Consider the following 115,343-nt stretch of genomic DNA (forward strand, 5'->3'; position numbering starts at 1 on the left):
AGGCGCACGGCGGGTTCGGCGAGCGGCATGAGGAAACGGGTCGAGAGCAATCCCGATACCGCGCCTCATGCCGACTCAACCAGCCCGCCTGCGGCAGTCTGCCGCGCGTTGGGCGGTCGCTGGCCGCGCTGCGGCTCTCCGGCCGGTCGCGGCCAGCGCCGCCACGCGCCAACCACAGCACAACAGACCAGTACGGACATATGGCAGGTGCTACGACACGCAATGAGGAATGTGCCCGCTCCGTTGAAAGCGTCCCGGGCGTGGAGCCCCACGCCATGGAGGGCACATACGCGACAACACCAGTGAGTTCCGATATCAAGAGAACTCGTGCTCATCCATTCACGCGACAGACGCACCCCCATCCAGGATGAGAGACTCTTAACATTCCCATCCTGGCGAGGCTTCCATGACTGAGATCATCGTTGCCCTGATCGGGCTGCTCGGTGTGTTGATCACAGCGGTCTTCGGCTACGTGCAGTGGCGTAAGACTCATCGCCACGCGGTGCTTGGGAAGCGCCAAGCAGCGGTCGCCGCTCAATCACGAACCAGAGCGGAGGAGAAGGTCCTCGGCAAGCAGCGCGCACGCCTCGTCGATCGGCTGGCCGATGACCTGCGTCATGTGTCTCTGCTGAATCTGGCCAAACCGCTCGACCTGGACAAGCTCTACGTCCAACTCCGGATACACAACCAGATGCCACTGCGATACGTTCAGCATGAGGAGATTCAAGACCTTCGAGGCAAGGATTTCATCGACCTTCATCTGCTCACCCGCACCCGACAGGAGGAGAAGAAGGCCGAACCGCTGACCCCCGAAGAGGCGCTGGCGAAGTTCCGGCGGATCGTGGTTCTCGGCGATCCAGGAGCAGGCAAAACGACCATGTTGCGCTATCTGGCGCTTCAAGCGGCGCGAGGGCAGCTTTCTGGCAAGGCATGCCTGCCGATCTTCGTGGAATTACGACGCTTCGTGCGCATGGAGGTGCCTGACCTCCTCGACTATGTCGACCGTGCGTGGGCCGATCGGTACGGGGAGCAGGACGCAGCCACCCTCGCCGACCACGTCCTGACGACAGGGGAGGGGGCGCTGCTCCTCGACGGCCTGGATGAGGTGTTGGGCGGAGAGAGCAGGGACGCTGCCAACCAAATCTACCAGAAGGTTCTCCAGGAGATCGACCGCCTCGCCGCGCGCTATCCCAACGCGCGGATCGCGGTGACCTGCCGCAGGGCAGGCTGGCGCGGGCAACTCCCGGCCTTCAGGACCTTAGAAGTGCTCGACTTCGACGATGATCAGATCAAGGAGTTCATCACTCACTGGTTCGAGTCAGATCCGTCGCGGGCAGACGGTCTGACCAGGGCGCTGGCCCGTAGCAACCGGATTCACACTTTGAGCAGTAACCCACTGCTTCTCTCGCTGATCGCAATTGTCTACGAAAGTGACCTCGAACTGCCCGAACGCCGATCCGAGCTATACAAGCGCACCATCAGCGTGCTGCTTACCGAATGGGACGCGCACCGGGACATCAAGCGCTTCGCCCGCTTCACCAGCGATCGGAAACGCGACCTCCTGGAGGAGATCGCCTGGCACTTCCACCGCCAGGGCTTGGCCTACTTCCCCAAAGACGAGCTGCTGCTCATGATCGCCGAATTTCTCCCCACGATCGCCATCGATGCCGTCGAAGCACCGCACATTCTGGCAGAGATCACCGAGCAGTACGGCCTATTGAAGGAGCAGGCGCATGAGGTATACGGCTTTCTCCACCTGACATTGCAGGAATACTTCGCAGCCGAAGTGGCGGCAAGACTCGGACAGTCCGCCATCGACGTGATCCGCGTGGCCAGGCACGATCCATGGTGGGAGGAGGTCATTCTGCTCCTGGCCGGACGCTTACATGATGCTACCCCGCTGCTTCTCGCACTGCTGAGTCGCACCGCGGCACCCTCGTCGGGCGAGCCACTTGCTGTCAACGACGACATGTTCCACAGCGATCTCTTCTTGGCTGCACGCTGCCTGGTCGGTGTGCCTAGAGTTAAGGCCGGATGGTTGCGTAGAGGCGTCATAGAGGACGTGAAGGCGGTGATGCTGAGGTCTCCGAACGCCTTTGTTTATAACAGGGCGGGAGAGTTGCTTGCGGAGATTTGCCGGGAGGTCGAGCTCAAACAGGAGGATATCCCACCTGACCGCCGTGAGCCGCTCGTCACTGTGCTCGGACTCGACAAGCGCAACTTCGTGGCGAAGGTGACCACTCCAGCTCCGGGCGAGCTCGTCGCCTTCGCGGAGTTGCTCGATCGCATGGGACTTCCTGCCGGTTCGGATCCTGACCCTAAACTTCTCGCTCCGCTTGCGCCTGAATGGCTCCAGCGGCTCACGCCCTACTTTGCCCATCCTGATGCCAGGGACGCGCTGGGAGAGCTCATCGAGGCAGCGGGCAAGGAAGGAGTCGCAGAGGCGGTGCCGGCCCTTCGCATGTTACTCGACGCCGCGGTAGAGGACTCCCGCGCCGACAATCTCCTGGCGCCCTGCAGGAAGGCTCTTGTCCAGCTTAGACAAATTGAGGTCGACGAGCTATGGGCACTATTGTCGACCAGCCACACAAACCATGAATATAACCTCGTCCGCGAACTTTGCGAGCTCACTAGTGACGGGCTGTGGCGGCGCATCCTCGGCCAGATGACGGACGCTCGGACAGATCCTTACTATCTTGACGAACTCGGTAGAGAACTCGCCCGTACCCGCGCTCCTGAGATGGTGGAGCCAATTCTGGAGCTCCTCGGCGATGAGAGTCTTCCATGGATTGCGCGTTGGCCGCTCGCAGAGGCGCTTGACAGGTTCGATACCCGCGCAGCACTGCTGGACCTGCTGGACAATAGAGCTCTCCACCCCATGATGCGTATGGGCGTCGCAGCCACACTGACCGTTCAGGGGCACGAAAAATTCGTGCCGATGCTCCTGGCCGCGATCAGGGATGACGCCCTCGACCTAGCAGTCAGAACTAGGCACCCCGAGTCGCGATACGGCTACATTGAGATATATGCCAATCCGCTTGAACGCGTCCTTGAAGCACTGAGCAACTCTACCGATTCCACAGTTCCTTCAACGCTCCTCGATTGCTTCGACAACGCGATCGCGACTGAACCCCCCACGAGCCGCAACCCCAGGATTCCGCCCAAGGCATACCAACTCGTCCATGCGCTGGCGAAGACAGCGCCGAAGGAGATCACATATCGACTGCTAGATCTCATCCAGCGCCTTGACCCCATCCCGAACACAACACATGTCTACAACCCAATCCGAAGCCTGCGAACAGCCTTTCCAGCGGATTTGGCGGCCCACATGCTCAGCCGTCTACGCGGCGTCTCCCTGCCGGTTGGCGCGGCAAGCGATCTTGCTATCCTGCTTGAAACGGTTGGAGACCGTGCCGGTGACGTTGCCACGGTGACCCAACTGTCGGAGATAGCGGCGGACCCTAACCCTCTGTGGGACACGGAAGCTGCCCTCATCGCTCTCCAGAAGGTGAGCAGGCGAGCGAAGATTCGCATTTCAACCGATGGGACCATTCAGGAGCGCCAGATGCCTTAGCCGAAGGGCTGTTCCGTGCAACGTCGAGGTTAAATGGACTAAAGGTCGCGGCGGCAGCGAGCCGGAGGCCGAGAACCAGCCCGTGGTGTAGGCGAGCAGTGGGCCGGTTTACATCACCGGCCCGTCGACGGCAATGACAGGCATCATGTGCTGAGAGCTTAGGCTGCCGCGCCGCTTCCGGTGCTCGGGCCTGGCGGCCCTGCGCTCCGGGTCGGCTTGCCACCGGATACGCGGGTTGCTGTGGTCTGCTGTACAGCAGGGAAATACAGCAACGCCGCCTCACGCAGCCTGATCGTCCCGTACGCCGTCACACGGTTGAGCAGCAGCGCCAGCCCTCGACCACGGTTCTCCGCTTCACTCGTAAGGAAGTGTTCAAGTAGCGGCCGTGACGATCGCTGACTGCGGTCCTTACCGTGGGGCGATTGGCTCCCGCGGCCCCACCTCCGCGAGGCTTTTGCGCCGGACATAAGCCCATCATCCCGAGTAGCGGTCCTCTTCGATGAGTTGCAGGACGAGGATGGGTTGCACGATCACGTTGGCGCGGCACGGGCAGCAACGCTGCCTGGTTAAGCTTTCGCGTCGTACCACCTATATCAGCTTTTGGTTAGTTATGGCTGGTACGGCTTCGACGGTTAGCCAACAGTTGCGATTGCTGGGCTTGAAGTGTTTTGAATGATTCCGCTACATAGTCGGTGAACTCTTGAGGGTAGGGAACCAAGCTAAACAACTCGGCATACTCGCCGGCCTCCCACTGGGCCAAGACGACCTCGTAGCCCCGGACGTGGGTGAAGTACTTCATGGCACATTCTGGCATCGCCTCATCCAGCAGCAAATGAGCATGTGCGAGCAGGAGATCGCACACCTTACGAGACGTAGGCTGGAGTACGCTGGTCATCCATAGGCGGTATATCTCACGCTGGTTCTTGTCAATCTGCTCCATGCTCTCTGGCGTCCTCTGGTCAAATAACCCCTCAGGGTCGTATCGATCCCGCATGGCCCGGTAGGCGATGCCATTCGACTGGGTCATGGCGTACATCGGTCCATACAACTGGCTCAGTTGAGTCTGCACCCGGGCCAACTGGTCACGGTGACGATTGTTCCGGGCGGTGCTCCAATGGGTCAACAGAAACCCGATCCCTACTGCGAGAATACTGGCAGTAGCGGTGATCAGAGCTGTGTTCACGCCGGCCCCCTGGTGTAGCGGTATGGCATGTTGACGGCCGTCTAATTCGACCCTTCACCTTCGGCAACTCGCTACTGACGGCAGAGTACCTCTCAGGATGATCCCTGGCCCAACGCTTACCCAATTTGCTTAATATGGCATTAAGTGTGGGACCCTTTTCTGAGGCCAGGTGCGAGGCGTGGCAGGACCAGGTTGCAGAGGGAGAGGTGGCGAGCCGTTTGTCGCATGCAGGCGCAATGGTCATACAGCAGCGCAGTACAGCAACACCGCCTTAGGCGCTCACACGGCTCCATCCTGCATCCACCACTTGACCAGGGTGGGCCGCCGTTGAGGAGGTGTCTGCTCTTCCCTACGGATCAGGTGATCAGGTGTCGTACAGGCCGTCCCATGGTTCGTAGAAGCCGATGTTGTTCGGGTAGAACTCGGCGTGTTCTTCGCCTTCGAAGGTCTCGATGACGAGGCCGAACAGCACTCCGTCGAACGTGTGCCGGAAGGGCGGGATGGTGATGTCGTCGAAGCGAAGGCCCGGAAGCGCGTCGAGCCAGTGCTTCAGTCGCCAGCGGTGACGAAGAAGGCCCGGAATTGCGCGGGGGTGCAAACCATGCCGGGCTCGGTGGCCTAGACCCGCGGGAGCTTGGCCTTTTCGGCGTGGTGGTTGGGGAGGAGTTCGTCAACGAGTACGGCATCTGAGAGTGCCTTCCGGAGCACCATACGGACGTGCTTGACGGTGTTGGGCCTCGTTCTTACCGCCGCTTGTCAGCAGCTCACGGTAGAGCTTCGCGATCGCCGACGCGCACAGCGCCTGGAGTCGGACGGTGCCGATGGGTGGGTTGATGTAGAGGCGGATCATGTCTCGGTGGCCCTTGAGGGTGGCCGAATGCTGACCCTCGCGTGCCCCGCGTAGGCACGGTCCCGGTCGACGACTGCCGAGGCGCGATCACTCGGAAGGTACGACACGCAGCCGATACTGCTGCAAGATCAGGAAGTGGGCATTACCACTCTCGGTCTTGAGTTCGATATAAGGGAAATGTAAAGATCATCTCGTTCTCTCTCCGCACCGATCGAGGTGAACTTGAACGCATCGAGACGATCTCGCCATGCTCATTCACGATTACTGATTGCAGCGATGGCGGTGACCGTGACCGCGTCGCTCCTCACCACTGGCGCAGCCGCCGCCCAGCCATCTCCGACATCGAGCCCTTCCGCCAAGGAGACCGTGCCCCTCACCCCGGTCGACGCGGCCAGGGCGGAGGCGAAACAAGCCGGCCGCCAAGTGGAGATCCCCAGTCTTCACACCGAGGCCTCGACCACCTACGCCACCAACGACGGCAAGACGCTCAGCACTGAATTCTTCACCGACCCCATCCGCTTCAAACAGGGCGACGCGTGGCGGAAGGTGGATACCACGCTGGTGGCCGAGAACGGCACTATCAAACCGCGCGCCACCAAAGCCGGCCTCACGCTCTCCGCCGGTGGCGGCACTGACCTGCTCACCGCGCCGAGTCAGCGCGACGGGGCGACGGTCAAGATCTCCGCTCCCCAGAAATTGCCCGCTCCTAAGCTGTCGGGCGATAGGGCCGAATACGCCAACGCCTATGGTCCGGGCATCGATCTCGCGGTTATCGCGACGCCCACGGGATTCCGGCAAGAAGCGATCATCAGGCAGCGACCGGTCAGCCCGCTGAAACTCCCGGTCCCCATCCAACTACCGGCCGGCCTCGCCTTCGACGAGACCTCCAAGGGCAAACTGGCGCTGCACGACAGCACCGCCAAGGCCAAGCACCGCACAACCGAGATCCCGGCCCCGCTGCTGACCGACTCCGGCGCGGACTTCAGCATCGGCGAGGAAGGTCAGGTCGGCAAGGTGGCTACCGCGGTCGAGAAGACGGCGGCAGGTCAGACGCTCATCTACAAACCCGATGACAGTTTCCTCGCCGATCCGGACGTCACCTACCCGGTCACGCTTGTTGTTGCGGACGACGTCATCTGGACCCAACTGCCGAACGCCAACGACACGTTCATCAACAACTCTTCCTACCAAAACGGCTACGCCAACAGCGGCGCCTACCATCTGCAGGCCGGCATGACCAACAGCGGAACGGTCCGCTGGCGCACCTACATTCGCTTCGAGGACATCCCCGCGGACTCCCCGCTGCGCGGCGGCCGGGTGACCAATGCCGACCTTGTCCTGTGGAACATCGACTCCAACGACTGCGGCCTACGCATCGGCTCCGGCATCACCGCCCGCCGGGTCACCGAGCGGTGGGACGTCTCCACGCTCACGTGGAGCAACCAGCCGAACGTGACCAGCGAGGACGCCAACATCGAATACGGCGCCTACAAGCCGACATGCACCCGCGGGTACATGGACTATGAACATGACCTGATCCACTACGTGAACGGCATCGCCCAGGATTGGGCCGACGGCCAGCCCAACTACGGATTCCAGCTCACCTCTGGCAACGAATCCGAGAACACCAACTGGCGCGCCTACCGCTCCAAGGAGTACGGCGAGGACGGCGCCGGCTCTCACGGCCCCAAGCTCGTCATCGGGTACGAGCCGGCGGTGGTAGAGGAACACATCGCCACAGTCTGGGGAATGTCCTCGTCTCACCCGACCTCGGAGATCGTGGATGCGGCGATGGCGGCCGTTGCTGTGCAGGACCCGCCAAGCGTGCCCCGCGAGCAAATGGATGCAGCCGCTCACGTCGGGGACGGGTACACCGAAACCCAAGCGGAAACCATGACCATTCCGGAGGGACTCACACCGGAACAGGTCGAGGAATTCTTGGAGGGACCCAGACCCACCCAGCCGCCCACAGCACCGAGCGTAGTATCCACAGGCCCCGCTGACGCGCAGACAAATGTCGCGCTCAATACGCAGATCAAGGTCACCTTCAACGAAGCCATCAGGGGTGAGGCCATCACGGTCAAAAACCCGCAAGGGGCGCCCGTGGCCGGCGAGGCGGTTCTCCAGCCAGGTGACGATCGGCTGGTGTTCACACCCAGCGAGCCCTTGACGCAGAACACCACCTACACGGCGGAAGTGAGCGGCGCTCAGAACGCCATGGACGCGACGATGTCGCCATACACGTGGACGTTCACGACAGGAGAGACGTCAAATCCACCGCCCACAAAAACGATCTCACTGCCCGTGCAGAGCGACACATGGCTCGACGACCAGGGATCAGTGGGGCCGAGCGGGCCGACTCTATGGGTTGGCGCCTATAGCGAGGGGAACCTCAAGGCGATCGAGCGCGCCTACCTCGCCTTCGATACCTCAGCCCTCGCAGGCAAGACAATCACCGATGCCAAACTGAAGCTGTGGAACTCCGCCGGCTCTTCCTACGGCTGCGGAGACGGCGAGTCCGGCATCAAAGCGCAACGGGTGACGGCGGCATGGAACGCCGCTACCCTCCGGTGGGATAGCCAGCCATCAGCCACCGATGTCGGCGAGGTGTTCGCCACAGACCCCAGCGCATGCACCAGCGACTTCCTCCCGCCCAGCGATGTCGCCTGGAACTGGTCAGTGACCGGCATCGTGCAGGCCTGGGCATCGGGCGAGACAAACCGCGGCCTGGTGCTGCGCGGGGCTAACGAGTCAGCGTCTGCCCCGCTTTACGATCGCGGCTTCGACGCGTCGGAGGCTGGTGAAGATTCGGAAGCGCACCCGCCGACGCTGGAAGTGACCTACACCGACGATGATGCCGGGCCTGACCCCACCCCGACGCCCACTCCGGACACGACGCCGCCGACAGTTCTCAAGGTCGAGCCCGCGGAAGGGGCGGAGAATGTGCCGTCCGGCGCCCAGGTGAAGGTGACCTTCAGCGAGCCGGTGACGGACGTTCGCTTCTCGTTGCAGGACATTTTCGAGGAAACGGAGATCCTCGGTGACGTGACCATGAGCGCTGGTAACACGGTGCTGACGTTCACGCCGGATGAGCAGCTGGACTTCTACTACTACGCGGAGGTCACTGGCGCGCGCGACGTCGCCGGCAACGACCTGCAAGAGCCTTTCGGATGGACGTTCGCTATCGGGTCGTTCGGGCAACCGCTGCAAAAGCAGGCGGAATCCGGGAACATCGCCAAGACACGCGATATCAAGCCGTCGGTTGAGAAACTGTGGACGCGCTCGCTGGTGACCAAGGGCTCCGCCGTCACCCCGACTACCACCCCGTACCTGATGGTCAAGGTATCCGACCCCTTGAAGCGACCTGCTGCGGTGGAAGTTGAAGTCCTTCACGATCCGGAGGTGCCAGCGCAGGGCAAAGGGCTGATCTGGTCTGGTAGCTCCCTGAGCACTCCTTCCCGGTACGTGGGCATTGTGCAGGTACCAGCGGGCAAGGTGAAGGGCGGCTGGAAGGTCCGCTGGCGTGCTCGTGCCGTGGCCAACGGAGTCACAAGCGAATGGAGCGATTACCGCTCCGTGGCGATCGACCTCGCTGTCGGGGAGCCCGCGTCGCCCGCCAATGTGCGAGAGAAAGCTGCTACGGCTACTGCGGTACACGACTACAGCAATTTCAACTACGACAGGATCAAAGACAACGACGACTGCATCAAGAACGCTCGGAGTGCATACGGATATCGGCCAGGCAGCAAGGTGCTCCTCAACCCGAAGGGTTATGCCAGGAACCGCTTCAGCTACTGCGTGGCGCACATGCCAGGGCTGGTGCGCTTCAAGACAAAAAACGGGAGACCAGTCCTGGACTCTGCCGGCAACAAAAAGATCGAAGATGCAGTGTGGTTCCCTGTGGTAATGATCGGGAAGACCTATCAGGGCAGCCGAACCATAGACTTCGACTTATGGGTTAAAGAACCGATCTTCGACCCGAATCCAAATCTCCCTTTCACGGACAACTATTTCGAGGACAAGAACTTCACCTTCGGCATGATCGGCAGCGGCTATCCCCATGCGAATGCCTGCAGAGGGGTCTCCGAGGGAAACATCCGTACGTCATACAGCGGCAACGCCGATCACTGGGACGACAAGACTGTCTCCTTCCGTTTCGATTCCTATGTCGACTCGGGATCGGCCGGTGCCGACAATCGAGAGCTCATCGGCACATGCACCACGAGAACAACCCTCGGCATATCGGGCCTCCAGGGCTACAGCGAGGCTCAAGAGCACCCGCAGCAGAGCATCAGGTGCGACTCCGCAACCTACGTCGGATTCTATCAGGGATGCATTTTCGATCATGAGACGCCGTCGATCGCCCTAAAGGAAGGGATGTTCAGCGAAGCCTACTCGCACATCTCCACAGCGTATCTCGCGCCAAGTCTCACACACCCCAAACCAACTGACCATAGAAACGCGTGGCCCACGGACATCAGCAAGAACCAGCCGAAAAACATCCCAGGATTCACCAAGCAGAACCTGATCCACCGCCTGTACGAATACCCCCCCGATGACCTGCGCAACGGGCGCAACAGAGGGCGATCGCAGTCCGCCTGCAGGTGGTCGTTCTATGACGGCTGGGATGGCAAGGGGTCATTCCCATGGGTGGCCAAGGGACAGCAGTGCGACGAGTTCCCATTCGCCTCGACCTATGAGGGATCATGGGTATGGTGGCAGGAGGACCCACCGAAGGACGTCCGCGACTACAAGCCCCGAGGAGTCAACTATACGGTGAAGCTCATTCCGCGCGTTGAGAATCGTGATTGGGGCGGTCGGGCGCCGGGAGGCATCCTCTACTACTACGCCAACGACCGGATTCTGGACAAAGATGCGTTCTTCCTCCGCCTCTACGACAAGGGTGGCAAGAGGGTCAACCCTGACTAGCACAAACCATCCGAATGAATAAATAGTACTTTAATCTACCGTGGTGCGTGGTCTCCTCCGGAGGCCGCGCATCGCTTGTCTACAAACCAAAGGGGAGATGGATGGCGGAGCTCATCGAGCGACTTCAGGAGGTCATTACCGTGGAGCGCAGTCAATTCATTTTGAAGGACCACGATGGCGATCTGGATGAGCCGAACGACTGGCCGCCTCCGTGGGAGGTCGCGGCACGCCTGCCCAACTCCTGGTTCGAGGCCACCTTGAATTGGGCCATCCTGTGCAGCGAAGAGCCCTGGCACGACACCGAAGTAACGCTGGAGTTATGGGACGGACCGCCCCTCGACGATACGGAAAGTTGGCACAGGAGCAAAGTTTCGTCCTTTTACTCCAGCTCGGGAATCGTCTACCTGACCGAGTTGTACGGCGGCGAGGAACCTTCCCTCCCCTTAGATCTCCGGCGAAGCGCCAGCCAATGGACGATCAGAGCAAGCAGTCGCCCAGGAACGGGATGGAGTTGGCCTGACGAACTGGAGCCTCCAAGAGGCATCGAGGAATGGAGAGTCCAGTTCTGGCCTCCCGAAGGGCATGACTACGACCTCTCCCGAATACGCCGGGTCCAGGACAGTCGATGGCTTGACGACGGCGGCAGCTTGCCGGGCGGCCATCCGGCGCAGGACTGAGGTAGCAGTTGAGCGAGCTGGACAACCTAGCAGACGGCATGCCGCGCTGGCCACTTACTGACGCAGTTGCTAACAACGACCTTGGACGATCACGGGGGTAAGTGGACTGGGATCGCGCGATGGGAGCCCGTGACCAGCATGTCGAGGTACTTGTGGACAACTATGGACAGTCATGTTCCCACTATGGATCAGATGCCGGACTTCCCTGATTCTGACCTATGGTGAGGTCGACCCGAGGGCTGCACGGGCTGGGACTATCCGGAAGAAAGCGCGAGGAAGGCGCAGAGCAGAAGGAAGAGGGCCAGAACCAGACTGGACCGCCGCCACGACAGGCGCGGTGCGCTCGCCAGGGCGGCCAGTGGGTAGGCGAACAATTCGGCGACCACGCCGACCGGTGCGTCGGCGGGCTCCCAGATTGGCACCAGGAAGAAGGGCGCCAGCAGGGCGACGGACCACGCCGGGCGTACCCGTAGGAGGTGCAGCAGCGGCCAGGCGAGCACGACTGCCGCCCAGTTCCCCACCGTCCATGCGTCGGCCAGCTGGCCGAGGCAGCCGAAGTGGCCGCAGTGCGAGTCGTCGGACAGGGCGGCTACGAGCAGCAGCCAGCCGAATTGGACGAAGGGCAGGATGATGCCGGCGAGCCCGGCGGCGACCACCCGCTCGGCAAGCCGCCCTTCGGCGGCGGGTGAGACACTCGCGTTGCACATATCCACACCGCAAGCATCTGATCCGACCGTCTCGCGATGCACACGCATTGATCACGATTCATGTGGGGCGCAGTACCACGCCGCTGACCATGCCGCGGATCAGTTGTCGGTGTCCTGCCGTGTGCTCAGCGCTGGTGAGGGCCTCGATGCTCTGCCCTTGTTCCGTCGCTGTTCCGTGAGAATGCCGGAACCAGCAACAGGTGATGCGAGATATCCGCAGGCGTAGCCCCTGCTCAGCCGCATAATCGAGCTGTTTTCGCAGGTGATCGCATCGCGGGTCGGAGATCACCCAAATCTACGAGGGCACCAACCAGATCCAGCGCATGGTCATGGCTCGGCAACTCCTCAAATAGCCCTACAGGCATCGTCTTCGCCGGGGCTCAGGCTGTGACATTGGGGGGCGCGGCCCCCCAAACCCCCAGCTAAAAACCCGCTTCGCCGTATCTTCAGCCAGCCGAAACCCGGAGATGGCGTTGCCGCCCGATGACTCCGAGTTGGTCGGCAAGTCGCTCAATCTCAAGGATGACGGTCGGAGGAAGCCCAGCGATGACATGCTCGGCGTCGGGGTTGTCCGCCCAGGTCCAGGCGTCCCTCACCAACGGCCTCTTGGCACGAGGATGTTGTGATCTCCTGGATTTCAATGACCTTCTGCTGGAGGACGAGCCCGTGCCGTCGTGGTGACGGACAATGCCACGGGTGCCGCGTGTCGCTTATCTCGCCTCGCCGGTCATGATGCGCATCCATAGGTCTTGGGCGCGACGGTCGATCATGCGTTCGCTCTCCATAACCGAGGTGGGGTAGGTGGACCAGTCGCAGCGCCGTATGTAGGTGTGTCCGCCCGCGGCGCACAGTTCATAGACGACTGGTGCGCAGTCGCAGGTGTAGGCGCGTACGCGGGTGACTGTGCTGCTCGGGTACCACGGATACCAGTCCACGAGGGTGACGTCCGCTCGGGGAGCTGCTGGGTGGAGACCGTGGGAGGTCTCGAGGTCGGTCACGCGCTCTCCGTATCTCTTGGTCTCTTGGCGCTGCTGTGAGGGGTCGTCACGCTGCCCGCGATGGCTCCTGTCGCATGGTCGTGGACGGCGTCGGTGAGTGGGTGCCTTTCGGTCTGCACCTCGCGACACCGCCAGCTGGGGGCGCACGGGGGGAAGCTCCACCCGGAGGAGCCCTCAACCACCGCTCGCCGACGCCATATCGCCAGACTACGACAGCCTGTAAGCGCCTGTCTATTCCATGAAGCTCCATGAAGCTGCATGATCCGCTTAGGAGGGCCGTGAAGCTCCCTTCTATCCTTGTAATGTGGCCAGATATGTCGAGCACACCCGTATGTGGGAGTTTGATGAGGATCGTTCCCGCTGGGAGCAGATCCTCGACGTTCTTCAGGCGCGGATCGACTCAGGGGAGTGGGGACCCAAGTTCAAGATCTCCGAGGTCAAGCTGATGGAGGAGTTCGGGGTCGCCCGCCCTACCATCCGCAAGGCCATGGAACGCCTGAGAAGCGCAGGCAGGGTCTACACCGTCCCCAACCTCGGCAGCTTCGTCACCGCCGAGCACGCGGACGAGTAATCGCCGGCCCATTGTGGCGTGGTGGGCGAGGCGCGAACCTGTCCATCGAGGGCTACAAGGGCACCAACCAGATCCAGCGCATGGTGATGGCCCAGCAGCTGTTGAAGTATGCGTTGACGTGCGGAGACCCGGTGCTTCCAGAGGGGTGGGCCGGGGTCGCCGAAACGCTGGCTGACCTTCAATCTCCGCCTGCTCCGTGATCTTTGCAAGGTGGCCAAGGGGTGCCAGCATCACGCGCCATGGATGTCGATGAGTTCTGGGACCTGATCGAGCGTTCCGGACGTGAGACCGACACGAGGAAAACGCGTGTCGCGTGGTTGGAAGACGAGCTTTCTCGCCGCCCGGTCGAAGAGATCATCGATCTATGACATCTGGTGGACGATCACACACAACCGCGGCTGCACCATAGATCTTTATGCAACGTACTGGTTCGTCTTCGGCATGGGTTCGCTCGACGGCTTCGAGTACTTCGTGAGCTGGCTCGTCAGCCTGGGACGTACGACGTTCGACACCATCACTGACGGCCCTGATCGGCTGATCGAGCAGTCCCAGGTGCTGCACCTGCTGGAACTGGAGAAGTCATATGCCAGCTCAACCAAGCGCCGACGCCAAGATCCGGAGCAGATGAGGGAAGAACGACCTGGGTTCGAGCAGGTGGCCCACGTGGCGTATCACGCCTACGAACAGGTAACCGGAAAGGATCCGGGCGGGCTCAGCGAAGCCGTGGGTGCACGCGGCGCTTCAAGCGGTTTCCCGTTGATTCCGGCGCTCGGCAGCATTCCCCACGGAGAGCAGTGGGACTTCGACGATGAGCAGGAATTGGCTCGCAGGCTGCCACGGATAGCCCGCTACCGGGACCAGTGACGATCACGCAGCCGCAGGTGTAGGCGCGTACACCTGCGACTCCACTGCATGGCGGGGGCGTCGATGAGTGGGTGGTGCCGCTCGGTCTACACCCCGCGACACCAACCGTCGGGGTGCACACGACGAAAGGTTCCACCCGCAGGAGCTCTCGCCACCACTCATCGACGCCATACCGCCAGCGTCGGCCCCGGGGCCATGCCATAGCTAGGCGGGCATGTTCTATGCATCAAGGTCCAGGGATACCTAAGGTCGTCCTGTGATCGAATGGGACCCGCGGCTCTACGAGTGGGAGCAGATAGCCAACGTTGTGGCGGAGCGCATCGAGGACGGGACCTACCCGGCCCTGACGCTCATCTCCGAGGTGAAGCTACAAGAGGAGTTCGACGTCGCCCGCATCACTGTCCGCGAGGCGCCAGCTCGTCCCGGGTCATGGGGTGAAGATCGTCCAGCGTACCCGGGCGAACTGGTACGGCAGTTGGTCCGCCCACAAGCCGGTGCGCGGCGTCGTGGGGTTCGGCAAGGGCAAGATCGTGGCCACAGACCTGACGAACTTCAACCTGGAACGCGACGGTACCCGTAACGTCTGCATCGGAAAGCGCGGCTACCAGTTGTACGCCAAGCCCGACCCTGACCGGCCGCTGCCGCCGGGCAAGAGCTGGGTCACATACGAGTGGCCGTGCCGACTCGTTCTGAAGTCCGGCCACCATGTCAGCCTCAGCGACCCGGCCACGCTAAGAGCGGTGTTGGCCACCACCGCGCGCAAGCGGCCCGCCGGGGTCTACGACGGTGTGCGCACCACCCTCTACGAGGGCACCATCACCTTCGCGCAACTCCACAAGGTGAACCCGGGCATGCGCATCGGCTTCCGCAGCAAGCCCACCGGCAAGTATGCCTCCTGGAAGGTGTCCTGGCGGTTGTGGATCGGCCGTGACCAGCTCGTCCGCAGGGCATGGAGCGCGTGGCATGACCCGAACGACAGCCTCGACAAGTCCGCCGGAGAAAAGCCGTACTACGCCTTCGAGGAGGACTTCCGGTTGTCGGACTGGGGGATGAAGGCGGACATTCAGCCCCCGCCCGCGGATGAGACGGTGGCGTCGGAGGAATTGGACGACTGACCAACCGGTGCGGGAAAGTTGTTCCGCCAGGGGTCCGTAGGCGGTCGACGCGACTGGAGCGGCTCAGGAATCATCTCTCCGGCCTGTCCGCCGAGGAGCTCGTGGACTTTGAGGTCTGGCTCACGGTGTCTGCTCCTGGGACATGTATGTAGATCTGGACCATCACCGGATTCGGGTCGAGCTCCACAGGTGGACAACCGGCCTGGAAACGGACAGCTTGGGCGATGCCGTTCGCACGCGAGGTGTCCACGGTTGGGTTACTGAACGGCCGCTCCGTTCGTTGGCCTGACTCGCGTCAGGGTTCGGTTCGGCCGTGGACCCCGAAGGCGGTGCCGCTGTGGACAGGATCCTCTGCAGCGGCCTGCGCCAACTCCTGGCGAAGGGTCGCGACCCCGGCTTCATTTTCCGGATCGGCTTCGGCGAGCGCGGACTGCACAGAACCGCCGCGACCTTCGAATTTGCGCCGCACCAACCCGGCCGGCGCCTCGAACGCCACTGCGACCCTCGGCAAGTCCTTCGGCTGCTCTGGTCGCCAAGGTTGCTGCGGTCACGGCTGACATTTGCTGGCCTGTCGCCATAACTCCCGTTTTGGGTGCTTGTGATGTAATTCTCCTTGCATGCTAAGGGAATCCCAGGTAGCTATAGATGTAGACCCACGCTGAGAACGTTTGCAGGTCGCACATCGATTGCATGGCCTTCGCTAAGGGTAATAGCGGTCACGATCACTCAGGGGAAATGTCATGACCGAAAAATGGGAAGCGGATCCAATCGCATCTTTCCTTCGGCGCATGGGAAAGTCGTCCCACGAACTCGGACAAACGTCCGGCAATTCGAGCTGCCCCGATATTTGGGAGCTTGACAATGGTGACGTCGCGGTCATCGGATCGGACCTGACGGCATCGTATGAAGATCGTCTCCCTCCCGGGGTCAGCGTCGACCCCGGCGAACGGCTGGTTATCATCCCACGGAAGACGATCCTGGCCGCAAAGGCGGACATTCCCGATGCTTAATCTGCTCGACGACGCCGCGAGCGAAAGAATGGAGTTGGGCGCCTATTAGGCTGACTTGAGCGGGATATCTGGGCGATCGTCGACCGGGATTTAGAGGCTGGAGAGGCGACAATGGCCCAAAGAGGCCGGATATGATGTTGGGAAGCGTTCGCAAAAGCGACTGAGAAGAACCGCTGCGCATCCTCGAAGTCGGACGTGCCGATATGGGCGACTATCACCGTCGCACCGAGGAAAACGGTCTTGAGTGAGTATGCGATCACCTGGCACATCGGCCTGAGGCTGACCGTTGAGGTGCGGGGCCGGGATGGTCGCAATCTGTCTAGGCGATGGACGCAGAAGCAGCGACCCTATGTAAATCCGCCTTCCCCGCGTACTCTGGTCGTCGTGGATGAGGCGGAGGCGAGCGGCCGGGCGTGGAGGGATGAGGTTCGATATCGGCCCACGGTTGAGCAGGATCGAGCGGCTCTCGCGCGCCTCGTCGAGTGGAATGCCGATCCGTTCGAGGTTGAGTTGTACGAGTCGGCCTGTGAGCCTCAGACGCTCTTGATCGATCGGGCTCAGCGTTCGCGAGTTGGCCAGTACGAGCGTCACGTACGGCGCCTTAGGCGGCGACGCATACACCGAGATTGCTAATGATGCCCGCAGATGACCCTCCGTCACTGCTCTGTGGGGCGGCCGTGGGCAGCGACGCCCACGCGTCGACAATCGTACAAGCAGGCGACTTGTTTCGAGGAAATTGATCCTACGGCAACATAAACCAATGCGCTGGTGGCAACGACCGTGACGATCACGGGCTTCAGCCGGATACTGTAGACGGCTTAGATGATCGGCTCATTAAGAGAACCTATTGCGGCCCCTGTCGTCGATCCTTGCCATCGGATAACCGGATATCCATATCTGCAGCTGAACCTTAGTCTTAAGAGCTTTTCACGTATTCGGTCTCACTGCAGCCGCTGATCATATAGATAGGCCGCCAGCTCGGGAACCGTGTCAGGGTCGAGCAGTTCGATCGCCTCCAAGCGGCACAAAAGTCCGAGACGTGAATCGCTAGCGAGATACATAAGCGCGGTTCGCGAAATGCTCTTATCCCATTCTCCTATCTCGACCGCGACCTCAAGGCGTATCCAGTCGTCCAAATGTGGGTTTCGGGCGATGTGGTTAAGGGCCTCTAGTCCGAGCGAAGCGTCGAATTCTAGAAGATAGCGCGCAGCCCTCAGGCGGTCTTCTGAGCCAGTTGGCGTAAAGGTGTCAACGAGATCTCTCAACAGCCTAATGCCAAGCCCAAAGTCAAGTTCTACCAGCTGCCTGGCTGCTTCGGTTCGGTCGAAACGAGAAATACGCGGATTCTCGGCGATACTTATGAGAGGGGCCAGTCCCTTCTCTGGTGAGAGATAGACGAGCTCATGAGCCGCTGCAATACGCAACCCGACAGTGATGCCACCAGCTTCAGAGGAGGCCGTAATCCGGCTTAGACGGTTCACTGCGGCCCTCCGAACTGCCTTGCCCAACTCCACACCGTCGCGCAGCAACGTCGCGACGAACATTACGTCGTCCGGGTTACCGTTCTGGAGTGCATGTATCGCTCCTGCCTCAAAGGAAACACCGGATTTTACACATGCATGCGCCAAGAACTGGCGGTACGACTGCTCGCCTCCCTGGAAGAACACCAGATAATTAGCTACCTCCGGGGTGAGCTTGTATGCAGTGTACCGTGCGGCAAGATACTCCTCCACGGTCATATGGACAAAAACAAAATCCCCCCTTTGCTGAGTCATAACACCGCTCTGCCGTAGTAGATCCTCAATAATCTGGACCCATTCGTGTTCCGGCATGCACGACGACCATAATGACCTAGTCCATGTCTTTGCCAAATCAATGAAAGACCGCTGATCGCCGCGATGACGCGCGGCGGCAAGGCGCTCGAGCAGAGGCCTAGCTTTGCTCACTAGAGCTTTGACGGCCTGGCGAGCTGCAGACCCATACGGCTCGGCTCGTCCATCCAGCTGCTTATATATATCAACATGCCAGTACTGCTTGGACATCAGCAATTCGATGAAGCGCTCGAAGAGATCGCCCCGGCTAGGGGGTATGCGCTCCGTGGGATGTTCGGCGAATACGACACAAAGCATCGTGGCGAGGAGAGGAACACGAGCCAGATGCGCGATCCCACTGCGCTCAAGCTCCGATCGAAACCGCTCAGCCAGGACGCGTGGTTGATCGAGACGCAAGCCCTTGAACCACAACTCCGCCAGCATCAGCAGCTGGTCGGGGGAGAACGGCAGGATCTCATACGCGCCCGTTTCTGCCCTCAGTAGCTGAACGATCTCCTGATGCGGTAGTGGTCGACTTGCGATGAGAAATCGATAATTCTCAGCGCCGCGCCGATGAGTGATGGAGTTGAGCGCCTTCCGCCTGCCATCGGCCGTGAAGATCTCGTCGATGCCGTCCACGAGGAGAAGCCATGGCACTCCAGGTATGGGTTGTCTGCTAAACCAGTCCTCAGGCAGGCTTGTGTCAAGCCACGTTCCTAGCTCTCGGTTAACAGCGGCAGCCAGAGCGGTGCTGAAGCTGCTACGGCTGCTCAGCGCCATGGCGGGTACGTATGCCGGGACGAACGCGCCGTCCTTGGCGAACAACCAGTCCCGGCTCGCGATCTCGGCAACGTATCTGAGCAAGCTGGACTTGCCCGCTCCAGGTCGACCGATGATGAGCGTGTTCCGGTTCCTGGTGAACAGCTGCTGCTTGCCGCTAATCCCAGGGTCAGCCGATTCCGGTCCCGGCATGTTTATAACAGAATTCTCCTCCGTCGCTCGTTGTAAGCTCACGCCGTGCTGGCGAAGATAAACCGTGGAAAGCGGTGGCGTGTTGGGAAGGGAGGCGGCATAAGGGTGGGACCGCACAAAACCACGTAGTGCCTCTAGATAAGCCAGCAGTTGACGGCTTGGATAACGCCAGGCGCCTGCATGCAACTGTTCGTCTTCGAGAAGGTCGAGCCACTCGATATTGGTGTGGGGAGGAAAGTGGTGGCGCGTCAGATCTGGATAGACCTCGAAGATCTGGTCAGCCGGAACTAGGCGAGTGATGGAATCGTTTTGATCGCCCAGTCGAACGACTCCACACACGCCGCCAGTACGTCGGTTGAGTACTGGGGCGCCACTGAACCCTGGAGTGAGACGTGCACCGCTGGCGCGGATCAGCTCCCCGTCATGCCGCTGTGATGGGCCGTCGTACTTTAGCGCGACTGAGTCACCCAATGAATACGACCCCTTGGGAAACCCCCAGGACCACAGGTCATCGCCGGGTGAGACGGACGGTGCTAGGGCCACGAAGGGGTGATCAACCGGCCTTTTCGGATACAGCGTCACAAGGTCCGGAGTGCTGTCGTCGCGAGTTCTGTTATCGACCCGTAATTCTATTTTTACGTCCTGCCACTGACCTTGTACCACCTCCTCCCCATTCACCACGTGAGCGCACGTCAGCACCACACCGGGTGCCACGAAGAAGCCAGTACCCATTCCCCCCTGAGAAGAAAGCGAGACTGTGGCTGACTTGAGGGCGAGAGGCAGGGGGTCGATAAGCGCCATGTCAGCTGTCCGGGCGCGTCCACTCCAGCGTCACTTTGACAGTCGACTTTCCGGTCCCTTTGCCAATAACGGCTAGCAAGGAACCGCTCTCCAGGGCGAACTCGCACCCAAATTCCAGAGTCATCTTATTTGTTTCGAACTTTCGTAGAGTCTCTACTACATCGCTGGCGAATCCAGTGAGCGCGGACAGGGTGTCCTTGAGTTTGTAGGCGCGCGAGGACAGTTCGATCTCGCCGTCCACGGAAGCAGAGATGGGCGTGGCGGAGATGTGGACCAAATCGCCCGCATCTGTGCGTACGGGAACGATCACGGTGTCCGATTCCAAGGACATGCTACTCCAAAGGGGGATGAGTCAGATGCTGTCCAATTATCGCATTGTGCACCGCCAATTGCTCACCTCTTCGCGCGCTACAACAAGTATGCCCATATCGGACAAACGGGTGCGAGGCGCCCAGCGGATTCCGGATGGTCAGCTACATAAGCTGACAAAAGCCTGAAATAGGTTGGTACGTGATGAGATGTCGCAGGGAGTTCTCGCCGGAGTTCAAGGAAGAAGCCCATCCGCATGATGTTGGCGGGCTGGCGGTCGCGTCGGTGGCACGCGAAGTGTCTTTGAGCAGACATCGCCGCGTGACCTGGACGCTCCTGGACGATCAAGTTCTCAATCGTGATGCAGAAACTTGAAATGTGGACCCTGCGTTCGATGAACCGAGAGGTCGGGTGGGCCTGGCCGCCCAGTCGGTAAGGCGCAGTGTTTCGGCGCTGTTCTGTGGGACCGCCGAAGACAGCGAGAAGCGATGCGAGTCGGTCATAGGCGTAGCACCTGCTCAGCGGCATGATTCGGTTGTTTCCGTAGGTGGATGTAGCCGCTGTCGGAGATCACCCAGATCTACGAGAGACCAACCAGATCCAGCGCATGGTGATGGCCAGGCACTCTCTCTAGTAGCTCTGACATGCGGAAATCCCGCCTGCCGATCGGGGCGGAGTTGGCTGGCAACCTCCGGTTTCTCGACGACGGGTGAAAACTGACCCCGCCCTAGAACCCGAGCGACGCCAGGGGGTTAGGATTCGACCGTCGTTGACACGGTTCGGCTCGGACCAGCTCGCCAGGTCATTCCACGCCCGAGAAAGAACTGCGGCGGATCGGTGCAATCATGCAATGTCGGGGACCGCTGGCAGCGTACGTCCATCCGCAGATCGTGGTCGAGGCGATGATGCTGGCCTGCGTTTCTGAACCCCTGATCGTCAAACGAGGAGTGCAGTGAAGCGCTGGTTATGGCGCCTGACGGTCTCGGCCGTCGTGGCGCTCTCAGGAATGACCGGGCCGGTCGTGGCCGCCGAGGCGGTGCCGGCCTCGGAGATCAACGTCAGCAAAGACTGGGAGATCGCTGTCTTCCTGTGTACGCCATCCGCGGAGGGGTGCCACAAGCGATACGCCACGGCGAAGCAGAGGCGGGACGTCGAGACGTTCCTGAAGAACACACCTCAGGTGACCGACGTGCGCTTCGTGAGCCGGGCCGCGGCGTACGCGAGCTTCCGCCAGGAGTTCGCCGGCCAGAAGAAGGTGCTGGCGAGTGTGCGTGCCAAAGACATGCCGGAGTCGTTCCGCGTGCGGGTCTCGGGAGGGGTCGACCGAACCGACCGAACCTGGATCGTGCTCTCGGCGAACCGGCGGCCAGGGGTAGGGCTTGCCCTCGACCAGGGAAAGAGTCGCGTCGAGGCTCCGTTGACGCCGGAAATATCCGTATATCTATGCATGAAGGGCTCGGATGGGCCTGCCTGTCGGCATGGACGGGGCAAGGCGAACAAGTTGGGGGCCACGGTCAAAGAGAAGAAGGCGATCGTCACCGTCATCGAGCGGATCCCCGGGCTCGAATCGTACGTGTACGAAGACCAGAGGACGGCGTACCGGAACTTCGTCAGGACTTACGCGGACAACAAAGCGCTCGTCGCGGCCGTCGAGGTGTCGGACATGCCCGAGTCGTATCGGCTGTCGATGCGGTCCAAGGCCGACATCGGCACCCCACGCCGTCGGCTGGCGCGGATGCCAGGAGTGAATCGGGCGGTCGACCAGGGGTGCATGTTCTGGGAGGCGCGACTGTGGTCGGAATATGGGCTCCAGAAACTCGGGTCCCAGGAATGCGGGTAAGAGCTCCCGTCAAGAACTCCAGCTAGCTGGGCGGTAGACAGCGGCGGCGATTTGCCGGAATGAGCGGATGAGCGGGCTGGTGTCGGTGCTGTTCCAAGCGACCACCAAACGGCTGGGCGGCATGTCGAGCAGCGGAACCGCGACGAGACCCTCCGGAAGGGCGTGGGCGAGCGTGGTCAGCCCAACCGTGCCGTTCCACAGAACCGCCTGAAGACACTCGTGGACGGTTCGCACCACCGGACCGTCCTGGCCCAGGCCCATGGGATGGCTCCAGAACGCCCGCCAGACGGGGTCGATGCCTTCCGGTAGCTGGAACCAGCGGCGGTCGGCGAGGTCGTCCAGGCGCAGGCGGTCACGGCCGGCCAGCGGGTCGTCGGCGCGTAGGACCACTCCGACCGGGTCGGCGCGCAGGACATGGGTAGTGATTCCGGTTTCGTCGAACGGTGCCCGGGTCAGGGCGACATCGACGAGGCCGGAACGCAGTCCGGTGGTCGGATCGGTGAAGTCGGCTTCGCGGATGCGGACGTTCAAGCCTGGATGGCGCTGGCGAAAGGCGGCGGCGAGTTGGGTGCCGGCCTGTTCGGCGCTGTCGGCGAGGGTGCAGATCGTCATGGTGGCCGTGCCCGCCGCGGCGGCGACCCTGGTGCGGGCCTGATCGGCCTGCTCCAGCAGGGTGCGCGCCTCGTCGTAGAGTGCTGTTCCGGCGGGCGTGAGCGAGACTCCGGTGGGTGATCGGTGCAGCAGTACGGCGCCGAGGTCGGTCTCCAGTTGCTTGATGGCCCGGCTCAGTGGCGGCTGTGTCATGTGCAGGCGTACGGCGGCGCGGCCGAAGTGGAGCTCTTCGGCGACGGCCACGAAGTAGCGCAGCGTGCGTAGGTCCATCAGCGGCGACGATACCCGTACGGCATCGGGCGTGCGGAATCGGTGTTGGACGCCTCCAAGCGTCTCGCGATGGAGTGGGGAGACCGAAATCTGCCGCTTCCGAGGAGTCCGTATGGCCGAGTTTGTGTTGCCCGACCCCGTTGTCCAGCTCACGGACGTACAGGAGCTCGCCCGTGATCTGGTGGTGATTCCGAATCGGCGGGTGCCGCTGGTGCCGAACATCGGCCTCATCGGCGGCACGCGTTCGGTCCTTGTCGTCGATACCGGTATGGGTACGGCGAACGCCGAAACCGTGCTGAAGTTCGCGGCCGACTTCGCCAACGGGCGCAGGCTTTACCTGACCACGACGCATTTTCATCCCGAGCACGCGTTCGGCGCTCAGGTGTTCGCGGGGGAGGCGACGTTCCTGATCAACCAGGCGCAGGCCGAGGACCTGAAGGTGAAGGGGCCTGGCTATATCGAGATGTTCAAGGGGCTTGGGGAGTCGGTCGCGCGTCGGCTTGAGGGGGTCCGATTGGCGACTCCCGATGTCGTCTACGACCATGAGCATGACCTGGATCTTGGCGGTCGGGTGGTCGAGTTGCGGGCCACCGGCCGGGCTCACAGTAAAGGCGATCAGGTGATCACGGTCCCGGACGCGGGGGTGATGTTCACCGGCGATCTGGTGGAGGCTGGGCAGTTCGCCATTTTTCCCTGGTTCCCGCCGCATGACACCGATGTGTCGGGCACCCGCTGGCTGGCGGTGATGGATCGGCTGGCCGCCGAAAGCCCGCGGGTGGTGGTGCCCGGCCATGGCGACGTGGGCGGTCCTCAGCTCCTGGCCGACGTACGGGACTATCTGCAGCTGCTGCGTGACGAGACCTGGGTACGCCGCGACTCGGCCATGAGCGAGGAGACGATCGCCGAAGAGGTGGCGGCCCTGATGATCGCGCGGCATCCGGAGTGGGACGGCCAGGAGTGGATCGAGAAGGGGGTCGGCTGCCTGTGCTCGGAGCACACCGCTTAGGCGGCGCGCTTGGGCAGCAGCGCGTCGGCTAGTCGCCGCCACTGCGGCATGGCAGATTGACCGGGTTCGATGCCGAGAACCTGGATGCCGATGTGGTCGGCGCCGGCGTCCAGGTGGTGGTGCAGCTTGCCGACGATCGTGTCGAGATCGCCCCAGTACACGAGGTCGTCGACGAGCCGGTCGCTGCCACGGCCGCCGTCGATGTCGGCTTCGGTGTAGCCCAGGCGGAGGAACTTGGCGATGTTGTACTTCGTCGTGAAGTACACGTGCAGATGCTCGCGCGCGATCGCCCGCGCCTTGTCCGGGTCGCTTTCCAGGAGCACCGCCTGCTCGACGCCGAGGAACGGGCTGCCGCCCAGCACCTCCCGCGCCTGCGCCGTGTGCCGCACCGTCACGTGGTAGGTGTGAGCGCCTTCGGACCGATCACGGGCCATTTCCAGCATCTTCGGGCCGTACGCCGCCAGCAGGCGTCGCATTGGCGCCCGCGGCGCGGGATTGGCGCTCGTTGTCGCGTCCATTTCGTCCAGATATTCGGTCATCGCCTGCAGCGGCTTGGTCCCGGGCCGCTCGCCCCCGAAGCCGAGGCCGAGCAGGTGGCGATCCGGGTAGGCGTCGGCCAGGAGCAACGCCGCGCCCCGGGTCCATCGCGGCTCGCGGGACCAGATCCGCGCGATGCCGTTGACGACGTTGATGCGTTCGGTGCACGACAGCAGGAATCCGGCGTGCGTCATCGCCTCACGTCCGTCCCGCTCCGGGATCCAGAACGCCGGCCAGCCGAGCTCTTCGAGCTCCTGGATGGACTCTCGCATCATGCTCGCGGGCTGGTCCTCGAAGTCGAACGTCCAGACCCCGAAGCGCCCCAGATCCATCCCATCGATCGCGCCCATGTCTCCTCCTGCTTATCCGACGGTACGTGACCGCCTCAACCATGACCAGGAACGCAGCGAAGTATCGCATATTGTCGATATGAGGCAAAACGTAGCAGCGCAGGGAGCGTTTGGTGAGGTCGTCAGAGCGAGCGTCCGAGCACGTCGACGAGTCGGGCGATGCGCTCCTCGTCGCGCCGGTAGTGCGTCCACTTCCCGACGCGAGTGGCGCGGACCAGCCCGGCACGCTGCAACGATGCCATGTAGGCGGAGACGGTCGACTGCGCGAGCCCGGTCTTGGCCTGGATGTGGCTCACGCACACGCCGACCTCGTGCGGATCCGCGATCGCCTGCTCCATCGGGAAATGGTGCTCGGGATCGCGCAACCACTGGAGCACCTGGAGCCGTACAGGGTTGGCGAGCGCCTTGAACACGTCAACCAGCTGCGCGGAGGCGTCTTGTGAGGGTTCGGCGTGTGTCGTCATAGGTCGTCGAGCCGATTATAGGGTCAAACCACGAGAAAGTGCCGGGCGCGGTCCTCGCCCGGCCACTACGTCAATCGGTGGGGATGACGGCGTCTCGGGGGCCTCCGTACACGGGATTCTTGTCGTAGCGTTTGTCCGTGACGAGCAGGCGAATCACGCCCTTGGCGTTCTCCTCCGCCTCCCAGACGATCCAGTCGTCGCCGACAGGTTTGGTCTGCGTACGCTCCTCGCCGTAACCCCCGGGGTTCCCGGGCGGGATGGAAATGATCAGGAAGATGACCTTCTTGCCGCGCCGCTTCAGCTCCGGCAGTACCTCGCCGACGGTCTTCTCATCCACGCGGAATCCCTCGAGCGACCGCCCCTTGTCAGTCGCGATAACGAATTCCGGCTTGTGCCTCTTCGGCATGGGGGCGGGCACGGGTTCGCAGGGCGCCACCGGGCCCTCCATGAGATAGGTGGAGGTGTGGCTGCTTTCCCCGTTCGCTTTGGCGCTGATTGTCCAGACGAAGGTCTGGCCAGGTCTGAACAGCTTGGTGTCGATCCGCATCTGCCAGCCTTGCGTTTCGCCGGGAATGTTCTCCGAGAGGCTGTACAGACCTTGGGGAATGTCCAGGACGTGCTTGCCGCGCGGTTCGCGGCACATCTGCCCGTACGGAACCTGGTCGACGATGGCGGGAACACCGAGAGCCTGCAGCCGCTTCCGCAGGCCCGCGGCATCATGGAAGTCACGGATCTGGATGGTCACCATCCCGTCGGCGGTCTTGGTCACGGCGTAGGACGTCGGCACGCCGGAACCGTCCGCCAGCATGACCGGGCCCACCACCACACCTGCGGCAAGCGCGACCACGGCCACCAGCCCTAGGGCCAGCTTGCGGGGCTTTCTCGCCTTGCCCGGCAGCGCGCCGGGCTCTTCCGACGTGATGGCGGCCAGCAGCGCCCGCGCCCCCGCGCCGGACGGGCTGCCCCCCTGCCCACCGGGCTCGATCCTGGCCAGTGGCTTCATCGCGTCGATCTCGTCGATGTTCTTCACAGCGGCCTCTCCGCCGGAACGAACCGGCTCTCTGACGTGAAGTGGACACCCGCCTCGGCGAGCGCCCGCGAAAAGCGCTTGCGGGCGCGATGGAGCCTGATGCGTACGGCATTGCGCGACAACCCGAGTGCCGTCGCGATCTCCTCGCGATCCAGGCCCTCCCAGGCGACCAGCGACAGCATCTCCCGGTCATCGTCGGACATGCTCTGAAGGACCTGACCGATCGCGGCGAGCTCGACCCCGCTGTCCGGGGACTCACCGTAGAGATCGGCCATCTCGGCATCGAGCTCGACGCTGCGCGCCCGCCGGCGGTTGTCACCTCGGTAGTGGTTGGCCAGCACCTTGCGCGCCACCCCGTACAGCCAGAGCGTGGCCTCCTCCCCTTCCGGTAACTCGTCCACCCGGCGCCAGGCGACCGTGAAGGTCTCCGCCACCACGTCGGCCGCGTCCTGCGGCGACTCACAGCGGCGAACGGCGTATGCCGTGATCTGGCCATAGGCGCGGTTATAGATGGCCTCGAACCTGGCCAGCCGCTCGTCATCCACGGGCGGTTCCCATCGCAAGTCTCCTTATCAACTCACTTGACGGACAACCATGCCTATGTACGCGACTGGCCCATCATTTCCAGACATAAGGAAAAAGGCCATGACGTGATCTCGGAGGCGGTGATCACACCGCAGATGCTGGATCACTACCTCGCCCTGTTTGAGAGGATTCCGGTGCTGTTCGTGGGGGGATTCGATGCCCCCTGGAGGAGGTGGAACGGCGTGAGGGGGGACGAACCGACAGGAACTCGGTGCCGCCACTCGATGAGCCGGTCCATGCGCACGGCTGCTATGACGTGGAGGTGGATACCTCCGTCCAGGGGTCGGCGGAAGTGGCCAAGCTGATCGTTGCCGCGCTGGCGGACCCTCCGGTGGTCTCGGCCTTCGATCGGTTGCGTACGTCCAAGACAGGCGACCGGCGTTGACGGTTACGCGACGTTCCGGGGTCGTTTCAGCGTTCTTAGCTCCCTCCGAGGTGCTCGGTTTCGGGTTCCGCGACCCAGCCGGCGGTCAGGATGAGCCGGCTTCGACGGTCGACGGTGAGGAAACCGAAGGGGCGCGCGAAGTCGACGTCAACTCTCTTGGCTCGGTAAGGAGGCCGGGGTGCTATGCCTGCTGCGACAGCGCCGATCCCGGTCGCCGCGGCGGCTTCGAAGCCGTGTGCTTGGAAGGTGGCGTTCTGGCGGGCCTGGGCGATGGCAAGTGGTTCAGCGCTGATCCCCGGGAAGTGCCCCCGGGCGGGGCCGGTCACTGTGGCCAGGCCGAACACGTCCTCGGCTACTGATCAGAAGGTTGCTCGTCGGTTCGGCTCCAGATCTGCGTGCATCGGGGGAGGTCTTCGATGCCGCCGCCTTCCGGGATCATGCCCCAGAGGAAGGGGATCAGGTATTGCGGCGGTTCGCCCAGGAGGTCGGGCAGTTCGTCCTCCGTAACGGTGAGGGTGAATGGCGAGCCCTGTTGGCCGGAGTTCCAGCCCCGTTCGAGGGCTCGCTGGACACACCCGGCGACGAGGACGGGGCGGATGGTGATTGTTCGCTCTCCTTGCCAGTTGTCCGGCCGGGCGCAGGGGAGGGACACCACAAGAACGTTCCCCGGCTGCTCGGCTCGCTCAACTGTGAAGGTGAGAGGAGACCAGTCGTCGCCCTGGCGGTGGGTGGGCTTGTGTCGGACTCGCCAGCGGAAGGCGGTGTCGCCGACGGTGATGAGCCGTGATCCCTTCTTGGGCATCGCCACAGCGGCCTCCACGCTCCGTCCTGGTCCGTTGCCGCTCCGTCGGAGTACCGGAATCGGCTTGCTGCGAGCGTACGAGAAGTGATGCGAGACGTCGGAAGCATAACCGCCGCTCGTTCACGCTTATGTCGATCGTGAACGCGAACAGCTCTGTTTATACTACGTTGAATGTAGTACGGTCTTGCCGGTGAGGCCCATGGGGCTTACGAGAGAACAGTGGCGTACCCGGAAGGACGAAGGATACTGATGCCTACGAAACTTGCTGCCCTGGCAAGCACGGCCATGGTCGCTGGCTCGCTGATGGCGGGGGCCACGTCGGCCGATGCGGCCGGTCCTTGCGGCAGTGGGTACAGCAGGGTCGGCGTCTACGCCATCCCGGAGACCGGTACGAGGGTGGGCACTCTGGAGGTCCACTACAACTCCAGCTCGAACAAGAACTGCGCCCTCACCTACGGCTACGGCTCCACGGCGGGGACCACCACCTGGAAGTCGGTGAAGATCATGGTTGCTGGTGCTGGCTGGTGGGCCGACGTCGACGCGGGGAATTATCCGCAGTACGCCGGGCCCGTGTACGTCTCGGCTCCCGGCAAATGCATCACTGTCGAGGCGGGCGTCAAGAATGAATCTCGCCTCTTGTCTGGTGTGCACTGCGGCTGATGATGCCCTGGGCGGGACCGCTGACGATCGCAAGCGGTCTCGCCCGCATGTCCGCCCCGGTGGATCGTGCCCGGTTGACCGGCGGATAGGACGGCTGACCGTGGGCAGCCGGCCCATGTCTACGGCCAGCGCGCCGCCGCGTAGGGGTCCCAGGAGAGAGCGGCTCAGTGCTCCTCCACGGGTACGCCGGCGCTGCCGAAGAAGTCGACTATGGCGCGGGGCGAGTCCGGGGCGAAGCACATGTCCAGACCTTGGGCGGACCCTTCGGCCGAGGCGGTCGCGCGGGGGAACATGGCCGTCTCGTACTGGGTCAGCGCGGCCTCCACGTCGTCCCCATGGGCGACGATGGCCAGCGCCAGTTCGGCGCCGTCGAGCAGGGCGAGGTTGGCGCCCTCGCCGGCGTACGGCGACATCACATGCGCGGCGTCGCCCACCAGCGTCACGCCGGGGGTTCGGGGCCAGGAGTGGCCAGTCGGCAGGGCGTAGATCAGTCGCGGGACGATCGTGTCGTCACAGTTGCGGATGAGGTCGGTCAGTTCGGTGCTCCAGCCGGCGAACTCCTTGAGCAGGGCTTCGCGGGCCGCGGGCGCGTCGGACCAGTCGACGCCGGAGGTGGTCGTCCAGTCCTGCGGCACCCGTAGTGAGGCGCCCAGGTGGATGTCGGTGCCGCCGTGGCCCATCAGGGCCTTGTCGTCGGACAGGGCGAACATGCTGCCGGGACCGACGACAGCGGCCGATTCGGGGTGGCGTGTCGTGACATCGGTGATTTGCAGCTCCAGATAGGAGATTCCGCAGTATTGCGGGGTGGCTGGCGAGACCAGGGGGCGCACCTTGGACCAGGTGCCGTCCGCGCCGATCAGCAGGTCGACGGTGGTGCTGCCGCCGTTGGCGAAGGTCAGCTCGGGGCGGCCGTCGGCGAGCCGCCGGGCCGTGGTGACCCGGTGGTCCCAGGCGATACGGCCGGGGTCGAGGGACTCGATGAGCAGGTTGCGCAGTGCGGCCCGGTCGATTTCGGGGCGCCCGCCATAGCCGCCCTCGGGCTCGTGGTGGATGAAGACTGTGCCCGTCTTGTCGAGGATGCGCAGGGTCTCGCCCTGTGGTTGGGTGAGCCGGCGGAACTGCTCGTAGAGGCCGGCTTCGCGCAGCGCGTACTGGCCGGACTCCTCGTGCATGTCGAGGAAGCCACCCTGGCCGCGGGCATCGGCGGCGGACTCACCCTCGTACACGGTGGACTCGATGCCGTGCATCTGCAGGACGCGTGCCAGGACCAGACCACTGAGGCCGGCGCCGACGATCGCGATGGAAGGTGCGGACATGCTGGGCTCCTATACGGGAGGGGTACGGGGGATGGCGGCGAGGATGCCGTCGACCAGGACGTGGAACGCCCAGTCGGAGCGGCTGGCCCCGTCGCCCGAGATGAGCTCGTCGCCGAGTCCGGCGATGTTCGGGTAACGAGCTGGATCTGCGGCGGCGATCTGCGCGCCCAGTGCGGAGAGGTTGGCGGCCTCCTGGGCCGCCGATCTCGGGCTGTGCTCGACGGCGGCCGCGGTCGGATACAGCAGCAAGAGATCGAGGCCCCACGCCGCCGCCCGGCCGGTCACGCCGCCTTCGCCGAGCACGGAGAGGACCGCCTCGACCAGGGCCATGTAGTTGGGGCCGCTGGGCTGGGTGGAGAGCGCCATCCTGGCGATATTCGGATATTGGAACAGCACGTCGCGGTAGCTGTTCAGCAGGGCCTTGAGGCGGTCGCGCCAGGTCCCGGCATCGGGCGTGGGCACCGTGATCGAGCCGAGCAGGGCGTCGAGGATCTGGGCGTGCAGGTCCTCGGTGTTGCGGACGTAGACGTAGAGCGAGGCGGGCCCGGTGTCGAGGGTGGTGGCGATACGGCGCATCGTCACCTTGTGCAGGCCCTCGTCACGCATGATCGTCAGCGCGGCGTCGATGATCCCCTGCCTGGTCAACGCGGGTTTGGCCGGGCGTTCCCGTCGGCTGGGGGGAGGCTGCCGCTGGGCGCTGTCGTTCGTGCTCATGAAGAGCACGATATCACGAACATGTTCGTAACGAACATGTTCGTGCGTGGCGTTGGTGTGTCATCCGGACGGTGTGGCCGGCTCACAGAAGTACACTTCCGGGAAACGTACTTCTGGTGCGGCAAAGGCGACACTCGCTCGCCGTGGACTCCCCGGCCTCGAACGCCTCGACGCCATCCGCCAGTTGCTGACGCGGGAAGGCCGGGGCACGACCGAGACGGTCATCGCCCTGTTCTCCGCCACCGGATTCACTCCCGACCTCGTCGAGGCAGCGGGCTCTCGCCCCGACACGGTGCTCGTGGATCTGAAGCGGCTGTATCAGGCGGACGCGGTCACCGTCGGTGGCGAGCACATCGATCTGTGCCGCCGGTCGGAGGGGGTCTACTTGGCGAGGATTCGTACGTCGCCCGTGCCGCTCCTCGCGACGATGGTCCGGTCGCTCTCCGTGCTCTTGATCTCCGATCGCTCGCGTCCGTCCTGGCTCTTCGTCGTGACCCGGTAGGCCCCGTCGGGTACGGTCGCCGTCACCCGGCCGTCCTTGGACAGGAGGTCCAGGTTGGAGGGGGGTCTGGCAAAGGACAGGTCTATGGCGCCGGTGTTCGAGCGGACGCGGACGTCGGGGGATTTGAGGCGTTCGCCGGTGATGGTGGCGTCGTCGCTCAGGAGGCGGAGCTTGCCGGAGGTGTCGTACGCCTTGATCGAGCCGCCGTTCGAGACGTCCACGTCCTGGGTGAGGTTCTGGAGGATGATGCCGTCGTCGTCCCCCTCGACGACGAGGCGCGTCCCCGGTGGCACCTTGACGTGGTAGCGGGCGCCGCAGTCGCCGAAGACCACCGTGCAGTTGGCGCTCAGGCGGAGGGTGCCGTCCCTCAGGGACCACGACGCGTTGCCCTCGTTGGTCGCCTTGCCGCGGAGCCAGCGTTCTACCTGCACGGTCGCGCCGGTGCCGGGCATGATGCGGAGGCCGCCGAGTGAGGACTTGATGGTGAGCTGGGGGCCGCTGTAGGGGAAGGATTGGGCGGCGTGTACCTCTTTGGCGTCCAGTTCTATTGAACATCCAGTCAGTGCGATGAGTCCGGTCAGCCCCGCCAGCGCTAAGGCGGTCAGGGGTGCCTTGGGTGTTGCCGTGATTCGCCTCATGTGGCGATCGTGGCTTGGCAGCCGGGCGTCGCCATCGGCCATTCGACTGATTGGGCATCCGCCGTTCGGCCGCCTTCTATACATACTTCGTTGAACGGTGTATCTTGCTATGCCATGATCAAGAGATCCTCTCTGGCACTCGTGGGGCTCGGCCTCGCCGCAGGCTGCGCCGCCGCCCCGCCGGTGGCCCCGGCTGTCGTGAGCGGCGGTAAGACCGACCAGCCCCGGCAGATCCAGACAGTCGTGGCGGACTGCATGAAGCAGCGCGGCTTCAAGTACGTCGCCTGGGTCCCGGAGGTGAAGATCTCCGAGGATGCCGACAAGGCCTATCTGGGCGACTACGAGGCGATGAAGAAGGAGCGCACGGAGCAGGGCTTCGGGGTCTTCGTCGACTTCGTCCACCCCGAGCAGCGGGAGAAGCGTGTCCTCTGGCGCGAGTCGGACAGCCCCAACTTCGGCATCAAGAACCAACTGTCGCCCGCCCAGCGGGTCGCCTACGGCAAGGCGCTGAACGCGTGCAGATCGCAGGGGCTCCAGCGGGTCACCGGCAAGGTCGTCAAGTCCGACGAGGACCAGGCCAAGCAGGAGAACGAGCTGATCGCCCAGCGGCTGGACCGCGACCTCAACGCGGACCCCAAGCTCGTCGGCCTGGCCTCGGCCATGGGCGACTGCCTCAAGGGCAAGGGACACCAGGTGGCCTCCCTCAGGCCGGTGGACATGAGTCAACGGGGTGGCGAGGAGTTCGAGGCCCAGAAGAAGCGGATCGCCCTGAACGATGACATTCCCGATAAGGGGCTGCCCGCCGGGCAGTACTACGAGCCGCGTATTCCAATGGGCACCGCTCGGCAGTACCTGAGCAGGGAGATCAAGGCCGCGCTCGACGACCTGGAGTGCGGCAAGGACTTCTACGCCGCCTACCTGCCCAGGAGCATGGAGATCGTGCGGCGGGTGGAGGGGGAGTTCGGCAGCGGCGGCTACAACAGCTGACGTCCCCAAGCCTCCAGGCCCCAAGGCCCTGACGGTATAGGCGCTACAGGGCCGCCAAGAGCTTCGTCACATGTGACAGCGGATCCGCGCCGAACGGTCGTACCGCCACCGTCTGGGCGCCCGCCGCCCACATCTGCCGCACCACGTCGGCGGCCTCCGAGGCGGAGCCCCTGGCCATGACGACCTCCTCCGGCCGTACCTTGAGGAACCCGGCCTGTTCCACGGCGACGTCCCAGGTCGCCTCGCGCGCGTCGGGGCCGATGTACAGGTGGATGAAGGTCACCACCTCGTGGTCTGCCGGGGCGCCGATGTGGCCCACGAGGGTGGGGAGCTGCTCGGGGCTGAAACCCTCCGGGAGGATCGTGCCCTGCGCCACCCGGCCCGACAGGGCGAGGGAGCGGGGGCCGAGGACGCCGGCCAGGACCGGAGGCGGTTCGGCGGGCGGGTGGACCAGGGAGACGCCGTCCAGGTGTACGGAGCGGCCGTGCAGGGTCACCGTCTCGCCCCGCAGGAGGCTGCGGACCGAGGTGATCGTCTCCTCCAGCAGCGCCAGAGGTGACGGGGGCGCGACGCCCACCTGGCGCATCCAGTCACGTACGCCGTGGCCGATCCCGGCGGCCAGGCGGCCGGGGTGGAGGCGGGCCAGGTTGGCCAGCTCCATGGCCAGGAGCATCGGGTTGCGCAGGGGAGCGGGCGTGATGCCGATGCCCACGCGCAGGCGGGACGTGGCCGCCAGGGCGGTGGCGGCCGAGGAGATGGCGCCGGTCCAGCCCAGGTCCTCCACCACCCACAGGTCGTCGACCGTCGTGCCGTCCAGCTCCTTGGCGAAGGGGATCAGCTGCTCCGGCGGCAGGGCGCGGTCGAACATGACACCAAGTTTCAAGATCTCCTCCAGTAATAGCGGAAAAGCCGGCCGACCTCCGCATAGCCCGCGCGCAGGAACGCGTTGGCCGTGGGGGTGTTGCCCACGTCCGTGGCCGCCACGATACGTTCGACGCCCGTCTCGGCCAGCGTCGCGGTGCCCTTGGCCAGCAGGTCGTTGACGTAGCCGTGGCCCCGGTGCTCCGGCACCACGCCGATGTAGGCGATGGAATGATCGTCCGGCGCCACCAGCCCCACCGGGTCGTCACCCACGTAGCCGACGACGAACCAATCGGGCTTGCCCTTGCGGTTGACCAGGTCGTCGTACATCCATTGGGCCTCGTGCTCGGCACCGGCCGTGGCCAGCTCCACCTGCGTGTCGTAGTCGAGCGACCCTTCCGAGATGCGTACCAGCAGGTCGAGTATGGAGGCGGCGTCGAGGCCGCGGGCGGGGCGGTAGGTCAGCCGGCCCGGATCGACCGGTATGTCGCTTCCGGCCGCCCATTCGAGCATGAGCCGCTCGACCTCCATCGCGAACCCGGCGCCGAGCAGCGCCTGGTGTTCGACGGCTCGGTCGACGAGCGGGGTGAGGCCGGGCTTGAGGGAGATGTCGTGGATGATCTTGTTCAGGCCCATCTCCGACAGGCCGCGGCGCAGCAGGCCGGCGGCGCGGTCGGGGTCGGGACCAGGCTCGAACTGCCAGGTGATCACCGGATCGGCGCCACGGTAGGGCGCCCAGAACGCCAGCCGCGCCGGGCCATCCGTGAAACACCACTCCGGCCGCGTCTTGCCCTCGTCGAAGGCCGTGGCCAGTTGACTGCGGGCAGGCTCGGGGAACTGATCGAACAAGGTCAATGGCTCCCTACGAGACCGCTGGAAGATGCGCGCCGAATGTCATGAACATCCTTTAGCACACATCGCTCGATCTCAGGCCGCCGCCCCGAGCGCCGCCCGTGCCTCCAGCAGCGATGAGCAGGTCTCGAAGTGCCGGTCGAGGTTCGTGATCGTCAGCAGATGACTGATCATGCCCGGGGCGAGCACCAGGACGAGCCTGCCGTGCGCGTGCTGCACGTGGTTGTGGGTGGCCACCAGCACACCCAGCCCCACGGAGTCGCAGAAGGGCACGTCGGTCAGATCCAGCACCAGTTTCGGGGGGTCCGCGGAGGCCAGCACCTGGTCGAGCGCGGCCTGGAGGCGCGGGGCGCCGGCCACGTCGAGATCTCCGACGGCATGCAAGACAGTGAGCGGTTCCTCTCGCCACGACCTGACCACCATGGCTGTCACGTGCCCGAACGGCTGGCAGATATGCCTATTTCTTACATATGTTCTGGGTCGCCGTTTTGGTTACAGGCGTAGTTGTGGGCTGGGCGCTTGGGGTGGTCGAGGTCTTCACTTTACCGATCTTCGGCTGGTCGCTGCCGACGATCACCTCGATGCCGTCCTCGTCCATCTGGACGAGATCGGCGCCGGGGATGGCCGCGGCGACCGTGCGGGCGGAGTCCTCGCGACCGGGCCCATAACGTACGACCGTCTTCTTGTAGTCCTTGCGCTTGGTGTTGCCCGGCGTGCCGGAGACGTGGAACCCGGCGGCGACCAGCGCCGTCTTGGTGCGGGCGCCGAGGCCGGTGATGAGCGTGCCGTTGAGCACCTTGAGCGCGATCCGATCCGGCGGAATGGTGGGTTTGGCAGACGACGAGGCGGACGAGCTGGGGCTGGGGCTGGGCTTGGACAGGTCCTCGTCGGCCTTGATCTTGGCGAACAGGTCACGGGAGGCCTGCTTGTCCCAGAGCACCGCCGACTCCCCGGTCGGCGCCTTGAAGTCCACGTTGGCCAGCGGCACGTCGGCGAACTTCACGTTGTCCAGCGAGACGTCCCTGAGCTGGGTGGCCAGCCCGATCAGGTCGTCGTCGGGATCGACCTTGATCGTGCTCAGCGTGGAGTTGACGAACGAGTTGAGCCGGGCCGGGTTCGCCAGTGTGCTGGCGCTGAGCGCGCGGTTCAGCAGCGCCGAGATGACCTGCTGCTGCCGGTCGATGCGGTCGAGGTCGGAGCGGGCGGTGGCGCGAGTGCGGGCGTAGCCGAGCGCCTGTACGCCCTTCAGCTCGTGGGTGCCGGCCGCGAGGTCGAGCCCGGCCTTGGGGTCCTTGATCGGCACGGGCGTGCAGACGGTGACGCCGCCGAGGGAGTCGACCACGTTGATGAAGCCGAGGACGTTGACCTCGATGTAGCGGTTGATCCGCAGCCCGGTGGCCTGCTCGACGGTCTGGCGGGCGAGCTTGGGGCCGCCGAACTGGTAGGCCGAGTTGATCTTGTGATCGCCCTTGCCGGGGATGGTCAGCCAGGTGTCGCGCGGCAGGCTCACCACGGTGACCCTGCTGTGGTCCTCCGACAGGTGGATCACCATCATGGTGTCGGTGCGCTGGCCCGACTCGCGGCCCAGCTTGAGCTCGTTCTGCTGCTTTCGGGTGAGGTCGTCGCGCTTGTCGACGCCGACGAGCAGGATGTTCATGGCGCCGCGGGGGGCCGCCTCGGTCACGCCCGCGTCGACCGTGCCGATCCGCTTCGGTGTCGCCCACACCACGCCGGTGCCGGCCAGGACGCCCACGGACAGCACACCCGAGAGGATCAGATTCCGGCGCCGGGCCTTGGCGCTCTTGAGCGGCCTGCGCGTGCGCCTGCCCACGAGCTTGACGCCGCCGTAGGCGTCGCCGCCCACGTGCACTCCAGCGTCCTCCTCGCCCGGGTCGCGCATGCCCTGCCCCCCTCGTGCCACCGCGGGATTGCCGTCCTCCCCTGCTCGTACAGTAGCGTGAGCCCCGCCATGAAGCAGTTCCCCGACTCGCCGCACGCGCCAGCGGAGACGCACGGCTGGCCGCCCATCTCCGTCGTCATGCCGGTCCTCAATGAGGAGCGGCATCTACGCGAGGCCGTAGATATGGTCCTCGCCCAGAGCTACCCAGGTGAGATCGAAGTCGTTCTCGCCGTGGGGCCCTCACATGACCGTACCCAAGAGGTCGCCGACGCCATCGCGGCGGCCGACCGGCGGGTGACCGTGGTGCCCAACCCCACAGGTCGCACGCCCAACGCGCTCAACGCCGCCATCGGCGCCTCCCGCAACGGCATCATCGCCAGGGTCGACGGGCACGCCATGCTGCCCTCCGACTACCTGCGCGTCGCCGTGGAGACGCTGAGGGAGACCGGCGCCGACAACGTCGGCGGTGTCATGGCGGCCGAGGGCATCACGCCGTTCGAGAAGGCCGTCGCATGCGCGATGACCTCCAAGATCGGCGTGGGCGCGGCCGCCTTCCACGTGGGCGGCACGGCGGGCCCCGCCGACACCGTCTACCTGGGGGTGTTCAGGCGCGCGGCGCTCGACCGGGTCGGCGGCTACGACGAGCACTTCCAGCGGGCCCAGGACTGGGAGATGAACCACCGCATCCGCCAGACCGGCGGGCTGGTCTGGTTCCAGCCGCGCATGCGGGTCTCCTACCGCCCCCGTCCCAATGTGAAGGCGCTGGCCAAGCAGTACTTCCACTACGGGCGCTGGCGCCGGGTGGTCTCGCGCACCCACGAGGGCACGATCAACCTGCGCTACCTGGCGCCCCCCGCCGCGGTGCTGGCGATCGTGCTCGGCCTGCTCGTCTCGCCGTTCTTCCCCCTCGCGCTGATCGCGCCCGGCGGCTACGCCGTCGCGATCGTGGCCGGGTCCGTCCTGACCGGCAGCGGGCTGCCGGGGGCGGTGAAGGCCAGACTGCCGATCGTGTACGCCGCCATGCACATGTCCTGGGGCTGGGGCTTCCTCACGAGCCCGCGCAGACTCGCTCGACCATCGCGCTGAACCTGGCCGGCCCTTCCGGAAACTCCGGCCTGAGCGGGTCACGCGTCGTTCAGGCGCACGTCGATCACTTGCCCGGTCAGGTCGGAGATGAGGACGTCCAGCGAGGTCTGGGCAACCGCACGCGGTGAGAGCAGGGTGTGCGGAGGCTCTTCGCCGAACGCGCGCTCGCGCGTGGGCGTGCCGGTGCGCTCGGGGTTGACGCAGTTGACCCGGATGCCGTCGGGGGCCCATTCGTCGGCGAGCGCCTGCGTGAGGTTGACGACGGCGGCCTTCGTCGAGGAGTAGAGGCTGTAGTCGGCCCGTCCCCTGGTGTAGCTGGAAGAGGTGTAGAGCAGCAGCCGGCCCGCGCTCTCGCGCAGGTACGGGTAGGCGGCACGGGCCACGTTGACCGGGCCCAGGTAGTTGACGCCCACCGTCTCGGCGATGGTCTCGTCGGTGACCTCGGCGAGTTTGCCCACGTGCAGCACGTCCGCGGTGTTGACCACGTAGTCGATCCGGCCCACCTGCGCCAGCGCCTTGGCCACCTGGTCGTAGTCCTCCACCCGCACGCCGTTGTGGGTGCGCGAGAAGGAGTGCACGCGGGCGCCGTGGCCGGTGGCCAGCTCGACGACGTCGGCGCCGACGCCGGAGCCGCCGCCGAAGACCACCATGGTCCGGCCGTCGAGCGCCTCCCGGTAGTCCCTCGGGTCGGGAACGGGCGCGCTCGTGGCGGCCAGCTGGAGGAGCTTGTCGGCGATGTACACGTCGACCGGATGGGTGATCTTCATGTTGCTCTCGCTGCCCGGCACGATGTGGATCGGGACATCGGGCAGGTAGCGCAGCAGCACGCCGCAGTCGTCGGTGGCCGGCCGCCGGTCGAAGTCGGGGTCGGCGAAGGCCCGCTCGTACGCCTCGCGGATCAGCGACAGGCGGAAGCACTGCGGCGTCTGGACGCGCCGCAGCCGGGATCGGTCGGGAATGTCGTGGATGGTCTCGCCATGGGGTCCGGAGGCGGCCACCACGACGGTGTCGGAGCTCGGGATCGCCACGCCCACGGCCGAATGCGTCTGCAGGGCCCTGACACACTCCGTGATGATCCGGGGCTCCAGGAGGGGCCGTACAGCGTCGTGCAGGAGTACGTTGCACTCCCTCGGGCCCAGGGCCTTGAGCGCGCGCCACGTGCTCTCAGGGCGGCTCGCACCGCCCTCGACGATCTGGCTGACCTTGTCGAAACCGCCCCTTTCCACGATCTCCTTGACCGTGTCGGCGTAGCCGGGAGCCATCAGCACCACGACCTCGTCGATGTCCGGCGAGCCGTTGAACAGGGCGAGCGTGTGCTCCAGGATCGTCCTACCGGCGATCTTGATGAGCTGCTTGGGGGTGTTGAGCCCGACACGCTGACCCACGCCACCTGCCAGGACCACCCCTACCGAGCGCAGCCGAGATTCCATAGGGGGAGCGTAACGGTCCGGTTCCGTGATATCGCGTTGCCCTGTCGCTACGCTGTGTCCACGCACTCCCTCGCGACCGGGAGGAGACCTGCGCCGTGACCGATTCACTGACCCGCGAGAGCACGACCACCTCGGTGGTGCTGCTCGCCACGACGCCCGCCTGCAGACTGTCCTGTGCCGACGGCACACTGCTCGACCGGCTCAACGGCCAGCTGGCCGAGCTGTCCGTCCTCGACGTCCAGGTGGTGTCGCCGAACGACGGGCTCGGCGGCCTCAGCACCGACCTGCGCGGCGTGGCCAAGCTCGCGCGCGCCGCGCCGGGGACCCTGGTCGTGCTGCCCGCCGACCTCGTCACCCACACCGAGGCACTCTCGCTGCTCCTGGAGCACCCCAAGCGCGACACGAGCGCCCTGGTCTCCTACGACGCCACCGCGGCGCCGATGCGGCCGCCGGTGCGGGTCGAGGGCGGCAAGATCGTCGCGGCCGGCAGCTCCTTCCACCTCGTGCCCGAGGCCAACGCCACCTTCCGCGGCGTGCTCCAGGCCGGTCAGGCCGACCTGATCGCGCTGGCCGACGTCGCCGAGGAGCTGGCCGACCTGGCCGAGACCGGCAAGCTCGGCCCGGTCACCACCGTCGAGGCGGTCGACCTGCTGCTGGTGGGCCTGGTCAGATCGGGGGTGAAGGTACGCGCCGCCGGGATCGGGCAGCTCCACTGCGACCGGGTGACCGGCCAGGTCTCGGCGGACACCGCGGTCAGCAGGCTCGCCGACGTCGACGAGTCCCAGGTCCGCCTCGACACCTCGGTCAAGGCGGACGACGGCTTCGTCAGCACCTACCTCGTCTCGTCCTGGACCCGCCATCTCATCCGCCCCGCCGCCCGGCTGAAGCTCACGCCCAACGCCGTTACCGGCATCTCGATCGGCCTGGCCGTGCTGTCGGCGGTCTGGTTCGGGGCGGGCAACCGCGGGGCGCAGCTCGCCGGGGCCGGGCTGCTCTACCTGTCGTTCGCCTGCGACTGCCTCGACGGCCAGCTGGCCCGCTACACCCGCGCCTTCACGCCGCTGGGCGCGTGGCTCGACAGCATGGCCGACCGGCTGAAGGAGTATGTCGTCTACGTGGGGCTCGCCTTCGGCTACGCCGCCGGGCTGCCGTTGAGCGAGGGCGGCCCGGACGGCATCTGGTATCTCGCCGTCGCCGCGATGATCCTGCAGACGGTACGGCATTCGATCAACTACTCCTTCGGGGCCAGTGTGGCCGACGCGAACCGGGCCGGCGCCCTGGGCGCCAAGCCGGTGAGCTCGCTGCTCAACTCGGCCGAGGGAGAGCACCACGGCGTACCCAAGCCGGGAGTTCTCCGCCTGGCGCACCGCATGGAGCGAGAGAAGGTCCTCCGGTGGATGAAGAAAGCGATCGTGTTGCCGATCGGGGAGCGGATGGCGCTGATCGCGATCACCGCCGGCGTGTACAACGCCCGGGTCACCTTCGTCGTGCTCCTCGGCTGGGGCGGCGTGGCGACCCTCTACCTGCTCCTCGGCCGGATCGCGAGGTCCGCGCGATGACCTCGGTGCAGATGACGCCCGTGCCGAGCAGCAACGTCGTGGCCTACCGCGACGACGGGCCGCTGTCGCGCGGCATGGGCGCGCTCGTGTCCGGGCAGCTCCCGCCGCTGCCCCCGCTGATCGCCGGGGCGTTCGTGATCGGCGTGCTGCTGCTGATCGGCGTGGCGGGGTCCGACGGGCTGGCGGTCTTCGCGCCGGCCGTGACACTGCTGCTGGCCGGGCCGGGCAGCTCCCATCCGCATGACGGCCGCATCGACTGGCTGGTACCGCCGATCCTGCGGTTGATCGAATACACCTTCATCGCGGCCTGCGGCTTCGCCCACGACGTGCCGCCGGTGCTGATCTTCGTGCTGCTCGGCGCGCTGGCCTTCCACCACTACGACCTGATCTATCGCCTGCGTCAGCGCGCCTATCCGCCGCCGTGGCTGAGCACGTACGGGCTGGGCTGGGAGGGGCGGATGATCGTGATCTCGCTGGCGGCGATCGTGGGCGTGGTGACCGGCGGGTTCGTGCTGCTCGCCGTATATCTGTGGGCCCTGTTCGGGTGGGAGAGCCTCACCTGCTGGCTCGCCACCTCTCCCTCAGGGGTGGCCGCGACCGCCACGGAAACGCGAGACTAACGGTCGATTACCCGGTGAGGGCCAAAAGCCAACTAACCTTTGGGTCCTACGGAGTAGATGCTCGACTGAGGAGTGCACGTTGCTGGGAATGGTGCTGGCCGCTGGAGCCGGACGACGCCTGCGACCGTACACCGACACGCTGCCGAAGGCATTGGTGCCGGTCGACGGTGAGACCACGATCATGGACATCTCGCTGCGCAACCTCGCCGAGGTGGATCTGCGCGAGGTCGTGATCGTCGTCGGTTACGCGGCGCAGGCCGTACACGAGCGGAAGGACGAGCTGGAGAAGCGACACGGCGTCAAGCTCACCCTCGTGCACAACGACAAGGCCGAGGAGTGGAACAACGCCTACTCCCTGTGGTGCGCGCGCGACTACTTCGCGCAGGGCGCGCTGCTGGTCAACGGCGACACCGTGCACCCCGTCTCGGTCGAGAAGACGCTGCTGTCGGCGCCCGAGACCAGCGACATCCTGCTCGCGGTCGACAACGTGAAGCGGCTGGCCGACGAGGAGATGAAGGTCACCCTCGACGGCGACGACCTCAAGCGGATCACCAAGCTGATGGACCCGGCCACCGCCTACGGCGAGTACATCGGCGCCACGCTCATCCGCCCCGGCGCCGCCGAGCGCCTGGCCGACGCGCTGCAGGCCACCTTCGAACGCGACCCGCAGCTCTACTACGAGGACGGCTACCAGGAGATGGTCGCGCGCGGCGAGCGGATCCACGTCGCGCCCATCGGGGAGGTCGACTGGGTCGAGGTGGACAACCACGACGACCTGGCCAAGGCTCGTACCATAGCCGTTCGCTACTGAGGAGGCGGGCATGCCGCTTCTAGCGCGGATGCTGCCCGCGCCCCTGGCCATCATGGTCAGGCGGGGCGCGGTGGCGGAGCTCGGCGCATTACTGGCCGACACCCGGGTGGCGACCTCCGGCCGGGTCGCCGTCGCCGTGGGCCCCGGGCAGGGCGACCACATCGAGGGCCTGATCGCGCCCACACTCGGCGAGGCCGAGGTGTTCAGGGTGTCCGACGGCTCGGTCGACGCGGCCGTCTCGCTCGGCGCCGACCTGCGCAAGGGCGCCTATGAGGTGGTCGTCGGCGTCGGCGGCGGCAGGACCATCGACGCCACCAAATACGCCGCCTCGCTGGCGGGCATCCCGATGGTCGCCGTGGCCACGAACCTCTCCCACGACGGCATCTGCTCGCCCACGGCCTCGCTGGTGTACGAGGGCGGCAAGGGCACGTTCGGCGTGCCGATGCCGCTGGCGGTCCTGGTCGACCTCGACTTCGTGCACAGCGCTCCCGAGTCGCTGGTCCGCTCGGGGGTCGGCGACGTGGTCAGCAACCTGTCGGCCATCGAGGACTGGCAGCTCGGCAACGTGGAGCGCGGCGAGCCCATCGACGGGCTGGCCTGCTCGATGGCCCGCATGGCGGCCGAGGCGCTGGTCGGCCGGACCGACTCCATCGAGTCCGATGCCTTCCTCACTGTTCTGGCCGAATCGCTGATTCTGTCGGGCATGTCGATGGTCATCGCCGGGTCGTCTCGGCCCGCGAGTGGTGGAGACCATGAGATCCTTCATGCCGTGGATCAGCTCTTCCCCGGCACCTCCAATCACGGCGAGCTCGCCGGGATCGGTGCCGCCTTCTGCTTCTTCCTCAGGGAGGACGCCGCCCGGCTCAAGCAGGTCACTGACTGCCTGCGACAGCACGAGCTGCCCGTCGTCCCGGCCGACATCGGCCTGAGCGGCGAGCAGTTCGCCGAGGCCGTCACGCTGGCGCCCGCCACCCGTCCCGGCCGCTACACGATCCTGGAGCACCTGCGCATGTCGGAGTCCGAGGTCCGCGATCGGGTGGGGGACTATGTCCGGGCCTTCGGTCGCTGAGATCCGGCGGGTCGCCCAGCCCGCCGGACACCTCGAGCGCAGAAACGGTGAGCATTGGGCCGGCGTGCTCTACATGCGCCGGCTGTCCATCTACGTCACCTGGCTGACGGCCAAGACCTCCATCACGCCCAACCAGCTCACCTGGGTGATGACGCTGGCCGGGATCGTGGCCGGGGTCGTGCTGGCCCTGCCGGGCCTGTGGGCCGCCGTGGGCGCCGCTCTGCTCGTCCAGGTCTATCTGCTGCTGGACTGCTCCGACGGTGAGCTGGCCCGCTGGACGGGCCGCACCTCGCTGGTCGGCGTCTACCTCGACCGCGTCGGCGCCTACTTCACCGAGGCCGCGCTGCTGATCGGGCTGGGCTGGCGGACGTCGGCCGTGCTGCCCGACTGGTACACCGTGCTCGGCGTCGCCGCCGCGCTCGGCGCCATCCTCATCAAGGCCGAGACCGACCTCGTGGACGTGGCCAGGGCCAAGGGGGGCCTGCCGAGCGCCACCGAGGCGTCCGCGGGGCAACTGCGGTCCGGGCTGCTGGGGCTGGCCCGTCGGGTGGTGGGGGCGACGAAGTTCCACCGGATCGTGCAGCCGATCGAGCTGTCCATGCTCGCGGTCGTGACCGCGGTGATCGACGCCGTCGCGGGCGATCTGCTCGCCTCGCGGGTGTTGCTCATCGCCTGTTTCGTGGCCGCGGTCCTGCAGACCGTCCTGCACCTGGTCAGCATCCTGGCATCGAGGCGGCTTGCGTGAGCACACATCGGAACCGGCGGGGCCCCTCGCTCGTCGTATTGATCGGACGTCCGCAGTTTGGCGGGGGTTCACCTTCGGTTCCGATACGCTTGGCTCCACCAATATCAGGAAATATGCATACCAGCAGACTCGGTGATCATGAAAGAATGCTCCGCCCGTGTTCTCGACGCGTCAGGACGATGACCCGTTGAAGATATCGTGCGTCATCCTCACCATGGGCAACCGGGTCGCGGAGCTGAACCGGGCGGTCGAGTCCGCGCTGCACCAGATCGACGGCGACGTCGAGGTGGTGATCGTGGGCAACGGCGCCGACGTGCCCGAGGTGTCGGCGACGCCACCCGTGGGCTCGTCCGCGACCGTGAAGACGGTCCGGCTCGAACGCAACACCGGCATCCCGGCCGGCCGCAACCGCGGCGTCGAGGAGTGCTCCGGTGATGTCGTGCTGTTCCTCGACGACGACGGCTGGTACGCCAACCAGAAGGTCGTCTCCCACGTCCGTGACCGCTTCGCCACCGAGCCCGACCTCGCGGTCATCTCCTTCCGGGTGATGGACCCCGAGGGCGGCATCGGCCAGCGGCGCCACGTCCCGCGCCTGCGTGCGGGCGACCCCGAACGATCCTCGCCGGTCACTACCTTCCTCGGCGGCGCCTCGGCGATCCGCCGCTCGGCCTTCCTCCAGGTGGGCGGTCTGCCTGAGCAGTTCTTCTACGCTCACGAGGAGACCGACCTGGCCTGGCGGCTGCTGGGTGAGGGCTACCGGATCGAGTACGACGCCGAGACGGTCATGTACCACCCGCAGGTCCCGCCGACGCGGCACGCCGATTTCTACAGGATGAACGCGCGCAACCGGGTGTGGCTGGCGCGGCGCAACCTGCCGTGGCCGCTGGCGGTGCTCTACCTGCTCGACTGGGTGGTGCTGACGCTGATCAGGGAGCGCCGGTCCGGGGTGGCGATCAAGGCGTGGTTCACCGGGTTCTTCGAGGGGCTGCGGACGCCGGCCGGCGAGCGCCGCCCGATGGCCTGGCGCACCGCGTGGCGCATGGTGAAGCTGGGCCGCCCGCCGATCGTCTGAGGACCGGTCAGTCCTCAGACATCTGATGACTGTTGATAGCCTACGTGGATGGATCCTGTTGCCGGTGGGCCCGTTCTGCGTGCCGTCGAGGTCGATGTGGTGCGTGATGGCACCTCCCTGTTGCGCTCGATCTCTCTGACGGTCGGGCAGGGCGAGCATTGGGCCCTGCTGGGGCCCAATGGGGCCGGGAAGAGCACGCTGCTGGACCTCCTGGGGGCGGTGAAGCACCCCACGCGAGGGGTCGTCGAGGTCCTGGGGCATCGGCTCGGCCGGGTCGACATGCGCGAGCTCCGCTCCTTCCTGGGGCACGTCAATCCACGGCATTCGCTGGAGTCCGGCCTCCGGGTGCGCGACCTCGTGCTGACCGGGGCCACCAACACCATCGAGCTCGTCCCTCGCTGGCAGCCCACCGCCGAGCAGGAGGAGCAGGCCCTGCGGCTGATCGGGATGATGGGGATGGCGCGCAAGGCCGAGGCACGCTGGCCCTACCTGTCCCAGGGCGAGCGGGGCCGGGCGCTGATCGCGCGGGCTCTGATGCCCAGGCCGCGACTGCTGCTGCTCGACGAGCCCGCCACCGGGCTGGACCTGGCCGCCCGCGAGCAGCTGCTGGCCAGCCTCGACGTGCTGCGCCGGGAGCATCCGGCGCTGGCCACCGTACTGGTGACCCACCATCTGGAGGAGCTGCCCGCCAGCACCACCCACGCGCTGCTGCTGCGGGAGGGCGAGTGCATGGCGTCGGGGCCGGTGGACGAGGTGCTGACCACCGACCTGGTGAGCAAGTGCTTCGACCACCCGGTGCGGATCAGCCGCGTCGACGGACGGTGGAGCGCCCGGGCCTAGATGGCCATCGCGTCGCCGAAGGTCATGGCGGCGTGGGCGACCGTGGTGGTGAGCAGGGGGCGCTTCGGCAGGCCGAGCTCGCTCAGCTCCTTGGCGATCGGGTGGTTGCCCAGGCGGATCAGCGCGCCGCCGGGCCGTACCCGGACACCCCGGGCCGTCACCGACCACGGGACGCGCCGCGTCACGCCCTCCCGATGCGTGAAGGCGTCCAGCGGGACCAGCGCGCCCGCGCCCGGCGCGGGCAGGCCCGGTCTGAGCAGCAGGTCGAGCACCAGCCGCCCGTCCCTGCGCAGGACACAGCGTTTGTACGCCGAGTCGAGCCGCAGGTCGATGTCGGCCAGCTCCTTCGGAAAGCCCCAGATGCGGCGGCCCGCGTCCAAGGTGAACTCCTGATCGACCGGTAGCCAGTGGATGAACACCCCGGCCCGCCGCAGATCGCCCAGCCCGACCGATTGCGCCACGCCCGGCGGACGCACCAGGAACGCCACGCCGACCTCGTGGTAGGCGTCCAGATCGCTCTCCCGGTAATCGACGAACACCAGCACGCAGATGGCCTTGCCCGGGAACACCTCGGCCACGTCCAGCCCCGAGTAGGCGATCACCGCCCTGGCGGCGTCGGCCCGTACGGGATACATGACGCTGCAGACCGTGGCGTCTCTCACCTGGACGGGCATGCTCACCGTGCGGCCCTGGATCAGATGCGAAGACATGAGTCCAGTACATCAACCGGAAAGCCGTGTGACCATTCCTGCCCCGATCGCGTCTGCTCTGTTGTGACAATCGCAAGAACGCGGAGGGCATCATCATCGAGGAGCTGTACCGAGAGCACTGGGCGCTCGTGTGCGGGTTCCTGTTACGCCGCACCCGCGATCCCCACCTCGCCGAGGACCTGGCCCAGGAGACATTCGTCAAGGCGACCCGGGCGCTGCTCGGCTGGCGCGGCGAGAACGCGGCCGCCTGGCTGCTCACCATCGCCCGCAACGTCCTGGTCGACCACGTCCGGCGCCACCGCCGCGAGCTGGCCCTGCCCGACCCCGACGAGCTCGGCGTGCCCGCGCTGCACGCCGAGTCGCTGGCCGTGCGCGATGCCCTGGAGCGGCTGCCCGAGCAGCACCGCAGGCTCCTCGCGCTGGTCTACTTCGAGGGCTTCTCGCTGGTCGAGGTGGCCGCGATGACCGGCAAGAAGCACGCCACGATCAAGACCGCCGTGTGGCGGGCCAGAGCCGCCTTCGCCGACATCTACGGAGTTCCGCATGACTGACGATGATCTGCTGCCCATGCCCGACTTCGACCGTAAGGCGACCCGCCGGGCCGTGCGGCGGGGCCTGACGCGTACGGCCTCGATGGTCCTGGCGGCGCTGGTCGTCCTCGTCTTGGTGGCGACGGTCGGCTCCAGCCTGATCCAGCGGCGCGGCGACCGGGAAACGCGCATGGCGGACGTGCTCGGCACCGCCTTCAAGATCTACAACCCCGGCTATGACATCGACGTCCGGGAAACGGGCGCCACCACGCCGCTGTCGATGTCGTTCACCGTTTCCGTCAACCCTGTACGGGCCGTCGGCGGGTTCGTCGCCGGCTTCGGCGGCGCGGAGCACGTCATCACCCAGGACTTCTTCGGCCACGTGGGCAGGCTGCCGCTCGGCAACGGCGCCAACACCACCTTGAGCAGAGCCCTGAGCGAGGTGAGCACCGGCAGCCAGCCCAAGGTCTACAGCCGTAAGGTCCTCGCCAGGCTGCCCGAGGGTCTCAACGCGCTGGCCGTGATCGAATTCGCCAAGCCGCTCACCACCGACGAGCTCATCGCCTTCACCGCCAGATACCGGGGCAACGTCGACAAGGTGGTGTATGAGCGGCGCCCCAGTTCGATTCCCATCACGTGGGGCGGGATGACGAGGTGGGACAGAGCCCCGATGCCCGAACTGACGGCCAAGAAGGATCACCAGATCCTGCCCGATGAGGCGATCAAACTGGACCTCGCGAACTTCCGCCGCTGGGTGGGCATCCTCAAGGACTACGACGACGACAACCTGCACGACTTCGACCTGAGCCTGGCCCGTCTCCGCAAGGCCGCGAACGACGGTCTGGCCTACGCCTATGTGGACTCCCTGGCCACGATCGGCGAGCTGCGGAAGACCATCGAGGACCCGCTGGTCCAGACGGTCCGCCTGGCGGACGTCACCTACGACCTCGAAGGGCCCTAGACGGAGGCCGCGCGGAGGTGCTCGGGGAAGGTGACGTCGGTCAGCTCCTCGGACACGGTCCACCGGCGGCGACGGCGGCGAGGCCGATCCCGCTGTTGGCGCCGGTGACCACGGCGGTGCGGCCGGTCAGGTCGGGGAGGCGGGTGGATGTTTTCGTCATGCTCTCAATGTATGCAGCGATAACAATGTAGTCAATGACAACAATGTAAACACCGCTCACTCCGGGCTAGGCTGAGAGGCATGAAGACCCGGCCTTACCACCACGGAGACCTCCGCGCCGCACTGCTGACCCACGCCGAGCAGACGCTGCGGACGAAGGGGCCGGGGGCGCTGTCACTACGCGAGCTGGCCCGTGAGGCCGGGGTCAGTCCGGCCGCGCCGAGCCGCCATTTCACCAGCAAGCAGGCCCTGCTGGACGCGCTGGCGCTGGAGGGGCACGAGCGGCTGGCGACCGCGATGACCGAGGCTCTGGAGCGGGCCGACGGCTCCTTCGCCGACCGGCTGGCCGCCCTCGCGGGCGCCTACGTGGGCTTCGCCACCGCCAACGCGGCCCTCCTCGACCTGATGTACTCCTTCAAGCACGACACCACCGCCTCCGAGCAACTGATCACGGCCAAGCAGCGCCTGGAGACCCTGACCATGGAGCTGATCGAGCACGGACAGCGCCGGGGAGAGGTCCGCGCGGGGCCGGTGGATCGCGTCAGCCTGCCGGTCATCGCCACTCTGCAGGGCCTCGGCACGCTGGCGGTGAGCGGCGCGATTCCCGCCGAGCAGATCGAGCGGAGCCTGGGCGACACGATCGCGTTCATCCTGCGCGGCAGCGCGCCACCGGCCGCCGACACACCGAGTGGCCCTGCCGCATCGATTCCTGGGTGCCGACCGCCTCAAACCCCCGGTCGGCCCCCTAGACGGCCAGGGAGTGGGCGGGCACGCTGACGCCGGCCCACCTCTCCATCCTGGCCACGAACTCCGCCGCGTGATCGGGCCAGTGGTGCCGCAGGCGGGCCTCCGCGTGGCCGCGCGCCCCCAGTGCCGCCCGCCGCGCGGGGTCCTCCTTCAGATCGAGTACGGCGTGTACGAGCGCGTCCACGTCGAGCGGCACCACGAGCCCGCACCCGACGCGCTCGGCCATCGAGCCATGCGGCGTGGTGATCACCGGGAGCCCCCGGCCCATGTAGTCGAGGATCTTGGTCGGCGTCCTCGGACCGGTTTCCTCCGACAGGGCCAGGCCGGCCAGGGCGCCCTCGGCCATGCGCAGGGCATGGCGGTTCGGGACGTACCCGAACCAGTCGAGCAGCCCGACCCGCTGGGCGTCCCGCAGCAGCGGCCGGATCTCACGGTCGCTGGCGCCGATCAGGTCCATCCGGATGCCGTGCGGGACGAGCCGCTCGGCCAGCCCGATGAGCTCGGAGACGCCGCGCTCGGCGGACAGGCGCCCGATGTGCACCACCCTGCTGTCACCAGGAGGTGAAGGCTCCGCCGACACCAGGGTGGCTTCCGGCACCACGGCGGAGGTGATCACGTGGTGGCGCCGTTCGGCCCGGGCCATCTGCCTGGCGGTGACCTGCTCCCGTACATCCCAGACAATGGGCGGGTGGTGGAAGGGCAGGGCGTGCAGCAGTCGGTGGTCGTGCAGCATCAGCAGGTCGGCGCGCTTGAGGCCGCGTCGGAGCGCCGCCCGCGCCCGGCCGTAGCCGGCGTCGCGCGGCACGTCGATCGCGGTGACGCCCATCGCGGGCGTCACGTTGTAATAGGTGAAGGGCGCGACGTAGGTCACCTCGTGGCCCGCGTCGAGCAGCGCCCGGATCTGCCGGTGCATGATCCGGGCGTCCTCGGGATGGTGGACGGTGGTGGCGACGCAAACCCGCATGCGGTCGATGCTGCGCGGTCACCTGGTCAACGGCGTAAATGCAGGGGGAATTGCCGCTTAACTTCGGGATGGGCGGCGGTATAGCCAGGTTAGGCGGGGTTCGAGGACCCACTTGAACGCGGTGCGCGTCTCGGGGAGGCACAGCACGATGGCCAGGGCGAAACAGCTCGCACTGATCGCCAGCACCCCGAGCGGGCCGTGCAGCCAGGGCAGCTCCAGCCATCCCTGGTCCTTGGCGATGAGGACGGGGATGCCGTGGAGCAGGTAGCAGTAGAGGGTGCGGGTGCCGAGATCGGTGAACCACGTCTCACGCCTGGGCACCAGCGACAGGACGGCATAGCTCATGGCCAGCCCGCAGATCAGCAGCCCGGCGCGTACGCCGAGGCCCATCCACCAGGACAGGTCCATGTCCTGGAAGCTGTGCTTGTAGTAGAAGGGCTTGAGCGGCGCCTTGGGTGCGATGAAGATCGACACCGCGGCGGCCCCGAGCACCACGAACACCGAGACGATCTTGATCCACCGGCGGTCGAGCAGCTCGAAGTGCTCGGGCTGCATCACGAGCCCGATGACGAAGAACGGCATCAGGCCGAAGAACCGGTCCATGCTGAAGTCACCGGAGATCTGCGAGAACCCGGCGAACAGGTAGATCGCGATTGCCACCGGGATCGGGTACTTCATCCGCTTCCACACGGGTGTGGACAGTCGCCAGAACAGCAGCGCCAGCAGATACCAGTTGATCCACGCGGGGTCGATGATCGTGAGGCTCCACTTCTGCCCCAGACCAAGCCGGACCAGCGCGTAGCCGACCTCCACGATCACGTACGGCACGACGAACGTGTCGACCAGTTTGTTGGTCTTCGCGTTGGAGTTCCAGAAATTTCTGGACAGGTAGCCACTGATGAGCACGAACAGCGGCATGTGGAAGGTGTAGATGAAGATGTAGAGCGACCTGGCGGAGTCGGTGTTGAGCGTCGGCACCAGCGAGTGGCCGACGATCACGAACGCGATCAGGACGAACTTGACGTTGTCCAGATAAGGGTCGCGCTTCCGCTTGGGTGCCTCGGGCTCGGGCGACGGCTCCGGCTCGGGATCGGCATCGGGCTTCTTGCCCCCCGCCTCGGGCGGGGTGGTGCCGTGCGGATCCGTCTGCTCACTCCAGAAAGCCTCCTCCGGCAGCGGCCACTGAGCTCCTGTGCTCGCGGGACCGGTGGCCTCATCGGCGTCACCGGGGCCCTGGGGAGTCGTGGTCGGTGGGGAGTGCTTCGTGTCAGACACTACGGAGTCGCTCAGCTTCACTCGGGGTCGGGGGAACGCCAAGGCAGCACGCGGCACGCGTCCTTGATCGCGTGGGGCGAACCCGCGTCGCCGACCCGCAACACATTATCCCGGCCGCGAGGCTCCTGTCTCACTAGCGGTGCGAGAACACCCGGTTACACAGGGAACTTGGAGGTCAGGTACAGACGTTCTTCTGCTTGTCCGCGGAGATCGTGCTGTTGGTGACGCTGTCGGGGAGTTTGGTGACCTTGACCGACTTGAAGTCCTCGCCGATGATCAGCTGGATCACGGGCGGGTTCGCCGTGGCCGGGGTCGACGAGGGCACGGGCACCGGAGCGGTGTAGACGTCGGTGGTGGTCGGCTTGAGCTTGCCCGCCGTCGGGGTCGGCTTGGGCTGCATCGCCTTGATCAGCACGTCGCTGTACGTGGTGCCGTCGGCCGCCTTCTTGGCGTAGCGGACCTGGGTGTTGGCCTGGCTCTTGCCGTCGGCGGCCAGGTAGTTGCCCACGCCCGTGACCTTGAAGCCCTCCTTGCTCAGCAGGTCGGCGACCTCGCGGGCCTTGCCCTGCGTCGTCGTGCCGTTGAGCACCTGGACCTGGACCTGCTCCGGCTTGAGGTTGATCTTGGGCTTGGTGGCGGCGGTCGTCGCCGCGGCCTCGGGCAGCTCCACGTCGCTCTTGATGGCGTTGAACAGGTCGTTGGCGTCGGGCTGCCGCCAGACCACCCGGTTGTTGTCCTCGGGGTCCGGCTGCCACGGGATCGTGGTGAACTTGACCCCGCCCGCCGTCATCTTCTGCGCGCTCTTGGCGATGTCGATGAGCTGAGCGGTGTCGTTGGCCAGCTCGGGGTCCATCGTCACCGACTTGGCCGTGGCCTTGATGAAGCTCGTGAGCTTGCCGATGTCGGTGAGGAGCTGGCTGCTGGTGGCCTTCTGCACGACCTTGCTCAGGAAGATCTGCTGGCGCTTGATCCGCTGGATGTCGCTGCCGTCACCGTAGTGGCGCAGCCGGACGTAGCCCAGCGCCTGCTCGCCGTTCAGCAGGCTCTTGCCCGGGGGCAGCTTCAGGTGGGAGTTCTTGTCGTCGACGCCGTTCTGGAGGCAGATCTCGATGCCGTCGAGGGCGTCGACGATGTTCTTGAAGCCGCTGAAGTCGACCTCGACGTAGTGGTCGATGCGGATGCCGGTGAGGGTCTCCAGCGTGGACATGGTGCAGGCGACCCCGCCCGAGCTGTACGCCGAGTTGATCATGTCCCGGCGGGCCGCCATCTCCTGCTTGGTGGTCTCGTTCTTGCACCTGGGGATCTGCACCATCGAGTCGCGCGGGAAGCTGATGAGCCGCGCCTGGTCCCGGTTGGGCGAGATGTGCATCAGGATGATCGTGTCGGTGCGCTTGCCGCCCGCGTCGGCCTTCCTGGCGTCCGCCTGGCCGTACTTCGCGTTGCCCTTGCCCGCGCGGGTGTCGGAGCCGACCAGCAGCACGTTGAGCGCGCCGGTGTCCGGAGGCCGAGGGGTGAGGATGTCTTCCTTGAAGCCCCTCTGGTTGATGTTGCTGAAGGCGTCGCGGTAGAGCGTGTATCCGGTCAGCGCGCCGGCGACCATGAGCGAGGTGGTCGCGATGCTGATCCAGGCCAGCACGCGCATCTTGTTGCCACCGCCGTTACCGCCGCCGCGGTGGCCGCGGGGCGGCAGGTCCTCGGGTGGCGGCGGAGGCGGGCTCGACGCCGCCGCCCGGCGCGACATCCGGCTGCCGGGCTGTGTAGAGGCGACCCTGCGGTCCTCCACGGACACGCTCCAATGGTCACTCATGCGCCCCCTCGCCCAGTCCGGTCGGCTCGGTCGTTCTGCGCCACGAGACTAGGTCACGGACGGCGTGCCCGCAGCCATGACCAAGAGAATCGACCGTGACTCGGGCGTGATGTTACCGGGCAAAAGCATACTCAGAGCTGGACATTTCGTGGAATATCCTCGACAAACTCTTAGAGTTTGCGCAGGTCGGGGCGGGTGGCCAGGGCCGCCGTCAGGCAGGCCAGGGGTACGGCCGGCAGGACGTACCGGTAGTCGAACTCGGCCACCGCGGCGGGCATCACCAGCAGAAGAACCGACGTCGACCAGGGCAGCAGCCACGCGGGCGGCTCATAAATCCCTCTCACGGACCTGGAGCGCCGCCGCCTGATCGCCAGGGCGGGCGGGACGAGCAGGACGGCCAGCAGCACGGTGCCCGGCAGCCGGGCCACGTCCTGGTAGGCGCGCATCCAGCCCGCGTACGGCTCGACGACCTCGGCGCCGATCGGCCCCTGCTCGTAGCGCTTGCCCAGGTCGACACCCAGTTGCGCGGCCCACCGGCCGGGCGGCGACGGCGAGGTGGCGGGGAACTCGTAGTAGTCGTAGATCTCGTGGTCGGGGTAGACGGGGCGGCCCCAGACGAACGAACGGCCCAGCTCCGACAGCACGGAGGCCGCGTAGTCGAGCGGCTGCTTTCGGATGGCCAGCGAGGCGAACCTGGCCGCCAACTCGTCGGTCCGCTGGGTGAAGGTGATGTCGGGCAGCGCGACGAGCGGGGAGTCCTTGGCCCAGATGTACTCCTGCGAGGGCGGCCGCTGATCGGGCGGCCGGGGGTCGCAGAGCACCTTGAGGTCCGGCGGGGGGTCCATCTTGGCGCAGTCGGCGAACGACATCGTCCGGGCGTACAGGAACACGCCGTTCGCCCCGACGATGCCGACGCGGTGGTAGGTGGCGTAGAACCAGCCCCCATACGCGAGGATCGGCGCCAGCGCGGCCACGACCACCACCCCGGCCAGCCCCACCCGCCTGCGCAGCAGGAACCAGGCCGCCACGACGACGATCAGCGGCTGGCCGACGGTCCTGGTGAGCGTGGCGGCGGCCAGCAGCAGCCCGACGGCGATCACCACGGACCGGTCGGCCAGGGTGAGCGCCACCGCGGCGACGATCAGGAACATGAAGAGCGTGTCGGAGACGAGCAGGTGCTCCAGCTCGATCTGGTAGGCGTCCAGCAGCACCGGCACCGTGGCCAGCGTCGCCGCCCACCTGGGCGCCCGGCGCGCGCACCAGTAGACCAGCACGCCGGTGGCCAGGCCGAGCAGGTGCTGCGCGGCGGCGACCGCGCCGAAGGAGTGGAACGGTTCGAGCGCCTTCATGAAGGCCGAGTAGCCGGCGGGGCGCACCAGGTCGGGGCGTGGGTGGAAGATGGTGACGACGTAGGTGTAGGAGTCGGGGAACCACAGGGCCGGGCGGTAGCCCAGCATCGTGATCACCCGCAGCGCGGTGCCCAGGGTCAGGACCGCCAGGAACCAGCCGTGCCGCCGCACCAGCGAGGCCGTCCGGGCGGGGTCGCCGACGGGCGTCGCCTCCTCCACCTGTACGTTCTCCCGCTCCCGCTTCACCGGCACGTCGCGTACGCTACCCGCGTTTCTGACGATCTCGCGTAACCGCCCACACCGGGCGCGGTGCGCGGTCGCGCATAATCGCCCGCGCGTTGGATACGCTCGCGATCACCGATGAGAATCGCCTGGCCGGACCGGACGCGCAGGCCGTCGGCGGGCCGGGTGCTCGCCGTGGTCTCGATCCTGCCTGCCCTGATCCTGGCCGGCTGGCTGCTCGCCGCGCTTCCGCTGCTGCTGGCGGGCTGGTACCAGCCGGTGCCGGCGCTGGTGCTCGGGGTGGTGGTCATCGGGTTGCTGTGCCGGTTCGCCGTTCGCGGGCCACTGAAGGTCGTCGAGGCGACCGGGCGGCAGGTCGGCGCGGTCGTCGCCGTCGCGGTGGGGTCGGGGGTTTTCAACGCGATCACGCACACCGAGCAGCTGATCGTCAGGCGTGACCCCGCCACGTACGCGCAGTACGCCATCTGGCTGGCCCGGCACGGCTCGCTGCCGATCATCCCGCAGGTGGAGGCGTTCGGCGGGCCCGATCCGGCGCTCAAGTTCGACAGCATCGGGTTCTACCCCGCGGACGGGGCGGTGGTGCCGCAGTTCATGCCGGGGCCGCCGCTGCTGTTCGCCGCGGGTGACTGGCTCGGCGGGCTCGGCGCCATGCTGCTGACACCGGCCGTGCTGGGGGCGCTGGCCGTGCTCACGCTGGCGGGGGTGGTGGGCCGGCTCGTCGGCGGGCGCTGGGCACCGGTGGCGGCGCTGGCCTTCGCGGTGAGCCTGCCGATCCTCTACACCTCGCGGACCACCTTCAGCGAGATCCCCTCGCTGGTGCTGCTGTTCGGCGGCCTGGCCCTGGTCCATGACGCCCTTGCGCGGGAGGACAGGTCGCGGGGCTGGGCGGCGGCGCTGGGCGGGCTGGTGTTCGGGCTGGCCGTGCTGGTCAGGATCGACGGGCTGCGTGACGTGCTGCCGGTCCTGGCGTTCGCCGGGGCGCTGATCGCCTGGCGGCGCCTCGGCAGGCCCCAAGGCGCGCTCGGGCCGCCGCTCCTGGCCGGGCTCGCGGTTGGTGCGGGGCTGGGGCTGCTGGCGGCGTACGTGCTGGCGCGGCCGTATCTGTCCTATCTGTCCAAGTCGGTCAACCCGCTGCTGGCCATCTGCGCCGCCGTTCTCCTGCTCACCCTGGCGGGCGCGCTCATCGCGCCCCGGCTGGCCCGGATCCGGCTGCCCAGGTGGCTGCCGGATGTGGGGGCCGGGCTGGTCGTGCTGGTCGTGGCGGGGTTGGCCGTGCGACCGTGGCTGCAGACCGTGACGCGGGCGGCCACGACGCGGGAAGACCGGCTCACCTCCGAGTTCATCAGACAGACGCAGAAGGCCAACGGCCTGCCCGTCGACGGCACCCGGCTGTACTCGGAGCTGTCCCTGCACTGGGTGAGCTGGTACGTCGGCATCCCCGCGATCGTCCTGGCCACGCTCGCCGCGGCGGTGCTGGTGCGGCGGCTGCTCAGGAACGGCTCCCCGGCCGAGTGGCTGCTTCCGCTGGCCGTCATCGGCTGGACCACGGTGACCACGCTGCTGCGCCCGGAGATCACCCCCGACCATCCATGGGCCGCGCGCCGGCTGGTCCCGGTGGTGATCCCCGGGATGATCCTGCTGGCGGTGTGGGGGCTGGAGTGGGTGCGTACGCGGGCGCCCATGCGCGGGTACGGCCGGTGGATCGGCGTCGTGGGCGCCGCGCTCATCCTGGTGCCGCCGGCCATCACCTCGATCGGGACCGCGTTCACGCCGGTGGAGCGGGGCGAGCGGGCGGCCGTCGAGGCGATGTGCGCCAAGATCCCGCCGAACGCCTCGGTGCTGATCGTCGAGCGGGTGACGGCCAACCGGTTCACCCAGGTCGTCCGGGGCATGTGCGACCGCCCGACGGCCCAGGTCCTGGTGGAGGCAGGGAAGAATACGGCAAAGGAAGAAGACGTGCGCCGCCTGATCGATCGCGTCCGCGCCGTCGGCCGCGTCCCGGTCGTGCTGGCGGCCGAAGCGGGCCAGGTCGCTCCGTACGGCCCGAATACGCAGGTCATGGCCCTGGTGTCGCGGCAGGACGAGCGCTCGCTCATCGACGCGCCGAACGGCACCTGGGGGTTCGGGATCAGCGTGTGGATGGCCGTTGCCTGACCCGTGTGTGGACTTTTCTCCCTGCTGGGCAGAGTACCCTCGACGCACGTGAGCACGTCTGAGACCCCCCAGAGTGGATACGCCGTGGAAGAAGCGCCATACGTCACGATCGTCCTGCCGTGCTACAACGAGCAGGATCACGTCATCGACGAGGTCGAGCGCATCACCAAGGCGATGGACTCCAGCGGCTACACCTATGAGCTGGTGGCGGTCGATGACTGCTCCACCGACGAGACGCTGGCCAGGCTGCAGGAGGCCGCGCCCCGGTTCGAGCACCTGCGGATCCGCGCCTTCCACCGCAACGGCGGTTCGGGCACCGTGCGCCGCATCGGCACGCAGGAGGCCAGGGGAGAGATCGTCGTCTGGACCGACGCCGACATGACCTACCCCAACGAGCGCATCCCCGAGCTGGTCCAGATCCTGGAGAAGGACACGACGGTCGATCAGGTCGTCGGCGCCCGCACCAGCGAGGAGGGGTCGCACAAGCTGCTGCGCGTCCCGGCCAAGTGGGTGATCCGCAAGGTGGCCGAGCAGCTCGCCGGGCAGAAGATCCCCGACCTCAACTCCGGGCTGCGCGCTTTCCGCAAGTCGGTGGCCAAGCCCTACCTGCGGCTGCTGCCGCCCGGGTTCTCCTGCGTCACGACGATCACGCTGTCGTTCCTGTCGAACCAGCACGACGTCTACTACATGCCGATCGGCTACGCCAAGCGGGCGGGCACGTCGAAGTTCAGCTTCGTCTCCGACGCCTACCGCTACATCCTGCAGGTGCTGCGGATGATCATGTACTTCAACCCGCTCAAGGTGCTCATGCCGCCCGCGTTGTGGCTGGTGGCGATCGGGTTCGTCAAGGGAATCTGGGACATGATCCAGCACCCGTTCTACTTCCCCGCCAACACCGTCATGATCTTCCTGTCGGGCCTGCTCATCGGGTCCGTGGCACTGCTGGCCGACCTGATCGTGCGCTCGCGGGGCGAATAGCGTGCGCATCGCCATCGTCGGCCCCACCTATCCCTACAAAGGGGGCGGGGCGCAGCACACCACCGAGCTGGCGCACCGGCTGACGGCGCTCGGTCACGACGTGGTGATCGAGTCGTGGCGGGCGCAATATCCGGCCTTCCTCTATCCGGGGCAACAGACGATAACGGCGCCCGAGGGCACCCCCTTTCCCAAGACGCTGCGCCGGCTCGACTGGCGCAATCCCGGCGGCTGGGTGGCGTGCGGGCGCCGGCTGCGCTCGGCCGACCTGGTGATCCTGGCCGTCCTGAGCCCGGTGCAGGTCCCGGCCTACCTCGGCATCCTGTACGGCCTGGGCGGCAAGGCCAGGACCGTCGCCCTGTGCCACAACGTGCTGCCGCACGAGCGCAAGCCCTACGACCGGCCGCTGATGAAGGCGCTGCTCAACCGGGTCGACGCCGTTCTCACCCACTCCGACCAGCAGGCGGAGCTGGCCGCGTCTCTGACCGGCAAGCCGGTGAGCGTGGCCGGGCTGCCGCCGCATCTGCCGTCCACGACCGGGGAGCGCTCAGCCGAGGTGCACGGGCGGCTGCTGTTCTTCGGCATCGTCCGGCCGTACAAGGGGCTCGACCTGCTGCTGCGGGCCCTGCCGGAGGGGGTCGGGCTGACCGTGGCGGGTGAGTTCTGGGGCGGGCTCGACGGGACCCGGGCGTTGATCGGTGAGCTGGGCATCGCCGACCGGGTGGAGCTCCGGCCCGGTTACGTGGCCGCCGAGGACGTGCCGAAGCTGTTCGCCGCGGCGGACGCGCTCGTCCTGCCCTACCGCGACGCGACCGCCAGCCAGAACGTCTGGCTCGGACACGAGCACGGCGTGCCGGTGATCGCCACCCGCGTCGGCGCGCTCGCCGACCACGTGACGGACGGCGTCGACGGGCTGCTGGTCGAGCCGGACGACGTCGAGGCGCTCAACGGGGCGATCAAGCGGTTCTACGCCCCGGGCGAGCCCGAGCGGTTGCGGTCGGGCGTCAAGGCGGTCGACCCGGAGCCGTTCTGGTCGTCGTACTCGGCGGTGCTCCTCGACGCCTGACGGCCCAGCAGGAAGGCGATGCCCGCGGCGACGGCGTCGCCCAGGGTGAACGCCAGCCGCGACACCACCGCCACCGCGAAGGCCGGGCCGTTGCCGATCAGCGGCGAGAGCACGAGGATCATGGCGCCCTCGCGCACCCCGACCCCGGCGGGCACGACGAACGTCAGCAGCCCCGTGGCCCAGGCGAACGCGTAGGCCCCGGTCGCCACCACGTAGAGGTCCCACCTGCCCGACAGCAGCCAGGTGTGCAGGCCGTACACGAACCAGCCCAGGGCGGTCCAGCCCACCGCGACCAGCACGGTACGGCCGGGCAGCACGCTTTCGAGCGGCTCCTTGCGCGCCAGGCGCAGGGCCAGGTTGAGACCCCAGGTGAGCACCTTGGGATGCAGGCACACGATGATCACGGGGACCAGCAGCAGGAGGTACCACGCCTGGCGCACGGCCTGCTGCGTCGCCAGCGTCGCGGCGGCGATCGACAGCGCGACCCCCAGGTTGATCACCAGGGACAGCGAGATGCAGGCGAACGTCCGGCGCGGCGGGCTGCCGTGGTCGCGGCCGAGCTCCATCATCGCCGCGTACGCCCACACAGAGCCGGGGATGTACTTGCCGAGCTGGCCCACGAACATGATCCGCCCGGCCACCGGCACCGGCAGCGGCGACCCGAGCCCGGCCAGCACCGCGCGCCAGGCGAGCAGCATGCAGAACTGACCGGCCAGCACCGCCGCGAACGCCCCGAGCACCGCCCACGGCGACAGCGCGGTCACGGCCGCGGTGGTCTCACCCCAGTTCCTGGCCAGTCCGTAGCCGAGGAAACCGAGCGCGACCAGCGCCAGGACGACGCGCAGCAGGCGGCGGAGCATTGGCCAAGGCTAACCGGGGGCGGTCACGGATAGCCAGACGATCGGGTCTTCGATCGTTCGGCGCCTCTCGTACGCGGGTACTGTTGGGCGGCGTGGGTAAGGAACGGGTCGCGCAGCTGGAGTACTCCGAGTTCCAGTCGGCGATGCTTGACGAGGAGAAACGCCGGCGTAAGGCCGCGAAGATCATCGCGGTGGTGGAGCACTTCCACGGCCCGCTCGGCGGGCTGACCGTCGGTGACGTCGGCTGCTCGGCCGGGTTCATCGCCGACGAGCTGGCCGGCGCCGGGGCCGAGCACACGCTGGGCATCGACATCGACGTGCCCGGGCTGCGCAAGGCGGCCGACCGGTTCGGTGAGCGGGTGGCGTTCGTCTGCGGCGACGGCACCGCGCTGCCGTTCCCCGACGGCTCGCTGGACGTGCTGGTGTTCAACCACATCTACGAGCACGTGGTCGACCCTGACGCCGTGGTCGCCGAGATGCACCGGGTGCTGTCCGACGACGGCGTGCTCTACCTGGGGCTGGGCAACCGGCTCGGCATCATGGAGCCGCACTACAAGCTGCCGTTCCTGTCCTACCTGCCGCCCGCGCTCGCCGACCGCTACGTGCGCGCCTTCGGTCGCGCCGACCACTACTACGAGCGCTACCGCACCCGGCGCGGGCTGCGCCGGATGCTGCGGGCCTTCCACGTGTGGGACTACACCTTCCCGGTGCTGGCCACGCCGACGCGGTTCGCCGGGTCAGAACTGTTCCCTGGCGCGCTGGGCCGCGTGGTGCAGGCCGTGCTGGCGCGCACTCCGCGCGCGGTGCTGCGCCTGCTCCTGCCGATCGTGCCCACCTACCTGTGGGTGGCCACGAAGACGCCCCGGCCCCCGGCGGGCGCCGCCCTCCCGCAGCCGCCCGAGCGGGTCCGCCCGCTGTGAGCACCATCAAACCCGGCACATCCGGCAAGGCGCCCATAGTGCGGAAGGCCGTGCGGTTCGGGTTCCTGCTGATCGCCCTCGGGTTCGGCGGGTGGGCCGTGGCGTCGCAGTGGGACGCCGTGGTCGCCGGGTTCGCCCGGCTGAGCTGGCCGCTGATCGCCGCGTCCCTGGTCGGGGTGGTGGCCGCGCTGCTGTTCGCCATGATGACCTGGCGTACCCTGCTGGCCGACCTCGGCTCGCCGCTGCCCCTGCGCCCCGCCGCCAAGGTGTTCTTCGTCGGCCAGCTCGGCAAGTACATCCCCGGCGCGGTCTGGCCGGTCCTGGCCCAGATGGAGATGGGCCGCGACCTCGGCGTGCCCCGCCCGCGCAGCGCGGCGGTGTTCTTCCTGATGATGCCGATCCAGCTGGCCACCGGCCTGCTGGTCACCCTGGTCACGCTCGGCTGGGACCGGTTCGGCTGGCTGCTGCTCCTCGTCCCCGTGCTGCTGGTGCTGCTGGAGCCCAAGGTGATCAACGGGCTGATCGGGTTCGGGCTGCGCAAGCTCAAGCGCGAGCCCCTCGAACGCCAGCTGACCCGGCGCGGCATGCTCACCGCGCTCGGCTGGGCCCTGGCCGGTTGGATCTCCTACGGCGTGCACCTCTACTTCATCGTGCCGCAGGGCGGCCTGCTCTTCGCCATCGGCGCCTTCGCCCTGTCGTGGTCGCTGGGCATCATGTCGTTCGTCGTGCCCGCCGGTGCCGGTGTGCGGGAAGTGGTCATGGTGGGCGTGCTGTCCCCCGTGATGCCCTCGGGACCGGCCATCGCCGTGGCTCTTTCATCGCGGATCGTCATCGTCATTGGGGACCTGATCTGCGCGGGTATGGCGGGAATCGCGGCTCGGCGCGACTCGGTGTGATTTGGACCACGAATTGGGGCCCACTGGTCATAAGCTGAACCGTAGAGGGGGGCGAAAGGTCCCACGTTGATCTTGAGGGGAGAAGATCTTCGTAATGCCTCGAGTGCTCGTCGACGCCGCGGCGGTCCCCGCGGACCGTGGGGCGTTGATCAGATACGTGGACGGGCTCGTCGCCGGGCTCGACCGGGCGGGTGCCGACCTGGCGGTGGTGTGCCAACGCGCCGACGCCGACCGTTATGGGCGCCTCGCGCCCTCGGCCCGGATCATGCCGGGCCCTGTCGCCATCACCAACCGGGCCGCCAGGCTCGCCTGGGAGCAGAGCGGAGTGCCGCTGCTCGCCCGCCAGGCGGGGGCGCAGGTCATCCACGCCCCCTACTACTCGATGCCGATCCGCGCGGGCCTGCCCACCGTGGTGACCGTGCACGACGTCACCTGGTTCACCGAGCCCGACCAGCACAGCGCGGTCCGGGCCTCGTTCTTCAGGTCCGCCACCCGCACCTCCGTACGTCACGCCACCCGCGTCATCGTGCCGTCCAAGGCGACCAGAGACGAGCTGATCCGCGTGCTCGCCGCCGATCCGACCCGCATCGACGTCGCCTACCACGGCGTGGACCAGCGGGTCTTCCACCCGCCGAGCGACGCCGAGATGCTCCGCGCGGTCACCAGGTGCGGCCTGCACGGCCAGCCGTACGTGGCCTTCCTCGGCGCGCTCGACCCGCGCAAGAACGTGCCCAACCTGATCCGTGGCTTCGCCATGGCCGTCAAGAGCCTGGACCACCCGCCCGCGCTGGTGCTCGGCGGCGGAGTCCACGAGGACGACGTCGACGAGGCCTGCCGGGAGGTCGAGGCCACCGTCAAGGTGGTGCGGCCGGGCTACCTGAGCATCCCGGACCTGCCGGGGTTCCTCGGCGGGGCGGTCGTGGTGGCGTTCCCGTCGCGCGGCGAGGGGTTCGGGCTGCCCGTGCTGGAGGCGATGGCCTGCGGCGCGCCGGTGCTCACCACCCACCGCACCTCGCTGCCCGAGGTGGGCGGCGACGCGGTCGCCTACACCGAACCCGACGCCGACAGCATCGCCAGAGAGCTGGGCCAGCTGCTCGCCTCCACCGAGCGGCGGCTGCAGCTGCGCGAGGCGGGTCTGGCCAGAGCCCGCGAGTTCACCTGGGAGGCGTCCGTGGAGGCGCATCTCAGCTCCTACCAGCGCGCGATCGAATAGTTGGATAACCTCACCGAGTGATGGAGAGCTCTTTGCCAGACCTTGAGGCGATCCTCCTGGTCGGAGGGCAGGGCACGCGCCTGCGTCCGCTGACACTGGGCACGCCCAAGCCGCTGCTTCCCACCGCCGGAGTGCCGTTCCTGGCACATCAACTGGCCCGTGCCCGATCATTCGGGGTGCGCCGGATCGTCTTCGCCACCTCCTACAAAGCCTCGATGTTCGAGCCCGTCTTCGGTGACGGGGAGGCGTTCGGGCTCTCGCTCGAATACATGACGGAGGAGACGCCGCTCGGCACCGGCGGCGCGATCCGCAACGCCGCCGAGGCGCTCACCTCGGGTCCCGACGATCCCGTGCTCATACTCAACGGCGACATCCTGTCCGGTCACGACATAGGCGACCAGATTCGCACCCATGTGGACCGTTCCGCTGCTGTAACGCTCCATTTGACGGAGGTCGACGACCCGACCCGGTTCGGCTGCGTGCCCACCGACGACGACGGGCGGGTGACCGACTTCCTGGAGAAGACGCCCAACCCGGTGACCAACCGCATCAACGCGGGCTGCTACGTGTTCACCCGCTCGGTCATCGACCAGATCCCCAGGGGCGAGGTCGTGTCGGTCGAGCGGCAGACCTTCCCGGGGCTCATCGAGTCGGGCGAGCTCGTGCTGGGCTACGCCGACCGCACCTACTGGCTCGACGTCGGCACGCCCGCCGCGTTCGTCCGTGGCTCGCGCGACCTGGTGCTCGGCCGGCTGGCCTCGCCCGCGCTGCCCGGCCCGACCGGCGAATACCTGGCGCTCGACGGAGCGGTGGTCTCGCCGGAGGCCAAGGTGCAGGGCGGCTCCACGGTGGGGGCGCGCGCCGTGGTCGAGGCGGGCGCCTCGGTGCTGGGCAGCGTGCTGGCCGACGACTGCGTGATCCACGCGGGCGCCTCCGTGACGGACTCGGTGGTGGGCCGGGGGGCGCGGGTGTGCGCGGGCGCGGTGGTGTGCGACGCGGTGATCGGCGACGGCGCGGTGGTTGGTCCGGGCAACGAACTCCAGGCGGGGGTCCGCATCTGGCCGGGCATCGAACTTCCTGAGCGTGCGGTCCGCTACTCCAGCGACGTCTGAACCCTTTTTTCTTCCAGTACGGCAAGCGGTGGGCACCCGCCACCCGCTGTACAGGGCTGGGGGCTTCCAGGAATACGCCCGCTGAACCCGCACGTGGCCGGGCGCCGATACGCGCGCCCCTGACAAGGGGCCACCGGCAACCGGAGGCGTACGGGGACGGCAGACTGTAGGGGTGATGGAGCGGTGGTGGGAGCCTGGGCGGGTGCTGGACCTGGGCCTTGTGCTGGGGCCGCACCGGCGCGGCACCGGCGATCCCACCTGGCGCGCCACGCACGACGGTGCCGTGTGGCGCACCTCCCGTACCCCCGATGGGCCCGGCACGCTGCGGGTGAGCATCCGGGCGGGGAGCGTGTGCGGCCAGGCGTGGGGGCCGGGCGCCGGGTGGTTGCTTGAGGCGCTGCCCGCTCTGCTCGGGGCCGATGACGACGCCTCGGGGTTCAGCGTGCGGCACGCCGTGCTGGAGGACGTGGCCAGGAAGCACGCGGGGCTGCGCATCGGCAGGACCGGCCGGGTCATGGAGGCCCTGGTGCCTGCCGTACTCGAGCAGAAGGTCGTCGGGCGTGAGGCGTGGCGGGCCTGGCGGTGGTTGCTGCACCGCTACGGGGAGCCCGCGCCGGGACCCGCGCCTGACGGGATGCGGGTCGTGCCCGAGACGAGCGTGTGGCGGGAGGTGCCGTCCTGGCACTGGCATCGGGCCGGTGCCGAGGCCGTGCGGGCCAGGACGATCGCCACGGCGGCTTGGCACGCCGCCAAGCTGGAGGCCGCCGCCACCAGTGAGGAGCTCGACCGGTTGCTGCGGGCTCTGCCGGGCGTCGGGGTGTGGACGTCGGCGGAGGTGCGTCAGCGGGCCTTCGGCGATCCCGACGCCGTGAGCGTGGGCGACTTCCACCTGGCCACGCTGGTGGGCTACGCGCTGACCGGCGAGAAGACCGACGATCCTGGCATGATGCGGCTGCTGGAGCCCTACATGGGCCACCGGCACCGGGCGACGGTCCTGATCTACCTCACCGGGCTGCGCCCGCCGGCGCGCGGACCGAGAATGTCGGTGCGCGACTACCGCTCCTTTTGACCCTCCCTAGGTGCGGGTCGTGAACTCAGCCCGTCGTAGTGTGCCGGTATGAGTCTCGTAAGTGATTCCGCACTCCGCCGTGCTCTCGCCCGGGCCCGCGACGGCAAGACCCTCGACGTCACCGAGGCGGCCGTGCTGCTCCACGCCCGCGATGAGCACCTTGACACACTGCTCGAACACGCCTCCCGGATCCGGGATGCCGGATTGGCGGCGGTCGGGAGGGAGGGCGTCATCACGTACAGCAGAAAAGTGTTCATCCCGTTGACCAGGCTCTGCCGGGACCGTTGTGGTTACTGCACGTTCGCGACGGCGCCGAACAAACTGCCCGCGCCGTTCCTGAGTCCTGACGAGGTGCTGGAGATCGCCGCCCAGGGGGCGGCGATGGGGTGCAAGGAGGCGCTGTTCACGCTGGGGGACCGGCCCGAGGACCGCTGGCACCAGGCCCGCGAGTGGCTCGACGCGCACGGCTACGACGACACGCTGTCGTACGTGCGGGCGATGGCGATCAGGGTGCTGGAGGAGACCGGGCTGCTGCCGCACCTGAACCCCGGCGTGCTGAGCTGGCGCGACCTGCAGCGGCTCAAGCCGGTCGCGCCGTCGATGGGCATGATGCTGGAGACGACCTCGCGGCGGCTGTTCGAGGAGAAGGGGGCGGCCCACTACGGGTCTCCCGACAAGGATCCGGCGGTACGACTGCGCGTGCTGGAGGACGCGGGCCGTTCGAACGTGCCGTTCACCACCGGGATCCTGATCGGCATCGGCGAGACCATCGAGGACCGGGCCGAGTCGATCTTCGCGATCCGGCGGGTGGCGCGCGAGTACGGCGGTGTCCAGGAGGTCATCGTCCAGAACTTCCGCGCCAAGCCCGACACGGCCATGCGCGGCCTGCCGGACGCCGACCTGCAGGAGCTGGCCGCCACGATCGCGGTGGCCCGGCTCGTCCTGGGGCCCCGGGTACGGCTGCAGGCGCCGCCGAACCTGGTCGACGCCGAGTACGAGCTGATGATCCGGGCCGGGATCGACGACTGGGGCGGGGTGTCGCCGCTGACGCCCGACCACGTCAACCCCGAGCGGCCGTGGCCGCAGATCGACGACCTGGCGGCGCGGACCGGGGAGGCGGGGTTCCAGCTGCGGGAGCGGCTGACGATCTATCCGGAGTATGTGCTGGCGGGGGAGCCGTGGCTGGACCCCCGGCTGTTCGCGCACGTGGCGGCACTGGCGGATCCGGTCACGGGGCTGGCTCGGGAGGACGCGGTGCTCCAGGGGCGGCCGTGGCAGGAGCCGGATGGCGGATTCGCGGCTTCTGGGCGGGTGGATCTGCACGTCGAGGTGGACACGACGGGCCGGACCAACGACCGGCGCGACGACTTCGACAACGTCTACGGAGACTGGGAGGCCCTGCGCGATCGGCTGGACCCCGCCGCACGCATTGCGCCGCCCTCCGCCGACCACCTCCTCGCCGCACCGGCGCCGGGAGTGGGGTCGGGGGCGGGAGCCGGGGCGGTTCAGACCGGGGGGCATACGCCGTCCGAGGTGCGGGCGGCGTTGCGGCGGGCGGAGGCGGATCCGGCGGGGTTGAGTGAGGCCGAGGCCGTGGCGTTGCTGTCGGCCGACGGCGGGGCGCTCGACGAACTGGCCCGCATCGCCGACGACCTGCGCGCGCGGGCGGTCGGCGACGAGGTGACGTACGTCGTCAACCGGAACATCAACTTCACCAACGTCTGCTACACCGGCTGCCGCTTCTGCGCGTTCGCCCAGCGCAGGACCGATGCCGACGCCTACACGCTCAGCCTGGACCAGGTGGCCGACCGGGCGGAGGAGGCGTGGCGGGCCGGGGCGACCGAGGTGTGCATGCAGGGCGGCATTCACCCCGACCTGCCGGGCACCGCCTACTTCGACCTCGCCAAGGCGGTCAAGGCCAGGACACCGGGCATGCACGTACACGCCTTCTCTCCGATGGAGGTCATCAACGGCGCCAGCCGGACGAACCTGTCCATCGAGGACTGGCTGCACGCGGCGAAGGAGGCGGGCGTCGACTCGCTGCCAGGCACAGCGGCGGAGATCCTCGACGACGATGTCCGCTGGGTGCTCACCAAGGGCAAGCTGCCCACCAAGGAGTGGATCGACGTCATCACCACCGCGCACCGGGTGGGCATCCCGACGACGTCCACGATGATGTACGGCCACGTGGACACCCACGTGCACTGGGTCAGGCACATCAAGCTGATCAGGCGGCTGCAGGAGGAGAGCGGCGGGTTCTCGGAGTTCGTGCTGCTGCCGTTCGTGCACACCAGCTCGCCGATCTACCTGGCGGGCGTCGCCCGGCCGGGTCCGACCGCGCAGGAGAACCGGGCCGTGCACGCGCTGGCCAGGATCCTGCTGCACGGCGCGATCTCCAACATCCAGTGCTCCTGGGTCAAGCTCCAGGACGACCTGTGCCACCAGGTGCTCCAGGGCGGGGTGAACGACCTCGGCGGCACGCTGATGGAGGAGACCATCAGCCGGATGGCCGGATCGGAGAACGGCTCGTACAAGACGATCAGCGAGCTGCGCGCGATGGTCGAGGTCACCGGCCGGCCGGTGCGGCAGCGTACGACGGAGTACGGCCGGCCCGACAGCGAGCGGCTGGCCGCGTCGGCGGCGAGCGACGGTGTCTGCCAGAGCGTCAGGCGGGTACTCCCGATGGCGTAGTTATAACAAGTTCTACCGAGTCTTGCGCCAGTCGTGGGCGGCGCTGGAAGAATCGGCAGTCCCCTGAAGAGAGGTGCACCGTGCGGCTGGGTCGACACCGGGCGGCGCTGCCCGCCGAACAGCGCCGCAGGAAGGCACTGCAACGCGGCCTGTTGGCGGGGGCGGGAGCGGTGGCCATCGTCGCCGCCACCGTGGTCGTGCTCTTCAGCGGAGCCGGCGCGCTGTGCACGACACGAGAGCCTGTTCTGGTCAGCGTGGCCGCCGCGGTGGACGTCGCTCCGGCGGCCATGGAGGCGGCCGGGAAGTTCAACGACGCCAAGAACTCGATCGGTGGCCGGTGCGTACTCGTCCAGGTCACCGAGCAGCCCCCGGCCACCGTGCTGCGTACGCTGATCGGCGACCGGGCCGGAGTGCTGCGCGAGCGGCCCGACGGCTGGATCGCCGACTCCTCCGCCTGGATCCGGTTAGCCCGCAAGCAGGGCGCGAGCGCGCTGCCGACGGGGGAGAGCGTGGTGGCGACCTCGCCGCTGGTGTTCGCCACGCGGTCGTCGCTGGCGCAGCGCTTCTCCGTCGGCAAGACCGAGATGAACTGGCGGATGGTCTTCCCCTCCACCGTGCGGGGTCGGCTCACGCCCAACGCCAACGAGCCCGACATCGTGCGCGTCCCCGACCCCTCGCTGGTCGGCGCCGGGATCGCCACGGTCGCCGCCGCCAGGGACGTCGTGGGCAACGGGCCCGAGGCCGACAAGGCGCTGACCGCGTTCGTCCGCTGGGCGCAGGCGGGCTCGGCGCCCGACTACCGCTCGATGCTGGCCGCCGTGGACGACCACACGTTCTGGCAGCGGCCGGTGGTCATCGTGCCCGAGCAGTCGGTGTGGACGCACAACCAGCAGCCGTCGGCCGACCCGGTCGTCGCGCTGCGCCCGCGTGAGGGCACGATCAATCTCGACTACCCGTACGTCGTCACCGCCACCGACCCCACGGTCGCCGAAGCCTCGACGCTCTTCGCCGACTGGCTACGCGGCGCCGAGGCCCAGGATCTGGTACGGCGGGCCGGCTTCCACTCGGGCGACGGCGCGCAGGGCCCGATCTCGCCGGGGCCGGAGATCCCGACGGGCGCCCCGAAGACCCGGCCCTCGGTGTCGCCCGAGGACATCGACGAGGCACTGCAGGCGTGGAGCAGGCTGGCGCCACCGACGAACATCCTGGTGCTGGCCGACACCTCCAAGCACATGGCCGAGAAGCTGAAGGACACCACCCGGCTGGGCGTCTCGCTGGCCGCGGCCAAGATCGGGCTGCGGCTCTTCCCCGACACCACGTACATGGGGATGTGGGAGTTCGCCGTCGGGCTCGGCCAGGCCAAGGGCTACCAGCCGCGCGTCAGCCTGGGGCCGATCAACCGCCCCGAGAGCGGCCAGCTGGTCCGCAGGAGCGTACTCGACCAGCTCACCACCACGATCACCGCGCATCCCGACCGTGACAGCTCGCTCTACGACGCGATACTCGGCGGCTTCCACGAGGTCGCGGGCAAGTATCGCGAGGAGATGAACAACACGCTCCTGGTGATCACCGCGGGCAAGGACGACGGCCGCGGCATCAAGCTGCCGCAGCTGATCAGCAAGCTCCGCGAGGAGTGGGACCCGAACAAGCCCATCCAGATCGTCATCATCGCCTTCGGCAACGCGGACCGGGCGAGCCTGTCCGACATCACGTCCGTCACGAACGGCTCCCTGCACATCGCCCAGCAGCCGGACGAGATCATCGACGTCTTCCTCGCCGCGCTCGCCCGCCGCCTGTGCCACCCCACCTGCAAGCCGACGACGTATTGAGGAAGACACGTAATGAGGGGGTGCCGGGAAACCCCGGCACCCCCTCGCTCGCTCGTGAACTCCGCGCGCTAGACGCGCTGCCATAGCGCCGGTACGTTCGGCGGCTCCCATCCGGGGAGTGAGGTGTGCGCCTGGATGCACTTGTACGACAGCCCGGCGTACGTGACCTGCGCGCCCACCGCATACGCGACATTCGGCGCCCAGGTGCCACCCGGCGTCACTGTCGGGGTCGGCGTGGGCGTCGGGGTGGGGGTGGGAGTCGGCGTGGGTGTGGGGGTCGGGTTCCCGCCGCCGCCGAACCTCAGGTCGACGCAGGAGTAGAAGGCGTTGGAGGTGTCGGCGATGTTCCAGATCGCCAGGATCTTCTGCCGGCCGCTGTAGCCGGCGAAGTTCACGGTGTGGGTGACCGTCGCCGGTGGCTGGGCTCCTCCGTCGTTGAACGAGGCGACCCGGGTGTTGCCGATGAAGTACTCCCAGGTGCTGGTGGAGTGCCTGGCGGTGAGCGTCCACCTGAAGGTCACCGAGTTGCCGACCGAGGTGACCGGCCAGGGCTTGGACTCGTCGCTGAGCTGGGCGAAGCGGGCGTTGTTGCCGTGGCAGTTACGCAGCCCCTTCGGCCCTTCCACGCTCTGCGGCTCGTAGATGATGTCGCCGCAGTTGGGCACCTGACCCTGCGCGCAGAACGCCTGACGGCTGGGCGGGGAGTTGATGTAGCCGTGCGCCAGGGCCGGCTCGGCGACGTAGACCGTGGTGGCGATCGAGATCACCACCACGGTGATGAAGGTGAGCATCCTTCTCATGGAGCGGCTCCTTCACATGGGGGGATGCTCCGAATGTAAAGGAAACCTTATTAACGGTAAATGCCTCTTTGACTGGCTGTCAGCGCGTCAGGATGAAGTCCTGCGGATCGCGGGGCGGGCGGTCCCGGGGCGGGGCCGCCGCGTGGCCCACCGCGACGCAGCCCATCGGGTCCCACGACTCCGGCAGGTCGAGCACCTCGCGCACCACCGGGCGGCAGAACATCGTGGACGACACCCACGCCGAGCCGAGTCCCTCGACGGCCAGCTGGATGAGGAAGTTCTCCACGCCCGCGCCCGTCGCCACGATGAACATCTCGCGCTCGGAGGCGTTGCGCCGCTCGTCACGGTAGGTGTGTGAGCCCTCCATCACCAGGCACGGCACGACCAGGTAGGGGGCGTTGCGCAGCACGTCGCCGCGCCTGACCCGCTTGGTGATCGACTCCTCGGTGAACCCGTCGGCCCGCAGGTCGGCGATCCAGGCGTCACGCATGGCGTCGAGCAGCTTCACCTTCGTCTGCGCCGACTCGACGAGCACGAACCGCCACGGGGTCGTGTGGTGCGGCGCCGGCGCGGCGATGCCCGCCGCCACCGCCCGGCGTACGGCGTCGGAGTCGACGGGCTCGGCGGAGAACTCCCTGATCGTACGGCGGGCGAACACCACGTCACGCGAGCCGTAGCGGAACATGTCCTCGTCGGCCGGCCGGACCAGCGCCCGGACGCCCGGCCCGTCCTCCTCGGTCACCAGGTGGGACAGGCCGCGTACGACGGCCACGGGCACGCCCGCGAGCTTGCCCTTGACCAGCTCGGCGGCGGCGGCGATCTCGTCGATCAGGGCGGTCACGGTGGCGTTGAGCGGGTTGCCGTGGGTGTCGGCGCCGCCGCGCAGGTCTTCGAGCGGGGTCACGCCGGCGGCGCCGATGGCCACGTCGGTCAGGCCGTGGCGCCACGGGCGGCCGAAGGTGTCGGAGACGATCACGCCCACCCGCGCGCGGGCCGCCAGAGCCGCGCGGATGCGCTGGGCGGAGGCGTCGGAGTCCTCGGGGAGCAGCAGGACCGTGCCAGGGGCGGTGTTGGAGGCGTCGACCCCGGCGGCGGCCATGACGAAGCCGTGGCGGGTCTGCGAGATGACGGTGTCGCCGCGCCTGGCCACCACGCGCTCGGTCTCTTCGGCGATGGCGGCCTGACGGTCGGGGGCCTGGCGGACCCGGCCCTCGGCCTTGCTCACGATCTTGGAGGTGATGACGAGGATGTCGCCGTCACGCAGGTCGGCCCCGCCGAGCAGGGCCGCGATGTCGTCACCTGGCCGCACTTCACCGATGCCCTGAACCCCGAACACCTCGACACGACCGGCCGGACCGCCGGCCGGACTCGCTACGTCGGTGGGCTCGGTCGAGGCTGTGGGCATGGTGGCCTCGGTCGGGATGGTGGGCTCGGCCGGACTCGTGGGTTCGACCGGACTCGTGGGGGTCATCGGGCGAGCTCCAGGGCCAGGTCGAGGGTGGCGCGGGCGATGTCGGCCGCCGCGTCGGCGTCGTGCATGATCAGCGGGCGTGACTCCACCCTGACCCCGTCGAGCGCGACGCCGGAGTCCTCCTCGGCGACCAGCCAGCCGTCGATCAGCTCCGCGCCGTAGAGGTCGAGCACCGCCTGGGCGCTGGTCTCGACGCCGATCGCGGTCAGGCAGGCGTCGGCCATGCCGCGCACCGGCGCCCCGCCGATGATGGGGGAGACGCCCACCACGGTCTTGGCCAGCAGCGCGTCGCGGATGCCCGGCACCTGAAGGATCGTGCCGATGCTCACCACCGGGTTGGACGGCGGCAGGATCACCACGTCGGCTTCCGCGATGGCCTCCAGCACGCCCGGGGCCGGCTTGGCGGTCTCGACCCCGACCAGCGCGATCGACTCGGCGGGGATGGCGGCGCGCAGGCGTACCCACCACTCCTGGAAGTGGATCGCCCGCCGCCCGCGCTCGTCGGAGACGACGACGTGCGTCTCGCAGCGGTCGTCGCTCATCGGCAGCAGGCGCACGCCCGGCTGCCAGCGCGCGCACAGCGCCTCGGTGATCTGGGAGAGCGGGTAGCCGGCCTCCAGCATCTGCGACCGGACGATGTGCGTGGCGAAGTCGCGGTCGCCCAGCCCGAACCACTGCGGCTCGACCCCGTAGGCCGCCAGCTCCTCCTTGACGGCATGGGACTCCTTGGCGCGGCCCCAGCCCTGCTCCTCGTCGATGCCGCCGCCCAGTGTGTACATGACAGTGTCGAGGTCAGGGCAGACGCGCAGGCCGAACAGGGTGATGTCGTCGCCCGTGTTGCCGATGACGGTGATCTGGGCGTCGGGGGCCGTCGCCCGCAGGCCACGCAGGAAGCGGGCGCCGCCGATGCCGCCGGCGAGGGACACGATGTGCATGCGGACCAGTCTCGCACCGGCCACCGACACGCCTGTCTCGGGAGGCGGCTTTACAACGCTTCGGTCTCCGAAAAACCCAGCAAACCATGCTTAATGTGGACGTCTAGCACGTAAGAGGTTGCTCGGACATCCGCCGCGAAAGTCAGCGATGTGGCAAACTCCCTTCGGGCCAAAGGGTCCGATGGGGGTACTTGTGAGCAAACTTGACGTCGCCCGGCTGAGGGAGCCGGCCGCCTGGCTCATGCTCGCCGGCGGCGGACTGAACATCCTCGTGGCCATCGGCAAGGTCCTGGTCAGCTCTTCGGGCTCCGTGGTCGCCGACCTCTCCTTCGCGGACCGTGCCTTCAGCAACTTCGGGAACTTCACCAGCCCCGTCACCACGGCGCTGCTCCTCGGCTCGGTGGTGCTGCTCACCAAGGTCGGCACACCGTCGTCCCAGGCCAAGCCGGTCGCGTTCGGCGCGGCGGCCATGCTCGGCATCGCCACCCTGTTCGGCGCGATCACGCTGATCCTCGGGCTCTTCGCGGGCAGCGGTGCGCGGTTGACGGCGGAGTTCGTGATCAGGGGCGTGCCGGTGCTCGCGCTGACGGCCATCGCGCTGGTCTACTTGCTCCCACAGGTCCTGCCCGACCGCCCCGCCGTCCAGCCCCAGCAGGGCTACGGCCAGCAGTTCCCCAACGCCCCTTACGGTCAGCAGCCCCCCAGCCAGCAGCAGCCGTACGGTCAGCAACTCCCCGATCAGCAGTCTTACGGTCAGCAACCCCCCAGCTTCGGCGGCCAGCCCGAGCAGCCCGGCTACGCCCAGCAGCCTCCGGGCCCTGGCGGCCAGCCTGAGCAACCTGCTTTTGGTCAGCAGCCGCCGAGTTACGGTGGCGCGCCTGAGCAGCCCGCCTACGCCCAGCAGCCGCCGAGCTTTGGCGGCCAGCCTGAGCAGCCGGGTTATGGCCAGCAGCCGCCCAGTTACGGCGGCCAGCCCGAGCAGCCCCCCTACGCTCCGGAGCCGGCCTCGACCCCCCAGCCGGTCACCGTCGCATTTCCCGCCACGACCGACCGCGACCAGCCAGACCAGGGCTTCCCCCAGCCCCAGCCGGGCTTCGGTCAGACGGATTCCAGCTTCCCCACGCCTCAGCCCCAGGGCGGCTTCGGCCAGACGGATCCCAGCTTCCCCACGCCGCAGCCCGGCTTCGGTCAGACGAACCCGAGCTTCCCGACGCCCGACGCCGTCCCCCAGCCGAAGCCCGAGTACCAGCCCGCCCCCTACGTCCCCGCGGACAGCCAGCCGAGTGCCTTCTCCCAGCCGTACAACACACCGGCCAACCAGGCGATCAGCTACAACACCCCGGATAGCCAGGCGATCCCGTACAACACGCCGGACAACCAGCTGATCCCGTTCAGCACGCCGGACAGCCAGGCGGCTTCGTACGCCCCCGCGGACAGTCAGCCCAACGCCTACGCTCCCGCGGACAGCAAGGCCAACGCCTACGCCCCCACGGACAGCCAGGCGAACGCCTACCAGACGATCGACAGCCAGCCGAACCCGTGGGCGCCCGCCGACCCGGCCCAACCCCCGGCGCAGAACCAGGCCCCGCCGCAGCCCCTGTTCGGCCAGCAGCCTTTCGGGCACAACGCCTTCGACCAGCCCCAGAGCCAGCCGCAGGGCCAGCCTTTCACCGGCTTCTCGGGCCACGAGTACGCCACCCCAGCCGCCTACCAGGAGCCCGACCCGCCGGTGGACCCGCGTTCCCAGCAGCTCCTGGACGCCTACCAGCAGGCCGAGACCTACCAGCACTCGGCGTCCGGCGCCGCCTCCGACCTGCGCGTCCCCGACTACGCGAGCCAGCAGCAGGCCAGGCCGTACGACGACCCCTTCGGGCACCCGCAGCAACAGCAGCCGGGCTACCCGACGCAGCCTCCCGCCCACCAGGCGCCCGCCCATCAGGTCCCTTACGAGCCGCCCCAGGCCCCGTACGAGCCCCAGCCGGCCCAGTACGAGCCGCAGCCCTACCAGCCGCACCACCAGTCGCAGCCCCAGTCGCAGCCCCAGGCGGCCGGATGGGGCGACCACCCGGCGGAGTCCACTGTCCGGCTCGACCAGTCGATGTTCCGTGGCGACGCGCTGGGCGGCGACGCGCCCCGGCAGGGAGACGACCCGATCGACCCCACGGCCATATACAGCCCCAACGAGCCACGCAGGTAAGAGACCGTTAAAGCACGGCTAGAGAGAAGGTGGGCCACGGGCGGGAGTCTCTCCCGCCCTGGTACGGTTCGGACCACTGCCAGACGTCGCAACACCCCAGGCCAACGCCATGGAAACAGGGACAAGGCCGGGGTGCGAACATCACATGCCATGCACACCGGGGCGAGATCTGGTCTTTCCCCGGATACCGGCATGCCGCTTGACTCCACGTACGGCACACGCGTGTAATTACAACCATGTTGTTACGCCTTCCTGTGGGTGGGTAGTAAGGAAGGCGTTCCATGGGGGGCTCCATTGCGGGCGGGCGGCAGGGAGGTGTGCAGTGACCGATCTGGTCATCGCACAGGATGAGCTTGACGCTGAAGAACTCGGCTGGCAGGAGCGCGCGCTGTGCGCTCAGACGGATCCGGAAGCGTTCTTCCCGGAGAAGGGCGGCTCCACCCGAGAGGCCAAGAAGGTCTGCCGATCGTGCGAAGTACGTGCGGAGTGCCTTGAGTACGCACTCGAACACGATGAGCGGTTCGGCATCTGGGGTGGGCTGTCCGAGCGGGAGCGCAGAAGGATCAAGCGAGAGGCCGTTTAGCGATATAAGGGTTAGCGACATAAGGGATAGATATCGGAGAAGGGGTCGCACGGGCTGCCGTGTGACCCCTTCTCGCATCCGTGGTGGGCGGGTTGCCGTTCACCGAACGGCCGCTGGCACCCGCCGCCCGAACCTTGACCCCGCTCCCGAAGCCGACGGCCACGTCATCCGTCGTGCTTCCCCGATGGGCGTGGCGTCCAGCCAGATCTGCTGGCCATCGGGAGTGACGGTCATGCCGAACCGGTCGCGGTCGGGCTTGCCCCAGCTCACCCAGCGGAAGTAGGCATCGGTGACCTCCTCCCACAGAGGCCGCCGACCTACCTGGTAGACCTCGTACTCCTCCGCGTTGGGTCGCCACGCCACGGTCGCCCAGGAGTACGCCTCGTCGGGGTCGGACACCCACATCCGGTACAGCTCTCCGTCTTCGTCCGGTTCCGCACTGCCGCTCGAGGTCAGGCCCGTCAGCGACGCGATGGCGAGGTCCGCTCCGGACGGAGCGTAGGCGATCGTGCGGGGGTCCACGCGCGTGGTGGAGCGGTGTTTGTCCTCTGGGCCACGGGCCGGGCGGTCCACGACGGGACGCTGGGAGCGCATCATCATGTACGAGGCGAAGCCGAGGAAGCGGCCGTACGCGGTGCCGTCCGGGGCGACGACGAGCCGCAGGGCGTGGTTGTCGCCGAACCCGGGGCAGTAGGGCAGCACGATCTCCCCGCCGGGGCGGCACTGCTCCACCCACGCGTAGGGCACGGTGCGGACACCGCAGGTGACGTGAACCCGATCGAACGGCGCCCGCTCCGGGCAGCCGGCCGCGCCGTCGCCGACGATCAGGTGCGGGTGCACGCCGGCCGCGCTCAGGTTCTTGGCGGCCTGCTCCGCCACCACGGGGTCGACGTCGATCGAGGTCACGTTCTCCTCGCCGACGAGATGGGACAGCAGGGCGGCGGTCCAGCCGGTGCCCGTGCCGATCTCCAGCACCCGGCGGCCTGGCGCGGTGTCCAGGATCTGGAGCAGGTCGGCGACGGTGCTCGGCGCCGAGGCCGAGGAGGAGTAGCCGCCCACCTTGGCCCTGATGTCGGTGGCCCCGTCATCGAGCTGGGTGACGATGGAGTGGGGCGAGTAGACCGCGTCCCACCAGGCGTCCGGGTCGGCGTCGCGGTCGATGATGTACGCGCTGTCGGGGGTGGTCGGCACGGGGAGCGCGACCGAAGGGATGAACAGATGGCGGGGCACCGCGCGGATCGCCCCTTTGACGCGTGGCCCGATGTCGTCGAACTCGTCGAGATGCTCGATCAGGCGTTCAACCCCCTGCGCCGTGTCGTTCACTACTTCTTTCCGTCCTTCGAGTCGGCGCTGTGCGCGCCGTTGGAGGTCTTGTTCTGGTCCTTGTTGGAGCCGGCTTCTCGGCTCGCGGCGGATTTCGGATCGAGGGCCTCGGCCTTCGGGCTGTCGGGCTTCTCGTGCCTGCCCACAGATGCTCTCCTTCGCATGGAACGGACGAACACGCACGGTAATCGTATGGCTACTCTCCGCAACTAGGCAAGGGTTGCCAAACCTTCGACCGCCGCGCTGGTCCAGGCGGTCAGCGGCGGTCGTCGTAGCCCGGGTCGACGGTCTCGGGTGACAGGCCGAGAAGGGTGGCCACCTGCTCGACCACGGTGTCGTGCACCAGCGCCCCCAGCGTGTCGCGGTCGCGGGCGCGGGCCTCCAGCGGCCGCCGGTAGACGACGACGGCGGCCGGGTCCTGGCCGCGCGCGACGTCGGCGCGGCCGAACGGGATCGGTTCGGAGCCGAGCCGGGGCCCATCGCCGAGCTCGCTCAGCGGTGGCACCTCCTCGACCGCGAACTCCACCGCCGCCAGCTGCTTGCCCCACTGCGGCCGCAGCCGGTCGACGGCGTCGAGCACGAGGTCGTCGAACCGCTCGCTGCGTGATCTGGCGATCGGCACGTGGGAGGGCGCGAGGGGGCCGCGCATGCCGCGACCGTGCCGGTCACGCCGTCTGGGGCCACGCCGTTGGTTCACACGGCAAGTGTACGGGGAGGCGGCTTCGGGGCAGTTGGGGAGAAAGCCTGCGACAGGTGTCCGAATTGTGGCGACACGCTCGTTAAGAGCGCCCAGATAGTGGCGCCTCGCACTCTTACCAGATACGGTCCCTCCGTGAGCCCCGTCCGCCGCTGTTCCCGCACCGCCTGCAGCCAGCCTGCAGTCTTCACGCTCACGTACGTATACGCCGACTCGACCGCTGTTCTCGGCCCTCTGGCGACGTACGCCGAGCCACACTGTTACGACCTGTGCGCCGAACACGCCGAGCGGCTGACCGCTCCCCGCGGCTGGGAAGTGGTGCGGCTGCCCACGGACGGCACATCGCCCAGCTCCGACGACCTCGAAGCGCTGGCCAACGCCGTCAGGGAGGCCGCCAGGCCCGCGCCGTCCGGTGGCGGCGAGCCGGTCGGCCAAGGGGTCGAGGTCGGGCGGAGGGGGCACCTGCGCGTTCTTCGGTCCGCCCAGCAACATCGCGACCGGTAGGCTCGGTCGTACACGTGACGACCTAGGGGCGGAGCTGGAGAGTGGGCGACCTCGCCAAGATCTTCAAGGCGTACGACGTTCGCGGCGTGGTGCCTGACGAGCTCGACGAGCCGACCGCCGAGGCCGTGGGGGCGGCCTTCGTCGAGGTGACAGGGGCGCGATCGGTCGTGGTCGCGCATGACATGCGGGAGTCTTCCGGGCCGCTGTCCGCGGCGTTCGTGCGCGGGGCGCGCTCGCGCGGCGCCGACGTGGTGCACGCCGGGCTGGGCTCCACCGATCTGCTCTACTACGCCAGCGGCAGCCTGGGGCTGCCCGGCGTGATGTTCACCGCCAGCCACAACCCGGCCCAATACAACGGCATGAAGATGTGCCGCGCGGGCGCGGTGCCGATCGGCGGCGACAGCGGCCTCACCGAGATCCGCGACCGCGCGGCCGAGTTGCTTGGCGATACCATCGAGCCTGCTGGGTCGCTGATCGAGAAGGACCTGCTCCAGGGCTACGCCGACCACCTGCGCAAGCTGGTCGACCTGTCGAGCATCCGGCCGCTGAAGGTCGTCGCCGACGCGGGCAACGGCATGGGCGGTCACACCGTTCCGGCCGTCTTCGAGGGCCTGCCGATCGAGCTGATCCCGCTCTACTTCGAGCTCGACGGCTCCTTCCCCAACCACGAGGCCAACCCGCTGGAGCCGGCCAACCTGCGCGATCTGCAGCGAGCCGTCCGTGAGACCGGCGCCGACCTCGGGCTGGCCTTCGACGGCGACGCCGACCGGTGCTGGGTGATCGACGAGCGCGGCGAGTCGGTCTCGCCCTCCGCTGTCACGGCGCTGGTGGCCGTACGCGAGCTGGGCAAATACCCGGGCGCGACGATCATCCACAACCTGATCACGTCGGCGGGGGTGCCGGAGATCGTCCGCGAGCACGGCGGCGAGCCGGTGCGCACCCGCGTCGGGCATTCGTTCATCAAGGCCGAGATGGCCCGCACGGGCGCGGTCTTCGGCGGCGAGCACTCCGCCCACTACTACTTCCGCGACTTCTGGTTCGCCGACTCCGGCATGCTCGCGGCGATGCACGTGCTGGCCGCGCTCGGCGAGCAGGACCGCCCGCTGTCGGAGCTGATCGGCGCCTATGCGCGCTACCACGCCTCGGGCGAGATCAACAGCACGGTCGCCGACCAGGACGCGGCCCTCCAGGCCGTACGAGGGGCGTTCGGCTCCAGGGGCACCGTCGACGAGCTCGACGGGCTCACCGTGACGGGCGCCGACTGGTGGTTCAACCTGCGCGCCTCCAACACCGAGCCGCTGCTGCGGCTCAACGCCGAGGCGGCTGACGAGAGCAAGATGACGGCGATACGGGACGAGGTCCTCGCCATGGTTAGAGGGGTGTCAGTGTGAAGATCGACGACTGGCTGCTGGAGATTCTGGCCTGCCCGGCGTGCAAGTCACCGCTGCGCGCGGAGAGCGAGACCGAGGAGCTGGTCTGCACGGGATGTGGCCTGATCTACCCGGTCAGGGATGACATTCCCGTCCTGCTCGTCGACGAGGCCAGGAAGCCGTGACCTGGGAGCCCGAGCGGCTCGATGACCAGCACCATCTCACTGAGGGCGATCCGGGCGGCATGCTGGTGGCGGTGGCGGCCTCGGCCGCCCAGGTCCGCATCGCCTACCGCGCCGCGGTCGAGGCGGGCGTCGACCGGCTGATCTCCCGGGTACGCCCGCGCGCGATCGTGGTCGTGGGCATGGGCGGCTCCGCGATCGCGGGCGACATCTTGGCCGCGGTCTGCGGCAACGGCGCCCCGATGCCCATCGTGACCCTGCGCTCTCACCAGCTGCCCGGCTGGGTGGGCGCCACCGATCTGGTCATCGCGGTGTCGTGCTCGGGCCGCACCGAGGAGACGCTGTCCGCGGCGATGGAGTCCGTGCGGCGCGGTTGCTCCTTGCTCGCGGTCGGCAGCGCGGACTCACCCCTGGAGGCGATCGCCAGGCAGGCGTCCGCCGTCTACGTGGCGGTGCCCGCGACCGGGCAGGCCCGCGCCAACGTCTGGCTGCTGACGATCCCGCTGATCGTGTCCGCCGCCTCGCTCGGCCTGGTCAAGGCCGACGAGGAGCTCTACGAGCGGGTGGCCGGGGCGCTGGAGGACATCGCGCACCAGTGCCGCCCGTCCAGCGAGTCGTTCGTCAACCCGGGCAAGACGCTGGCCATGGAGCTGGCCGAGAGCGTGCCGATGATCTGGGGCTCGTCCTCCGTCGCCGCGGTCGCCGGCTACCGGCTGGCCTGCCAGCTCAACACCAACGCCAAATACCCGGCGATCTACGGCGAGCTGCCCGAGACCGGCCACAACCAGGTGGCCGCCTTCGACGGGCCGATGGCCGAGCGCGACATCTTCGCCGACGCCGCCAGCCGCACGCTCAGGCTGGTGATGCTGCGCGACGTCGAGGAAGACCCACGGGTGTCGCGGCGCCGCGAGGCGACCGTACGACTGGCGAACGACCGCAGCGTGCCCGTCACCGAGCTGTCCGCCGAAGGCACGCATCCGCTGGAGCGGATCGCCTCGCTGATCGGCCTGGGCGACTACGCGGCCACCTATCTGGCTCTCGGATATGGCGTCGATCCGACCCCTGTGCCGGCGATCACGGAGCTCAAGGCCAGAATTTCGCAATAGGATCCCTTTTCGGGCCTTTAACGACATGATCATGATGAGTGGAGTTTTCCGGTGAGCGCGAGTGGCGGTAGCAAAGCGATCATTGCGGCGTTGACCGCCAACCTGGCGATCGCCGTGTCGAAGTTCGTGGCCGCGTTCTTCACCGGGTCGTCCTCGATGCTCGCCGAAGGCATCCACTCCGTCGCCGACTCGGGCAACCAGCTGCTGTTGCTGCTCGGCGGCAAGCGGGCGCAGCGGGAACGGGACAAGGCGCATCCTTTCGGATATGGGCGCGAGCGCTATTTCTACGCGTTCGTGGTGGCCGTGGTGCTGTTCACGATCGGTGCGGCCTTCTCGCTCTACGAGGGCGTCACCAAGATCCTGCATCCGCACAATGTGGAGTCGCCGATCTGGGCGTTCGCGGTGCTGATCTTCGCGATCATCGCGGAGGGTTTCTCCTTCCGTACGGCGATCAGGGAGTCCAACCCGCTACGCGGCAGTCAGTCGTGGGTGACGTTCATCCGCCGGTCCAAGTCGCCCGAGCTGCCGGTCATCCTGCTGGAGGACCTTGGCGCGCTGCTCGGCCTGATCTTCGCGCTGTTCGGCGTGGCGATGGCGGTCATCACGGGCGACGGCGTGTGGGACGGGGTCGGCACGCTGATGATCGGCCTGCTGCTGGCCGTGATCGCGGTCGTGCTGGCCATCGAGACCAAGTCGCTGCTGGTCGGTGAGGGGGCCTCGGCGGAGATGGAGGCCCAGATCCGGACCGCGCTGGAGAGCACGCCGGCGGTCGACCGGGTGATCCACATGCGCACGATGCACCTCGGGCCGGAGGAGCTGCTGGTGGCGGCCAAGATCGCGGTTTCGCACGACGACTCGGCCTCCGAGGTCGCCAGGGGCATCGACGAGGCCGAGCGGCGGATCCGTGAGGCCGTACCGATCGCCCGGGTCATCTACCTGGAGCCGGACCTCGACCGCTCGCACACACCGACCGCCTGAGACCTGCTCTCACGTTCTCCCGCCTGACGGGCCTGTCCCGCACTCTTCCGCCCCGAAGGTCGCCTGACGCGCGCCTCCCCGCGGTGCGCGGCTATGAGGCGAGTGGGGCCGCGTTGCGTCTGATGAGGCGGGTGGCGCGGCGCCAGCCGCGGCTGGGCAGGCCGAGCGTGATGAACGCCTCGGCCTGCAACGCCGAAACCCCGATCCGCGGCAGATCTCGGGCATTGGGGTAGACCACGAACCGCGGCTCCCAGATCGGCCGGAACTTGGCGTTGAACCGGTACAGCGACTCGATCTGGAACCAGTGCGACAGGAACACCAGCAGCCCGCGCCACGCCCGCAGCACCGGCCCGGCACCGAGCCGCTCGCCCCTGGCCAGCACCGCCCGGAACATGGCGAAGTTCAGTGAGACCTGCTTGATCGCCATCTCGGGCGCGGCCTGGAGGGTCTTGACGATCAGCAGCTCGTTCAGTCCGGGCTCGGCGTCGCGGTCCCTGCGCATCAGGTCGAGCGAGATGCCGTGCGGTCCCCACGGCACGAAGTGCAGCACGGCTCTGATCTCGCCGTCCTTGTGCGCGGTGGCCACCACGCAGTCGGCGTCTGCGGGGTCGCCGAAGCGGCCGAGTGCCATGGAGAAGCCGCGTTCGGTATCGGTGCCGCGCCAGGAGACGGCGGCCTGCTTGATCCGTTCCTTCTCGTCCCCGGTCAGGTCGGCGACCCGCTGGACGCGGCAGGTGTAGCCCCCGCGCTCGACCCTGTTGGCCATCTGGCGGACGTTGCGCATGGCCCGGCCCTCCAGCGTGAAGTCGGCGACCTCGACCACCGCCTCGTCGCCGAGCTCCAGCGCGGACATCCCGGTCCTGCGGGTCCACACCTCGCCGCCGACCTCGCCGCAGCCGATCACCGCGGGCACCCAGGCGTGCCGTCTGGCCTTGGCCATGAACCCGTCGATCGCCGCCGGCCACGCCTCGCGGTCGCCGATCGGATCGCCGCTGGCCAGCATGACGCCCGAGACGACCCGGTAGGCGATCGCGGCCTTGCCCGAGGGGGAGAAGAGCACGCTCTTGTCGCGGCGGAGCGCGAAGTAGCCGAGCGAGTCGCGCTGCCCGTGTCTGCCGAGCAGGTCGCGCAGCCGCCGCTCGTCGTCCTCGGTGAGCTCGGAGATCGGGCGTTCGGGCCGCAGCAGCAGGTAGAGGGAGGTGACCGCGGTCAGCGTGCCGAGCGCGATCAGCGAGAGGTAGACCAGGTCCGAGACGCGGTCGTCGGTGTAGGTGACCGGTCCCTCGACGCCCACCAGGCCGTACACGACATGCTGGAACCGGTCCAGCACGCTCGGGTCGCCGACGATGACCCTCGGGTGGGCGCTGACCAGCAGGTAGCCGAGGCCGAGGTCGAGGGCGCTGAGTCCGAGGAAGTTCCACAGCGCCCGCCAGCGGGTGCGGGGATCGGACAGTGCGGCGAACTCATGCCTGTTCAGCAGCAGCACCACGAAGACGACCAGGCTGAGCGTGGCCGTGACCAGGTGACGCAGGTGGACGAGCTCTATGGCCGCGCTCACCGGCAGCAGCACCACCATCGCCCGCCAGGCCCGCGCCTTCCGGCGGCGCAGCCCGTGCGCCAGCATCACCAGCAGGATGCCGACGATCAGGGCCGTCGCCCGCGCGAGTGTGGTGACGATGCCGGGCAGCAGGTCGGACCACTGGCCCATCCTCGTGCGACCGAATCCCGGGGCCACGGCCCTGATGATGTCGAGCAGACCGATCATCAGTGAGGCGTAGCCGGTGACTGTCGGCACCCATGGGCGCGCGAGCCTCTTCACAGCTCCATATTAGATTCGAGGCTCTATAACGGCCGTGTTAGCTCGCCGGTGGTGATCAGGTGGTTCCGGTCCGAGACCGGCTATCAGGTCGAAGGGTCGAACCGGGGTCCGTGCCGACAGATTTGCCGCAGGGGCTTAACCCGATGCTTACGCCGCGCGGAGTATGCCTATCGTGGAGGACGATATGGGACTGACCTCGGTGAAACTTCAATTTCTCGTGCTGGTGCTCGCGGTAGGGGCGCTGGTCGCGACCGTCTGGCTGTGGCCCCGGTTGAGCGGCCGCGGCTGGCCGGCCGTACTGGGCAGGGTGGGTGTGCTCGCGGGAGACCAGCTGTTAACGCTGGTGGCGCTCGCCCTGATCGGGAACTCGTACTTCGGCTTCTACGGCTCGTGGGACGACGTGCTCGGCACTGACACGGGATCGGCGCCCATCACGGTCGCGGGCGTCGGCGCGGGCATCAAGGTGCTGTCCCAGCGGGCCGTACGGGGTGGGCGGATCGAGCAGGTGATGATGCCGGGGCCGACCACGCACCTCAGCGAGGAGGCCTACATCTTCCTGCCCTCGGCCTACTACACCGACAAGCAGGCGCGCTTCCCCGCGATCCTGTCGCTGACCGGCTACCCGGGCGACCCGCGCAACCTCATGACCCGGCTCGACCTGCCTGGGCGGATGGCGAGCGCGATCGCCAAGCACCAGGTCAAGCCGACGATCCTGGTGATGATGCGGCCGAGTGTGGTGCTGCCGCGCGACACCGAGTGCGTCGACGTGCCGAACGGGCCGCAGGTGCAGGCGTACTTCGCCACTGATGTGCGGCGGGACATGATCGCCTCGTACCGGGTGGGGAGCGGGCGGGACTACTGGGGCGTGCTGGGCGGCTCGACCGGCGGCTACTGCGCGCTGAAGCTCACGATGACCCATCCGGACGCGTTCTCGGCGGCCGTGTCGCTCTCGGGCTACTACAAGACGATCATCGACGGCACCACCGGTGACCTGTTCGGCGGGGACAAGGCGGTCGAACAGCGCAATGACCTCATGTGGCGGCTGTCCAGCCTGCCCGCGCCGCCGGTCACCGTGCTGGTCACCAGCAGCAAGAAGGGCGAGAGCGACTATGGGTCGACGCAGCGGTTCTTGGCCGCGGTGAAGCCGCCGATGCAGGCGTCGTCGCTGATCCTGCCCAGCGGCGGGCACAACTTCAACACCTGGAACAGGGAGCTGCCACAGGCTCTGCCGTGGCTCGCTCAGCAGCTCCACGCCCCCGCCTCCGCCGCGTAGCGGCCCCTACCCGTTCTACTCGTGGCCGGTTATGCAGGACGTGCCCGCGTCCGACTGGTCGAACAGGCAGCGGCCGTCCTTGTCCAGCGTGATCACTTTCTTGACCGACTTGAACTGCTTCAACGTGGCGGCGATCGTGTGCAGGGCGCGCGCGTCGCCGCCCACCCCGCTGCCCCACACCGTCCGGCAGAAGCGCAGCGTGGCCTTGCCGTCCTTGATCTTCAGCTTGAAGTCGGCGCCGCAGTCGGACGGTCCGCGGAGCCGTCCGGTCAGCTCGGAGCGCAGGCCCCTCCCGCGCTCCGCCTTGGTCGGGCCCGCGATCAGTTGCTCGATCGCGAACTTGGCGACGCCGCGATCGGGCGCCTTCCTGGTCACCGCGACCACCTTGCCGGGAATGCCGTCTCCCTTGGAGAAGTAGACCTTGACCTCGCCGGTCAGCTGCGCCGGGGAGAGGGCGAGCACGGTGGCCATCAGCAGTTCCATCATGACCGTTTGGACGCGTGGCCGGGAGCGGAGGTTCGCAGGAGGCGCAACGCCTTCTCCTGCTCGAAGTCCAGGGCGCGGCGCGGCGCCTGGATGCGCCCGATTCGCACCCCGAGATCGCGTACGGCACCCGCCACGGCGGGCTCGCTGAGCACCCGCAACGCGAACGCCAACTCGGCGGGCGAGATGTCGAAGCGCTTCTCCAGCTCGATCCCCTGAGCCACCGCCGCGAGCTCGTCCGCGCCGAACCTCCGATGCGCACCCTGCTCCCGGACCGGCGGCAGAAGGCCAAGAGCCTCCCGGTATCGGAGCATTCGCGGGGACATGCCGAGCCGCCTGGCCGCTTCAGTGATGCGCATCCTTACATTCTTACGTCAGCTTTCGGGTGGTAGAGATGCGACCTTGCTCGGACGGCACCTAAACTCATCGCGACAACTCCGTGATGCGAGGGGAAAACCCGATGGACTTCAAGGTCGCTGACCTTTCACTTGCCGACTTCGGCCGCAAGGAGATCCGGCTCGCCGAGCATGAGATGCCCGGCCTCATGGCGATCCGCCGTGAGTACGCAAGTACGCGACCCCTGTCCGGCGCGCGGATCATGGGCTCCCTGCACATGACGATCCAGACCGCCGTCCTCATCGAGACGCTGGTCGCGCTCGGCGCCGAGGTCCGCTGGGTCAGCTGCAACATCTTCTCCACCCAGGACCACGCCGCCGCCGCGGTCGTCGTCGGCCCCACAGGCACCGTCGAGGACCCCAAGGGCGTCCCGGTCTTCGCCTGGAAGGGCGAGACGCTGGAGGAGTACTGGTGGTGCACCGAGCAGGCGCTCACCTGGCCCGGCGGCGTGACCCCCAACATGATCCTCGACGACGGCGGCGACGCCACGCTCCTCGTCCACAAGGGCGCCGAGTATGAGAAGGCCGGGGCCGTCCCGTCCGCCACGGACGACGACCCGGAGGAGTGGCACGTCATCATCGACCTGCTCCAGCGCACGGTCGGCGACGACAAGCGGTGGACCGCGATCGCCGAGAGCATCAAGGGCGTGACCGAGGAGACCACGACCGGCGTGCACCGCCTCTACGAGATGCACAAGACCGGCTCGCTGCTGTTCCCGGCCATCAACGTCAACGACTCGGTGACCAAGTCCAAGTTCGACAACAAGTACGGCTGCCGCCACTCGGTGATCGACGGCCTCAACCGCGCCACCGACGTGCTGATCGGCGGCAAGGTGGCCGTGGTCTGCGGCTACGGCGACGTGGGCAAGGGCTGCGCCGACGCGCTGCGCGGCCAGGGCGCCCGCGTCATCGTGACCGAGATCGACCCGATCTGCGCGCTCCAGGCGGCCATGGACGGCTTCCAGGTCACCACGCTGGACGAGGTCGTCAGCCAGGCCGACATCTTCATCACCACGACCGGCAACTTCGACATCATCACCGCCGCGCACATGGCGAAGATGAAGCACCAGGCGATCGTCTCCAACATCGGTCACTTCGACAACGAGATCGACATGGCCGGCCTGGCCAAGCTGCCCGGCGTCGAGAAGCGCAACATCAAGCCGCAGGTGGACGAGTGGGTGTTCGCCGACGGCCACTCGATCATCGTCCTGGCCGAGGGCCGGCTGATGAACCTGGGCTGCGCCACCGGGCACCCGAGCTTCGTCATGTCCAACTCGTTCACCAACCAGGTGATCGCGCAGATCGAGCTGTTCGCGAAGACGGACGAATACCCGATCGGCGTCTACGTGCTGCCCAAGCACCTGGACGAGAAGGTCGCCCGCCTGCACCTGGACGCGCTGGGCGTGAAGCTCACCGAGCTGACCAAGGTCCAGGCCGAGTACATCGGCGTCCCGGTCGAGGGCCCGTACAAGCCCGACCACTATCGTTACTGATTTCTTTTAAGCCCGGCCACTGTCGGTGCTGATTTCTTTCTTTACGGCAGAGCACGGTGAGCGCCAACCCCGCACGGGGTTGGCGTCTGTCCAGGGGAACGCTCCTCCGGTGATGCGGGGCGGGGCGCCGTTACGTGCGTCTTCTTGACCGTCTTCTTCGGGGAAGTGTGGGGTGGAGCGGTGGATCTTTCGGAGAGCGGAGAGCGGCATATCAATTGGGCCGCTCGGTCCATGCCTGTGTTGACCGCTGTGGGGTCGCGGTTCGCTGTGTCCCGGCCGCTCGACGGCTTGAAGATCGCCGCCTGCCTGCACGTCACCGCCGAGACCGCGGTGCTTATGGGGGCGTTGAAGGCCGGCGGGGCTGAGATCGCTCTTGCCGCCTCCAACCCCCTGTCCACGCAGGATGACGTCGCCCAGGCGTTGCGTGGGTACGGGATCGCCGTTCACGCGCGGGCCGGGGTGGATCGGGCCACCTACTACCGGCATATTCATCAGGCGCTCGATCTGGGGCCTGACCTTGTGCTGGACGACGGGTGTGATCTGGTCAACATCCTGCACACCGAGCGGACCGATCTCCTGGACGGGGTCTCCGGAGGTTGTGAGGAGACCACCACCGGGATCATCCGGTTGCGGCAGATGGCCGCCGAGAGCGCGTTGCGGTTTCCGGTCGTGGCCGTGAATGACACCCGGACCAAGCGGATGTTCGACAACCGCTACGGGACCGGGCAGTCCACGCTCGACGGGATCATGCGGGCCACCAACATGATGCTGGCCGGGCGGACCGTCGTGGTGGCCGGGTTCGGCTACTGCGGCCGGGGGGTCGCCGAACGGGCCAAGGGGCTGGGGGCGCGGGTGCTCGTCACCGAGATCGACGCCGTCAAGGCGCTGGACGCCACCCTTCAGGGGTATGAGGTGCGGCCCATGGCGGAGGCCGCCGTGGCCGGGGATCTGTTCATCACCGTCACCGGGAACCGGGACGTCATCCGGGGTGAGCATCTGGCCGTCATGAAGGACGGCGCCATTCTCGCCAATGCCGGGCATTTCGACATCGAGATCGACGTGCGGGCCCTGGACGAGCTGGCCGAGGAGGTCCACCGCGGGGTGCGGCCCAACACCGACGAGTACGTGCTGGCGGACGGGCGGCGGCTGCTGTTGCTGGCCGAAGGGCGGCTGGTCAATCTGACCGCGGCCGAGGGGCATCCGGCGGCCGTGATGGACATGTCGTTCTCGGCGCAGGCGCTGGCCGTCGCCTGGCTGGCCGAGGAGCGGGCGCGGCTGATGCCGGGCGTCTACGACGTACCCGAGGAGATCGACCACGAGGTGGCCAGGCTCAAGCTGGCCGCCGCCGGGATCGGGATCGACACGCTCACCGGCGAGCAGGAGGAATATCTGCATTCCTGGCGGGTCGGTTCCTAGGCCAACATTCCTGGCTGCCAGGGCACATTCCTGGGGGCGGCTGCTAGAGCAGTTGGCCCATCCGCCGGATTTCCGCCGCCTGGCTGACCGAGATGTCCTCGGCGATCTCCTGGACGCGCAGGTGTGAGCCCTGGGTGATGACCTCGGTCGACATGGTGATCGCGCCCTGGTGGTGGGCGGTCATCAGCTGGACGAACAGCTGGTCGAACGCCGGGCCCTTGGCGGCCTTGAGGCTCTCCATCTGCTCCGGCGTGGCCATGCCCGGCATGCCGTCATGGGCGGCGTGGTGCTCGGGCACCTGCTGGCCCTGAGCCTTCAGCCAGTCCGTCATCATGGCGATCTCCGGGCCCTGCACCTGGTTGATCCGCGACGCCAGGCGCTTCACTCCGTCGTTCGCCGATCGCGAGGGGGCCAGCAGGGCCATGTCGAGGGCCTGGCGGTGGTGGATGATCATGTTCTGCATGTAGCGGACGTCGGCCGCGTTGGCCTTCTGGGGTGGTACGGCGGTGGCGGCCTCGCTCGGGCTCAGCGTCCTGGCCTCCTCGCCGGGTCGTCCGGGAGCGATGACGGGCGCCGTCGCGTCGGCGGTCGGGGCGGGCGGGGCCGCGGAGGTGCCCCCCGAGCAGCCGGTGACGAGCAGGATGGCGCAGGTGCCGACGGTTAGTGCGTTGCGCACCTGACCTCCTTGACCGCGGGGAGTCGCGACGTCGCACTATAGACGCCTCTTCGACTCCAAGGAAATAGGGCAAGTCAGCAAATTTCTTGACACAGTGCTTGCTAGGCGAGAGCTGACAGTCCGGGTCAGAATTTTGTCATTTATGTGTGCCTTATGACCCGGAAGGAGCCCGAGGGTGCTGACCCTTCGCAGGACCCTGGTCGCGGCCGGAGCCGCCGTCGCGTTAGGACTGACGGCGCTGCCCGCCTTGGCCGCCGACATCCCGCCGGCCGACACCGTGGTGACCAGCCCGAACGTGACCCACGTGCTGAACATCCCCAAGCCGGCGCCGATCGCCGCCACCATCAACACCGACATCGCCTTCCAGGGTGACTACGCCTACGTGGGCAACTACGGCGGCTTCTCCATCTACGACATCCGGAACCCGAAGAAGGCCACGCCGGTCAGTTCGGTCGTGTGTCCTGGAAGCCAGATGGATGTCACCGTCTACGGCAATCTGCTTTTCACCGCCGTCGACTCCTCGCGCAGCGACGACTCCTGCAACAGCACGGCCCTGTCGGCGGATCACAAGGAGGCCTGGGAGGGCATCCGGATCTTCGACATCAGCGACAAGACCGCGCCCAAGTACATCAAGTCCGTCGAGACGAACTGCGGCTCGCACACGCTGACGCTGGTGCCGGGCAAGGGCTGGGACAAGAAGAAGAACGTCTACATCTACGTGCAGTCGTACAACCCGAACGCGACCTTCCCCGACTGCCTGCCGCCGCACGACAAGATCTCGATCGTCAAGGTGCCGCTGAAGGACCCGACCGCGGCGGCCGTCGCGGCCACCCCGGTCGTCTTCCCCGACGGCGGCAACGAGACCCAGCCGGGGCTGCTCATCCCGACGAGCGGTTGCCACGACATCACCGTGTACGCGGAGAAGGACATCGCGGCGGGCGCCTGCATGGGTGACGGCGTGCTGTTCGACATCTCCGACCGGCTGAACCCGAAGGTCACGGCCAGGACCACCGATCCGAACTTCGCCTTCTGGCACTCGGCGACGTTCAGCAACGACGCCAAGAAGGTCGTCTTCACCGACGAGCTCGGCGGTGGCGGCGCGGCCACCTGCAACGAAGCGACCGGGCCGAACCGCGGCGCCGACGCGATCTATGACATCTCGCACGGCCGGCTCGTCTTCAAGAGCTACTTCAAGATCCCGCGCTACCAGGCCGACAGCGAGAACTGCGTCGCGCACAACGGCTCGCTGATCCCGGTCAAGGGCAAGGACATCATGGTCCAGGCGTGGTACATGGGCGGCGTCTCGATCTGGGACTTCACCAACTCGGCCGCGCCGAAGGAGATCGGCTACTTCGAGCGCGGCCCCCGCGCCGACAACAGCGGTGGTGGCGTGTGGTCGGCGTACTACTACAACGGCTACATCTACGCCGCCGACTTCAACGAGGGCCTGGACGTCATCAAGATCAATGACCGGCTCACCGACGGCGCCGCACGGGTGCGCGCCGACCAGCTGAACGTCCAGACCCAGCAGTCCTACCGCGAGTGGGGCTGGGGTTACGACGACTGACCCCACCACCTGGCACTGATCCCGCCATCTGGCACTAAATCCGGCCACCTGGCACTGATCCGGCCACCCGGTACGGCGGAGCCCATCCGGCTCCGCCGTACCGGCGTAAGTCCTGAGACCTCCGTTGTACCGGCGGGGCCTCAGGACGTCCGGTGCGGGCCTCAGGACGTCCGGCAAACGTCTCAGGACGTCCGGCAAACGTCTCAGGACGTCCGGCAGACGTCTCAGGACTTGCGGCAGAGGCTGATGGCGTCCGCGACGGCCGCCACGTCGGACCGGTCGTTGTAGTAGTGGAACGACATGCGCAGCAGGTCGCCGCGTGGCGCGGTCACGATGCGCCGCTCGGCCAGCCGGGCGGCCAGCCCCTGGGGGTCGTCGTCCGCTATCGCCACCTGCGGCCCGCGCGCGCCGGCCGGGCTCGCCACCCGCTCGCCCGCCGCCGCCAGCCGCTCGGCCAGCTCCTCGACGAGCGCCGACACATGATCCCGTACGGCCCGCGGGTCCACCCGCTCGATGAGGTCGAACCCGGCGTTGGCCGCGTAGGCCGACGGCACGGGCGGCGTGCCGGTCTCGAAGCGCCGCGCGTCCCCGGGGAAGTCCAGCAGCCGGGTGTCGAACGCGAACGGGTTCACCCGGCCGAACCAGCCCGTCAGCTCCGGGTCGCGCTGATGCTCCAGGCCGTCGCGCACGTAGAGGAACGCGATGCCGGGCAGGCCGAGCAGGTACTTCAGTGAGCCCGAGGTCAGATAGTCGCAGCCGAGCGCGCGCACGTCGATCGGGGTGACCCCGGTGGCCTGGTAGGCGTCCACGAACACTCGCGCCCCCTGCTCGTGCGCCAGCCGTACGACGTCCTCGGCGGGCAGGCGGGCGCCGTTGCGGTAAGTGATCAGCGGGACCGACACCAGGTTGACGCGTTCGTCCACCACCCGCGCGTACGCTCCGGCCTCGACGTACTCGCCCGTGTCCGCGGCCACCCGCACCTGGGCGCCGCGTCCGCCCTGGGCCAGCCAGACGTGCGCGATCGACGGGAACTCCAGGTCGTTGGTCACGATGCCGGAGCGGCTCGACCAGTCGAGCGACGAGGCGACCTGGAAGGCGGCCTCCGAAGCGCACGAGAGCACCGCGATCTCGCCGGGGGAGGCCCCGATGAGCCGGGCGAACCGCTCGCGGGCCCACTCGACCTCGGCCATCCACACGTCCCAGGGAGCGCCCTTGTCCCGCAGCGAGTAGCCGATCTCCTGCAGCGAGTACGCCAGCCGGGAGGACAGGGCGCCCTGGCTGCAAGTCGCCAGATGCACGGTGTCGGCCAGCGACGGAAACTCCGCCCGGAATTGGGCAGCGTTCAACATATGTAACATTCCGGGCCGCCTATCAGCCGCTTTTCCTTGAATTCAATAAACCTTCAATCACGCTACATCGATAGGATCGCCGGATGATTGGCACCAGAATTCGCGAGCTCCGGTCCGAACGTAATCTCACCGTGGCGCAGCTCGCGACTGCCTCGGGGGTGCCGAGCGCGTTGCTCAGCCAGGTCGAGCGCAATCGGGACGACCCCAGCCTGGAGACCCTGCGGAAGATCGCCAAGGCGTTGGGGCTGCCGCTGTTCAGCCTGTTCCAGGAGTCGGATCCGGCCCTCGTGGCGGTGATCCGCGCCGAGGCCCGGGTGCGGGTCAAGTCGCCGGCCGACGGGATCACCTACACGCGCGTGTCGCCGGGTCGCGGCCTGCTTGAGGTCCTGGAGGGGCACCTGCTGCCCGGTGGCTCGTCGGCCGCCGAGCCGTGGACGCATCCGTCGGAGGAGTGCGTGATGGTGCTGCGGGGGCGGCTCGTCGTCGAGGTCTCAGGCATCACCCATGAACTCGAGGCGGGCGACAGCTGCTATTTCGACTCCTCGCTGCCGCACCGCTATCTGAACACGGGCACCGAACCCACCGACTTCATCATTGCCGCGACGCCCCCTAGTTACTGATTTTTCCTGTCATAGTGATGCGGCTAGTGCCAACCCAAACCAGGAGGTCCTTCGTGGTGTCCAGATTCGGCCGCGCCTTGATTGTGGCGGGAGCGGCGTTGCTGGTGCTGCCGGTGCTACCGGCCCAGGCGTCGGACGACGTCAAGGCCAGCGCCAACGTCAAGCTCGTCGCCAACGTCCCGAAACAGGGGCCGTTCAAGGACTCCGAAGCCTACGACACCGACCTGGCCTTCCAGGGTGACTACGCCTACCAGGGCAATTACCACGGCTTCACGATCTACGACATCAAGAACCCGGCCAAGCCGGCGGTCGTCAGCCGCGTCAGCTGCCCCGCCGCCCAGAACGACGTCTCGGTCCAGGGCGACCTGCTCTTCCTGTCGGTGGACGAGTCGATGACCAATGACTCCTGCAAGGCCGACGCCGAGACGCCCAGCGTGAAGTCGGCGTGGGAGGGCATCCGGATCTTCGACATCAGCGACAAGAAGCGGCCCAAGTACATCAAGTCCATCGAGACCGCCTGCGGCTCGCACACGCACACGCTCGTGCCCGACAAGACGCGGCCGGGCAAGAAGAGCACGGCCGTCTACCTGTACGTCTCGTCATACGGGCCCGCCAAGTCCTACCCCGACTGCAAGCCGCCGCACGACCGGATCTCGATCGTCAAGGTGCCGCTCGGCAAGCCCACCTCCGCCAAGGTCGTCGCGCGCCCGGTGCTCTTCCCTGACGGCGGCAACGAGAAGCAGGAGGACCTGCTCGCCCCGACCACCGGTTGTCACGACATCACCGTGTTCCCGGCCAAGGACCTGGCCGCGGGCGCCTGCATGGGCGACGGCGTGCTCATGGACATTTCCGACAGGGAGCACCCCAAGGTCACGGCCAGGGTCACCGACGAGAACTTCGCGTTCTGGCACTCGGCGACGTTCAACAACACCGGTACCAAGGTCGTCTTCACCGACGAGCTGGGCGGGGGTGTCATGGCCGCCTGCAACACGACGGTCGGTCCCCAGCGGGGCGCGGACGCGGTCTATGACATCACCGATGGCCAGCTCGGGTTCAAGAGCTACTACAAGATCCCGCGCAACCAGACCGGGGACGAGAACTGCGTGGCGCACAACGGCTCGCTGATCCCGGTCGCGGGCCGCGACATCATGGTCCAGGCGTGGTACCAGGGCGGCGTGTCGATCTGGGACTTCACCGACTCCTCGGCACCCGCGGAGATCGGCTACTTCGACCGCGGCCCGCTCAAGCCCCAGAACCTCGGCGGTTCCTGGTCGGCCTACTACTACAACGGCCACATCTACAGCAGCGACATCCAGAAGGGCCTGGACGTGCTGACCATCACCGACCAGCGGACCGACCCGGCCGCCACGAAGCGGCTGAAGAGCCTCAACACCCAGACCCAGTACGCCTACTGACCCGCCCGGTTACTGGGGCGGCACGAACCCACCCGGAGTCGCCTGCGGCGACTCCGGCGCACTCGGCGCCTGCGGCTGGTAAGGCTGTGCGGGCTGCGGCTGGTAAGGCTGTCCGGCCTGGTACGGCTGGGCGGTCTGAGGCTGGTACTGCTGGGCGGGCGGCGTCGTCGGCGGATAGGGCGCTGGGTATCCCGGCGGAGGCGGCGCCTGGTACGCCCCTGGTTGCGCGAAGGGCCCCGGTTGGGGGAAAAGTCCAGGTTGCACCGGGGGAGCCATGCCGTTGCGCTGAGCCAGCCGTACCTGGTCGCGCCTGCGACGTTCGGCCAGGACGGCGCTCAGGTAGGCGTGCGGCGGCACCCCGGACGGCGCGGCAGGTGAGACGAACGCCGCCACCTGAGCCGCGATGCGCATCCCCACCTCGTGCTGGATCTGCGGCGACAGGTCGTGCCAGCGGGAGACGTACTGCCGGGCGGCCGTCGCGACCTCCTCTGGCAGTTGGGAGAGCTCCAGCGTCGCGGCCCAGGCGGCCAGCGGCGGCGGCATCATGATCAGGTGCCCGTCGGATCGCGGCCCGCGCTCCGAGATCACGATCGTGCCCGCGAAGATGTCGCCCAGCCGCTTGCCCCGCTGGGAGACCAGCGAGGAGATCAACGCCGGCGCCCCGGAGAACATCCAGAACTCCACCAGCCCGGCCAGCCCGCGGAACAGCGCCTGCCGGAACCGTTCGGGGCTCCCGTCGTCGCTGACCACCCGCAGCCCGAGCGCCAGCTTGCCGAGGCTCCGCCCCCTGCTCACCGTCTCGAAGATGACCGGGTAGCCCACGATCACCAGCACGAGCAGCACGATCGACACGGCCGCGAACAGCGCCGTGTCGGTGACCAGGAAGAACGCTTGCAAGGCAACGTACGTGGCGATCAGGACGGTCATCTGGACCGCCATGTCGATGATGAGCGCCAAGGCGCGGGACGGCATCTGGGCCACCCGTACCTCGACGACGACGGCGTCACCGGTCACAACCTCTGACATACGTGGAGCCTAACGGCATTGACTCGATGGATGACCGGCCACAATGGTCGGGTGGACATCGATGCGTTCGTCACCGTACACCGCCCGGTATGGGACAGATTGGAGCACTTGGTCAAACACCGCTCCTCCCTGACCGGTCCCGAGGTCGACGAGCTGGTCGACCTCTACCAGCGGGTGTCCACGCATCTGTCGATCGTCCGTTCGTCCTCCGCGGACGCGATGCTGACCGGCCGCCTGTCCGCGCTGGTGGCCAGGGCGCGGTCGGCGGTGACCGGCGCGCACACGCCCGCCTGGCGGGAGTTCGTCAGGTTCGTCACCGTGTCGTTCCCGGTGGTGGCCTACCGGGCCCGGTGGTGGTGGCTGGCCACGTCGCTGGCGTTCATCGCCGTCTCGTGGGTGCTCGGCGCGTGGGTGGCGAGCAATCCCCAGGTGCAGACCTCGATCGCCTCGCCCGATGAGATCACGCAGCTCGTCGAGCACGACTTCGCCGACTACTACTCGGAGAACCCGGCCGCCTCCTTCGCCGGACACGTGTGGATCAACAACGCGTGGGTCTCGGCGCAGGTCATCATCTACGCGATCCTCCTGGGCCTGCCGATTCCGGTGCTGCTCTGGTCGAACGCCGCCAACCTCGGCGTCTCCGCCGGGCTGATGGCCTCCCGTGGCAAGCTGGACATCTTCTTCGGGCTGATCACCCCGCACGGCCTGCTGGAGCTGACCGCGGTCTTCCTGGCGGCGGCCGTCGGCATGCGGCTGGGCTGGACGGTCATCGACCCCGGGCCGCGCAAGCGGGTCGAGGCGCTGGCCGAGCAGGGCCGGGCGGTGGTCAGCGTGGCGCTCGGGCTGGTCGGGGTGCTGTTCGTGTCGGGGCTCATCGAGGCGTTCGTCACGCCGTCCGGGCTGCCGACCCCGGTGCGGGTGGGCATCGGGGTGCTCGCCGAAGGGGCCTTTCTCGCGTACGTGATCGTCTTCGGCAGACGGGCGCTGCGCCAGAACGAGACCGGCGACCTCGAACGCGCCCCGGACGTCGCACCCAGCGCCTGACGTTGTTTACAGGCGGCCGGCGGCCTTCAGCGCCAGGTACGCGTCCGCCAGGGCCGGGGCGATGTCCTCCGGGGGCGCGTCCACTACCTCGACGCCGTGGCGGCGCAGCCGGGCGGTGATGCGCCGCCGCCCCAGCTGCGTGTGCTCGGCCGCCGCCGCGTCGTACACCTGCTCGGCCGTGTCCTTCTGGGCCGCCATCGCCGCCACGCGCGGATCGGAGACGCCCGCGACCAGCACCAGGTGGCGCGCGGACAGCTGCGGCAGCACCGGCATCAGCCCCTCTTCGAGCGCGGCCGAGTTGAGGTCGGTGAGCAGCACGACCAGGCAGCGCCGCTTGGCCCGGGACAGGACCGCCGCGACCATGCCCTGCGAGTCGGCCTCGATCAGCTCCGCCTCGATCGGTGCCATCGCGTTGACCAGCGACGACAGCAGCTCGGTGCGGGAGGCGCCGGCCACCCAGGCGCGTACGGCCCGGTCGTAGGCGAGGAAGTCCACCTGGTCGCCCGCCTTGGCGGCCAGCGCGGCGAGCAGCAGGGCGGCGTCCATCGACCAGTCGAGCCGAGGCCAGCCCGGCACCGGCCGGGGCTCCGGCCGGACCAGCAGCCCGCCGGCGCCCGCCGCGGCGCCGGCCATCGGCGTCGGGGCGTCGCCCACTCGGCCCGCGGAGGTGCGGCCGGTGTCGAGCACGATCAGCACCCGCCGGTCGCGTTCCGGACGCCAGGTGCGGACGACCACGTCGTGGCGGCGCGCGGTGGCCCGCCAGTCGATGGAGCGTACGTCGTCGCCCACCACGTACTCGCGCAGCGAGTCGAACTCGGTGCCCTGCCCGCGTACCAGGGCCGGGTGCTGGCCGTCGAGCTCGCGGAGCCTGGCCAGCCGGGAGGGCAGGTGCTTGCGCGACAGGAACGGCGGCAGCACGCGCACCGACCACGGCGCCCGGTGGGTGCCCTGACGGGCGGCCAGGCCGAGCGGCCCGAGCGAGCGCACGGTGAGCGCCACGGACTCGCGGTCGCCGCGCCTGGTCGGGGTGAGCGTCACGACGAGCTTGCGGCGCTCTCCGGCGGGCACGTCGAGCCGCTGGGAGCGCGGTGAGGCGCCCGCGGAGGGCGGCCAGGCGTCGCGCAGCAGACCGCGTACGCGCCTGCCGCCTGGGTTCTCCACCACCAGCTCGACCGTCGCCTGGCCGCCGAGCCGGACCAGCCGGTCGCCCGAGCGGTGGAAGCGCAGCGGGCGGACCGCGCCCGCGAACACCAGGTCCACGATGATCGCGGCGGCCAGCAGCAGGCAGACGCCCGCGACCGCGGGTCCCGGATCGGGCGCCAGCAGCACGACCACGATGCCGATCGCCGCCACCAGCCCGGCGCGTCCCGTCAGAGCCATCAGCGCGGGACCGGGACCGAGGCCAGGATGCCGTCGAGCAGGCCGTCGGAGGTCGCGCCCTCCAGCTCGGCCTCGGGCCGCAGCTGGATCCGGTGCCGCAGCGCGGGCCTGGCCAGCGCCTTGACGTCGTCGGGCGTGACGTAGGCACGGCCCGACAGCCACGCCCAGGCCCGCGAGGCGGCCAGGAGCGCGGTCGCGCCACGCGGCGAGACGCCGAGCTGGAGCGAAGGAGAGTTCCTGGTGGCCCGGGACACGTCCACGATGTAGCCGAGCACCTCGGGCGCCACGTGTACCTTCGAGACCGCCTCGCGGCCCGCTTCGAGGTCCTGGGCGGTGGCGACGGGCTTGATCTCGGACAGGTCGCGCGGGTCGAAGCCGCGCGCGTGCCGTTCGAGGACCATGATCTCCTGGTCGCGCGGTGGCAGCGGCACGGTCAGCTTGAGCTGGAACCGGTCGAGCTGCGCCTCCGGCAGCTGGTAGGTGCCCTCGTACTCGATCGGGTTCTGCGTCGCGCACACCACGAACGGGTCGGGCAGCTTGCGCGCGTCGCCCTCCACGCTGACCTGCCGCTCCTCCATCGCCTCCAGCAGCGCGGCCTGGGTCTTCGGCGGGGTGCGGTTGATCTCGTCGGCCAGCAGCAGGTTGGTGAACACCGGCCCCTCTCGGAACTCGAACCGCGCCGTCTTCGCGTCGTAGATCAGCGAGCCGGTCACGTCGCCCGGCATCAGGTCGGGCGTGAACTGCACCCGCTTGAAGTCCAGCGACAGCGCGGCGGACAAGGTGCGGACCATGAGCGTCTTGGCCACGCCCGGCACGCCTTCGAGCAGCACGTGCCCCCTGCACAGCAACGCGATGACCAACCCGGTCACCACGGCGTCCTGGCCCACCACGGCCTTGGACACCTCGGCGCGCAGCGCGCTGAGCGCGTCCCTGGCCGCGTCACCGCCGGGCACGTGGGCGGTCTCCTCAATGTTCACTGACGGTCCTCTCGATGACGTCCAAGTAGCGTGCCAGGCCGACGAGCCCGGCGTCGTCGGCGGGGGGCGGGCCGTACAACGCGGCGCCGACCTCCTGCGGGTCCTGGCCGGTCCGTACGGCGATGGCGGTCACCAGCTCATGCCGGCCCGAGCCGGAGCCGAGGCCGAGCCGGGGAGTGAGCCGGTCGATCGTGCCCGCTCTGAGCGAGTCGGCCGCCCTGCCCCTGGCCCGCCTTGCTCGGTAGAGCCGCCCGCGCCCCTCGACCGTCTCCGCGGCCCGCACCACGACGGGCAGCCGCTCGGTCACGACCGGCCCCAGCCGCCGGCCCCGCCAGAACGCCACCAGCGCCACCGTGATGACCGACATCAGCACGGCCCAGGGGATGCCCGCGGGCATCAGTTCGTAGATGGACTGACCGGCCTCGCCGGGCAGCTCGCCCACCGGCGGCGTCTCCGGCGCCACCAGCCAGGTCACGGCCTTGGCCGAGCCCAGCAGGTTGAGGGCGAGCGCGGCGTTGCCGTCCTCGGCCAGGCGCTGGTTGGTCATGAACTCGCCACTGCCCAGGACCGTCGTGGTGCCGCCCGCGTTGGGGTAGCTGACCAGCGTCGATCCGTCGCCCGCCGGGTAGCAGCCGATGGTGCCCGACGGTCCGGTGAACGCGCTGCCGCCGATGAACGCGCTGCCCGCGGCCTTGGCGGCGGGCAATGAGCACTCCGGCTCGCGGGAGCGCTCGCGGGCGCCGCCCCGCTCCGGCCGTACGCCGGGGGCCAGCTCGTCGAGGTCGAAGACGCTGCCGACGATCACCCGGTCGCCCTGGATCGCGGCCAGCTCGCGGGTGTTGGCGTAGGTCGCGTCAGTGATCAGCAGCAGCCGGTCGCCCGGCGCGGCGCCGTTCGCCTTCGCGGCGGCCGCCCCTGAGGAGCCGACCCGGTCGACGGTGACACCGCGGTCGCGCAGCAGCTCGGCCAGCGCCATCGAGCCCGACAGCGAGGAGTCGGCGGGGTCCAGATGGCGGGCCGGGCGGGAGTCCGGTTTGAGCAGCACGCTCAAGACCGCGGCGAGCACGATGAGCGCGCCGAGCAGGACGATCATCCGGCTCGCCCGCCAGGTCGAGCGCACGGTCGGGGCGGTGGAGTAGGACTCGCCGGTCTCCTGGGGGCGCATGTCGAGGCTCATGGGGTCCTCCCGACCGACGGGACCGGCCTGGCGCTCATGGGGTCCTCCCGGCCAGTGGGACCGGCCTGGCCTGGCGGAGCCGCTCGTCGAGCTCGCTCATGGCGGTGTACGCCTCCCGGGTGCCCGGCACGTCGCCGTAGGTCACGTCGTCGAACGAGCGGGCGGCGGCCGTCAGTTCCGCGGCGAAGGCGGGCAGCGCCTGGCCCGCCTCGGCGGCCAGTTCGTCGGCCGTGCGTCCGGGCAGGCCGTCGACCAGGGCCCGCTCTTCCAGGTCGCGGGCGATGGCGCGCAGCCGTTCCTGGATCGCCTCGGTCCATCGGCCCTGGGTGGCCAGCCGTTCGGCCGCCTGGCGGTGCTCGGCGGCGGTCATCCTCCGCTCGCCGAACAGGCCGTCCGCCGCCGTCGCGTTCGCCCGCGAGGTCTTGCGGAGCTGCCATACGACCAGCGCGATGACCCCGCCGATGATCAGTACGATCACGACGGCGGAGATGATGCCGCCGGTCGTGCCGCCCCCCGTGGCCGCGTCCATGAGATCGCCGACGAACTGGGTGAAGCGCCGGTACGCCTGGTCCAGCAGTGATTCCTTCTCGTATCCGGGCTTGAGGAGCTCATCCGCGGCCCTGCGCGCGGCCTCCCCCCTGTCGATCGGCGTCACGGCCTGGCGGAGTTGGACGGGTGCCAGAGCTCGTCGGCTGAGGCGTGCACCCAGCCCTGACGCTGCTGCTCGATCGCCGCCGTCTGCAGCACCAGGTCGAACGCCTCGCTGCGCATCCGCCGGTCGGCGTAGAGGAGACCCGAGACGCCCGCCTCGAACGGATAGGTGATCATCGCGCCGAGCGTGCCGCCGATGGTGATCAGCACCGTGGACAGGACGGTGGCGCCCGCCGACTCGCCGAGCAGGCCGAAGAGGGTGCCGGCGATGGTGAAGGGCACCTCCAGGATGCCCGCGACGAGCCCGACCAGCAGCGAGGTGAGCAGCAGGATGCCGAGCACCCGCCAGAAGTCGCCGGTCACGAGGTTCCAGGAGCGCCGCAGGGCGTCGACGGGGCCCCTTCCCTCCAGCACCACGGCCGGGGCCGCGAGCGCGAAGCGGGTCCGGAAGTACAGCACGTAGGCGATGTACAGGATGAGCAGCAGCCCGGTGATCACGAGCACGCCGCCGGCCGCGGCGGGCGAGTCGTCGCCCGTGCCGGTCGCGATGACCGCGACGATGATCAGCGCGATGACGACCAGCGGGACCAGCATGATGACGGCCATCAGCCCCACCACGCCGAACAGCGCCGGGACGCGGCCCTTGGTCAGCTGCCACGCCTCTCCGGCGGAGATCTTGCCGCCGAACACGGCGCGGCCGAGTATCCGCATCAGCACGCCGGTCAGGAGGGTCACCACGACGAAGCTGACCGCGTAGGAGACGATCGCGCCGCCGTACTGGGCGATGAACCCGCCGTACAGGCCGCTCACGTCCGCCTGCTCCGCCGAGGACGGATCGTTAAGCACGCCGCGCATGGTGTCGAAGGCGAACACCTGCCCGATCGCGATCGGGACGGCCCCGAGCAGCGCGGCGACCGCCGAGAGGCCCAGCACGGCCTTGGGGTTGGACCGGATCAGTTTGATCGTTCCGTCGAGGATGTCGCCCAGCCCCAGCGGCCGTAGCGGTATGATCCCCGGGCGCAGTGCGGGCGGATGCGGCATGTAGCCGTAGCCGGGCGGCGGCTGCTGATAGGGCGGTTGCGGACCAGAACCGGGTGGCGGCTGCTGCGGCTGTTGGTGCTCGAAGCCGGGGGCGGTCCACGGCGAGGTCTGCGGGGCGCCGTAGGGAGGGGGCTGTTCTGGAGCCCAGCCTGGTGGCGTCTCGGGCGAGGGACCGTGACCGTCTGACATATCCCAATCCTGGCATGGTGGGCGGGGCATTGGTGTCGTGCGTACGATTCGCCGGCGCAACTTGCCCGCATTCCAGGGCGTTCCGGCTCAAGGATCTCATCGAAGGATGGCCGAAAGTCGTTCCGTTACCGCAGACTGAGATTGCGGTCGCGGATGCAAGTCTAAAACTCGTCTTTTGCGGGTCTCATGTCCCACGCATGGGCCAACTAAGGGTAACCTTCAGCGATCGTGCGGGTATGTCCCAGAATGCGTAGAACGAATGAGGGGCCATGAAAGGTCGCGTGCTGGTCGTCGATGACGACGCCGCTCTCGCCGAGATGCTGGGCATCGTGTTGCGCGGCGAAGGCTTCGAGCCATCCTTTGTCTCAGACGGCGACAAAGCCCTCGACGCTTTCCGGGACACGCGCCCGGACCTGGTGTTGCTCGACCTGATGCTGCCGGGGGCCGACGGCATCGACGTGGCGCGCAGGATCAGGGCGGAGTCGGGGGTGCCCATCGTCATGCTCACCGCCAAGAGCGACACGATCGACGTCGTGCTCGGTCTGGAGTCGGGGGCCGACGACTACATCGTCAAGCCGTTCAAGCCGAAGGAGCTCGTGGCCAGGGTGCGGGCGCGGCTGCGCCGTACCGACGAGCCAACTCCGGAGATCCTGCAGATCGGCGACATCACCATCGACGTGGCCGGTCACTCGGTCAAGCGCGGCGAGGAGACCATCAACCTGACGCCGCTCGAGTTCGACCTGCTCGTCGCGCTGGCCCGCAAGCCGCGCCAGGTCTTCACCCGTGAGGTCCTGCTGGAGCAGGTCTGGGGCTACCGGCACGCGGCCGACACGCGCCTGGTCAACGTGCACGTTCAGCGGCTCCGGGCGAAGATCGAGAAAGACCCCGAGCACCCCGAGATCGTGGTCACGGTCCGTGGTGTGGGCTACAAAGCCGGGCCGGCCTGACCGGCGCCCAACTCTGCCATGCCCCCGACCAGCCAGAAACGACTCCGTCGCCGTACTCTCCGCCAGATTCTCGGCGGGGTCCGGCGGCGGACCCGGCGTGCGGCGGGCAGGGCACGGAGCGTATGGCGACGCTCGCTTCAGCTCCAGGTGGTCACCAGCACGCTGGTGATCTCCGTGACCGTGGTGGTCGTGCTCGGCGTCTTCCTGTCCGACCAGATCAACCGGTCGGTCATCGAGAGCCGCCAGCAGTCCTCGGCCACCGAGGCGTTCGCCGACCGCGTGCAGATCGCCGACGCGCTCAGCCAGAAGCCCGACGACCAGGCCAAGTCGACCTCCGACACCAGCGGCAACGCGCCCGCCGACCCGCTCGACGAGGTGATGGACACCATCACCGGCTCCGGCGAGAACGGTTCCAAGAAGCGCTACGAGGTGCTGGTGCTCAACACCACCAACCCCGGCAGATCGCGCGCCTCGGGCAACGTCACACCCGAGGACGTGCCGCTGGCACTGCAGCAGGCCCTGCGGCGCGACGAGCGGAAGTTCGACTTCGACAAGCCGTACCGCTTCACCGCGCCGATCACGTTTACCGGGGCGAGTCAGCCCACGCCCACGCTGGTCATCGCCGGCGTGGTCAGCCTCCTCAACGGCGAGATCTACGAGGTCTACCACTTCTTCCCGATCAGCGAGGAAGAGCGGATGCTGTCCAACGTCCGGCTCGCCATCGCCGTGGTGGGCCTGGGCCTGGTGGTGCTGCTGGCCGCCATCGCCTACCTGGTCGCCCGGCAGGTGGTCAGCCCGGTCCGGCTGGCCCGCGAGGCGGCCGAGCGCCTGGCAGCGGGCAAGCTCGACGAGCGGCTCAAGGTACGCGGTGAGGACGACCTGGCCCGCCTGGCCACCTCGTTCAACGAGATGGCCGTCAACCTGGCGCTGAAGATCCACCAGCTGGAGGAGCTGTCCCAGGTCCAGCGGCAGTTCGTGTCCGACGTCTCCCACGAGCTGCGTACCCCGCTGACCACCGTGCGGATGGCCGCCGACCTGCTCTACGACGCCCGCGAGGACTTCGACCCGATGGCCGCCCGCTCGGCCGAGCTCATGCAGGCCCAGCTGGAGCGGTTCGAGTCGATGCTGGCCGACCTGCTGGAGATCAGCCGCTACGACGCGGGCGCCGCCACGCTCGACCTCGACCCGGTCGACGTACGTGACGTGGTGCTGCGCGCGATCGGCGACTCCGAGGCGCTGGCCGAGCGCCACACCACCCGCTTCGAGCTGCGGCTGCCCAACGAGCCGTGCATGGCGGAGATCGACAACCGGCGGGTCGAGCGCATCCTGCGCAACCTGCTGTTCAACGCCATCGAGCACGGCGAGGGCAGGGACGTCGTGGTGACGGTGGGCGCCGACCGGGACGCGGTGGCGGTCGCCGTACGAGACCACGGGATCGGCCTGAAGGCGGGCGAGGACACCATGGTGTTCGACCGGTTCTGGCGCGCCGACCCGTCACGGGCGCGGACCATCGGCGGCACCGGGCTGGGCTTGGCCATCTCGCGCGAGGACGCCTCGCTGCACGGCGGCTGGCTGCAGGCGTGGGGGCAGCAGGGGGAGGGCTCGCAGTTCCGGCTGACCCTGCCTCGCGTGGCCGGGACCGACCTGAAGGGGTCGCCGCTGTCGCTGGTGCCACCGGAGATCGAGATGCGGCGTACGTGGCGCGGGCAGATGACGCCGGTGCTGCTGCCCGCCTCGGCGGACGGGGCCGGTTATGACGAGGACTAGTCCTTTCAGGCGGCTCGGCGTTGCTGTAGCCGTCGTCGCGGCTCTCCTCTGGAGCTCGGCCTGCGCGGTGATCCCCGTGGGCGGCCCGTTCCCGGTCGGCGAGGCCGATGGCGGCGACCCGATGAACAAGCCGTTCCAGCGCATGGTCGCCATCCCGCCGCAGGCCGGCTGGTCGCCGGAGCAGGTGGTGACGGGCCTGCAGGCCGCCATGGCCGCCTACGCCGACGATCCGGAGATCCTGGCGAAGTATCTGACCCCCGAGGCGCGGCAGGCGTGGAAGCCCGGCGGTCCGGTCACGGTCCTCGACAACCTGGTGAAGTACGACGTGGAGGGGAAGATCGGCGACAAGGAGATCACCGTCTCCCTGTCCGGCACCCAGGTCGCCCGCATCGAGAACGACGACACCTACGTGCCCACCTCCGTGGGGGTCGACAGGAAGTTCACGCTGGTCAAGGACCAGCAGGGCGACTATCGGGTCAAGTCGCTGGTCGGCGGCCTCCTGCTCACCGAGGCGGACGTCACCCGCGCGTACCGGCCGACGAACCTCTACTACCTGAACGGCACGCCCGGCAGCGGCGGCGCCAACTCGGACATGCTCGTCGTCGACCGGGTCCGGCTGAGGCTCAAGCCCACCGAGAGCTTCGCCAAGACGATCATCGAACGGCTGCTCAAGGGCCCGAGCAAGGCGCTGCAGGGCGCCGTGGAGAACGTCTTCCCGCACGGCACGCGGGTCGAGTCCGTACGCGCCGGAGACGACCGCGTGGTGATCAACCTCAGCGGTCCCATCGACTCGGGCGACATCTTCACCAGGGGACTCCAGGCCCAGCTCAGATGGAGCCTGACCAGCAACAACGTGGCCAACGGCCGGTACATCGAGGTGCAACTGGACGGCGAGCCGTTCTACTCCTCGGAGCCCCTGACCATCCCGCCCAACATCAGCGACCCCTGGCTGGGCACCTCCTCGAACGCCGCCTACTACACCAGCAAGGGCGCCGTCTACGCGATGGCCACCGAAGGCCCCGGCCGGCCCGTGGCCGGACCCGCCGGTCAGGCGAACAACCAGTACTCGGCCTTCGCCGTGGCGGTCGGCGGTTTCTCCGTCGGCCAGGGCGCCGATCTCATCGCCGCCAAGTCGAGCGCGGGCGGCATCTGGGTGACCACGGCCGCGGCGGACGGCCGCTGGCAGCAGTGGATCCAGGGCGCCAGCGCGGATCTCACGGCGCCTTCCTGGCATCGGGATGGCACCCTATGGACGTACGACCGCCGGAACGGCGCCGTGCTGCGATGCAATCCGGGCGCCGGGCGCGGGCCCGAACGGATTGCCGCGCCCAGCCTCGACGGGTTCGACGTCACGCGGCTGCGGATCGCCAGGGACGGCGTGCGGGTGGCGGTGACGATCGGCCAGCACGAGATCCGGGTCGGCGCCATCACAGGAAGCGGCGCCGCCGTCATGCTCGGAAATTTCCAGACATTGAGTACGGTCGACGACGAGAAGATCCGGGACCTGGCCTGGCGCGACGGCGAGCACCTGGTGGTGCTGTCGCAGAGCAAGGCCGGGCCGGTGGTCAAGGAGATCAACGTGGGCGACGGCACGATCACCAAGCTGCCGTCGGACACGCGGCTGCGGGCGCTGGCCGCGCAGGGTGAGCGGATCCTGGCGGGGACCGAGAAGAAGAACGAGATCCTGGAGTCCAACCTGGACAAGCAGAACTGGACCTCCAAGATCGCCGCAGACGCCGACACCCCGCTGTTCCCCCTGGGCTGACCGGACGGCGATCCGCCACTCGTGTGGGGGCATTCCCGGGCCGAAACTGTCGGGGTCGGCGGGCATGCTGGTCCTCGTGTTCGCCGCTCTCGCCGACCTCGCTGACCTGGCCCTTCCGCAGTGCTGTCTGGGCTGCGGCACCAGGGGCCCGCGTCTGTGCGAGACCTGTCTGGACCCCGTCCCGGCCCGCCGCATGCCGAGACCCGCTCCCCACGGTCTCCCCGAGTGCTGGTCGGCCGCCGACTACACGGGGGCCGTGCGCGAGGCGATCGTCGCCTACAAGGAGCGCGGCCAGACCACGCTGGCCCGTCCCCTGGCGACGGCCCTGGCCTTCACCGCCTGCCACGCCCTGGCATACACCGCCGGCCACGCTGTGGCGGACCGGCCCGCCACACCTGTGGCCGTGGCGGTCGTCCCCGTGCCCAGCGCCCGTCGAGCTCTCCGGGCGAGGGGCCACGACCCGGTCGGCAGGCTGGCGGCGTTGGCCGTGCGGCAACTGGCGGCGTTCGGTCACCGGGCGGAGCTGTGGCCCGCGCTCGGACAGGCGCGTCAGGTTGGCGACCAGGCGGGCCTGAGCGCCACGCAGCGGGCCGCCAACCTCGCCGCCTCACTTCGGGTCACCCCCGCCGCGCAGGCCCGCCCAGCGGCCTCTGTGCTGCTCGTGGACGACATTGTGACCACGGGCTCCACACTGGCCGAAGCCGCCAGGACACTCCGGGTGCACGGCGTCGACGTCCTACTGGCGGTGACCGTGGCCGCGACACGCCGAAGATCTTGCAATCCATTACGGTCACACTGAGTAAAGGGAGATCATTTTTCCGCTCTCACCTGGACGCCACATGTGCCTACCCGCTGGGCAGCGGTGGGGCAGCTCAGACCTCCGTAAGGGAGGGGATATGTGGCCCGGCATACGCAAAAAGCGGCATCCGTCACGTGAGTCACATCGGAGGAAAATCACAGAAAGTGATCGTTTGACCGATCCCTAGGCTGACATTCGTCTCCGATGCGGATAGCGTTCTGACATGGCACCCGTTCGGGTCCGTGGTTGCGCAGGGCCGGGAGTCCCGGCTCTGCTAGCCGATGCCAGCCGCAGGCAAAACGGTCCACGTAAGGCGACTCTTTGTCGACCGATCACGGTGCGGCTTAGGGGTAAGTCCTGCCTTCCCGGGGGTCCAGATGTCCCCCGTCAGGAGAGAAGGGCAGTAGTGGCATCAGAGCCGCGAAATCCTCAGCAGGCGGATGTGGGGTCGAAGACCAGGTCGGCCGGGCGGGTGCCACCCGAGAACCCGGTGACGGAACGTCGGAAGAGGGTAACGGTGACAGCAGAGAGGCAGACGGAAGACCCCGCCCGGCAAGCACGTCGTCGGGCGCTCTTTCTCAGTCGTTAGACGAAGGGGGGCTGTTGCATGGACATCATCGTCAAGGGCCGGCACACAGGAGTGAGTGATCGGTTCCGAGACCAGGTGGAGACCAAGCTGGCCAGGATCGAGCGTCTGGACAACAAGCTCATTCGAGTTGATGTGGAGGTGTCGAAGGAGCGCAATCCGCGCATCGCCAGTCAGCGAGAGCGCGTCGAGCTGACCATTCACTCTCGAGGACCCGCCATTCGCGCGGAGGCTTCCGCCGACGATCGATTCGCCGCCCTGGACATGGCGCTGGACAAACTGGAAGGCCGCCTCAGGCGCCTGTCCGACCGGCGCAAGGTGCACCACGGCAACCACGCCCCGCCCTCCGTCGCGGAGATCACCGCGACGCTGCCCGAAGCCGCCGACCTGGCGCCACCGCGCAAGGCCGAGGTCGTACCGGAGTTCGACGAAGAAGAAGAGCTCCCCGACGACAAGCAGTATGACGACATCGTCCCCATCGAGATGGACGGCGACGGGCCGCTCATCGTACGAGAGAAGCACCACAAAGCGGAACCCATGACCATCGACCAGGCTCTCCTCGAGATGGAGCTGGTCGGCCACGACTTCTATCTGTTCCGTGACAAGGAGAGTGGCCAGCCGTGTGTCGTTTACAACCGGCGCGGCTACAACTATGGCGTACTTCGGCTCGTAGAGCCGTGACGCAGCGCTAAAAGATCTTCTCGACCACCCTAGGACCGCGTGAGACATGCCATCATTGGCGGTCCAACGGCTCTGGCCCCCCGACGAGGAGGAGACGTGAGCGAGCTCAGTCAGGTCATGAGCGAGCGAAGCGCGGAGATGGCGGTCTCCAGGCTGATCGAGGAGGCCTGGTGACGGAGTCCGGCGAGGCGCGCCCGTCAGGAGGCGAGCCGATCCGCGTCCTGATCGTGGACGATCACGAGCTGATCAGGCGGAGCCTGGCTCTGGCGCTGGCCGCCGAGCCAGACATCGAGGTGGTCGGTGAGGCGAGCGACGGGCATGAAGCGGTCGAACTGGCCGACCGCCTCATGCCCGACGTGGTGCTCATGGACGTACGCATGCCGCGGCGCGATGGCATCGAGGCGGCGAAGGGCATCAAGGCCTCGGTGCCGAGCACCCGCATCATCATGCTGACGGTCAGCGACGAGGAAGAAGACCTCTTCGAGGCCATCAAGGCGGGAGCGACCGGCTATCTGCTCAAGGACGTGCAGATCAACGACGTCCCCGCCGCCGTGCGCGGAGTTCATGAAGGCCAGTCGCTCATCAATCCGGCCATGGCCGCCAAACTCATCAACGAGTTCGCGAACATGAGCAAGAAGGAGAGCGAACGCCCACCCCAGCTCCCTGTGCCGCGGCTGACCGAGCGGGAGATGGAGGTGCTGCGCCTGGTGGCCAAGGGGATGAACAACCGCGAGATCGCCAAGCAGCTCTTCATCTCCGAGAACACGGTCAAGAACCACGTCCGCAACATCCTCGACAAGCTGCAGCTCCACTCACGCATGGAGGCTGTGGTCTACGCGGTACGCGAGCGCATGCTGGAGATCACCTGACATCGCCCTCGGGCGGGCGCGGCGGCTGAGAATCGCCCGCCCCCTCGGTGGGCGTGCTGGGTGGTGACCCCTGCCCCCTCGGTGGGCGTGCCGGGTGGCGACCATCTACGCCCGCGGTGAGCGTAGCGTTGCTGACCGTCTGTCCCTGCGGTGGGCACCGTGGCTTCTGATGGCCTGCGTCCTCGACGGATGCAGCGGCAGCCGTCCGTCTGCGCCTGCGGTGATCGTGGCGCGTCAGGCGGCATGCCCCGGCAACTGTCGACCACGTACCCGCCCGCTCGGCGGGCGTGGCGGTGGTTCGTCGGCATCGGCCGCAAGTAGGCGATGAGGCTTTGTCGGCACCCGTTGCCCAGTAGGCAATGAGGTGGCGGCCAGTGCGCCCTTCGCCTCCAGGTGGTGATATCCGAGGTCCGACCCCCAGCCCGGCCGAGGCCTGACCCCCAGCCCGGCCGAGGTCTGACCCCGGTCCGACCGGGGCCCACCTGGTGTCCGACCCGAGCTGTGTCCGAGGTCCGATCCCCGGTCCGACTGGGGCCCATCTGGTGTCCGACCCGAGGTCTGGTCCTCCCTGGGGCCCGAGGTCTGGCTGGGGGTCCTCCCTGGGGTTTGGTCCGAGGCGCTATCTGGGGTCCGCCTCCAGGTGGGCGATGAGGGTGGGGTCGGCGCGTTCGACTCGTACGGTGTCGCAGCCCACCCACTCGGCGGCCGACCACAGCGCGTCGCTCAGGGCGTCGGCCCACTTGGCGCCGGTGAGACCCGGTTCCAGGCTGAGCTGTCTGGCCACCAGCGTGGTGCCGTCGCGGGCCGGGTCCACTCGGCCGATCAGCCGGCCGCCGGCCAGCACCGGCATCGTGAAGTAGCCGTGCACCCGCTTGTGCTTGGGCACATAGAGCTCGAGCTGGTAGTTGAAGCCGAAGACCCGCTCGGTCCGGCCGCGATGCCAGATGAGCGAGTCGAACGGCGACACCAGCGTCGTCCGGTGCCGCCCGCGCGGCGCCGACTCCAGGGCCGCCGGATCGGCCCACGCGTTGGTCTGCCCCCTGGTCGAGGGCCAGCCGGTCACGCGTACGGGCACCAGCCCCGTGGCCCCGCTGAGCAGCGTCTCGTCGAGGATGGCGGCGAATCTCCCCTTGAGGCGCAGGAAGTCGATCAGGTCGCCCCGGGTCGCCACGCCCAGCGAGGCACCGGCGATGGCCGCCAGCCGTACGATGCACTCCTCGTCGGAGAGGTCCTCGGCCTGGAGTTCGGCGGGGACCACGCGCTCGGAGAGGTCATAGACCCGGCGCCAGCCGACGCGGCGGCTACAGACGAGCTCGCCGATGTCCAGCAGCCATTCCAGGCCGATCTTCGAGTCGGACCAGTCCCACCAGGGGCCGCCGTTCTTGGCGCCGCCGACGTCGGAGGTGGTGAGCGGGCCCGAGGCGCGTACCTGATCCAGCAGCTTCTCCACGTGGTCGGGCACCTCGTGCCAGCGGTAGCGGCGATCGCGGTAGGCGCGCCGCCTGAAGGAGTAGAGGGGCCAGTGCTCGATCGGCAGGATGCAGGCGGCGTGGCACCAGTATTCGAAGCTCTGGGCGGGATTGTGCCAGTAGGCCCGCTCGACTTTGGGCCTGCCCACCGCGCCCAGGCGCGCGTAGGCGACGAGCTCGTGGGAGCGGGCCAGGACCGAGATCGTGTCGAGCTGGATCGCGCCGAGCCTGCGGAGCATGCCGTGCACGCCACCTCGGCGGGCGTCCGCGCCGAGCAGGCCCTGGGCGCGCAGGATCAGCCGCCGCGCCTCGTCGGCCGTCAGATCCGTCATATCAGCACATTGGTACGGCTATGCATGCCGCGATGCTAGCGGCGGCCACCGACAGAAACCCGACAGGAGGAAAAACGACAGGAGGAAAGAGGAGACGATGGCCCGCCGCCTGATGCCTGGCATGGGCGGGCGTCCGCTGTGCCGCCTGGACGAGCGATGGCCCGCCGTGTGGCGCCCGCATGAAACGCATGAGAGAGGTCCGCCGTGTGGCGCCCGCATGAGAGAGGTCGCTGCGATGCCCGGATGGACGATGGTCCTTCCGCCGCGTGACGCGTACGTGAGGCACGACGCGTACGTGAGCGGCGTCCTGCGACGCGTGGCGCACGGGAGCGGAGTCCGCCGCGTAGCGCGTACACCAGCGGCGGCCTTCCGCGTCTGCGTCGGAGGCTCGGGCGGCCCGGAGGGGTAGGGATGCCGGAGGTTCGGGCGTCCCCGAGGTTCGCCGGAGGCTTAGCGGTGGTCTTCCGCGTGGAGTCCCGCCCTGGGCGCGTCGATCACGACGTCGGTGAAGATGTCGAAGACGAGGGCGAGGATGCCGCCCACGACGAACACCCCGGCGCCGATCCAGATGAGCGTCCAGTTGGCGGCGGTCATCCCATAGCCGGCGACGACGGTGCCCAGCAGCATCACGGTCACCGCGAGCCATGAGGACGCGCGGCCGCCATGGTTACCGAGATTCTCCGTGTGCTCTGACTTGCGCCCCTCAACCATCACAAATCCTTCCCTTTGCCAGATATCCCGCTAACGGTGCAAACCACGGGCTTACCGGCATACGCTCTGCCTAGACCCCATTCTCCCAGACATGCCCGACGCTCTCGTCGTCGCGGTGGCTGTGTCTGGTTGCTGAACCGCCTACGATGGCAACGGGGAAGTTTGTCTCAGCCTCTCCTCCTGGCGGCGCCGCCGGGGTAGACCTGCGAGGAGCTTTACATAAAGTGGCAGCCATTCTCGACAAGATCCTACGTGCCGGCGAAGGCAAGACGCTGCGCAAGCTCAAGCGGATCGCCGATCAGGTCAACTCCATCGAGGACGACTTCACGAGCCTGTCCGACGCGGAGTTGCGCGCCCTGACGGACGAATTCAAGCAGCGGCTCGCGGACGGCGAAACCCTCGACGATCTGCTTCCCGAAGCGTTCGCGACCGTGCGCGAGGCGGCCCGCCGCGTGCTCGGTCAGCGTCACTTCGACGTGCAGATCATGGGCGGCGCGAGCCTTCACATGGGCAACATCTCGGAGATGAAGACCGGCGAGGGCAAGACCCTCACCTGTACTCTCCCCGCCTACCTCAACGCGCTCGCCGGCAACGGCGTCCACGTCATCACGGTCAACGACTACCTGGTCAAGGTCGGCGCCGAGAACATGGGCCGCGTCTACCGATTCCTCGGTCTCGAGGTCGGCATGATCCTGGCCGGGCAGGTCCCGGAAGAGCGGCGCAAGCAGTACGAGGCGGACATCACCTACGGCACCAACAACGAGTTCGGCTTCGACTACCTGCGCGACAACATGGCGTGGTCGCTGGACGAGTGTGTGCAGCGCGGCCACCACTTCGCGATCGTCGACGAGGTCGACTCCATCCTCATCGACGAGGCCCGCACCCCGCTGATCATCTCCGGTCCGGGGGAGCAGTCGGGCAAGTGGTACACCGAGTTCGCCAAGATCGTGCCGCGGCTGCGCAGGGGCGTCGAGGCCAAGTCGCCCGACGAGGAGAGCACCGGCGACTACATCGTCGACGAGAAGAAGCGCACGGTCGGCGTTCTGGAGTCCGGTGTCGCCAAAGTCGAGGACTGGCTGGGCATCGACAACCTCTACAAGGCCGAGCACACCCACCTGGTCGGCTTCCTGAACAACGCTCTGAAGGCCAAGGAGCTGTTCAAGAAGGACAAGGACTACATCGTCGCCGAGGGCGAGGTGCTCATCGTCGACGAGTTCACCGGCCGCATCCTGCACGGCCGCCGCTACAACGAGGGCATGCACCAGGCCATCGAGGCCAAAGAGGGTGTGAAGATCAAGGACGAGAACCAGACTCTCGCCACGGTCACCCTGCAGAACTACTTCCGCCTCTACAAGAAGCTGTCCGGGATGACCGGCACCGCCGTCACCGAGGCGAACGAGTTCCACCAGACGTACAAGCTCGGCGTGGTCCCGATCCCGACGAACCGTCCGATGATCCGCAAGGACCAGGCCGACGTCGTCTACAAGACCGAGGACGCCAAGTTCGCCGCGGTCGTCGAGGACATCAAGGAGCGCTACGACGTCGGCCAGCCGGTGCTGGTCGGCACCACCTCGGTCGAGAAGTCCGAGCGGCTGTCCAAGGCGCTCAAGCGCCGCGGCGTCCAGCACGAGGTGCTCAACGCGAAGAACCACGCGCGTGAGGCCGCGATCGTCGCCGAGGCGGGCCGCAAGGGCGCCGTCACCGTCGCCACCAACATGGCCGGTCGAGGCACCGACATCATGCTCGGCGGCAACTCCGAGTTCCGGGCCGACCTTGAGCTGCGCCAGCGCGGCCTCGACCCGCTCGAAACGCCCGAAGAATACGAGAAGGCGTGGCCCGAGGCGCTGGAGAAGGCCAAGGCGGCCGTCAAGGCCGAGCATGACGAGGTCACGGTGCTCGGCGGTCTCTACGTTCTCGGCACCGAGCGGCACGAGTCGCGCCGCATCGACAACCAGCTCCGCGGTCGTTCCGGCCGCCAGGGTGACCCGGGCGAGTCGCGCTTCTACCTCTCGCTCGGCGACGACCTGATGCGCCTGTTCAACTCGGCCAGGGTCGAGATGATCATGACCAGGCTCAACATCCCCGACGAGCAGCCGATCGAGTCCGGCATCGTCTCCAAGGCCATCGCCTCCGCCCAGCACCAGGTCGAGCAGCAGAACTTCGAGATCCGCAAGGAAGTTCTCAAGTACGACGAGGTCATGAACCGGCAGCGCAAGGTGATCTACGCCGAGCGCCACCGTGTGCTGGAGGGCGCCGACCTGCACGAGCAGGTGCAAGGCTTCATCGGCGAGGTGATCGACGGCTACGTCGCGGGCGCCACGGCCGAGGGCTTCGCCGAGGAGTGGGACCTCGACAAGCTGTGGAAGGCGTTCGGCGAGCTCTACCCCGTGACGGTCACCATCGACAACGTGGTGGAGGAGGCCGGCGGCCGCGAGGAGCTCAGCGCCGAACTCATCAGCACGAAGATGAAGAAGGACGCGCTGGAGGCCTACGCCAGGCGTGAGGAGGAGCTCGGCGCCGACGCCACCCGCGAGTTCGAGCGCCGCGTCATCCTGTCGGTCCTCGACCGCAAGTGGCGCGAGCACCTTTACGAGATGGACTACCTGCGCGAGGGCATCGGCATGCGGGCCTACGCGCAGAAGGATCCGCAGATCGAATACCAGCGCGAGGGTTTCGAGATGTTCGCCGCGATGCTCGAGGGCATCAAGGAGGACTCGGTCGGCTTCCTGTTCAACATCGAGGTCGAGGTTCAGGAGAACCCGATCGTCGAGGAAGAGGACGCGATGATGGCGGAGACCCGCTCGATCATCGCGCGCGGCCTGCGTGGGCCCGAGCGGCCCGCCGAGCTCGAATACTCCGCGCCGGGTGAGGCGGGCGAGGTCGAGCACACCCGGGTCCGCAGCACTTCGGCCGAGCGCGCCGCCTACGGCAACGTCGAGCGCAACGCGCCCTGCCCCTGCGGCTCGGGCAAGAAGTACAAGCGCTGCCACGGCGACCCCAAGAACGCCCAGGCATAACGCACCGGTCCGGTTCTGGGAGAAGGCCCTCGCCTGTCGGCGGGGGCCTTCTGCCGTCTTCCGGGCGGACCGATACCTCGGCTTGCTTCCGGCGTGTGTTGGGGGTTGTCAGGCGGTTTCGAAGTCCGTGCACAGCCATTGGACGCCGCGCCGCTCAAGCCGTACGGCGAGTACGTGGCTGCGTTCGCCGCAGTGGACGAGGAGGCACATCTCGACCGCTCCGTCCTTGGGCTCCTTCACGTGCGGGCTCCCCACGAACGGCGGTCGTTTCGTCTCGATCATCCGCCCCGCCTTGACGAGGTCGCGGTAGGCCCGGTCGGTGAGCCGGTCGGCGACGCTCTCGGGCGGCCGCCGCCCCGAGAGCACCTCGGCCAGTGCCTGCCCGAGCAGTCGCAGCCTGCGCTCGTCGGGACCGACTCCCGGCGGTCCCCACACGAGCGGGTCGGAAATGGCGGCGTGCGGAAGGGATGACATGGGGGCCTCCGATGTCATAGGGGGAGAGGGACAGTACAAAGAGTTTCCGGCCCGGCCCTTGAATACATCGCCCACCAACTTTCCCGCTCAGTCCACCCATTCGAGGTGATTGGCGAGAAAGATCGCCGGAAGTTGGAGTGGTGTTGGGCGGCGCGATCCGAATTTCGGCCCTGTACCCGCCATCAATAGGCCGTCCCCAACGAATTCGGCCGGGCCTCTACGGTCTACTGGCGATGGCAGGTTGGGGTGTCGCGGTCCGTAACCCCATTGCGGCACTGCGTGGCAGTCAACGGCCAAGCGCGCAGGGACAGACCACCAAACGTGCGGAGATGATCAGTATGTCGG

General features: G+C 67.8%; 103 protein-coding genes and 2 pseudogenes. 56 read left to right on the forward strand and 49 right to left on the reverse strand.

The window, feature by feature from the left end:
* Window positions 1-406: 406 nt before the first annotated feature.
* Entirely contained in the window at window positions 407-3,574 is a 3,168-nt protein-coding gene (locus tag AB0J16_RS42200; RefSeq protein ID WP_358550695.1) for an NACHT domain-containing protein, read from the forward strand.
* Window positions 3,575-4,048: 474 nt separating this feature from the next.
* Here the strand turns inward: AB0J16_RS42200 and AB0J16_RS42205 are convergent.
* The 3 genes and pseudogenes from AB0J16_RS42205 to AB0J16_RS42215 form a co-directional block, all read right to left on the reverse strand.
* Window positions 4,049-4,150 (reverse strand): annotated as a pseudogene (locus tag AB0J16_RS42205) (IS5/IS1182 family transposase); the annotation flags it as partial.
* Between the two features lie 28 nt (window positions 4,151-4,178).
* The gene (locus AB0J16_RS42210; protein WP_358550697.1) at window positions 4,179-4,757 is read right to left on the reverse strand and encodes a hypothetical protein; all 579 of its coding nucleotides are present in this window, start codon (window positions 4,755-4,757) and stop codon (window positions 4,179-4,181) included.
* A 364-nt stretch (window positions 4,758-5,121) separates the two neighbouring features.
* Window positions 5,122-5,355: a hypothetical protein gene (locus AB0J16_RS42215; protein ID WP_358550699.1), complete on the reverse strand. Its 234-nt coding sequence runs from the start codon at window positions 5,353-5,355 to the stop codon at window positions 5,122-5,124.
* Window positions 5,356-5,883: 528 nt separating this feature from the next.
* On the opposite strand from AB0J16_RS42215, the gene AB0J16_RS42220 reads away from it, so the two are divergent.
* Window positions 5,884-10,536, forward strand: a complete 4,653-nt coding sequence (locus tag AB0J16_RS42220) for a DNRLRE domain-containing protein (RefSeq protein WP_358550701.1) — start codon at window positions 5,884-5,886, stop codon at window positions 10,534-10,536.
* A 101-nt stretch (window positions 10,537-10,637) separates the two neighbouring features.
* On the forward strand, window positions 10,638-11,213 hold the full coding sequence (locus AB0J16_RS42225) for a hypothetical protein (RefSeq protein ID WP_358550703.1): 576 nt from the start codon (window positions 10,638-10,640) through the stop codon (window positions 11,211-11,213).
* A 254-nt stretch (window positions 11,214-11,467) separates the two neighbouring features.
* On the opposite strand, the gene AB0J16_RS42230 is transcribed toward AB0J16_RS42225, so the two are convergent.
* On the reverse strand, window positions 11,468-11,920 hold the full coding sequence (locus AB0J16_RS42230; protein WP_358550705.1) for a hypothetical protein: 453 nt from the start codon (window positions 11,918-11,920) through the stop codon (window positions 11,468-11,470).
* A 278-nt stretch (window positions 11,921-12,198) separates the two neighbouring features.
* Here AB0J16_RS42230 and AB0J16_RS42235 point away from each other — a divergent pair.
* Window positions 12,199-12,273: pseudogene (locus tag AB0J16_RS42235) on the forward strand (hypothetical protein); the annotation flags it as partial.
* A gap of 357 nt (window positions 12,274-12,630) precedes the next feature.
* On the opposite strand, the gene AB0J16_RS42240 reads toward AB0J16_RS42235, so the two are convergent.
* A complete protein-coding gene (locus tag AB0J16_RS42240; protein WP_358550707.1) occupies window positions 12,631-12,918 on the reverse strand; it encodes a hypothetical protein in 288 nt (95 codons plus the stop codon).
* Window positions 12,919-13,222: 304 nt separating this feature from the next.
* Between AB0J16_RS42240 and AB0J16_RS42245 the strand changes: the two genes are divergently transcribed.
* The 4 genes from AB0J16_RS42245 (at window position 13,223) to AB0J16_RS42260 (ending at window position 15,468) form a co-directional block, all read left to right on the forward strand.
* Window positions 13,223-13,489: a winged helix-turn-helix domain-containing protein gene (locus tag AB0J16_RS42245; protein ID WP_358550709.1), complete on the forward strand. Its 267-nt coding sequence runs from the start codon at window positions 13,223-13,225 to the stop codon at window positions 13,487-13,489.
* A 239-nt stretch (window positions 13,490-13,728) separates the two neighbouring features.
* Window positions 13,729-13,857 carry a DUF4240 domain-containing protein gene (locus tag AB0J16_RS42250; protein WP_358550711.1) on the forward strand — a complete coding sequence of 43 codons (129 nt, stop codon included), beginning with the start codon at window positions 13,729-13,731 and terminating at the stop codon, window positions 13,855-13,857.
* Window positions 13,796-14,353, forward strand: coding sequence for a DUF4240 domain-containing protein (locus AB0J16_RS42255; protein WP_358550713.1), 558 nt, complete (start codon window positions 13,796-13,798; stop codon window positions 14,351-14,353). Before AB0J16_RS42250 ends, AB0J16_RS42255 begins: the two co-directional genes overlap by 62 nt.
* Window positions 14,354-14,787: 434 nt before the next feature.
* Window positions 14,788-15,468 carry a hypothetical protein gene (locus AB0J16_RS42260; RefSeq protein ID WP_358550715.1) on the forward strand — a complete coding sequence of 227 codons (681 nt, stop codon included), beginning with the start codon at window positions 14,788-14,790 and terminating at the stop codon, window positions 15,466-15,468.
* A gap of 295 nt (window positions 15,469-15,763) precedes the next feature.
* Here AB0J16_RS42260 and AB0J16_RS42265 read toward each other — a convergent pair whose 3' ends face one another.
* Window positions 15,764-15,964: a hypothetical protein gene (locus AB0J16_RS42265; RefSeq protein ID WP_358550717.1), complete on the reverse strand. Its 201-nt coding sequence runs from the start codon at window positions 15,962-15,964 to the stop codon at window positions 15,764-15,766.
* Window positions 15,965-16,208: 244 nt separating this feature from the next.
* On the opposite strand from AB0J16_RS42265, the gene AB0J16_RS42270 reads away from it, so the two are divergent.
* Window positions 16,209-16,478 carry a hypothetical protein gene (locus tag AB0J16_RS42270; protein WP_358550719.1) on the forward strand — a complete coding sequence of 90 codons (270 nt, stop codon included), beginning with the start codon at window positions 16,209-16,211 and terminating at the stop codon, window positions 16,476-16,478.
* A gap of 941 nt (window positions 16,479-17,419) precedes the next feature.
* Here AB0J16_RS42270 and AB0J16_RS42275 read toward each other — a convergent pair.
* Together AB0J16_RS42275 and AB0J16_RS42280 are read right to left on the reverse strand one after the other, a co-directional pair.
* Window positions 17,420-20,062, reverse strand: coding sequence for a trypsin-like peptidase domain-containing protein (locus tag AB0J16_RS42275; RefSeq protein WP_358550721.1), 2,643 nt, complete (start codon window positions 20,060-20,062; stop codon window positions 17,420-17,422).
* 1 nt (window position 20,063) lies between these two features.
* Window positions 20,064-20,387: a CU044_2847 family protein gene (locus AB0J16_RS42280; RefSeq protein ID WP_358550723.1), complete on the reverse strand. Its 324-nt coding sequence runs from the start codon at window positions 20,385-20,387 to the stop codon at window positions 20,064-20,066.
* A 975-nt stretch (window positions 20,388-21,362) separates the two neighbouring features.
* Here AB0J16_RS42280 and AB0J16_RS42285 point away from each other — a divergent pair.
* The gene (locus tag AB0J16_RS42285; RefSeq protein WP_358550725.1) at window positions 21,363-22,211 is read left to right on the forward strand and encodes a permease-like cell division protein FtsX; all 849 of its coding nucleotides are present in this window, start codon (window positions 21,363-21,365) and stop codon (window positions 22,209-22,211) included.
* A 9-nt stretch (window positions 22,212-22,220) separates the two neighbouring features.
* On the opposite strand, the gene AB0J16_RS42290 is transcribed toward AB0J16_RS42285, so the two are convergent.
* Window positions 22,221-23,093 carry a LysR family transcriptional regulator gene (locus AB0J16_RS42290; protein WP_358550727.1) on the reverse strand — a complete coding sequence of 291 codons (873 nt, stop codon included), beginning with the start codon at window positions 23,091-23,093 and terminating at the stop codon, window positions 22,221-22,223.
* Between the two features lie 112 nt (window positions 23,094-23,205).
* Here AB0J16_RS42290 and AB0J16_RS42295 point away from each other — a divergent pair, with 112 nt between their 5' ends.
* A complete protein-coding gene (locus AB0J16_RS42295) occupies window positions 23,206-24,099 on the forward strand; it encodes an MBL fold metallo-hydrolase (protein ID WP_358550729.1) in 894 nt (297 codons plus the stop codon).
* On the opposite strand, the gene AB0J16_RS42300 is transcribed toward AB0J16_RS42295, so the two are convergent.
* The 4 genes from AB0J16_RS42300 to AB0J16_RS42315 form a co-directional block, all read right to left on the reverse strand.
* Complete coding sequence (locus tag AB0J16_RS42300; protein WP_358550731.1) at window positions 24,096-24,986, reverse strand: TIGR03620 family F420-dependent LLM class oxidoreductase; 891 nt, start codon at window positions 24,984-24,986, stop codon at window positions 24,096-24,098. The genes AB0J16_RS42295 and AB0J16_RS42300 overlap by 4 nt on opposite strands.
* Before the next feature lie 122 nt (window positions 24,987-25,108).
* A complete protein-coding gene (locus AB0J16_RS42305) occupies window positions 25,109-25,450 on the reverse strand; it encodes a metalloregulator ArsR/SmtB family transcription factor (RefSeq protein ID WP_358550733.1) in 342 nt (113 codons plus the stop codon).
* A 70-nt stretch (window positions 25,451-25,520) separates the two neighbouring features.
* A complete protein-coding gene (locus AB0J16_RS42310) occupies window positions 25,521-26,480 on the reverse strand; it encodes a hypothetical protein (RefSeq protein ID WP_358550735.1) in 960 nt (319 codons plus the stop codon).
* Window positions 26,477-27,043, reverse strand: a complete 567-nt coding sequence (locus AB0J16_RS42315; RefSeq protein WP_358550737.1) for an RNA polymerase sigma factor — start codon at window positions 27,041-27,043, stop codon at window positions 26,477-26,479. Before AB0J16_RS42315 ends, AB0J16_RS42310 begins: the two co-directional genes overlap by 4 nt.
* A 173-nt stretch (window positions 27,044-27,216) precedes the next feature.
* On the opposite strand from AB0J16_RS42315, the gene AB0J16_RS42320 reads away from it, so the two are divergent.
* Complete coding sequence (locus tag AB0J16_RS42320; protein WP_358550944.1) at window positions 27,217-27,450, forward strand: hypothetical protein; 234 nt, start codon at window positions 27,217-27,219, stop codon at window positions 27,448-27,450.
* A 35-nt stretch (window positions 27,451-27,485) separates the two neighbouring features.
* Here AB0J16_RS42320 and AB0J16_RS42325 read toward each other — a convergent pair whose 3' ends face one another.
* On the reverse strand, window positions 27,486-27,794 hold the full coding sequence (locus AB0J16_RS42325; RefSeq protein ID WP_358550739.1) for a serpin family protein: 309 nt from the start codon (window positions 27,792-27,794) through the stop codon (window positions 27,486-27,488).
* An 8-nt stretch (window positions 27,795-27,802) separates the two neighbouring features.
* Window positions 27,803-28,270, reverse strand: a complete 468-nt coding sequence (locus AB0J16_RS42330; RefSeq protein WP_358550741.1) for a hypothetical protein — start codon at window positions 28,268-28,270, stop codon at window positions 27,803-27,805.
* Window positions 28,271-28,501: 231 nt separating this feature from the next.
* On the opposite strand from AB0J16_RS42330, the gene AB0J16_RS42335 reads away from it, so the two are divergent.
* Window positions 28,502-28,912: a hypothetical protein gene (locus AB0J16_RS42335; protein WP_358550743.1), complete on the forward strand. Its 411-nt coding sequence runs from the start codon at window positions 28,502-28,504 to the stop codon at window positions 28,910-28,912.
* Window positions 28,913-29,076: 164 nt separating this feature from the next.
* Here the strand turns inward: AB0J16_RS42335 and AB0J16_RS42340 are convergent, their stop codons facing one another.
* The 3 genes from AB0J16_RS42340 to AB0J16_RS42350 all read right to left on the reverse strand — a co-directional run bounded on the left by AB0J16_RS42340 (window position 29,077) and on the right by AB0J16_RS42350 (window position 32,082).
* Complete coding sequence (locus AB0J16_RS42340) at window positions 29,077-30,228, reverse strand: NAD(P)/FAD-dependent oxidoreductase (protein WP_358550745.1); 1,152 nt, start codon at window positions 30,226-30,228, stop codon at window positions 29,077-29,079.
* Between the two features lie 9 nt (window positions 30,229-30,237).
* The gene (locus AB0J16_RS42345) at window positions 30,238-30,942 is read right to left on the reverse strand and encodes a TetR/AcrR family transcriptional regulator (protein ID WP_358550747.1); all 705 of its coding nucleotides are present in this window, start codon (window positions 30,940-30,942) and stop codon (window positions 30,238-30,240) included.
* Window positions 30,943-31,323: 381 nt separating this feature from the next.
* Window positions 31,324-32,082, reverse strand: a complete 759-nt coding sequence (locus AB0J16_RS42350; RefSeq protein ID WP_358550749.1) for a hypothetical protein — start codon at window positions 32,080-32,082, stop codon at window positions 31,324-31,326.
* Between the two features lie 114 nt (window positions 32,083-32,196).
* On the opposite strand from AB0J16_RS42350, the gene AB0J16_RS42355 reads away from it, so the two are divergent.
* The gene (locus AB0J16_RS42355; protein ID WP_358550751.1) at window positions 32,197-33,069 is read left to right on the forward strand and encodes a hypothetical protein; all 873 of its coding nucleotides are present in this window, start codon (window positions 32,197-32,199) and stop codon (window positions 33,067-33,069) included.
* A 43-nt stretch (window positions 33,070-33,112) separates the two neighbouring features.
* On the opposite strand, the gene AB0J16_RS42360 is transcribed toward AB0J16_RS42355, so the two are convergent.
* The 4 genes from AB0J16_RS42360 to AB0J16_RS42375 all read right to left on the reverse strand — a co-directional run bounded on the left by AB0J16_RS42360 (window position 33,113) and on the right by AB0J16_RS42375 (window position 36,682).
* Window positions 33,113-33,952, reverse strand: a complete 840-nt coding sequence (locus AB0J16_RS42360) for an LLM class flavin-dependent oxidoreductase (RefSeq protein WP_358550753.1) — start codon at window positions 33,950-33,952, stop codon at window positions 33,113-33,115.
* Window positions 33,949-34,785 (reverse strand): GNAT family N-acetyltransferase, encoded by an 837-nt coding sequence (locus AB0J16_RS42365; protein ID WP_358550755.1) that lies wholly within the window; start codon window positions 34,783-34,785, stop codon window positions 33,949-33,951. Before AB0J16_RS42365 ends, AB0J16_RS42360 begins: the two co-directional genes overlap by 4 nt.
* 72 nt (window positions 34,786-34,857) lie before the next feature.
* Window positions 34,858-35,205 (reverse strand): STAS domain-containing protein, encoded by a 348-nt coding sequence (locus AB0J16_RS42370; RefSeq protein WP_358550946.1) that lies wholly within the window; start codon window positions 35,203-35,205, stop codon window positions 34,858-34,860.
* Window positions 35,206-35,239: 34 nt separating this feature from the next.
* Complete coding sequence (locus AB0J16_RS42375; protein ID WP_358550757.1) at window positions 35,240-36,682, reverse strand: LCP family protein; 1,443 nt, start codon at window positions 36,680-36,682, stop codon at window positions 35,240-35,242.
* 69 nt (window positions 36,683-36,751) lie between these two features.
* On the opposite strand from AB0J16_RS42375, the gene AB0J16_RS42380 reads away from it, so the two are divergent.
* On the forward strand, window positions 36,752-37,768 hold the full coding sequence (locus AB0J16_RS42380; protein WP_358550759.1) for a glycosyltransferase family 2 protein: 1,017 nt from the start codon (window positions 36,752-36,754) through the stop codon (window positions 37,766-37,768).
* A 38-nt stretch (window positions 37,769-37,806) separates the two neighbouring features.
* Here the strand turns inward: AB0J16_RS42380 and AB0J16_RS42385 are convergent, their stop codons facing one another.
* A complete protein-coding gene (locus AB0J16_RS42385) occupies window positions 37,807-39,198 on the reverse strand; it encodes a bifunctional cytidylyltransferase/SDR family oxidoreductase (RefSeq protein WP_358550761.1) in 1,392 nt (463 codons plus the stop codon).
* Between the two features lie 95 nt (window positions 39,199-39,293).
* Between AB0J16_RS42385 and AB0J16_RS42390 the strand changes: the two genes are divergently transcribed.
* The 7 genes from AB0J16_RS42390 to AB0J16_RS42420 all read left to right on the forward strand — a co-directional run bounded on the left by AB0J16_RS42390 (window position 39,294) and on the right by AB0J16_RS42420 (window position 45,914).
* Window positions 39,294-40,757: a CDP-alcohol phosphatidyltransferase family protein gene (locus AB0J16_RS42390; RefSeq protein ID WP_358550763.1), complete on the forward strand. Its 1,464-nt coding sequence runs from the start codon at window positions 39,294-39,296 to the stop codon at window positions 40,755-40,757.
* Entirely contained in the window at window positions 40,754-41,377 is a 624-nt protein-coding gene (locus AB0J16_RS42395; protein ID WP_358550765.1) for a DUF5941 domain-containing protein, read from the forward strand. The genes AB0J16_RS42390 and AB0J16_RS42395 overlap by 4 nt, the downstream gene beginning before the upstream one ends.
* 79 nt (window positions 41,378-41,456) lie before the next feature.
* Complete coding sequence (locus AB0J16_RS42400; RefSeq protein ID WP_357647960.1) at window positions 41,457-42,188, forward strand: phosphocholine cytidylyltransferase family protein; 732 nt, start codon at window positions 41,457-41,459, stop codon at window positions 42,186-42,188.
* A gap of 28 nt (window positions 42,189-42,216) precedes the next feature.
* On the forward strand, window positions 42,217-43,257 hold the full coding sequence (locus AB0J16_RS42405) for an iron-containing alcohol dehydrogenase family protein (protein WP_225296080.1): 1,041 nt from the start codon (window positions 42,217-42,219) through the stop codon (window positions 43,255-43,257).
* Window positions 43,235-44,002, forward strand: a complete 768-nt coding sequence (locus AB0J16_RS42410; RefSeq protein WP_358550767.1) for a CDP-alcohol phosphatidyltransferase family protein — start codon at window positions 43,235-43,237, stop codon at window positions 44,000-44,002. The genes AB0J16_RS42405 and AB0J16_RS42410 overlap by 23 nt, the downstream gene beginning before the upstream one ends.
* A 187-nt stretch (window positions 44,003-44,189) precedes the next feature.
* Window positions 44,190-45,074, forward strand: coding sequence for a glycosyltransferase (locus AB0J16_RS42415; RefSeq protein ID WP_358550948.1), 885 nt, complete (start codon window positions 44,190-44,192; stop codon window positions 45,072-45,074).
* Window positions 45,075-45,122: 48 nt separating this feature from the next.
* Window positions 45,123-45,914, forward strand: coding sequence for an ATP-binding cassette domain-containing protein (locus AB0J16_RS42420; protein WP_358550769.1), 792 nt, complete (start codon window positions 45,123-45,125; stop codon window positions 45,912-45,914).
* On the opposite strand, the gene AB0J16_RS42425 is transcribed toward AB0J16_RS42420, so the two are convergent.
* Window positions 45,911-46,624 (reverse strand): acetoacetate decarboxylase family protein, encoded by a 714-nt coding sequence (locus tag AB0J16_RS42425; RefSeq protein WP_357948963.1) that lies wholly within the window; start codon window positions 46,622-46,624, stop codon window positions 45,911-45,913. The two genes, AB0J16_RS42420 and AB0J16_RS42425, sit on opposite strands and share 4 nt — an antisense overlap.
* A 104-nt stretch (window positions 46,625-46,728) precedes the next feature.
* Here AB0J16_RS42425 and AB0J16_RS42430 point away from each other — a divergent pair, with 104 nt between their 5' ends.
* From AB0J16_RS42430 to AB0J16_RS42440, 3 genes are all read left to right on the forward strand, one after another.
* On the forward strand, window positions 46,729-47,175 hold the full coding sequence (locus AB0J16_RS42430) for an RNA polymerase sigma factor (protein WP_357949494.1): 447 nt from the start codon (window positions 46,729-46,731) through the stop codon (window positions 47,173-47,175).
* Window positions 47,168-48,115 (forward strand): hypothetical protein, encoded by a 948-nt coding sequence (locus AB0J16_RS42435; RefSeq protein WP_358550771.1) that lies wholly within the window; start codon window positions 47,168-47,170, stop codon window positions 48,113-48,115. Before AB0J16_RS42430 ends, AB0J16_RS42435 begins: the two co-directional genes overlap by 8 nt.
* 240 nt (window positions 48,116-48,355) lie before the next feature.
* Window positions 48,356-49,051, forward strand: a complete 696-nt coding sequence (locus tag AB0J16_RS42440; protein WP_358550773.1) for a TetR/AcrR family transcriptional regulator — start codon at window positions 48,356-48,358, stop codon at window positions 49,049-49,051.
* On the opposite strand, the gene AB0J16_RS42445 is transcribed toward AB0J16_RS42440, so the two are convergent.
* The 4 genes from AB0J16_RS42445 to AB0J16_RS42460 form a co-directional block, all read right to left on the reverse strand.
* Complete coding sequence (locus AB0J16_RS42445) at window positions 49,020-49,985, reverse strand: glycosyltransferase (protein ID WP_358550775.1); 966 nt, start codon at window positions 49,983-49,985, stop codon at window positions 49,020-49,022. The two genes, AB0J16_RS42440 and AB0J16_RS42445, sit on opposite strands and share 32 nt — an antisense overlap.
* Before the next feature lie 57 nt (window positions 49,986-50,042).
* Window positions 50,043-51,260 carry an acyltransferase family protein gene (locus AB0J16_RS42450; RefSeq protein WP_358550777.1) on the reverse strand — a complete coding sequence of 406 codons (1,218 nt, stop codon included), beginning with the start codon at window positions 51,258-51,260 and terminating at the stop codon, window positions 50,043-50,045.
* A 175-nt stretch (window positions 51,261-51,435) separates the two neighbouring features.
* Window positions 51,436-53,067, reverse strand: coding sequence for an LCP family protein (locus tag AB0J16_RS42455; RefSeq protein ID WP_358550779.1), 1,632 nt, complete (start codon window positions 53,065-53,067; stop codon window positions 51,436-51,438).
* 170 nt (window positions 53,068-53,237) lie between these two features.
* Window positions 53,238-54,668, reverse strand: a complete 1,431-nt coding sequence (locus AB0J16_RS42460; protein WP_358550781.1) for a hypothetical protein — start codon at window positions 54,666-54,668, stop codon at window positions 53,238-53,240.
* Window positions 54,669-54,776: 108 nt separating this feature from the next.
* Between AB0J16_RS42460 and AB0J16_RS42465 the strand changes: the two genes are divergently transcribed.
* From AB0J16_RS42465 to AB0J16_RS42475, 3 genes are all read left to right on the forward strand, one after another.
* A complete protein-coding gene (locus AB0J16_RS42465; protein WP_358550783.1) occupies window positions 54,777-56,813 on the forward strand; it encodes a hypothetical protein in 2,037 nt (678 codons plus the stop codon).
* A gap of 84 nt (window positions 56,814-56,897) precedes the next feature.
* Window positions 56,898-57,791 carry a glycosyltransferase family 2 protein gene (locus tag AB0J16_RS42470; RefSeq protein ID WP_358550785.1) on the forward strand — a complete coding sequence of 298 codons (894 nt, stop codon included), beginning with the start codon at window positions 56,898-56,900 and terminating at the stop codon, window positions 57,789-57,791.
* Window position 57,792: 1 nt separating this feature from the next.
* Window positions 57,793-58,854 carry a glycosyltransferase family 4 protein gene (locus AB0J16_RS42475; RefSeq protein ID WP_358550787.1) on the forward strand — a complete coding sequence of 354 codons (1,062 nt, stop codon included), beginning with the start codon at window positions 57,793-57,795 and terminating at the stop codon, window positions 58,852-58,854.
* Here the strand turns inward: AB0J16_RS42475 and AB0J16_RS42480 are convergent.
* Window positions 58,755-59,714: a lysylphosphatidylglycerol synthase transmembrane domain-containing protein gene (locus tag AB0J16_RS42480; protein ID WP_358550789.1), complete on the reverse strand. Its 960-nt coding sequence runs from the start codon at window positions 59,712-59,714 to the stop codon at window positions 58,755-58,757. The two genes, AB0J16_RS42475 and AB0J16_RS42480, sit on opposite strands and share 100 nt — an antisense overlap.
* 92 nt (window positions 59,715-59,806) lie before the next feature.
* Between AB0J16_RS42480 and AB0J16_RS42485 the strand changes: the two genes are divergently transcribed.
* From AB0J16_RS42485 to AB0J16_RS42515, 7 genes are all read left to right on the forward strand, one after another.
* Window positions 59,807-60,634, forward strand: a complete 828-nt coding sequence (locus AB0J16_RS42485; RefSeq protein WP_358550791.1) for a class I SAM-dependent methyltransferase — start codon at window positions 59,807-59,809, stop codon at window positions 60,632-60,634.
* Window positions 60,631-61,530, forward strand: a complete 900-nt coding sequence (locus AB0J16_RS42490) for a lysylphosphatidylglycerol synthase transmembrane domain-containing protein (protein ID WP_358550793.1) — start codon at window positions 60,631-60,633, stop codon at window positions 61,528-61,530. Before AB0J16_RS42485 ends, AB0J16_RS42490 begins: the two co-directional genes overlap by 4 nt.
* Before the next feature lie 94 nt (window positions 61,531-61,624).
* A complete protein-coding gene (locus AB0J16_RS42495) occupies window positions 61,625-62,743 on the forward strand; it encodes a glycosyltransferase family 1 protein (RefSeq protein ID WP_358550795.1) in 1,119 nt (372 codons plus the stop codon).
* A gap of 20 nt (window positions 62,744-62,763) precedes the next feature.
* Window positions 62,764-63,855, forward strand: a complete 1,092-nt coding sequence (locus tag AB0J16_RS42500; protein WP_358550797.1) for an NDP-sugar synthase — start codon at window positions 62,764-62,766, stop codon at window positions 63,853-63,855.
* Window positions 63,856-64,030: 175 nt separating this feature from the next.
* Window positions 64,031-64,924, forward strand: a complete 894-nt coding sequence (locus AB0J16_RS42505; protein WP_358550950.1) for a DNA-3-methyladenine glycosylase 2 family protein — start codon at window positions 64,031-64,033, stop codon at window positions 64,922-64,924.
* A gap of 48 nt (window positions 64,925-64,972) precedes the next feature.
* Window positions 64,973-67,615, forward strand: a complete 2,643-nt coding sequence (locus AB0J16_RS42510) for a bifunctional FO biosynthesis protein CofGH (protein ID WP_358550799.1) — start codon at window positions 64,973-64,975, stop codon at window positions 67,613-67,615.
* An 80-nt stretch (window positions 67,616-67,695) separates the two neighbouring features.
* Entirely contained in the window at window positions 67,696-69,444 is a 1,749-nt protein-coding gene (locus AB0J16_RS42515) for a substrate-binding domain-containing protein (RefSeq protein WP_358550801.1), read from the forward strand.
* Window positions 69,445-69,512: 68 nt separating this feature from the next.
* Here AB0J16_RS42515 and AB0J16_RS42520 read toward each other — a convergent pair whose 3' ends face one another.
* The 3 genes from AB0J16_RS42520 to cofD all read right to left on the reverse strand — a co-directional run bounded on the left by AB0J16_RS42520 (window position 69,513) and on the right by cofD (window position 72,650).
* Entirely contained in the window at window positions 69,513-70,244 is a 732-nt protein-coding gene (locus tag AB0J16_RS42520) for a lytic polysaccharide monooxygenase (protein WP_358550803.1), read from the reverse strand.
* Between the two features lie 79 nt (window positions 70,245-70,323).
* Window positions 70,324-71,715: a coenzyme F420-0:L-glutamate ligase gene (locus AB0J16_RS42525; RefSeq protein ID WP_358550805.1), complete on the reverse strand. Its 1,392-nt coding sequence runs from the start codon at window positions 71,713-71,715 to the stop codon at window positions 70,324-70,326.
* Window positions 71,712-72,650 (reverse strand): 2-phospho-L-lactate transferase, encoded by a 939-nt coding sequence (gene cofD / locus AB0J16_RS42530; RefSeq protein ID WP_225295970.1) that lies wholly within the window; start codon window positions 72,648-72,650, stop codon window positions 71,712-71,714. The genes AB0J16_RS42525 and cofD overlap by 4 nt, the downstream gene beginning before the upstream one ends.
* Before the next feature lie 193 nt (window positions 72,651-72,843).
* Between cofD and AB0J16_RS42535 the strand changes: the two genes are divergently transcribed.
* Together AB0J16_RS42535 and AB0J16_RS42540 are read left to right on the forward strand one after the other, a co-directional pair.
* Window positions 72,844-74,847: a hypothetical protein gene (locus tag AB0J16_RS42535; protein ID WP_358550807.1), complete on the forward strand. Its 2,004-nt coding sequence runs from the start codon at window positions 72,844-72,846 to the stop codon at window positions 74,845-74,847.
* 322 nt (window positions 74,848-75,169) lie between these two features.
* Window positions 75,170-75,430, forward strand: coding sequence for a WhiB family transcriptional regulator (locus tag AB0J16_RS42540; protein WP_214633495.1), 261 nt, complete (start codon window positions 75,170-75,172; stop codon window positions 75,428-75,430).
* A gap of 99 nt (window positions 75,431-75,529) precedes the next feature.
* On the opposite strand, the gene AB0J16_RS42545 is transcribed toward AB0J16_RS42540, so the two are convergent.
* The 3 genes from AB0J16_RS42545 to AB0J16_RS42555 all read right to left on the reverse strand — a co-directional run bounded on the left by AB0J16_RS42545 (window position 75,530) and on the right by AB0J16_RS42555 (window position 77,402).
* A complete protein-coding gene (locus tag AB0J16_RS42545) occupies window positions 75,530-76,753 on the reverse strand; it encodes a methyltransferase domain-containing protein (RefSeq protein ID WP_358550809.1) in 1,224 nt (407 codons plus the stop codon).
* Window positions 76,753-76,899, reverse strand: a complete 147-nt coding sequence (locus AB0J16_RS42550) for a hypothetical protein (protein WP_358550811.1) — start codon at window positions 76,897-76,899, stop codon at window positions 76,753-76,755. Before AB0J16_RS42550 ends, AB0J16_RS42545 begins: the two co-directional genes overlap by 1 nt.
* A 110-nt stretch (window positions 76,900-77,009) precedes the next feature.
* Entirely contained in the window at window positions 77,010-77,402 is a 393-nt protein-coding gene (locus tag AB0J16_RS42555; protein WP_358550812.1) for a metallopeptidase family protein, read from the reverse strand.
* Between the two features lie 183 nt (window positions 77,403-77,585).
* Between AB0J16_RS42555 and AB0J16_RS42560 the strand changes: the two genes are divergently transcribed.
* From AB0J16_RS42560 to AB0J16_RS42580, 5 genes are read left to right on the forward strand one after another with little or no spacing between them, the layout of a single operon-like run.
* A complete protein-coding gene (locus AB0J16_RS42560; RefSeq protein WP_214633499.1) occupies window positions 77,586-77,954 on the forward strand; it encodes a DUF3499 domain-containing protein in 369 nt (122 codons plus the stop codon).
* Window positions 77,955-77,995: 41 nt separating this feature from the next.
* Window positions 77,996-79,345 carry a phosphomannomutase/phosphoglucomutase gene (locus tag AB0J16_RS42565; protein WP_358550814.1) on the forward strand — a complete coding sequence of 450 codons (1,350 nt, stop codon included), beginning with the start codon at window positions 77,996-77,998 and terminating at the stop codon, window positions 79,343-79,345.
* Window positions 79,342-79,509, forward strand: coding sequence for a Trm112 family protein (locus AB0J16_RS42570; protein ID WP_214633501.1), 168 nt, complete (start codon window positions 79,342-79,344; stop codon window positions 79,507-79,509). Before AB0J16_RS42565 ends, AB0J16_RS42570 begins: the two co-directional genes overlap by 4 nt.
* Window positions 79,506-80,612 (forward strand): SIS domain-containing protein, encoded by a 1,107-nt coding sequence (locus tag AB0J16_RS42575; RefSeq protein ID WP_358550816.1) that lies wholly within the window; start codon window positions 79,506-79,508, stop codon window positions 80,610-80,612. Before AB0J16_RS42570 ends, AB0J16_RS42575 begins: the two co-directional genes overlap by 4 nt.
* 51 nt (window positions 80,613-80,663) lie before the next feature.
* Window positions 80,664-81,590, forward strand: coding sequence for a cation diffusion facilitator family transporter (locus AB0J16_RS42580; RefSeq protein WP_358550818.1), 927 nt, complete (start codon window positions 80,664-80,666; stop codon window positions 81,588-81,590).
* 91 nt (window positions 81,591-81,681) lie between these two features.
* On the opposite strand, the gene AB0J16_RS42585 is transcribed toward AB0J16_RS42580, so the two are convergent.
* The gene (locus tag AB0J16_RS42585) at window positions 81,682-83,409 is read right to left on the reverse strand and encodes a phosphatidylglycerol lysyltransferase domain-containing protein (RefSeq protein WP_358550820.1); all 1,728 of its coding nucleotides are present in this window, start codon (window positions 83,407-83,409) and stop codon (window positions 81,682-81,684) included.
* 172 nt (window positions 83,410-83,581) lie between these two features.
* Here AB0J16_RS42585 and AB0J16_RS42590 point away from each other — a divergent pair, with 172 nt between their 5' ends.
* Window positions 83,582-84,682, forward strand: a complete 1,101-nt coding sequence (locus AB0J16_RS42590) for an alpha/beta hydrolase-fold protein (protein ID WP_358550822.1) — start codon at window positions 83,582-83,584, stop codon at window positions 84,680-84,682.
* A 15-nt stretch (window positions 84,683-84,697) separates the two neighbouring features.
* Here AB0J16_RS42590 and AB0J16_RS42595 read toward each other — a convergent pair whose 3' ends face one another.
* Together AB0J16_RS42595 and AB0J16_RS42600 are read right to left on the reverse strand one after the other, a co-directional pair.
* Window positions 84,698-85,168, reverse strand: a complete 471-nt coding sequence (locus AB0J16_RS42595) for a GerMN domain-containing protein (protein WP_358550824.1) — start codon at window positions 85,166-85,168, stop codon at window positions 84,698-84,700.
* Window positions 85,165-85,524 (reverse strand): MerR family DNA-binding transcriptional regulator, encoded by a 360-nt coding sequence (locus AB0J16_RS42600; protein ID WP_358550826.1) that lies wholly within the window; start codon window positions 85,522-85,524, stop codon window positions 85,165-85,167. The genes AB0J16_RS42595 and AB0J16_RS42600 overlap by 4 nt, the downstream gene beginning before the upstream one ends.
* Window positions 85,525-85,625: 101 nt before the next feature.
* On the opposite strand from AB0J16_RS42600, the gene ahcY reads away from it, so the two are divergent.
* Entirely contained in the window at window positions 85,626-87,053 is a 1,428-nt protein-coding gene (gene ahcY / locus AB0J16_RS42605; protein ID WP_358550828.1) for an adenosylhomocysteinase, read from the forward strand.
* 180 nt (window positions 87,054-87,233) lie between these two features.
* Window positions 87,234-88,469, forward strand: coding sequence for an adenosylhomocysteinase (locus tag AB0J16_RS42610; RefSeq protein WP_358550830.1), 1,236 nt, complete (start codon window positions 87,234-87,236; stop codon window positions 88,467-88,469).
* 43 nt (window positions 88,470-88,512) lie between these two features.
* On the opposite strand, the gene AB0J16_RS42615 is transcribed toward AB0J16_RS42610, so the two are convergent.
* Window positions 88,513-89,145: a DUF305 domain-containing protein gene (locus AB0J16_RS42615; RefSeq protein WP_358550832.1), complete on the reverse strand. Its 633-nt coding sequence runs from the start codon at window positions 89,143-89,145 to the stop codon at window positions 88,513-88,515.
* Between the two features lie 175 nt (window positions 89,146-89,320).
* On the opposite strand from AB0J16_RS42615, the gene AB0J16_RS42620 reads away from it, so the two are divergent.
* On the forward strand, window positions 89,321-90,712 hold the full coding sequence (locus AB0J16_RS42620) for a hypothetical protein (protein ID WP_358550834.1): 1,392 nt from the start codon (window positions 89,321-89,323) through the stop codon (window positions 90,710-90,712).
* Between the two features lie 224 nt (window positions 90,713-90,936).
* Here AB0J16_RS42620 and AB0J16_RS42625 read toward each other — a convergent pair whose 3' ends face one another.
* Window positions 90,937-92,061, reverse strand: coding sequence for an aminotransferase class V-fold PLP-dependent enzyme (locus AB0J16_RS42625; protein ID WP_358550836.1), 1,125 nt, complete (start codon window positions 92,059-92,061; stop codon window positions 90,937-90,939).
* 83 nt (window positions 92,062-92,144) lie between these two features.
* On the opposite strand from AB0J16_RS42625, the gene AB0J16_RS42630 reads away from it, so the two are divergent.
* A complete protein-coding gene (locus AB0J16_RS42630) occupies window positions 92,145-92,681 on the forward strand; it encodes an XRE family transcriptional regulator (protein WP_358550838.1) in 537 nt (178 codons plus the stop codon).
* A 53-nt stretch (window positions 92,682-92,734) separates the two neighbouring features.
* A complete protein-coding gene (locus AB0J16_RS42635) occupies window positions 92,735-94,096 on the forward strand; it encodes a hypothetical protein (RefSeq protein WP_358550840.1) in 1,362 nt (453 codons plus the stop codon).
* Window positions 94,097-94,105: 9 nt separating this feature from the next.
* Here the strand turns inward: AB0J16_RS42635 and AB0J16_RS42640 are convergent, their stop codons facing one another.
* Window positions 94,106-95,122: an RDD family protein gene (locus AB0J16_RS42640; RefSeq protein WP_358550842.1), complete on the reverse strand. Its 1,017-nt coding sequence runs from the start codon at window positions 95,120-95,122 to the stop codon at window positions 94,106-94,108.
* 51 nt (window positions 95,123-95,173) lie between these two features.
* On the opposite strand from AB0J16_RS42640, the gene AB0J16_RS42645 reads away from it, so the two are divergent.
* Complete coding sequence (locus AB0J16_RS42645) at window positions 95,174-96,166, forward strand: stage II sporulation protein M (protein WP_358550844.1); 993 nt, start codon at window positions 95,174-95,176, stop codon at window positions 96,164-96,166.
* A gap of 6 nt (window positions 96,167-96,172) precedes the next feature.
* Here the strand turns inward: AB0J16_RS42645 and AB0J16_RS42650 are convergent, their stop codons facing one another.
* Genes AB0J16_RS42650 through AB0J16_RS42670 form a run of 5 tightly spaced genes read right to left on the reverse strand, consistent with a single transcriptional unit; the run spans window position 96,173 to window position 101,581 of the window.
* Window positions 96,173-97,546: a DUF58 domain-containing protein gene (locus tag AB0J16_RS42650; RefSeq protein WP_358550846.1), complete on the reverse strand. Its 1,374-nt coding sequence runs from the start codon at window positions 97,544-97,546 to the stop codon at window positions 96,173-96,175.
* Complete coding sequence (locus AB0J16_RS42655; protein WP_357949082.1) at window positions 97,546-98,523, reverse strand: MoxR family ATPase; 978 nt, start codon at window positions 98,521-98,523, stop codon at window positions 97,546-97,548. Before AB0J16_RS42655 ends, AB0J16_RS42650 begins: the two co-directional genes overlap by 1 nt.
* Window positions 98,513-99,700, reverse strand: coding sequence for a DUF4350 domain-containing protein (locus tag AB0J16_RS42660; RefSeq protein WP_358550848.1), 1,188 nt, complete (start codon window positions 99,698-99,700; stop codon window positions 98,513-98,515). Before AB0J16_RS42660 ends, AB0J16_RS42655 begins: the two co-directional genes overlap by 11 nt.
* 34 nt (window positions 99,701-99,734) lie before the next feature.
* Window positions 99,735-100,355 (reverse strand): DUF4129 domain-containing protein, encoded by a 621-nt coding sequence (locus AB0J16_RS42665; protein ID WP_357949088.1) that lies wholly within the window; start codon window positions 100,353-100,355, stop codon window positions 99,735-99,737.
* Window positions 100,352-101,581 (reverse strand): glycerophosphoryl diester phosphodiesterase membrane domain-containing protein, encoded by a 1,230-nt coding sequence (locus AB0J16_RS42670; protein WP_358550850.1) that lies wholly within the window; start codon window positions 101,579-101,581, stop codon window positions 100,352-100,354. The genes AB0J16_RS42665 and AB0J16_RS42670 overlap by 4 nt, the downstream gene beginning before the upstream one ends.
* Window positions 101,582-101,850: 269 nt before the next feature.
* On the opposite strand from AB0J16_RS42670, the gene mtrA reads away from it, so the two are divergent.
* The 6 genes from mtrA (at window position 101,851) to AB0J16_RS42700 (ending at window position 108,995) form a co-directional block, all read left to right on the forward strand.
* Complete coding sequence (gene mtrA, locus AB0J16_RS42675) at window positions 101,851-102,528, forward strand: MtrAB system response regulator MtrA (RefSeq protein ID WP_043620615.1); 678 nt, start codon at window positions 101,851-101,853, stop codon at window positions 102,526-102,528.
* A gap of 18 nt (window positions 102,529-102,546) precedes the next feature.
* A complete protein-coding gene (mtrB, locus tag AB0J16_RS42680) occupies window positions 102,547-104,295 on the forward strand; it encodes an MtrAB system histidine kinase MtrB (RefSeq protein ID WP_358550852.1) in 1,749 nt (582 codons plus the stop codon).
* Window positions 104,282-106,060 carry an LpqB family beta-propeller domain-containing protein gene (locus AB0J16_RS42685; RefSeq protein WP_358550854.1) on the forward strand — a complete coding sequence of 593 codons (1,779 nt, stop codon included), beginning with the start codon at window positions 104,282-104,284 and terminating at the stop codon, window positions 106,058-106,060. Before mtrB ends, AB0J16_RS42685 begins: the two co-directional genes overlap by 14 nt.
* Before the next feature lie 64 nt (window positions 106,061-106,124).
* Window positions 106,125-106,859: a phosphoribosyltransferase family protein gene (locus AB0J16_RS42690; protein ID WP_358550856.1), complete on the forward strand. Its 735-nt coding sequence runs from the start codon at window positions 106,125-106,127 to the stop codon at window positions 106,857-106,859.
* Between the two features lie 607 nt (window positions 106,860-107,466).
* Window positions 107,467-108,126 carry a ribosome-associated translation inhibitor RaiA gene (raiA, locus tag AB0J16_RS42695; RefSeq protein WP_357949102.1) on the forward strand — a complete coding sequence of 220 codons (660 nt, stop codon included), beginning with the start codon at window positions 107,467-107,469 and terminating at the stop codon, window positions 108,124-108,126.
* Window positions 108,127-108,296: 170 nt separating this feature from the next.
* The gene (locus AB0J16_RS42700) at window positions 108,297-108,995 is read left to right on the forward strand and encodes a response regulator transcription factor (RefSeq protein ID WP_357647853.1); all 699 of its coding nucleotides are present in this window, start codon (window positions 108,297-108,299) and stop codon (window positions 108,993-108,995) included.
* A gap of 619 nt (window positions 108,996-109,614) precedes the next feature.
* Here the strand turns inward: AB0J16_RS42700 and AB0J16_RS42705 are convergent.
* Window positions 109,615-110,796 carry a crosslink repair DNA glycosylase YcaQ family protein gene (locus AB0J16_RS42705; RefSeq protein ID WP_358550858.1) on the reverse strand — a complete coding sequence of 394 codons (1,182 nt, stop codon included), beginning with the start codon at window positions 110,794-110,796 and terminating at the stop codon, window positions 109,615-109,617.
* Between the two features lie 450 nt (window positions 110,797-111,246).
* The gene (locus tag AB0J16_RS42710) at window positions 111,247-111,507 is read right to left on the reverse strand and encodes an HGxxPAAW family protein (protein WP_357647849.1); all 261 of its coding nucleotides are present in this window, start codon (window positions 111,505-111,507) and stop codon (window positions 111,247-111,249) included.
* A gap of 224 nt (window positions 111,508-111,731) precedes the next feature.
* Here AB0J16_RS42710 and secA point away from each other — a divergent pair, with 224 nt between their 5' ends.
* A complete protein-coding gene (secA, locus tag AB0J16_RS42715; protein WP_358550860.1) occupies window positions 111,732-114,524 on the forward strand; it encodes a preprotein translocase subunit SecA in 2,793 nt (930 codons plus the stop codon).
* Window positions 114,525-114,632: 108 nt separating this feature from the next.
* Here the strand turns inward: secA and AB0J16_RS42720 are convergent, their stop codons facing one another.
* Window positions 114,633-114,998 carry an Rv3235 family protein gene (locus AB0J16_RS42720; protein ID WP_358550862.1) on the reverse strand — a complete coding sequence of 122 codons (366 nt, stop codon included), beginning with the start codon at window positions 114,996-114,998 and terminating at the stop codon, window positions 114,633-114,635.
* Window positions 114,999-115,343 lie beyond the last annotated feature (345 nt).

This window comes from Nonomuraea sp. NPDC049750, from assembly GCF_040659625.1.
Taxonomy (GTDB): Bacteria; Actinomycetota; Actinomycetes; order Streptosporangiales; family Streptosporangiaceae; genus Nonomuraea.

Bases quoted from the DNA above. Each gene is read 5' to 3' on its own strand.
- AB0J16_RS42200 (WP_358550695.1), top strand. From the start codon at position 407: ATGACTGAGATCATCGTTGCCCTGATCGGGCTGCTCGGTGTGTTGATC.
- AB0J16_RS42220 (WP_358550701.1), top strand. From the start codon at position 5,884: ATGGCGGTGACCGTGACCGCGTCGCTCCTCACCACTGGCGCAGCCGCC.
- AB0J16_RS42225 (WP_358550703.1), top strand. From the start codon at position 10,638: ATGGCGGAGCTCATCGAGCGACTTCAGGAGGTCATTACCGTGGAGCGC.
- AB0J16_RS42230 (WP_358550705.1), bottom strand. From the start codon at position 11,920: ATGTGCAACGCGAGTGTCTCACCCGCCGCCGAAGGGCGGCTTGCCGAG.
- AB0J16_RS42250 (WP_358550711.1), top strand. From the start codon at position 13,729: ATGGATGTCGATGAGTTCTGGGACCTGATCGAGCGTTCCGGACGTGAG.
- AB0J16_RS42270 (WP_358550719.1), top strand. From the start codon at position 16,209: ATGACCGAAAAATGGGAAGCGGATCCAATCGCATCTTTCCTTCGGCGC.
- AB0J16_RS42275 (WP_358550721.1), bottom strand. From the start codon at position 20,062: ATGGCGCTTATCGACCCCCTGCCTCTCGCCCTCAAGTCAGCCACAGTC.
- AB0J16_RS42290 (WP_358550727.1), bottom strand. From the start codon at position 23,093: ATGGACCTACGCACGCTGCGCTACTTCGTGGCCGTCGCCGAAGAGCTC.
- AB0J16_RS42295 (WP_358550729.1), top strand. From the start codon at position 23,206: ATGGCCGAGTTTGTGTTGCCCGACCCCGTTGTCCAGCTCACGGACGTA.
- AB0J16_RS42300 (WP_358550731.1), bottom strand. From the start codon at position 24,986: ATGGGCGCGATCGATGGGATGGATCTGGGGCGCTTCGGGGTCTGGACG.
- AB0J16_RS42305 (WP_358550733.1), bottom strand. From the start codon at position 25,450: ATGACGACACACGCCGAACCCTCACAAGACGCCTCCGCGCAGCTGGTT.
- AB0J16_RS42335 (WP_358550743.1), top strand. From the start codon at position 28,502: ATGCCTACGAAACTTGCTGCCCTGGCAAGCACGGCCATGGTCGCTGGC.
- AB0J16_RS42340 (WP_358550745.1), bottom strand. From the start codon at position 30,228: ATGTCCGCACCTTCCATCGCGATCGTCGGCGCCGGCCTCAGTGGTCTG.
- AB0J16_RS42345 (WP_358550747.1), bottom strand. From the start codon at position 30,942: ATGAGCACGAACGACAGCGCCCAGCGGCAGCCTCCCCCCAGCCGACGG.
- AB0J16_RS42350 (WP_358550749.1), bottom strand. From the start codon at position 32,082: ATGAGGCGAATCACGGCAACACCCAAGGCACCCCTGACCGCCTTAGCG.
- AB0J16_RS42355 (WP_358550751.1), top strand. From the start codon at position 32,197: ATGATCAAGAGATCCTCTCTGGCACTCGTGGGGCTCGGCCTCGCCGCA.
- AB0J16_RS42370 (WP_358550946.1), bottom strand. From the start codon at position 35,205: ATGGTGGTCAGGTCGTGGCGAGAGGAACCGCTCACTGTCTTGCATGCC.
- AB0J16_RS42375 (WP_358550757.1), bottom strand. From the start codon at position 36,682: ATGCGCGACCCGGGCGAGGAGGACGCTGGAGTGCACGTGGGCGGCGAC.
- AB0J16_RS42380 (WP_358550759.1), top strand. From the start codon at position 36,752: ATGAAGCAGTTCCCCGACTCGCCGCACGCGCCAGCGGAGACGCACGGC.
- AB0J16_RS42385 (WP_358550761.1), bottom strand. From the start codon at position 39,198: ATGGAATCTCGGCTGCGCTCGGTAGGGGTGGTCCTGGCAGGTGGCGTG.
- AB0J16_RS42395 (WP_358550765.1), top strand. From the start codon at position 40,754: ATGACCTCGGTGCAGATGACGCCCGTGCCGAGCAGCAACGTCGTGGCC.
- AB0J16_RS42405 (WP_225296080.1), top strand. From the start codon at position 42,217: ATGCTGCCCGCGCCCCTGGCCATCATGGTCAGGCGGGGCGCGGTGGCG.
- AB0J16_RS42410 (WP_358550767.1), top strand. From the start codon at position 43,235: ATGTCCGGGCCTTCGGTCGCTGAGATCCGGCGGGTCGCCCAGCCCGCC.
- AB0J16_RS42420 (WP_358550769.1), top strand. From the start codon at position 45,123: ATGGATCCTGTTGCCGGTGGGCCCGTTCTGCGTGCCGTCGAGGTCGAT.
- AB0J16_RS42425 (WP_357948963.1), bottom strand. From the start codon at position 46,624: ATGTCTTCGCATCTGATCCAGGGCCGCACGGTGAGCATGCCCGTCCAG.
- AB0J16_RS42435 (WP_358550771.1), top strand. From the start codon at position 47,168: ATGACTGACGATGATCTGCTGCCCATGCCCGACTTCGACCGTAAGGCG.
- AB0J16_RS42440 (WP_358550773.1), top strand. From the start codon at position 48,356: ATGAAGACCCGGCCTTACCACCACGGAGACCTCCGCGCCGCACTGCTG.
- AB0J16_RS42445 (WP_358550775.1), bottom strand. From the start codon at position 49,985: ATGCGGGTTTGCGTCGCCACCACCGTCCACCATCCCGAGGACGCCCGG.
- AB0J16_RS42455 (WP_358550779.1), bottom strand. From the start codon at position 53,067: ATGAGTGACCATTGGAGCGTGTCCGTGGAGGACCGCAGGGTCGCCTCT.
- AB0J16_RS42465 (WP_358550783.1), top strand. From the start codon at position 54,777: ATGAGAATCGCCTGGCCGGACCGGACGCGCAGGCCGTCGGCGGGCCGG.
- AB0J16_RS42480 (WP_358550789.1), bottom strand. From the start codon at position 59,714: ATGCTCCGCCGCCTGCTGCGCGTCGTCCTGGCGCTGGTCGCGCTCGGT.
- AB0J16_RS42495 (WP_358550795.1), top strand. From the start codon at position 61,625: ATGCCTCGAGTGCTCGTCGACGCCGCGGCGGTCCCCGCGGACCGTGGG.
- AB0J16_RS42500 (WP_358550797.1), top strand. From the start codon at position 62,764: ATGGAGAGCTCTTTGCCAGACCTTGAGGCGATCCTCCTGGTCGGAGGG.
- AB0J16_RS42505 (WP_358550950.1), top strand. From the start codon at position 64,031: ATGGAGCGGTGGTGGGAGCCTGGGCGGGTGCTGGACCTGGGCCTTGTG.
- AB0J16_RS42510 (WP_358550799.1), top strand. From the start codon at position 64,973: ATGAGTCTCGTAAGTGATTCCGCACTCCGCCGTGCTCTCGCCCGGGCC.
- AB0J16_RS42520 (WP_358550803.1), bottom strand. From the start codon at position 70,244: ATGAGAAGGATGCTCACCTTCATCACCGTGGTGGTGATCTCGATCGCC.
- AB0J16_RS42525 (WP_358550805.1), bottom strand. From the start codon at position 71,715: ATGACCCCCACGAGTCCGGTCGAACCCACGAGTCCGGCCGAGCCCACC.
- cofD (WP_225295970.1), bottom strand. From the start codon at position 72,650: ATGCACATCGTGTCCCTCGCCGGCGGCATCGGCGGCGCCCGCTTCCTG.
- AB0J16_RS42555 (WP_358550812.1), bottom strand. From the start codon at position 77,402: ATGCGCGGCCCCCTCGCGCCCTCCCACGTGCCGATCGCCAGATCACGC.
- AB0J16_RS42595 (WP_358550824.1), bottom strand. From the start codon at position 85,168: ATGATGGAACTGCTGATGGCCACCGTGCTCGCCCTCTCCCCGGCGCAG.
- AB0J16_RS42600 (WP_358550826.1), bottom strand. From the start codon at position 85,524: ATGCGCATCACTGAAGCGGCCAGGCGGCTCGGCATGTCCCCGCGAATG.
- ahcY (WP_358550828.1), top strand. From the start codon at position 85,626: ATGGACTTCAAGGTCGCTGACCTTTCACTTGCCGACTTCGGCCGCAAG.
- AB0J16_RS42625 (WP_358550836.1), bottom strand. From the start codon at position 92,061: ATGTTGAACGCTGCCCAATTCCGGGCGGAGTTTCCGTCGCTGGCCGAC.
- AB0J16_RS42630 (WP_358550838.1), top strand. From the start codon at position 92,145: ATGATTGGCACCAGAATTCGCGAGCTCCGGTCCGAACGTAATCTCACC.
- AB0J16_RS42640 (WP_358550842.1), bottom strand. From the start codon at position 95,122: ATGTCAGAGGTTGTGACCGGTGACGCCGTCGTCGTCGAGGTACGGGTG.
- AB0J16_RS42650 (WP_358550846.1), bottom strand. From the start codon at position 97,546: ATGGCTCTGACGGGACGCGCCGGGCTGGTGGCGGCGATCGGCATCGTG.
- AB0J16_RS42660 (WP_358550848.1), bottom strand. From the start codon at position 99,700: ATGAGCCTCGACATGCGCCCCCAGGAGACCGGCGAGTCCTACTCCACC.
- AB0J16_RS42670 (WP_358550850.1), bottom strand. From the start codon at position 101,581: ATGTCAGACGGTCACGGTCCCTCGCCCGAGACGCCACCAGGCTGGGCT.
- mtrA (WP_043620615.1), top strand. From the start codon at position 101,851: ATGAAAGGTCGCGTGCTGGTCGTCGATGACGACGCCGCTCTCGCCGAG.
- mtrB (WP_358550852.1), top strand. From the start codon at position 102,547: ATGCCCCCGACCAGCCAGAAACGACTCCGTCGCCGTACTCTCCGCCAG.
- AB0J16_RS42685 (WP_358550854.1), top strand. From the start codon at position 104,282: ATGACGAGGACTAGTCCTTTCAGGCGGCTCGGCGTTGCTGTAGCCGTC.
- AB0J16_RS42690 (WP_358550856.1), top strand. From the start codon at position 106,125: ATGCTGGTCCTCGTGTTCGCCGCTCTCGCCGACCTCGCTGACCTGGCC.
- raiA (WP_357949102.1), top strand. From the start codon at position 107,467: ATGGACATCATCGTCAAGGGCCGGCACACAGGAGTGAGTGATCGGTTC.
- AB0J16_RS42705 (WP_358550858.1), bottom strand. From the start codon at position 110,796: ATGACGGATCTGACGGCCGACGAGGCGCGGCGGCTGATCCTGCGCGCC.
- AB0J16_RS42710 (WP_357647849.1), bottom strand. From the start codon at position 111,507: ATGGTTGAGGGGCGCAAGTCAGAGCACACGGAGAATCTCGGTAACCAT.
- AB0J16_RS42720 (WP_358550862.1), bottom strand. From the start codon at position 114,998: ATGTCATCCCTTCCGCACGCCGCCATTTCCGACCCGCTCGTGTGGGGA.